Consider the following 111550-nt stretch of genomic DNA (forward strand, 5'->3'; position numbering starts at 1 on the left):
GAGAAATCGGAGAACTGAAAGCAAAAGTTATAGTAATGTCTGCAGGTCCTATAGAATCTCCCAGATTATGGTTAAATTCAAAGCTTCCGGATAATCCCTGGGTGGGAAAAGGATTGACAAATCATTGGTTTGACTGTATATCTGGAATATTTGAGGAAAAAGTTTTAATGAATATATTGGGTACCCCCGATGTACGGCCCTACGTGGGCCAAAATTCGGCAGCCAGATTTGATTATCCAGGCCTTGGATCACTCCAGGGACTAGGTGTAAGTCCTGGAATATACTCTACACTATCTTATTCCCTAAGCAGATATGGCTACAATTTTTTACATAAGCCTGCCCCTGAAGAACCCTGGAATATTAGAGGGAGAGTCGTAGGACAGGAACTTAAAGAAATCATGATGTCATATCCACAGACTTTAAGTATTTTATTATTTACTGACGATACTCCAAATAGTAGGAATACTGTTACACTGGATAATCTTATAAAGGATGAAAATGGTTTTGTACCTATAATTAAATATATACCTTCCAAAAATGATATGCAAAAAAGAAATAAACTTGCATCAATTGCAGCAGATATACTAAAAAAAGCAGGCGCTAGTAAAATTATACGTACAGACTGTACCTCTGGCCTATTAGTTCATATGCAAAGTACCATGCGTATGGGGCATGTTACTGATACAAATTGCGAAGCAAAACAGGTAAAAAGACTATTCATTGCAGACAACAGTGTACTGTATAACAGCTTAGGAGGAGCTAATCCAACTCTTACAACACAGGCTCTGGCAGCACGGACGGCAGAAAAAATAGTTCATAAGTATTTTAATTAGTTGCAAATTTTTGCTATATCCCTAAATAATTGATTCTATATTCAGGGGAAGTTTTTTTCCACCTGAATACTAGAATTAATTGATTATCCTAATATCAAATCTCCTATTAATACTCCTGTAATTTCACTTTCTCTATTTTTAACTGGAACTGAAAGAGCTATACAATAATTATTGGTATCTACAGATATATAAGGCTCAGACTGATATTCCTTTCCCTTTATTGACTCTTTAAAATAGGGTCTGTGAGAAAAACTAGTATATACCTCTTCTTCACTATAATCCAATGTTATAGCTTTTCTAAGTCCATCCCTCTGTACTAGCCCAAATAATTCAAAATAAGGGTATTTATTTATATTTTTTGTTAATATTTCAGTACAAATATTATATTCCATGGTACTCAATCCTTCAATTTGTGCTACCTGCCTGAGTACCTCTAATCCTGTTTCTATGTTTCTACGTACTTCCTCATTTACATTATAATCTTTGGCAAAAGAGGATATTCCCTCCTTTAAACTCTTATTCATATCTGATAAATTCGATATAGAATCAAAGGCATTTTTCATAGCAGATAACTGTTCTTGGGACGCTGATGCCACTTGCTGGGTAGCTGCAGAGGTATTTTCGGATATTTCACATACCTTTCTCATAAGATCTCTTATATCAATTACTTTTTTATTTTGTATATTTATAACTTTATTTATATCTTCTATGGAATCTATAGATTTTTTACTTTCTATATATATATTATCTAAATTTTCTTTTGTAGCATTGGAAAATGTTATGGTTTCACTAAATATTTTAGCTTCATTATCCATGTTAGCAGATATGTCCGTTATTTCTGATTTAATCTCATCTATTATATACTGAATTTCTTTGGCTTGATTTGAGGATATAGCAGCCAGTTTTCTTATTTCATTTGCCACTACTGCAAAACCTGAACCACTTTCTTTTGCCTTTGCAGCTTCTATAGAAGCATTTAAGGAAAGCAAATTAGTATTTTTACTTATATCATTTACTGCATCTGCTATATTTTGAATTTTAAAAGCTTTTTCATATAAATTTTTTACTTTCGATACTAGTTTTATATTTAGCTCTGAAGACTGATTCATCTTTTCAATCAATTCTTCATAAGTTTCACTACTGTGTTTTACTACTTCCATCATAGAATGAGCATTATTTGCAACCGACTCTCCATTTTGTGATACAGATTTATGTCCTTCCACAAATTCTTTAATAAGTGTCTCCGTTTTAATTGCATCATTCATCTGTTCTGTCATATCCTGGGATATATTATTTATAGCAGAACTGGTTTCTTCACCTGATCTCTCTACCAATATTGCATTTGAACTTAAATCTTCGCAGTAATTTACAACTTTATCAGTCATTATATTGGTTTCATTTATAAATCCCCGTATACTTAAAATCAATATATTTATACTTGAACACAAAGCACTAAAAATACTTTTATCATGTGTTTTTATTTTTTTTGTTAAATCTCCTCGGGATATTTCTTCTGTAGACTTATTAATATCTTCCAAAGATTTAAGAGTCAAATTTAATATTATAACAACAGCTGTGACTAAAATTATAATTAATAAAACCCATACAATATTATTTAATATAATACCCTTTCCTCCAATAATACTGGAGACAATAAAAACTAATAGTGTTAAAAATACCGAACTTACTCCAAATATAAGATCTATCTTTCTACCCTTCATATTTAAAACCTCCTAAAAACAAAATTGAAATACAAAAACCTCTTCTTAATAATTAAGAAGAGGCCAAAAAACCACAGCATCCTCTCATCTTTAAGGAAATATCCTTCAGGATTTAGCACATTTCTAGAATATCTAGCTGTTGCCGGGCTTCACAGGGCCAGTCCCTCCACCTCTCGTGATAAGAGCGTATATAATGTGTATTCATTTTTTATTACAATAAATTATATACATTATGACTATAATTTGTCAACAACTTTATAGGATTTAAAATTGATTTTTAATACTATATTTTTATCAATAACCAAGTGTTTTTATAATATCTTTAACTTTTACATCCGAATTAAATTCTGGATTATCTATATAAAGCATTATAACTGGATAATCAGCCCTTTCATACTTAAATATATTATCACTATCTTCACTGAAAACAGTTGGATTTCTCTTTTTATATACTTCTTTAGGAGCATCTATGAATATTTCTACATAATTTTCCGCTCCAATTATATTTTTTGCATATTCTCTATCCTCTTTAAATCTGCTTACAGATGTAACTATGGTTATGGTGCCACTATCTGCAAATAAATTAGCTACTTCTGCAATTCGTCTAGTCTGTTCATGGGCATCTTCTGAGTTAAATGTAAGATCAGAGCTGAGCCCAAACCTTAGATGTGAAGAATCAAGATAGTATACTTTTTTCCCTAAATCCACAAGTTTCTTCTCAAGTTTAACTGCTATTTCATTTTTTCCACATCCAGGAAGTCCTGTAATCCAGATAACTCTTCCTTTCTGGCCTAGTTTTAACTCTCTATCTTTTCTTGATACAAGTCTTTTTCTTATAGATATATTTTTACTTTTTACCTCTTTTATTTCCCTTTTCAATGAATCTTCTATATTTGAAATAATTCCTCCACCACTTATATCGTAGTCATCTACTATAACAAATCTTCCTGTAGATTGAAATTGACTGAACTCATCAAAACATATAGGTTCTTCAGTTTTTATAGTAACTTCTGCTACATCATTTTTCTTTAGAAAATTTAAATTTTCACTGCTGTTTAATGTAGCTGCATCAATTATTTTATTTACAGATATTATATTAAATTTTACCTCCTGAGTTTCAATTTTAAGTTTATAGGTCTTATCCTTTACCAATTTATTATTTCCAAGCCAGAATACATTGGCATTGAATACATTTCCTACGGTAATTGGAGAACCTCTGTGACATATAACTTCTCCTCTTTTATTGTAGAATTCATCTTCTAGAGTAATACCTACAGACATGCCTGCAGCTGCCACATCTGACTTATCTTTTTCCTGCCATGCCTCAATAGACTTTACTCTTGTACTTTTCCCTGAAGGATAAATTATAATTTCATCCCCTTTTTTCAAAGTACCAGACTGAATTCTGCCTGCTATAATTCTTCTATTGTCAAATTTATATACATCCTGAATGGGAAATCTTAGATCTTTTTCTTCAATTCCCTTATCTTTTTCTATATTATCCATACTCTCTAAAACAGTTTGGCCATTATACCAGGACATTTTATCCGATTTTTTCGCTATATTCTCACCCTTTGAAGCAGAAATAGGTATATACTTTTCTGGATAGATATTTATATTATTTAAAAATTCATTGAATTCCCCTTGAACCTCATTAAATCTCTTTTCCGAATAATCCACAAGATCCATTTTATTTATAGCTACAAATACCTTTTTAATGCCGATAAGTGAAAGTATATACCCATGTCTTTTTGACTGCTCCATAACACCTTCTTTGGCATCTACAACTAAAATAGCTGCCTCTGCACTGGCAGCTCCTGATATCATATTCTTTAAGAATTCTTTATGTCCCGGTGCATCTATAATTACATAATCCCTTTTTTGTGTAAAAAACTGAAGCATAGTTATATCTATGGTTATACCCTGCTTTTGTTCTTCTTCAAAGGCATCTAGCAAATATGCATACTCGAATTTTTTCCCATTATCTTCAGATATTTTCTTTACTTTTTCAATTTCGCCTTCAGGCAGTGAATTAGTATCATAGAGTAATCTGCCTATTAAAGTTGATTTACCATGATCTACATGTCCAACCACTACTATATTTAAATTTTCTCTGTCTCTTGCCATTTAAATACCTCCTAATTTATTAAAGCCGCACAAATTACACATTCTGAATCGTGAACCATCAATTGTGCATCGTGAATTATTACATATATCCTTCTTTCCTCAATTTTTCAAGAGCATGGGCATCTGCCTTATCCTGTGCCCTTCCGGATCTTTCTGTTTCATTAGTATTTTTAAGCTCTTCTATTATTTCATCTAAACTTGACGCATTGGAATCAATAGGATTTGTACAAGGTGCACATCCAAGGCTTCTATATCTTTTACCATTCTTTGCAAAATAGAGATCCACCACTGGAATATTCTCTCTCTTCACATATTCCCATATATCCAATTCAGTCCAGTTTATAATAGGATGTACTCTTATATGGTTACCCTTTTTAAAATCAGTTTTAAACTGATCCCAGAGTTCAGGAGGTTGATCCGTGTAATCCCACTTGGATTGTGCATTTCTCTCACTAAATACTCTTTCTTTGGAGCGGGAACCTTCTTCATCTCTTCTAATTCCTACAATAAGCCCTTCAAATTTATGTTTATCTATTACCTGTTGAAGTCCATCTGTCTTTAGTGCCCTGCAGCAAACAAGTCTTCCCTTTTCCGGTCCCATACCTTCTTCTAAGGCTTTGGTATTTGTGTGTACTATTAAATTCAAATTATATTCTTTTGCCACCCTATCTCTGAATTCTATCATCTCTGGAATTTTTAGTGTGGTATCCACATGTATAAGGGGAAATGGACAATTCCCGAAAAATGCTTTTTGAGCCAGCCAGAGCATCACTGTGGAATCCTTGCCTATAGACCATAGCATTCCAAGCTTCCCAAGTTTTTTATAAGCCTCTCTAAAAATATAGATACTTTCTGCTTCCAATCTATCTAAATGATTCATTTTATTTCCCTCTTTCTAATATCTATTTGACTCTTTTCTATTGGTCATTATTGTAATTCCAACATTATTATCATCATTTATTAAATGCCATTTTAATTCATCTCCATTTTTATTAACATACAAATAGGAACCATTACCGCCTATGTCTGCTCCTAAATAATACTTAATTGAACCATTTGCACATTCTTTTACACAAGCCGTACATCCCCAGCAGTCACTTTCATATTTTAAATATGCTTTCCCATGATCATCTGCATATATAAGATTTCCAGGACATACATTTTTACATTTAAGGCATCCAATACAACTTTCCCTATCAATTTTTATGCTCATATATTTTATCCCTTTCTACTATATTTCTAAATATAATATGCACCTTTCCTTTCTTATACACGGAATTAACATATTTTTCCCAATTTTCGTCATCTCTAAGAGGAAAATTGTTATTTTGCTGATAACATTTCCACCTTGTTTCACGTCTTGCCTTTAAATGGGCTATAATAACCTTGCATATATACAACCTGTCAATTAATTCATATATAAATAATAGCTCATGGAAATTTCCGGCTTTTAGTCCTCTGCTCATCTCAAGCAGCTCCTCTATCCTGTTTTCAGCCCTACATAATTTTTCTATATTATAGCTATAATTTTGCGATATGCCTCCCGCATATTCATCCATAGTTTTCTGCATAGCTTCTTCCAACTCATAAACACCATAAAAATTTTGTTTGTTTTCAAAGAATCTATTTACTTCACTAAGTTTATTCTCTATAATTCCTTTATCTATATACTCAATATTTACGTTTTTAATATAATTAAGCACTGAATCTGCTGCAATCTCACCTTCTGCAAAACACCCTGTTGCATATTTTTTGGGACTTCCTCCACTTACATCACCTGCACAATAGAGTCCTGTCAAAGTTGTAGCTCTTTTTGTATCCACCCAGTATCCACTAGCACCATGACCTCCCACCAAATATGGTTCAGTTCCCTCGATTTCCACATCTTCCACTTGTGGAATTCCATCTTTACTTATCCATTTTAGTGCCTGGGACGGTGCCATATTCAGATAAGCTTTTATCAAGTCATCTTTCTGAACCTTGGTAATATGATTAATCTTTAAAAAACATGGCCCATTACCTTTTTTGTTTTCCATTACAGTAGCATAAAGTCTATTTATAGTTGTAGGTTTCCCGTAATTTCTCACATATTCTTCGCCTTTGCCATTCACCTGATAAGCTCCTATTCCCTGAGCTATAGTTCCTGTAGGCGCTATAGTATCTTTGCACCTCAATGCAACAAATCGCATCTCAAAAGTTGTCATTTCAGCCCCTGCTCTTATTCCCATTGCGTATCCAGCTCCAGTATTGAAAGGTGAATACCACATCTTATGTTTTGAAAATCCAGAATTATTAGGTTTATATATGCCTGATGCCCCTCCTGTTGCACATATTACTGCTTTTGCATGTATTACATAGAATTCTTTGTGGTGAATGGAAAATCCATAGGCGCCTATAATTTTTTGCTCTTTCTGTATATAATCTATAATATTTACTCCATTCAACACATGTATGCTGTTTTGATTTTCCACTGCATTTGAAAGTATGGGTTTAATATTTTCTCCATTTATTTTTATACTTCTCCTGCCTCTCTTTACATATTCTCCTTTTGAATCCTTTAAAATAGGAAGTCCCATATTCTCCATCTCACGGGTCACACTATTGAGTTTTTTTGCTATGGTATATACCAAATCCTCTCTTATGACTCCATTAAATTCTTCTCTCACATAATCTACAAAAGACTCAGGGGTCTCACCTTCATTTATATAGGCATTTAAAGCATTAATCCCACCTGCAAGGCATCCACTTCTTTTTATATTAGCCTTCTCCACAATAAGGACACTTGTTTCTGGGGACTTTTTAGCTATTCTAAACGCTGCAAAACAGCCTGACGTACCTCCACCTATTATTAATACATCAGTATGCAGTTCTTTAACCACGAATTCCATTTAATCACTCCTGTACCTTACAAGACAAAAAGTCCAATATTTTATTTACACATTGCTGAACAGTATCCAAATTGGTAGATACAACAATTTCAGGATTATCAGGTACCTCATAGGGAGAATCCACACCTGTAAAATCCTTTATTTCACCATTTCTAGCCTTTTTGTATATTCCCTTTGGATCTCTGCTTTCGCAAACTTCAAGAGGACAATCAACATATACCTCTACAAAATCTTTCCCAAGTAATTTCCTGACCTTGTCTCTATCATCTTTAAATGGAGATATAAAAGTTGAAATTGTAATAATCCCAGAATCTACAAACAGTTTACATACCTCTGCTGTCCTTCTTATATTTTCAATTCTGTCTTCTTTGGTAAATCCAAGATTGGAATTTAAACCATGCCTTACATTATCACCATCCAAAAGATAAGTGAGCCTTCCCATATTATATAATCTCATTTCAAGTTCAGAAGCTATGGTAGATTTTCCAGATCCCGAAAGACCAGTAAACCATATAAGAATTCCATTTTGTCCAAGCAATTTTTCTCTCATCTCTCTATCTACCAATGCTCTGTGCCATGATATGTTAGTTGATTTCACATTCAATAAAAATCCCTCCATTATTCTCAAACTTTTCACCATTTATGAACTAAAGCATCTTTATAGTTTATCTGCTTATACCCCCGCCATGTAAAAAGTACTTTATATATATGCAGATGTAATATCAGATTTCAAATTGTTTTCAATAATTTCTACTTTATTATCATTAAATAAATATAATCTGTGCACAAGAACAGTTACTTCTTCGCCTAAATTGAGATTGTCCTTTTCCAGCGAATAAACTCCTGAAATTTCAGTATTTCCTATTTTGACAGTTACTACCCAGTTGGAACCTGCAAAAGAAATATCTGTAATAGTGCCTTTGTCACAGGCAAGCTCAGATTGTATTTCGCCCTTTCTTCCAATTTCAACAAATTCAGGTCTTATAATAGCTTTTGCTCCCGATGGAAGCCGCTTAAATGCTTTAAATTCACTAAAATCCTTAATAATAGTTGATTCGCCGACAAATGTTGCTACAAAAGCAGTTTGGGGATTTTTATATATTTCAACCGCACTGCCTATTTGCTCAATACTTCCCAAATTAGTTATTATAATTTCATCTGCCACTTCCACCGCTTCTTCTTGATCATGGGTTACAAATACACTAGTTATTCCCAATTTGTGTATCATCTGTTTGAGCCAGGTTCTAAGTTCTTTTCTTACTTTTGCATCAATAGCAGCAAAAGGTTCATCAAGAAGGAGCAACTGCGGTTTTGGAGCAATGGCCCTTGCAAAAGCAACTCTTTGTTTCTGACCTCCTGACAATTGACTTGGATATCTTTTTTCCAAACCTTTAAGCCCAATAAGTTCTATCAATTCTGTAACTCTTTCTTTTATATATTTCTTATCTTCCTTCTTAATAGAAAGTCCAAATGCTATATTTTGATATACCGTCATATTTCTAAAAAGAGCATAATTTTGAAAAACAAACCCTATTCCCCTTTTTCCTGGAGATATATCATTGACTAACTTTCCATCAATATAAATTTCTCCGCTATCAGCAGTCTCAAGTCCTGCAATTATACGAAGTATTGTAGTCTTTCCGCTTCCACTTGGTCCAAGCAGTCCTATCAACTTTCCTCGTTCTATCCCAAAGGATATATTCTTTGATGCTTCATAACTTCCAAAATTTTTATTAAGGTTTCTGACTTCAACATACATATTATTTCACCTCTTTTTTCACTTTCCACTCAATAATATTCCTCAAAATTAAAATCACAATAGCTATAAATACTAAAATTGATGATACTGCAAAAGATGCAGAAAATTGATATTCATTATATAATATTTCTACATGCAGTGGCAAAGTGTTAGTTTCTCCTCTTATATGTCCGGAAACCACAGAAACAGCTCCAAATTCACCTATAGCACGGGCACTGCACAATACTATTCCATACAGAAGTCCCCACTTTATATTGGGCAGTGTTATTTTTGTGAATATTGTCCACAAATTTGCCCCCATGGAAGCTGCCGCTTCTTCCTCATCAGTTCCCTGTGTAATCATTAGAGGTATTATTTCCCTGGCCACAAAAGGAAAAGTTACAAATATCGTAGCCAGTACTATACCAGGTAGTGCGAAAACTATTTTTATATCATGTTGAAATAGAAAATTATAAAATAAACCGCCTCTTCCAAAAGTCAGTACATATATCAATCCAGCTATAACCGGCGAAATAGCAAATGGAAGATCTATAAGCGTAATTAAGAAATTTCTACCTCGAAATTTAAATTTTGTTGCAGTAAATGCCATTATTGTCCCGAATATAGTATTTAAAATAACCGCCAGGCCGGAAGCTATTAAAGTAAGTTTCACAGCCGAAATAGTATTTTCCTCTGTAATAGCCATCATATATGCATCTTTACCTTTTTTAAAGGCTTCTATAAATATAAGTATCAGCGGCATCCCCAGCATTATAAATAAAAATATTATAGTTGCTGCTATGAGTAAATACTTAATTACACTAGATTTAGTATAGTATCCTTTTTCCAATTTTCTCACCCCTATGCATATTTGTTGGCTCTCCATTGAATTAAATTTATAATAAACAACATAAAAAATGAAAATACAAGCATAACCAAAGCTATGGCTGTTGCTCCCGAATAATCAAACTGTTCAAGCTTGGTCATTATCAAAAGAGGAGCTATTTCAGTTTTCATAGGTTTATTTCCAGCTATAAATACCACAGATCCATATTCACCTATTCCTCTTGCAAAAGCAAGTGAAAATCCAGTTAAAAGAGGAGCAATGAGCTGTGGAAATATTACCTTGAAAAAAATCTGTATTCTAGATGCACCTAAAATAGAAGCTGCCTCCTCTATGCTAACATTTAAATCTTCTAAAACCGGCTGCACTGTACGTACAACAAAGGGGATTCCTATGAATATCAATGCCACAGTAATTCCAAATGTGGAAAAGGATCCCTGTATGCCAAATTTAGCTAATACAGAGCCAATCCATCCATTTTTTGAATAAAGTGTTGTAAGTGAAATACCTGCAACAGCTGTAGGAAGAGCAAAGGGCAAATCTATACATCCATCCAGAAATCTTTTAAAACGAAAATCATATCGTACAAGTACCCAGGAAATAATCAATCCAAAAACAGCATTTATGCCGGCTGCTATAAATGCACATCCAAAACTTATCTTATATGATGCTATCACCCTTGGATTTGTTACAGTTCTTATGAAATCATCAAATCCCATTTTAGATGTTTGAATCAATATTGTACTGAGCGGAATTAAAACTATTAAACTCAAATATAAAATAGCCAATCCCATAGATACATTAAAGCCCGGGATAACTCTTGTCTTTTTAACCATTTTATACCTCCTTCCTGTATTGCTATAGTATTACTGTTTAGGCTGATATATCTGATCAAATGTTCCTCCATCTTCAAAATGAGTTTTTTGAGCCTTGGTCCATCCACCAAATAAATCATCTATTGTAAATAAGTTAATTTTTGGAAATTGGTTTTCATATTTCTTAGCAATTTCCTCATCTCTAGGACGATAGTAATTCTTCGCAGCTATTTCCTGTCCTTCCTTCGAATACAGGTATTTCAAATATTCTTCAGCCACTTTTCTAGTACCTTTTTTATCTACTACTTTATCTACCACAGCTACTGGTGGTTCTGCAAGTATGCTCATAGAAGGCACAACTATATCAAACTTATCTTTTCCCAATTCTTTTACAGATAGGAAAGCTTCATTTTCCCAAGCTATAAGAACATCTCCAACTCCTCTTTCAACAAAAGTAGTTGTAGCACCTCTTGCACCTGAATCCAATACTGCCACATTTCCATATAACTTCTTCACAAATTCTTTTGCCTTATCCTGATCATTATTGTTTTGCTTTAAAGCATATCCCCATGCTGCAAGATAGTTCCACCTGGCACCACCGGATGTTTTGGGATTTGGCGTTACTATGGAAATTCCTTCATTTACAAGGTCATCCCAGTCTTTTATTTGTTTAGGATTGCCTTTTCTAACAAGAAATACTATAGTGGAGGTATAAGGAGAACTGTTATCTTCAAACTTCTTCTGCCATCCTTCATTAATTAGGCCCGCCTCTTGAATTGCATCTATATCGTAAGCCAATGCTAAAGTAGCAACATCTGCTTCCTGTCCTTCTATAATTGATCTTCCTTGTTTACCTGATCCACCATGAGATTGTTTTATTGTAACATCCTGTCCAGTCTTTTCTTTCCAATATTTAATAAAGGCTTTATTGTACTCCTGATATAATTCTCTTGTAGGATCATAAGAAACATTCAGAAGTTCAACTGATTTTTCACTTTTTGATGATCCCTCAGTATTAGTGGTACTTTGACTTCCGCATCCTGTAAAAGATGCCAGTATAAAAATACCAATCAATGAAATTAAAATGCTAAATTTAAATTTTTTCACAAAGAATCCCCCTTTAATTTAAAAAAGTTTTATTTTATCAAAATACTCATCAAAATCTAAGTATTTTAACTTAATACATAATTTATTCACAATTTTCTCGTTATTTTTTCAAGTCAAAATAATTTTGTCAGCATATACTTTTTGCTGTTTTGGTAAAAAGTATATAAGTCTTTGTTGTTTCATATTAAAATTTAATGCTAACTTAACCTCCTTTTTCTAGTCAGTCCAAATAAAAAACTTCCTATGGAGAGAACCCATAAGAAGCTGTATCCTATTGTCTCTCATCTTTCAGGTTATATTACCTGCTGGAATTAGCACCATTGAATGTAAATACATTCAGGTTGCCGGGCATCATAGGGCCAGTCCCTCCACCTCTCTTGATAAGAAGTTATTTAATTCATTTTTAATTTACGTACATAATATAACTTTTAAAATGCTTTGTCAACATAAAATTTTATTTATTATAATTTATCTTTTTATTTTTATTATATTTTACTGTCAATGCACCTTTCCAAAAGCAAAGCCGCAGCCCCTATTGAAATTGCATCCTCTTTAAAATATCCATCTCTTTTGAAAATAACCTTTTCAGGAACATATCTTACACATGTTTCATAAAATAAATTCGAATTAATTAAAGGTCCACTTAATATAACACAATTTAAATCCAATAAATCAATATAAAATTCCATACTTTTTCCCAATTTAGAGGCAGCATCAAAAATTATCTTTTCAGACAGTTCATTGTTTTTTTGAACTGAAAGGCATACCTTATTAAAATCAACATCTTGATTTGTATTTATAACCATATGCTCAAAAGCATATTCATTATCATCTGCTGTTTTTATAATTCTATCTTGTAAAATTGTCCCTTCCCTTACTCTCAATCCACAATTAAAATAAGCTAGATTTTTAAATTGTTTCCCACTGCCATATAAATACTCTGCAATAGCAGCTGAATTTGCACCATTTTCACTAACTATACTACATTTCAATTTTTTTTCAAGTATTTCGTCTATATTCACATCATTCCAGACATCTGTTTCAATTCCAAGTCCTACTCCAATAAGATCAATAAGCTCCAAACTTAATTCTATGTAAGCATCACTTATAATTCTTACAATTTTTTCCACAACTTCATTATATGAATTGGAAGAATTAACATAAAAACTCTTCTTGTAGAAAATTTCCATTCTTAAATTTACTATGGAAACTTGTACATGAGTTTTAGATATATCTATACCTATAATATAAAATCTGCACAGGTTTATATCATATAGTATAGGTTTTCTACCTCCTGTGGATTCTCCTATACACTTTTGTACTATAATTCGCTTTTTTTCAAGAGGACTCATAATACGATTTAATGAAGTCAATTTCGTTCCTGTTCTAAGCAGGATTTCATTCTTAGTCATGGCTCCATCTTTTTGAATTAAATTAAATATGTTTTTTTCATCCGGGTTTAAATCTTTAAATAATCTATAATTGTCCACCATAATTATCATACCTTTAAAAATCAAATACAAAAAACTTACCCCTATAATAAACTGAAACCTAGGGCTATGTCAATAGCATAACAATGAAAAATATATTATTGACAGGATTAATTTAAGTATGTTAGTATGTTAGTATTTAAATAATTAAATATTAAATTCTTATCAAGAGAGGTAGAGGGACTGGCCCTGTGATACCCGGCAACCTTATTGTTTTCAATGGTGCTAATTCCAGCAGGCATGTATTTGCTTGACAGATGAGAAACTTGAATGAAAGACTTTCTTGTAACTCATGGCAAGGAGGTTTTTATTTTAGTTATCAAGTTTTTACAGTTCGGGGGAAGTTTGCTCATGTAAATAACCTATCTAGAGGGCAATAGCGCTTGTTTACCACTTTGAAAAAGCTGAGGGTGTTAACTAAATTACAGCTTTTGGATAAGTTTATATTTTCTTTTTACCAAAACGGTTAAAACATTAAATAGTGTAAATTTTCTTATGCTATTTAATATCAAAATAACAAGGAGGACGTTATGAACATAAAAATAAATGGAGATCCTAAAGAAATAAAGGATGGATTAACAGTAACAGAACTTTTAAAAATTGAAAATGTGGAAATGCCAGATATGGTTTCCGTGCAATTAAATGATGAATTTATAGACAGAGCTAACTTTTCGACTACTGTACTAAAAGAAAATGACAAAATAGATTTCTTGTATTTTATGGGTGGTGGGACTTTTGGATTATAGTGAAGAACAAATAGAAAGATATTCAAGGCATATAATACTATCAGAAGTTGGAGTAGAGGGTCAAGAAAAGCTTCTTAATTCCAAAATACTCATAATTGGAACTGGAGGCCTTGGAGCACCTGCGGCTATGTACCTTGCAGCTGCAGGAATAGGAACCCTGGGGCTTGTAGACGGAGACAATGTGGACCTTTCCAATCTTCAAAGACAGATAATACATGAAACTGGAGATGTGGGAAAATCTAAAGTTCAGTCTGGAAAGGAAACTGTAAATCGTTTAAATCCTGATGTAAATGTAATTACCTATAATGAATTGGTAGATTCTCGTAATATTTTAGACATTATAAAAGATCAAAACTACGATTTTATTATAGATGGTACCGACAATTTTCCAGCTAAATTTTTAATAAACGATGCTTGTGTACTTTCTAAGAAGCCTTTTTCCCATGCGGGAATAATAAGATTTAATGGGCAACTCACCACATATATACCAAACAATGGTACACCTTGCTATAGATGTATCTTTCAATCACCACCACCTGCCGGAGTAGTACCTACCTGCAGAGAAGCAGGAGTACTCGGTGTTATGGGAGGGATAATAGGTACTCTTCAGGCAACAGAAGCAATTAAATATTTACTTAATCTTGGAAATAATTTAGCTGGATATCTTTTAACTTACAATGCACTTACTATGGAATTTAGGAAAATAAAATTAGGTAAAAATGAAAACTGTGGAGTATGTGGACAACATCCTACCATAAAAAATCTTATAGATTATGAACAAGCAGCCTGCGACTTAAAAACAGGAGAGTTGAAAGGGTGATTATATGATTTATATAGATAAATTAGAATATGAAAAGATTGTAGAACAAGCAAAAAATGAATTTCCTCATGAATGCTGCGGATATTTGTCAGGAATCATATCCGGAGAGGATATATTTATAAAAAAAATATATCCTTTAACAAATATAGATAAAAGCAGTGAACACTTTTCTATGGATCCCAAAGAACAGTTTAATGCTTTAAGATTTATAAGGAATGCAGGGCTTAAGATCATCGGGAACTATCATTCACATCCTTATTCTCCCTCCAGACCTTCTGAAGAAGATAAAAGACTCGCTTTCGATACTAAAATATTATACGGAATTTTATCACTTGAAAAACCTGAGCACGTATTTAATCTATTTAAAATAGATAAGGACAAAAATGTGGAAAAACTAAACTATACTATAAGATAGTTTCACATTTTCAAAAAGTAAATTAGTGGGAGTGATATTTATATGATAGCTATAAATGAAGAAAACTATAAATCTATAGAAGACATTAAAGATAAATCAGAACAATATAAACTAGCTACAATAGACCCTTTGAGATTCAAGGCTTTTAGAGTTTCCATGGGAGTATATGAACAAAGAGAAAAGGAAACCTATATGGTAAGAACAAGAATACCCGGTGGTGTTATAAGCTTAGAACAATTTAAGTGCATAGGTGAACTTGGTGCAAAATATTCCCAGGGTAAAATCAGATTTACTTCAAGACAGGATATTCAATTTCAAAGTATCAATTTAGAAAGTGTATACCCTATAATGAAATCCCTTATAGAAGTGGGAATTATTACAAAAGGTACTGGAGGAAATACTGTAAGAAATATAGCATGTTCCCCTCTTTCCGGTGTTTCATTAGATGATGTATTTGACGTAACTCCTTATGTAAAAGCTGCTACTAATTATTTAATAAAAGATCCAACTACAATGAATCTTCCTAGAAAATACAAAATAGCTTTCTCAAATAGTAATGAAGACACCGCAAATGCTACAGTATCGGATCTTGGATTTATAGCTAAAATATTGAATAATAAAAAAGGATTTGAATTGTATGGAGGCGGTGGATTTGGAGGAAGCCCCTCAGTATCCCTGAAATTAGGGGATTTTATAGAAGCAAAGGATATTCTCTACTATATACAGGCCATGAAAAATCTCTTTGAAAAGAAAGGAGACAGAACCAATAAAAACAAAGCTAGAATAAGATTTATAGTTAAAAGACTTGGACAGGAAAAATTCATCCAATTATTTAACGAAGAAGTAGATAAATTAAAGTCATCTGTAAATCTAGATGTAGATGTAGATGAAAATGAGTTTATATTAAGCACCTCGGCAGATATAGTAAAAGAAGCAGCTGTATCTGAAGAATTAAAAAATATATTATTTCCTCAAAAACAGTCAGGATATTATTCTGTCTATATACATCCACAAAGCGGTCATTTAAGTACAGATAATTTAGATGCTATACTTGGCTTTGTTAAAAACTTAAATTATGAAACCTCAATCAGGGTTACAAATACTCAGGGATTTTTTATAAGAGATCTCAAAGAAAATGATGCTGAAAAATTAATCGATATAATTAAAGATTTTACTTCTATTTATAATATAGATAATTCTCTCACCTGTGTTGGAGCTTCCACATGTCAGTTAGGCCTTTGTCTTTCACAAAATCTCTTAACTGCCATAAAAGAAGAGTTTAAAAATACTTCTCCAGAAATAAAATCCTCTCTTCCAAGATTATATATATCAGGATGTCCTAACTCCTGTGCCCAACATGAAAAAGGACAGATAGGACTTCATGGAAGAGCTAGAAGAACCGAAGGAGGACTTATACCTATGTACTCTGTTTCTCTAGGGGGAAAAGTCGGTTCAGGATGTGCCAGAATGGGAGATGCCTTTGGAGATATTCCAGCTAAAAAAGTTCCTGAATTTCTTCATGAGCTATCAAAACTAAAAGTTAATTCAAATCATGATGACTTCTATGAGTTTTTAGCTGATAAATCTTCTGATATAAAAGAATTAATAGAAAAATATAGCCACATAGAAAAATTTACTAGTGAATCAGATATTTTCTTTGATTTTGGAGCCTGTGAAAAATTCTCCTTGAAAAACAGAGGTCCTGGAGAATGCAGCAGCGGAGTAATGGATGTAATTAAACTTGATTTATCAAATGCTAAATCTTCCCTTGCTAAATATAAAAAATCTGAAAACCAACAGGATTTATATTCTTCTGCTGTATCTTCTGCGAGAACCCTTCTGGTACTTAGAGGAATAGATACAAATAAACCTAGGGAAATATTCAAAGAATTTGAAAAAGCTTTTATATACACAGGTTATGTTAAATCTTCAATAAAAGAACTATTTGAAAATCTTATAGATTACAAACTTGGAGATTTAGAAAATATATCTGATAAATTTTCTGAAATAGAATATTTATATAAAAAAGTTGAGTCTATGTATGAATCCTTAAATGGGAAGCTGGAAATAACTCTTCCTAAGGAAGAACAGAAATATACACCATTTGACGATGGAAAACAACCTGAAGAAAAAAAGGACTATGAAATCATCGATTTTAGAGGAATAAAATGTCCTATGAATTTTGTAAAAGCTAAAATTGAGTTATCCAAAATTAAACCAGGACAAAAAAGAGGATTTTATATAGACGATGGTGATCCAATAAAAAATGTGCCGGAGAGCATAAAAAAAGAAGGACATAAGATAGTTTCCATAGATAGGAATTATGAAGGTTATAATCTTTTAGTTGTAGAAAAATAATATCAAATTCACAGTCAGTCAACTGACATAATTATATTTGATTATGTCAGTTGTAATGAATTGAGGTGAAACTATGAAATTCAATACTAAGCTTATACACGGAAATTTAAAAACAGATGCAACAGGTGCTACCAATGTTCCCTTGTATTTATCAAATGCCTATGCCCATACTAGTGCAAAAAAGCTGGAAAATATATTTAAAGGCAAGGAAATGGGATATTCCTATACAAGAATATCAAATCCCACAGTTACTTCTTTTGAAAGAAGAATTGCCAGTATAGAAAATGGTTTAATAGCCACCTCTGCTGCCTCTGGTATGAGTGCCATCTATATTTCAATAATGAACATAGTAGAACCTGGAGATGAAATAATTGCTTCCAGCAGTTTATATGGAGGAACCTATACATTAATAAGAAATTTAAAATTATTAGGTATAAAGGTAAGATTTTTAGAAAATATAGATAAAGCAACTTTAAAAGAAGCTATAAATAAAAATACTAAGTTAGTTTTTGCTGAAACTATAGGAAATCCCAAATTAGATGTTTTGGATATAGACTCTGTATCTAAAATTTGCAAAGAAAATAATATAGTTTTAATGATAGATTCTACAATAACTACTCCCTACCTTGTAAAACCTCTGGAATATGGAGCAGATATTGTAATTCACTCTACATCAAAATATATAAATGGTACTTCCAATTCCATAGGAGGCATTATAGTAGATGGCGGCAGTAACAAATATATGGATTTAAAATATGAAAATTTTAGACCTTATACTAAAAAATATGGAAAAATGGCCTTTACAGCTAAGTTAAAAGATACCATAGAAAGAGATATAGGTCCTGCCCTATCCCCTTTTAATGCTTTTTTAAATCTTACGGGAATAGAGACTCTTTCTCTTAGAATGAAGGAACATTGTAAAAATGCCTTAACTGTAGCTGAACATTTAATGCAAAATAGTAAAATAACTGATGTAAATTATCCGGGTCTTGAAAACTCAAAATACTATGATTTAATAAAAAAATATTATTCAAATGGAAGTGGAGGTATTTTAACTTTCAGGCTTGGAAGTAAAGAAAAAGCCTTTAAATTTCTAGATAATTTAAAGCTTATTTTAAACCTTACAAATATAGGTGATACTAAATCCATAATAATTCACCCTTCTTCCACCATATGTGCTAATAACACTGATGAAGAGAAACAACAGATGGGAGTTTATGATGATTTGCTCCGTTTATCCGTAGGAATAGAAGATGTTGAAGATATACTTGAAGATATTGAAAATGCTTTAAAATACATTTAATTTTTATTCATTACTGCCATTGAAAGTTCGAAGGTTTAGTAATAGTGTTGTCTTTAAAATAGCACCCTTAAATTTTGTTCTTAGAAAATTTAAGGGTGTCTTATTTATTTTTAGTTTACTTTATAATTATGTTTAGCTTTTTAAAATTTCCATTAACTCTTTTAATTTATAATGTTGATAAAACTCTTCCCCTTTTTCATCAATTGTTTTTAAATGCCTCTTAATCATAGTTTCAATTATAGACATATCCTTTAAATATTTTCTATAGGAACAAGTACATTCTACTAAAGTATTTTTATATTTACATTTTGCTCTTAAAGTATTATCCCACCTAAAAACATGACATTGGATTTCTTCGTTATTGTACTTTAAATAATATGGAAAATCATCATATTTCATAAGATCACCTCTTAATTATTAACAATTTATCCCAAGGCTAGAATTAGCTAACACCTCCACCTTCTTCAAAGGAATAAGCACTGCTACGCCCCTGGATAAGTTCTTCTAAGGTTATTGTGATTATCTAAGATTTTTCCTTAAGTGTACATTTTTGTTTTGTCTATTATTGTAATATTCCACAAAATAATTAAATATCCTTCTATCTGCACAAATAATATTAAAGAAACTTTCCCAACTCCCATCTGAAAAAATATACCATAAAGATCAGAGTAAATAATCACCAAGCAGATATCAAAAAATAAAAATCACCATAGGAAAATACTCCTATAGTAATTTTCAAATTAAGTAATTCAAAGGTTCATCTCATAATTTATTTTAATGCTTCTACAACCTCAATAGATTGAACATTAACTTCATAAGATTGTTTATCTTTTATAGTAATCCACAGAACCTTTTCTTTTTCTAAATTAACATTAATTGTGAGTGACATAGGTAATGCTAACATAACACTACCAGTCTCAAAATTTTGTATAGCAAAGAAAATATTATATTGATAGGTAGTCTTATGAGCTTCTTCATGCTGCCAAAAAATCCAAGCATCTTCACTTTGGGTACTGAGATTAGTAAAAGCTTCGGTAATACTATCTTCATAACTTTTCTTTTGAGTATCTGTTAATGTTACATGTAATATACTATTTAAAAGCTCTATTACTTTACTTACCATAACAGAAACTTCTGATGAAGTTTGTGTTATAGTTTGATCAACAACACCTACATCAACAATACCCTCATTATCGTCTGTCGTAGATAATAAAATAATTTTGTTAAATAATGTTGTTTTAAACGAATGACTAATTGATTTCATATATAATTTAAAATTAATATAGGATAGCTAGTTAAATATTTAACTAACTATCCTATATTTTCAACTTAATATTCCTCTTTAAAATTTTTTTGCCAATTACTTTTTTCAACACCATCTATCTTATCAAATATATCTTTTAAATAAAAAAATGCTTTATTAATTTCAATATCTCTTTTATTTTTAATAACACCATTTTCTTTTACACTTTGATAAAAACTATTCTTATGCTTATTAAATCCTATATATACTTTTATACTTGCCCCAAATTCCTTATAATTAGCATATAAATATGGTTCTCCGTCTTTTATGGTATTAAATATCTGTAATATTTGATCTAATTTATCCATTTTATCTGCCTCCTTCTCATCTAATAATTTTATTTTACTACGCTTGTCAACTTATTGCAATTGTGACGTTAGGCTTTACTAAAAAATGGTTTTTATCAAGGATATATTAGAAATATTCCTCATCATAATTTTGTGGCTCAAATGTATAATTCATAAATTAATGTAATTTGCTTACTCACAACTTTTTCTAGTATAATCTAAACAAAGGAAGGTGGCTTTATGAAAAAATTTTTAAAAGAATATTATTCTTCAATTCTTATTATTGTAATGATTTTAGTAGTAAAATTGTTTGTTGTTGATATCGTAAAAGTAGATGGAATGTCTATGTATCCTACTTTAACAGATAAAGATAGAATAGTAGTTGATAAATACTCTGCTATGACTAAAGATTATAATTATGGTGATATTATTATATTCCATCCATATACTGATAATAATGTTTTATACATAAAAAGAGTTATAGGATTACCAAACGATAAAATTACTATTAATGATGGAAAAGTATTTGTAAATAATAAAGAATTAAGTGAAAAATATTTACCATCTGACATACAAACATATAGTGATATTACTTCTTTTACGGTTCCTAATAATGAAGTTTTTGTTTTAGGTGATAATAGAAATAATAGTTCTGATAGCAGATATTTTGGTAGTATCCCTCTAAATAGAATTAAAGCTAAAATGCTTTGTGATATAAATAATATTTTTAGATAGAACAATATATAAAGGTTTCCTCTTTTATTTTTCAAAGTTAAACTTCTAATTATATTGCGTATAATGCGACTTAAAGAGCATCATAAAGCAATATACCTCATTTGGGTTAATACCTACATATAGTGCTTTTAAAAAAGTACCAAAACACCAGAGTTAGTCTTATTTAATTTTTTTGTATCAATTTTATGTAGTAAATTCTATGTAGAACATAGTATATAAAATTGGTACAAGTTATTTTTATTGTAATTTATTTCTCCAATAATTCAATATGTTTTCCTAAAATTTGATTTTTTCTCTCCATTTTCTAACCTTCTTTTATTATCTCATTCTGACTTAATAATATAATTTACATCTATACCCCTCAAATAACCATTAAGAGTATTAATTCTCATAACTGATCTATACAGTTCCTTCCTATATATTAGATACAATATTTTCTTATGCTGTTGTCTAGCAAATGCATATAATATATTTTTTATAAAATAACTTTTACCTAAATTACATAAGCTTCACATTAATATATCACTAAACAATCATATTTTTTAAGTACTATTTTATTGTTAAGGAAACTTAAATCAAAAACCTATATTTTATTCATTAAAATGACACAGATTTCACATTGTTGGAATGCATTTTACACATAATTAATAATTATAATTTATTTCAAGAGAAAGTTAAGTTAAATCAAAATAGTGTAATAAGCACTACATATTATGAGGAGTGAAAATAATGAAAAATTATAATAATATTGAAGATAGAGTTATTGAAGTATCAAAATATATCATGGCATCCAGAGCGACAATAAGAACTACAGCAAAAGTGTTTGGAACTTCCAAAAGTACAATACATAGGGATATGACGAAAATACTACCTCAATTAAACCCCCAAATAGCTGAACAAGTAAAAAATGTTTTAGCATATAATAAATCTATTAGACATATAAGAGGCGGCCAAGCTTTAAGAATAAAAAAACAAAAAGAACGTATGGGGATTACCCAATATACCAGTTAGAGGAAAATTCCCTTGATACTTTTATCTTGCTTTTTTACTTAATCTTCATTCACAAATATTCCATTTTATTCATAGTATATCATTGTAAATAAATTTGTGGAGGTATTTCATGAGCATCAACAATGATGTTAATGACACTATAAGTAAAGAAACGCCTGAGAATTCCTATGACTTTGAAAACTCCTATGATCTTGAATCCCCTATGTATTGTCCATACTGTTCCATGCCTTATACCCGATTAATGGATGATGAGTATATGGAGGAAGATCCTTATGATGATGAGCTTGAAGACGATGAGGACTTCTCGTATTATCCTGGATATAGACGGAAAGATCCAAGAAAACGCAGAAGAAGACGCAGACGCAGAAGGGGACGCAGACGCAGACGTAAAATGCATCATATGCCAATAGGGTTTATCGTGCCTGTAATGCTGCCATATAGCGGTTATGACGATTGGTATTAGTGTTTAGAATCCTCACTTTATATGATCTACTTAATTTGTATAGTACAAAAAATAGACGCCAGTTTTACTACTGGTGTTTATTTTTTACACACTCTAAATTCATTGAATTACATAAAATTAAATTGCATTAAAAGTTTTATATGGATAAATCAAATAATTTCCTACTGTTATATATTTTAAAGTAACAAAACATTATATTGAAAAATAACCTGATATTATACACAGTTTTATCAAAAATAAAAACTCACAATAAATAATAGACGGAGGTTATTTGCATGTATTGTATTGATGCTGGAAGCATTTATTGTCCATGTCATCTTGCAGAAACCCTTAACTGCGTGGCTTGTTCTCAGCTTTCTGGTGAAAAATTCTGTCAATGTAAAAATTGGCATGGTATATGTATATATGAACAATGTATGTCAAATGGAAATAAAGTAAAAAATTTAAGGGAAACTTATACTTCATATATATTAAAGAAAGAAATACCTCAGGATGATTTATGTATATTTACACTAAAGGCTCCCGAAAATCTTGTAAAAGAGCTAACTTATCCTGGAAGTTTTGTGTTTATGAGAGGTGAAGAAAATATAAATTATTATGATGTTCCCATATCAATAATGGAAGCTAACACAGATGAAATTTTTTTAAAAGTTGCCATAAAATTAATTGGTATAAAGACAAAAAAACTATTTCAATTAAATAAAAACCGAAAAATACTACTTAGAGGTCCTTTTTCAAATGGGATAATGGGATTATCAAATATTTATAATGCCAAGGGGGGAACATCTTTAATTATAGCAAGAGGAATAGGTATTTCACCTTCAATTTCCGTTATGAAAAATCTATACTGTAATAATAACAAAATTATATCTATTTTGGATACCCAATTTGAAAATAACTTTGCCAGGGAGTACTTTGAAGAGTACAGTTCTAAAACCATACACTGCAGTATATTAGATGATGGAAATCTTACAGAGGAATTCAAATCTATTTTAAAGGAAATCATGGATAATGAAAATATAAATATAATTCACTGTGGTGGTTCTGATACATTAACCTATAAAATTATCCAATTAGTAGATAAATCTATAAATTTCTCCTGCTGTAACAATGCTAAAATGAGCTGCGGTGAAGGAATATGCTCAAGCTGTACCAATAGCTGTGGAAATAATGGAATTAAGAGGTTATGTAAAATTCAGATGGATCCAAGAGATTTATTTAAAAATAAGGAATTATATAGGAGGTCTTTTCAATGAAAGCAGTAGTAATTGGTTCCGGTTGGTCTGGATGTGCAGCAGCTCTAACTGCTAAAAAAGCAGGGGCAGATGTAGTTATGTATGAAAAAACAGATATGGTACTGGGCCTTGGAAATGTAGGTGGTATAATGAGAAATAATGGTAGATATACAGCTGCTGAAGAAATTATTGCCCTTGGAGCAGGAGATTTAATAAATATTACAGATAGTGTCACAAGGCATAAGAATGTAAATTTTCCAAGTCACAATCATTCATGACTTATAGTATTGCGACACTAACCCAATCATTTGAATTCAACCTAAATGATTGTTTAAGGTTTGTATATCCTTACCTAGAATCAGATACATTTGGAGTTAGACTAAGAAAAATACGAAGAAATAACAATATAAAAGCCAAGGGACTAGGCAAAATTTTGAATATCTCTACAGGTACAATTATATCTTATGAAAATTGCAACATTAACCCATCTCCTAATATAATAATAAAGTTATATGAACTATTTGGCAATATTATAATTTGCAATGATTACATGAAATTTATAATATCTGATTGTAGTAAAATATTGGAACTATGGAGAAATAAAAATAACTTAGATAAAAGACAAGCCTCTAGGATTTTAGGTATTTCGGAAAATGCATATTCAAATTGTATAAATAAGAAAAATTTTATCTCCAAGAAGACTTTTGACAAAATAAAAGGAAAAATTAGAGATGTCTTATAAAATACAACAAGGGGAATATTAAATTCCCCTCTTTACTGCATTTCATTTATCTATGCAATTCAAAAATCCTCTAGATATATAACCTAAGGGATAAATATTCACTAATTAAAGAACAGTAATATTTTCTGCTTGTGGTCCTTTTTGTCCTCTTGTTTTATCAAAAGAAACTTTTTGACCCTCCTCAAGTGTTTTATATCCTTCTGAATTTATTTGAGAAAAATGTGCAAAAACATCATTTCCATCTTCTCCTGTAATAAATCCAAATCCTTTGTTTTCATTAAACCATTTAACTGTACCTGTCATATAAGTACCTCCAAAATTTTATTTCTTAAACTCCCTGTAATAACCATAATACACTAAATAAAATTTCGATAATAATAAATACATATATTATTTAAGTACTTATTGAAATATACCTGTGTTTAAATTAATTACGATTCATTTAAGTATTTGCTAAGTATACCGCACATTATTAAATAAAGCAAATTATTTATATAGAGTTGTTAATTACCACCTAAATTATCTTTTATTTTATATTTATAAATTTGTTGTCTAGTAAAACCACATTCGCCGCTAATTGCTCCCCTATATCTATTATCTGGTATAATGGAATAAAAAAGGGGATGGTTATATGGTAATATCTAATAGAGAATTATTCGCTTTAATGTACAATAAAGTATTTGAAATTGCTAATAACTATAAGTCTGATTGTATATATGATGAGAAAGTTAAGGAAGAAGTAGCAAGACAGTTCGGTAAAGAAAAAGCTGATTGGTTCTATCATACATGGAAAAAGATATGAGAGCGTGAAGCTCTCTTTTTATTGGGAAATTAAAATACAACCCTTGTTAAGGTTCATATTATAATCATAATATCACAAAAGCTTTAGGAAATAAATATAAAATGTTTAAAGTTGGGTATAATGGTTAATACCATAAGAATACTTTAAAATCACTCATTTATGTTCTAATTGGTGAAAGCCCTGGGTTTGGTCCTGGGGCTTTTTATTTAAATTATATTTATTCGAATTACATTATATCCAAGCATTTAATTTATTGATAAAATAGTATTATTATATAAAAATACTTGATAAAATTATCATAATAATGTAAAATTATTTATATCATATTTTAGAATGGAGTGTTTATTTTGATGATATATAAAAATGCTGATGAGTTAATCAAACATGAAATAACTTTATCACTCAGGCGTACATTATATCCTATAATTCAAATTGGCGAACAAGTATTTAGAGAATTGTATAAAAATAATTATGCTATATTAAGTAGCAAATATTTTAAACCTATATTACCTAGAATACGCACAAAAGCTATATATTATCAATTTGAATTGGATTTATTACCCGAAAATTTCCCTTTTAAATGCAGAATGAAAAAAACTAATAATTTCGGCGAATATGTTCCTGAATTATCAGCTGGAAATATATTTTTACACATTGCATCTGCTAAAGATAAAGACAGTTTACCATCACGTTCAAGGTACAAATTGGAATCTTCCTATTGTAATAATTTCGACGAAAAGCAAACAATCTTTGATTTTACAGATCAATCTAACCCTGCTATTAAAGACGATAAATATTATGGGATTATTACATATGGTGGTGCAGATACTCTTGAATTTTTAAATCTAATTATACCAAACTGTAAATTCGAAAAAATTCTATCCTCCCTAGACTTAAAATTAGAACTTAAATCTGTTAAAATTAGCTCTGAAGATAAAGATACTAAAAAGAAAGGTATTAAAATTCGAGATACAATATTAAAAGAACTTTTAAATGAAGAGAAAAGGCTGTGATAAGAATGGTAAAAAACAATTTTGATATAGTCCCTGCAAGAATAAAAGAAGCAAGAGAGTCTCGTGGATTATCAATGTCAGAACTATCAGAGTTAATAGAAGTAACAAGCCAGGCAATTTCCCAATACGAAAAAGGAATTATGAACCCTTCTGTATTCGTACTAAAGAAAATGTCCAATGCACTTAATTTTCCAATTCAATTCTTTTATAAATCTGAAAATGAGCGAACGTGTGAAAATAGTGCCATATTTTTTAGAGCAATGAAAAGTACTCCTAAAAAAATAAAGAATGCTTACAGCTATTATATTAAATGGGCTGATGATATATATAAGTACCTAAATAAATATATAAATTTTTATGATGTAAATTTACCTGATATAAGTAACTATACCTACAAAGAACCAATTGACAACAAAACTATTGAAGAAATAGCTTTATATGTGAGAAAATATTGGAATTTAGGCGATAACCCTATTCACAATATGGTAGATCTATTAGAAACGAATGGTATTATTATCTGTAGAATCAAATTTAAAAATAAAAAAATTGATGCTTTCTCACAATGGAATAATGGAAAAGGATATATATTTTTGGGTAGTGAGAAAGGTTCTGCTGTAAGATCAAGATTTGATGCGGCACACGAATTAGGCCATTTATTATTACATCCAACTTTGAAAATAAATGATGTATATAAAAAAGATGTTCTAAACAGAATTGAAGCTGAAGCGAATTATTTTGCTGGTGCCTTCTTAATGCCTATAACTTCATTTCCAACGGAGATAATTCATAATTCAGTAGATTATTTATTAATGTTAAAAGAGAAGTGGAAGGTTTCGGTCAATGCCATGATAATGCGATCCAAACAACTCAATTTATTTACAGATAATCAGATAAGTTATCTGCAAAGGCAAATGACTTTAAAGCAAATGTGGAAACATGAGCCATTAGATGATATTTTGCAACCAGAAGAACCTTCAATTTTTAAAGAGGCTTTTGAATTATTATTTGATAATAAAATACTTCATCCAGAACAAACAATTCAAGATATATGTTTAAATAAAGAAGATATTCAATCTATATGTTGCTTGCCAGATGAAATTTTTAAAATGAAACCAAAACAAAAAAAACTTGAATTAAAGATAATTAAATAAACAAATTATTTGTTCTAATTAATAAAAAACCTAGAATTTCATGAATCATCTTTCCTTAACCTAAAGGAAATTCATAATAAATCTAGGCTTTATTTTTTTTAATAATTCCTAATAATCACCTCACCATACCTGTAGTTCCTTATCCTTATACTTCCCCACCAGATTGTAATTTCTCTCAACCCCGTCTATACACTTTCAAAAAAATAGTATGATTGGTTGATAATCATACTATTTGGAGTGTGGATTTAAAAAAAATTAAACTTATTTTAGGTTGTGAAAATTAATTAAGGGGGTTAACCTTATAAATATATGATATATGATTTTATAATACATGTAAATGGTTTCAAGGCATAAAGCTTTCTTTTGTTTTGAATTTATTAAATTTGGATATAATAATTAATGCTTACAAAACTACTATGTTATCTCTTTAATATCGTTTCAATATGTTTTAATCTATAAAAGCTCTGGCAAATACCGGAGCTTTTATTAAATTGTATTGATTGTAAAAAATAAATAAGGATAATTACCCTTATAAGTATAAAATATATTATTTTACAATATGCGTAAATAAGCTATAAGCAAAAAAATATAGTGGCCTGTTAAGACCACTAAAATTAATTCTGTTCCTTCACCTCAATAGGTGTCAAAACCTCTGTCCCTATCTTTGTAACCCCATTACAAACCTCTTTATTTATAGCATCCAATTCATTCTGTGTAAGCCCTGGTATTATTTCAAGCAGCCTTTTCTCCATTTCAGCCTTTTTCTGTTCCCCTGCTTTAGCTAAATCTTTAAATTCATCTTCTAAAGCATAGTACAATCCATTTCCAATATTAAGAGCACGATTGTAATTATATGCATCTTTCTTAGCTGCAAGAGCCTGTTTCTGAACCTCTACTGCATCTGCAACCTTCTTGAGTACAAAGGTTCCTATAATTCCAAACACACCTATAATAAACTGTACTCCCATGCTTAATATTTGTTCTTTCATTTTCTCATTCCTCCATAATTTTTATACTTTGATAATTTAAAAAATGGCTATTTTACTAGCCTTACATAAGAAAATTCTCACTCCATCAGAGAAAAGATAGAATGAGAATTTAAATACTACCCTAGATAAACTTTATTGTCCTTTTCTCTGATGTCACAGAGTCTTAAAATAATAGGCATACAATTGCCCCCAATCAGAACTTTTTTATTTGGATCTAGCGTTTTCAGGTAATCAACTAGCTTTCCAATAGTATCTAACTCTTTTAAGTTTTCCTGCAATTCTTCTACATCTTTTTTTACATCTTCTGCATTACCTTCTTTTACATCCTTTAAAAACTTTTCATAATCCATTTTACATTCCTCCATAATCTTTATAATTTAAAAAGGAGCCTTTTAAGCTCCCTTTTTTATTCATCTACTTTCTCATAGGTCTTTTCAAATATATTAGGCTTACATGGATAGAATTCTCCATTTATGCCCTTTATAATATAATCGCCTATACTAGCTTTCATTCTTCCTTCTAGCGTATTAATATATAAAACACCTTTTTTATATTGATATCCCCTGCCATTTCCTATAAACTCATCAATAGAATTTATATTATGCCCATTATATTTTTTAGCTTCAATTACAACAGGTTTCTTTATATACTTAGCCATTGTTTATCATTCCTCCATTAGTTTCTTATCTAATAAATATGCAGATTTTTATTTATAGGCAATAAAATATAAAAATTATTTTAAATTAGTTATTCAAAAATATATTCCAGGTTTCTATTTTCAAAACTCCATCCGTAGGTCTTTCCCAGTTCTTCTGGAGTTCGGTTACAGCCTGGAACGTTGGCTCGTCATAAATCATATCTGTATAGCTTCCTTTCTTTAAATAACCCCACATTTCTAATTTCTGCTGTAACCAGAGAACTATATGGGACTTGTGACCTTTTGCAATGATATTTCCAATGCTTTTGAGGTTGTCCAAGGTTTCCTGATAGATGTTACCGTCAGTATGTTGTAGTTTAGCATTATAATCAAGATTCATATTGTATTGAAGTGCTGCTATTTGAGATTTTAGTTTCGCATTCTTTACCTCTGTAATCAAAGAATCCACAGAGCTTCCACTTGCTAATAAGGATTTAAACTGTGTCCATTTAGCCCAATTATTAGCACTTAAATTATGTGGGCAATCTTTCCTGCTTGCATCATAATGTCTTACTACATTGCTAATAGAAATACCGTATTTACTCATTAAGCTCCTTACAAGCTGTAGAGTATTATTTATAGTTGTATCGGAAATATACCCACCGGAATTGCACATTTCAATACCTATGGAATTATAGTTTGAAATACCATAAGTTCCATGACCATCTCCACAGTGCCATGCTGCATTAGAATCTTCTACAACCTGATATATAGAAGTGTCATCCACAAAATAATGTGCAGAAGCCTGTCTATCCCCTCCATTGAAATAAGTAGCATTTGCCAGAGCTGTATCCTTATAATTTCCTGTGTCATGCATAACTATAAACTTAACGCTATTCCCTGCTGAATGGTTGTAAGACGATATTTTCCTTGTGATTGGTAACATATTATTTGCATCTCCTTTATTTATTTAATAAAATTCCCATAACAAAAATAGAGACTGTGACAAATATGCCAAGTCCCCATTTGATTGTTGATATGAGATCATCCATCTTTTTTATTAAATTTTTTATGTCAGTTTTATTTTCCCTGGTGTCCTGTTTAATTAAGCTTATTTCTTCATCATGCTTTTTTAACCAAGTTTCATGTTCATCCACTGTATTATTTAGTGTTTTGTGCTTTTCTTCACACAATTTCCCGTCATAGCATTCACTCATAGTGCACCTCCTAGTTTTATGTAAAATAAAAGAACCTGGTTAAACCAAGTTCTTTTGAGTTAGATATTTTCAGATTAATCTTAACATCAATCTTTTTTCTGTGTCTTCTTGCTATGTTTAGTTTTAGAATTATTTTCTTTTCTCTCTTTTTCTTGTTTGCTTCCACAAGAAGAACAATGTTTTTCACCCATAGCACTTATTCCTCCTAAATGAGAATTTACTGTAATATCCTTAATATTTTGTTCAATATAAAAATTATAATGCTATGAAATTAATAGTAAAAATAAGCATTCATTATTTGCTTACGCTACCAATATTTTATTAAATAAATTGAGCATTAAAAAGAGCTCTGGATTTATCCAAAACTCTGAATATTTATCGCATAATATGAAATATTACGAAATAAATAATTAATATCCTAATTGCTTTCCTACAATAATTACTTTTATCCTATCTTTGATAAACTGTCCTCTAATTATTGTAAAATCATTACATATTCTATCAGGACTTTTACAATCTACACAATAGCCTAAAGTAGTACATGGAGTATTTTTCCCTAATCTTTTTGCATCAATTGGAGCAGAATAATTTCTAACTCTTTTTTCTGCTTCTTCTATGTTCTTAACAATCTTATTTATACCAGTTACTAAAATAACCTGTTTAGGCCCATAAATCATTGGTGCAACTCTACTTCCATTACCATCAATATTGTAAAGTTCTCCATCTTCAGTTAAGGCATTTGTACTACACATAAAAGTATCAGAAGAAAAGTTTTTTATATAGATTTGTTTTTTATCTTCACTTGTAATATCTTTTCTGTACTTATCTAAAAAAGCGTAGTTTCCTTTACGCAGAAAATCTATAGTACCTGTTTCAAAGAGTGTCATTGAATCTCCTACACCTACTACAGAATTTTCATCTATAAGTTCTTTTAAAAGTCCTTTTAGTTCAACATCATCCTTAACGAAAAAACCTGCCATATTTCGCTTTCTTAAATTGTTTATAGTTCTTTCGATTTGTTCTTCTAAATACCACAAGACATTATTATCCATCTAAATGTATATCCTTTCGATAAATATAGTTCAACTCTTATTTTTATTATACTAATATCATACTTCATAATATGTTTCTAATTTAATGATACCATATTTTCAAGGCAAAATAAAAAAGCTATCTCTAGCCCCTATTTTGCCTTGTGGTTTTTTATAAAGCCTGCACTACAGTTATGGCAGCTTGTATTAAAGTCCTATCTTTTAATACAATAGCATAATTAGATAATGTATAGTAATAATTATATTTATCATTATCATTATCAAAAACAATGGAAGTATCTTGCAACTTTTGTTGAATTATCGTTTTAGAACTAGAATCTCGCAATGATAGCATTTTTAATTCCAACAGATTTAATAAATAATTCTTATTTATTTCATTTATTTGATTTATAACAGATTTTATTAAATTTATGTCTAAATTAGATGTATCTCCATCAAATAAAGAAATTAATGTTTCTTTTATTGAAGTTATTTGATCTGTTGTTAACGTAACTGCATTTAGAGCAGTTATAACAGTTTTCACACCTTCTGCATCATTTCCTAAAATTGCATTTACCAAATTTAATTTGTTTAACAAAAATACTTTATCATCCATTTTTTTATTACCCCTTTTCTATTTAATATTTTGATTCATTAATGTTTGTATATAAGTAATAGCATCAGTATAAGTAGATGCTTTAATTATTGTAGTGTTATTAATAGTTTTGAATTTTGATGAATCCATAACTTTTATGTCATCAAATATTTTCTGCGCATGTTCTACTAATATTTTACTATTCACAGCAGGTTCAACAATATAATTATCATTAGGTATGGTTTTATTTCTTCTTGATAGTTCATTGTGGATAGCATCTCTAAGTTGTTTAAAATCATTAACCCTAACAGGATTATTTATTGCAATGTTTGAACCTAAATCAGCAATTGTTTGGGCTGCTGATGTTGATTGACAGGCATTATTACAATCTCCTGAACAAGTCCCACTGCAAGATGTGCAACCTGAACATCCACTACAAGATCCACTGCATCCACTACACCCACTACAGCTTCCACTACAAGAACTACAGCCGGAACAACCTGAACAGCTACCACTACAAGTGCCACTACAGCTAGTACATGTACCAATACAGTTTCCACTACAACTTGAACAGCCAGTCGTGCAAGTGCCAGTACATCCAGTTACACAACTTCCTACACAACTTGTACACGCATCTGTACATCCTGTTTTACAAGATCCGTAACATCCAGAGTCACATCCAGAGCCACATCCACCTGTGCAAGTTCCACTGCAATTTCCACTACATGCCATAACTATTCACCTTCTTTTTAGGAATATTTGATTTAAATATTTTATTTAAATTTAATTTCTGGTAAAGTTTATTCCAGTAATAAACATTAGCCAATACCCTGGCTTTATGCATCTCACAGATAAAAGTTGCTTTATGATTGGGGTCGCCAAATTTATCATAATTATATCCTGTGCATAGAGCACATCCAGAAGCAATTTTGCAATCAAGACATTTTTTGTTATCTTCATACTGACACTGTGAAGACATAGTAATATCTTTTAATTTGTTTAACCACATATTTTCTTCTTTCCTATCAAGTCCTTTATAGATATCTCCTATAGGCTGTTCTTTTTGGTTATTTAAAGAGTATTTCATGAATCTAATGCAAGGAAAACATTTGCCATCAGGTGCAATAGCAAGCATTTGTCCGTTACCACCACACCAATTTCTATCTTCCTTTAACGGTTGCCCTATGCTATCATCAAATAAGCTGCAGTAATATTTAGAATAATTCTTATCCTTTAGTAGAAAATCTGCTAATTGCTTCATTTGAGAGTATAGAATTTTGGCATCTTTTATTTGCCATCCTTCTTCAAATACACAATTAGTATATGCTGCCTTGATCCCTAAATTCCATACATTCTGTATGGCTTCATTCAAATACATAACATTTTGAGGAGATAAAGTAATTTTTGTAGAATTAGTGTATCCTTTTCTTACCGCATCTTTAATAGATTTTTCTACTATGTCATAACTGCCAGAACCATCATAGAATTTTCTGCAGGTATCATGTAACTTTTTATTTCCGTCTATAGTTATTCCAAGGCTTACTTTCCCTAAATTCTTTTTAAGGAACTCTTGAACTTCTGGAGAATCATATAAAACTCCATTCGTTGTCATTGATATCATGTAATTGGTAGCCCAAGGACTATCTAATTGAAATGCTCTAAATTTAAAGTATTCTACTATATAATCCATTAAATCTATTTCTAGTAATGGCTCCCCACCAATAAATTCTAATATTACAGCAGGAGAGGTTTTAAAACTGTAGTAGCCATTTATCTTTTCTTCATTAAATAAAAAATCAATAGCTTTCTTTGCTACTGATTTACTCATTCTCCTACCTGTTTTATGCTGCTCATAACAATAAGAACAATTTAAATTACACTTTTCCGTTACAACGAAAGTTATATTTTTTACTTTTAAATCTGGATTTTTTGTATCTTTATAAGTTTCACAATCATTACATATTCCATTGCATTTTTCATAGGATTCAATTAGTGGAGATATAGAATCTTGCCACTGTTCAAAGTCCCTTCTATCTAAATAATATCCGTTCTTAGGTTTAATCATTTATTTTATTTCTCCCAACTTTTCTAATTTGCAATACATTTAAATCATAATTAAAGTTATAGAAAAACTTATTCACCATAAAATATTCATAGGCATTATCTAAATATTTCTTCAACATATCAGACTTAAATAATTCTATTTCTTGGTTGGCTTCGGCATACTTTTCAAGAAAGGCATCCAAATTAAATTTATTTGCCTCCTGTATTGTATTATTTATATAACTCATAAATAAATTATTGTATGATTGAACTTTTATAAATAACAATTGAATTGTATTGGATATATCCTTGTCTATAGATATAAATAATGTTTCACCGACATTTAATTTTTTTAATTCCTCTAATAGATTTTCCTTATTTACTGTTTCCACAATAGCCCTCCTGAATTTATTATTGATACACAGCACCTTGTCCCTGCCATGATGTGCCATTCCATATTTTTATTATATTGTTTGCTGTATCAAACCAGATGTTTGTTTTAGTAGAATCTATACTGCCGCTGTCAGGTGTACTGGATTGAGAAAAAAACTTTGCATTATTTATTTGCTGCCCTATTCGTGCTATGGCATCTGCATTTCCTTTAACTGTTTCTGTGGTTCTTCCTGCTCCTCCTAAATTAACTATGGCATCCGAATTACCCTTTACAGTTTCAGTAGTCCTTCCTGATCCAGCTAAATTATTTATACTTGTAGTATTAGTATTTATTTGATTTCTCAATGCCTGTATATCCTCTTGTGTAGCTAAAGTTACAGATGGATCTATTTTTAAAGTTACACTGGCACTATTGGAAACCTCTAAAATCATTCTAATCGTTATATCTTTAGTACTTCCATCTGTCACCATAGGTTTATATGTTTCAGGATATTTACCCACAGCAAGCATAATTCCGGTATCATCAAATATCCCTACTTCTCTTATAGTAAATCCACCTTCACTAGAAGGTATTACAATTTCGATAATTAACCAGTTAGGATTTTCCGCATCTACTTTAATAGAATTTATATTCCCCTGCCATACTGTATGCACAAGATTCTGCTGTGCTTCTGTGGGGTTATAATAAGTACCGTTGCTGTCTCCTACTTTTAAAGTAGTAAAATTCACCTTTGTTCCTAATGCTGTGGCATTAGCTATCTTAGCTTTTCCCACATTGGTAAGTATTGTATAAAAACTTTCTGCCAAGGCTTATCCCTCCTTTGGATATACGGTTATTGTTTCAGTATTGTTTGCTACTGCTGTTGCAACATTAATTTTCCCCCTGGATTCTATTTCTCTTGGTGTCCATGGATATACTGTTATTGTTTCACCAGATATAGAAGCTGCAGCATAATAAATATTCATGTTTGTTACAGATGTCATCTTATATTTGACAGATTGATGGGACGGTTTTATCCTCTTAACAGTTTTATATAACTCCACTAAATCTTCAGGGAAACCACTACTACTAAGCAAATCAACCTGAAATGTATATGGAGCCACATTTTCTGTTATATGAACACTTGCATTTGTGTAAGTACTGATTATTTTAGCCATATTTAAAGGTGTCATGGGCCATCTAGTCTGAAGCTTTACAATTACCTTCTTTCTTCTTTTTTCTATATCTTCGCTTAAATTCGTTAGAAGCCCTAATCTTTTTTCCCACCATGTAAGTCCCCATGTAGCAGTCTGGGGAAAAAATTGCTTTAGTATTTCATCTATAATACTGTCTGTATTGTCAAATTCACTTCCTATGGCTTCATATATAGATTGTTCTATAGCACTTGATTGTGAATCAGGCGATATATATTTAATCATCTGCTGTCCTCTAGGAGACTCCATTTGCTACCACCTCATTTACTACTGCAACCTGCTCATTTAATGTTATATCTACAGTTTCATCATTTACAGTTAGATTAGAATAATTATCAATTCCTTTCTTCTGCAAAATAAAAGAACCTACTACAGAATCAACTGCTTTAAATAGTATGGTTTCACTTAAATCCACCTTTGTAACATAGTTATTTACTTCATTTTTTATATTTGTAAGTACTTCAGGCGGATCATATCCACTTGTAAATATGAAATCAGCTTTAATACTAAGATTTAAAATAGAGGCTGTTGCAACTGTTACTATTGCCCCTATAGGTGCCAGTCCTCCCCTGTTTTGCCCTGGTGGAACTATTGGAGCAATATAATTCTGTACTGCTTCTATAAGTTCCTGTGTGGCAGTCTGTCCGTTTTTATCAAGGATTAAAACTTTAACTGTACCTGGACCATTCCATTCCGATACAGGATAAGCATACCCTACTCCATCAACCTTCTGTGCCCATCTTATGTAATCGCTATCGGCACCACTAAGCTTCTCCTGCTGTTCTGCCTCTGTAATCCTCTGCGAATAATGGGTATCATCTTCTATATCAGTGCCACCTTTAAATTGTTCCTCATTGGTTACACTTTTGACCCCGTTTATAGGAGTTAAAAGCATAGTTATACTCCCTGGAGGAACATTACCTATACTTCCTGCCTGTGTACATTTTGCATCTATATAAGCTGTTTCCGTAGAATCTATAGTTTTAGTTTCCTGAAATTTATACTCTATGCTTGTCTTGTCTTCCGTAGCAACGGTACAAGCAATTTTACCTTCTACAATTTGGGTACCAGGAACAGCAGTTACTTTTATTTTTCCAGTACTAAATGTAGCCGCATTTCTAGGAAGTCCTTTTAACTCTCCGAGATAATCTAAATATTGATCATAACTTGTTTGAGGAAAAGCTATTTTTAAAAATCTCTGCAGTTTATATTGTATAGTTGCCATTTCATCCGCAGTGGGTCTTGTGTTGTCCCAGAAGAAATCCCCTTCAATGGTATTTACATCTTTAGGAGCTTTTTTAAGCATTCGTGCATGTATGGTATCTGCATTTTCGCTAAGAAAATCGGGCATTTCAAAGTCTGCCATATAATCACCCCACCTTCGTTGTATTATTCATGTCAATTGATTCTTCATCTACGGTAATTACAGTGTAATCATAATACAATTCCCCATTGTTCTGCCAGGTAAAAGCAAAGTCCTTTACATCCTTGGTCATGGGATGAACTATCAATGTATCTGTGGTCATTCTTTTAACTTCAAGTTCTATAGCTTCCCTTGAATACAGTGAATCCGACAAGGTATCCAATTCATGACCGTATAATCTACTGTAAGCTCTAAATCCCACAGGAGTATTCATTGCTTTATTGCACCATTGTTCATAAGCTTCCAGTCTGTTACATCTTGCTAAAGTTCCATCCGGGTTTCTTACAAATTCACCCTTGTTAAAGTCAAATTTATAGGAACCTTTATATCCTGCATCACTATTATTACCACTGGTAGTACTAGTACTTGATGATGTGGTATCATTTGTATAATCACTATCCGGAAATAGATTAGGCATTTCTCACCCTCCCTATAACTATAAATTCACTTCCTACCTGGGCAACCAATACCCTGTCACCTGACTTCAGGGGTTTTAACATTTCTGGAGTTTTTACATTATGTGAATGACTGTATTCTCCTCCAGCAACATCAGTTTGAGTAAAATAATCCTTATCCAGTTTTAAATAGTCAAGTACCTTGTAATCCGTTATCTCATGTTTAAAGTTATCAAGTTTCAACCCTGCTTCTGTCATAGTGCCAAATTCAACGCCAAGTCCCGAAACAGCATTATTTACAGATTTATTAGTGTGGTCTTTCATTGTACTAGCTAGTTCCTCCATCTCCCGCATAAAACTTCCTCCTTATATAATCCATAGTTCCAACGGTTAACTCCATCTTCCCACTGCTTCCCAAAGTGTGTGTAACACTTGCCACATATAGTTCAACGCCATCAAGGCTTACTTTATCCCCTGCCCTTATGGTATTTATATCAACGCCACAGCTTATATTTATATAGTCCTCACCTGTGCTAAAAATGGAATCTGCTTTTTTCTTGGCTTCATCTGCATTTGTTACCTTGTCGTCCTGAACTATCTTTCTTAAAGTACCATAACCTCTGGTTTCTTTTTCATAGATACCAATGACGGGCGATAAGCTTTCATCCTGCTGTGTTCCTAAAACTTTTACCTGGGTTACAGCACCTTCGAGAGAACTGTATTCCTCTATTTCCTCTGCTATGGATTCTAATTTCCATACAGTAGTATTTGTACCTATCTCAATCAGATCCAGTTTATCTTCCTGCATCCTGACTTTGTAGAGCTTACCGCCTTTCTGGGCTGTCTCCTTCAGGTCTTTAAATATCATGTCAAGAATTTTATCGCCACCTCTGTATATATTCTTGGCAAGCCCTATTCCTGTATCTGCAAAAATTCCTATAGGTATATTCCAGTCACCTGCATACCTTGTTATCCTCTGAGTGGCGGTCTGACCCTCTATGTGCTGGTACTCATCCTCTGAATTTTCAAGATAGACTGTTCTCTCCTTACATTCAAGGTTCAGGTAATGCTCTTTTCTGTTTCGATCCCTTTCCCATACAACACCTTTAAACACCCTTACATCAGTGCTTCCATTAAAGGGAGTATCCCATATTTCAATACCATTGCCTTTAACAAACTGTATGCTCTGGAGCTGTTCAGTTTCAATCAGCTTGACTGTGGCCATATATGCTATGGAATCTATGCTTTCCTGCAGGGTAACACCCTCATTTAAATTGCCAACCTTATAATTATCTTTTGCGATTATACTTATCATAGTATCACCTACCTAACATAATCAGTGCAAATCCAGCCTCCATGGTTGCTCCAGTATATATCTGCCCAATTACCCTGTATGCTTCCAATCTTATAGCACTCATCCTTTTTAACTGTTCCCCTTATTCCATAACTTTCTCCAGGTCCATCTCTCACATTCAAAACATCTGCGGTAACTATTATCCACTCTCCTGCCCTGTGGGAATACTTTGCACCACTACTTTCCGTAGTAGTTTGTCTATTATCTTGAAGAGTGGAATCGACCTGGGATATTTTAAGGTCCCTATGTGTCCTGAATGTAAATGTAAAGTATCTGCTATTATTAAGTCCTTCCGGTCTTATCTCTTCATTCATGGTGCTTAATTTTACCAGGCTGTTAAAGCCTATAACAGTTATAATTAATCTTAATGCCTCCTCCTGTTCCTGCCACTTTTCAAGCTTCTCAATAGTTTCTTTTGAATTGGCTATATCTGTATACCTGCAGTAAGGTTCATAGACATCTGGAATTAAGGTTTCCATGCTTATTTCCTTTATTTTAGTGCCTTTGTCGCTTATGTCTATTTCCCCTATGTCCACTATATCGGCAGTGCTATATTTCTTCTCCCTGTTGACTGTGAGACTTAAGGGGTTGACTGGAAAATGGAAAGTCTCACTATCTTTTGTATTTGTTAGGTACACATCAAAATTGCTGTTGGCAACCCTGTCAAGTGCATTTAGTACAGATTTAGATGCATCCTGTATAACATCAACTATATTGCTAAAGTCCAAAAAATCACCCCCTATTCCATTATCTTCTAAAGGTTTTGGTATTATTTTGTAGAATTATCACCTAAAAGGAGGTGATGAACATGCAAATAACATTAACCTATAATTTTAGTTCTGAGTGTCCTTATTTAAATGAACCCCATTGTATATCCATTGACTATATAAAATTTGATATGACTGGCACTGGAATGCCCGGATATAAAAAAGGTTCTTATTTCTGCAATAAAGTAAAAAACTGTCCATATCCTTCAAAAGATAGATGGGGACGCTGTCCTGTTTACTTAGATGCTCCTTGTCCACCTGAGTAAGATGTATCAATTAAATTAGACAGTTTATAAAATGCCGGCCATGGATTGAGGGTTTGCTTGTTTTCGCTGCAATAGTGGCCGCATCCAACACATGCATCAGGTACATTCTTTTTCTTATCCCAGCAAGTAAAAATAAACATTTTTAAGTGACGATAAATACATTCAAGCTCGCCTTTATTGAGTTGTTCCTGTTGCTCCAGTTTTGTATTCATAACTCGTGCCCAAATAAGATAATCCAGACCTGTTATATGAACTAATTTATTCATTACATCTGAATAAATAAAATCACTTTTAAAGCAATCTCTAACAAACTTGCATGTATTACATGGATTATAATCTTCAAGTTTATTTTCCACTCGATCTATATACATTTGTAAATGACTTGCTACACAGAATATTTCATGTTCAGTAAATTGGAACTGCTTCTGAGCTGGTACTTCAGAAGCAGTCTTTTTTTTATTTAAATCTTCATTACTCATCTATCCTCACCTCTTCAAATTTTGTAACGTCTTTCTAAATTCTGTAGCAAATTTCTTTGTGGCTTGTATTACTATGGTATCAATATCTAGGTCACTACTAAAATTATTTTCTACATCAATATTTATATCTCCATAGCTAGTTCCAGCCATAGCTACCTGTGGTTGGGAAGTATAATAACTTAAGTTTTCAGGAATATCTTTATTTTCAGTACCTGTTAAACTTAGTCCAGATACAGCATTTTTTATCCTGTTTATTGAATTTGCAGCCCTTTCCATTAGACCCACAGATTTATTATGAGTTAACACCTGTTCTCCTCCAGTGAAGTCCACAAATTCCCAACCTCTTTCATTTATTCTGGCCAGACCTTTCTTTGCGTTGTCTGTACCGGTTGCATATCCGACATATGAACCACCCTTAAACAAAGGAGTGTTAAAAACACTTCCATATCTACTTTTTATATAATTTATGGCTGCTGCTGCATTGTGTACAGGATTCAATATATTATTAAGCCCCTTGACCATGAACTCTCTAAACGTAGAAGGCAATGTTTGAAGCAATCCTGTTGCATGTTCCCCTCCTACACTTATACTGTTATAGGCCAGTGGATTTCCTCCAGATTCAGCCTGAACTAACCTTAATAATCCAGGAAGCCATGACATAGGTGTGCCTGTTACAGCTAGTGCAGATGCCAACCATCCAGATACATTCCCACTCATGCCACCGGCCATGGATGAAATATCTCCAATCCAGCTTTTTATAAACGATTTAATATCTATAGATGTCATTCCTTTTATAACTCCTTGTGGGATAAATTTAGATAGTCTAGTCATAACCGCAGATGGGGAATGTATTTCAAAGCCTGTCTTGAATTCCTCAATTACTTTATCTGTGAGAATTTTTACTGCACTTGTTACATCTGACGTTGCAGCCCTTATACCCTGTGCAAAGTCGTTCATTATGGCACCGCCATACACATGCCCAGTTCTTGAGAATAAATTAAGTATCGAACCAGATTCATTTGTAACTCTATTCACTGAATTGGTTGATACTTTTTTATTATCTAAAATTCCACTACTTAAATTATCATTTATCTTGTTACCATACTTTTTAAATTGAGTTAGTGAATCATCTCCAAGGGCAATGGAAGTGGATATATTAGCTGTAGCTTTTGCGACTTTACCTGTTCCAGTTGAGCCACCTCCTACAATACCACCGTTGGCAAACATTCTTACTCCTAACATTCTTCCTGCCTGCTGCCATAAGCTTAGTCCTCTATTTCTTCTAGAGCTTGATAAAGGAATAACTGCTTCCGTTCCTGCTTCACCGATTAAAGTAACCTCTGGACCATTTACAATACCACCATTGGCTTTGGTGTGTAATCCGGTTACACTTTCTCCTTTTGTCATAACTTTTTCTAGGAGAGCATATGCAGGACCACCTATATGTTCCTTAAACCAAGTAGAAAAATTAGACCAAGTTGTTTCTACTGTTTTTCTACCAGAACTAAGCTTACTTCCTATCCAATCTCCAACAGTAGTAGCCACACTTTTTGTTGGCTCTCCAATATTTTCACTCCACCATCCAGAGAAGCCGGTCCATGCAGTATGAGCTGTAGATTTAGCGTCATTAAATCTTTCTCCTATCCATTGGCCAGCAGATGAAGCATATCCTTTTACTGGTTCAGACACATTAGTTCCCCACCAAGTTGAGAAGTCACTCCATTTATTTGAAGCCCACGCCTTACCTTCTCCTACTTTATCGCCAACCCATTTCCCTGATTCAGAAGCTTTATTTTTAATTGGAGTAAATACATTATTACTAAGCCATTGACCATAAGGTGCCCAGGCTCTAGCAGCCGCATCTTTTCCCATGGCAAAAGCACCAACAGTAAAGTTTATAGTATTTATGGCACCATTTTTAAGAGGAGTACCTACTTTATTACCAAACCAAGTCCCAAAATTATTCCATGATGTTTGAACGGACTTTTTAGCATTTCCAAAGCCTTTCTTTAAATAATTAACTGCTGGTCCTGTCTTATCATATATCCAATCAAGGGCTTTTTCTCCTCCTATTGAACCTGCTATACTTCCGGCTACTCCTCCTATAGTGCCCCCTATGGCACCTCCTGCGGCCATACCTGCTGCAGTTCCAGCACCGGGAATTATAGAACCTATAACTCCACCAATACCTCCACCAAGTGTGGCTCCTGCTTTTGCACCAGCTACCCCTCCAGCTATTCCTCCGGCAATATTGCCTGCTGCCCCAACAGTAGCTTTTTTCTTATCAGAAGCCGTTGCTATATCAATACCTGCACCCGCGAGTGTAAGCCCTGCACCAAGCAAAGGAACCTTTTTAGCAACCTTTCCTACTTTGCTTAAACCACTTCCCATCCTAGTTACTTCAGATACGTCTTTACCTACATTTTTAACATCCTTTGACTTCTTTACAAAATCATTGTACTCCTTTATAGCTTTATTTAACTTGTCCTGATTTATCTTTCTTAATTTTTCTGCATTTGCGGATTCATTTACTGCCTTTCTAAAATCCGATGCTGCTTTCTTTAAATCAGAAGTATTATCAGCATTCCTAGTAGATTTAAACGTATCTCTGGCTTTGTTATATGCATCTTTCTTTGTATTTGCATTTCTACCAGAAAATTTAGCTTCTTCTCTAGCTTTATCAACATTAGATTTTAATCTGTTTATTTCTTCTGAAAAAGGCTTAGATGCTTTACTGGAAGTACTTGAAGCTTTTGAAGCACTTCCTGCTGTACCTGCCATTTCTTCGGCAGCATTTGAAGCAGTTTTGGCTCCCTTCTTACCAACAGCCCACTTACCTAGCTTAAATGCACCTTTGGCAGCTTTTGCACCGCCTTTTATTATAGCGCCACCACCTGCGGCATATAAGCCATAATCTAATATCATAGCTTTAGTAATACTTTCAGCATTTGGATTTTTTACAGCATTTAAATTAGCATCTTTAAAAGCAGTTAAAAGCTTCTTTATAATTTCATCAGTATTAAAAGCTTTGAGAAATGCATCTAAGAAGGATTTACCTGCTGTATTTCCAGTTTTATTTATATCATCTCCACCAGAGAAAGCATCTAATACAGCTATTATTCCCCCTCCAAGTACACTTCCTATACTAGAACCCATTTCACTGGCAACTTTATTTATTTTAGGTCTACCATCACCACTCCACCAACTTGAAAGAGGTTCAGCTATAACCTTATCCCAAGCAAGCGTTATCTTTCCCCCAAAATCAGCATTTTTCCACTGGCTACTATCCATTAATTTACTTAACCTCTGCTGGCTTTTCTCAAGTCCACCACCTATAAAAGTACTTACATTTTCTCCAGCTTTTCTGAATAGTTTTCCAAGTTCAGTAACCTTTTTGTCATTTTTATCAAGCCATGTTGTAACTTTAGTTAGCCCTGGTTTTATTCCAGTCCATAATCCATTACCCCATTGAGTTAAAAATTTATTATCCAGAGTATCTTTAAGGGTAGACATTAATCCAAGTGCAGTTTTGGCTTGATTCTGCATCATTCCACCAAATCTTTGATTCATTCCCGTAAGCAATGCTTTTATAGCTTTATCTGATTCAAGCCCTTGCTTACCTATTTCACCTACTTGTTCAGCTGTCAACCCAAGCTGTTCCTGAAGTATTTTAGCAGCTGGAACTCCTGCCTCTGTTAATTGAAGAATCTCATCCCCTTGGACTCTCCCTTTTGCTTTCATTTGCAATTTTGTTATCTATGAGACTTTTTATCCTCATAATCTGGAGGTTTCCCTCATTGGTTATCGGTATGTCATTTCATACCCAGTTCGGCGTACATTTTCAACCAATAAAAAGGACAACCTTTAATATTAGTTGTCGGGTACTCTTGGAAGGATTATATTTATTCACCTTCTACGCTCTACACTACTTATAGCCTTTCGTAATCTATAAGCTTAGCACGGTATTACCATAGGTTTTATTAAAACCTTTAGGATTCACCGTTTTTATCCGATTTATAACTCGGCCAAATAATATTATTAAACCGAGTGCCAAAGTTATTTGATTTATTCCTTCGGCTCCAAGCCCCAGTCCAGATGCAGCATCTCCTATTGTAGATAAATCAGGCAGAATACTTTTAACATCCCACCCAAAGGCAAGCATTTTCTTACTTGCATCAGCTAATTGTGGAAATTCGAAAGGTGTTGCATTCGCCATATTTTGAGCTTGAGTCAGGAATGAATTTGCCTGCTCTGCACTTTTAAGCATTGTAGTAAATGCTATCTGGGTTTGTTCAAAATCCCCAGATAGCTGCATGGGTTTTATTATTCCAGCCCATGTACCACCAACTCCTAAAAGTACACCTTGGAGTGATGTGGCTGCAGATATTACTTTATTTATTCCACTTCTCATTATACTCAATGAGCCAGATACCTTATCTTTAATCATTACAGTAGGAGAAGCTACAAGCCTATTTAACTTGTTTAAAGTTGAATTGATTTTTTCAATCCTGCTGGTAGCTCTATCGTTTATCTTTGCAGAAGGTGACACTGACATTTTATTTAATATATTTGCTCTTTTTTGTGTCTGTTCAAAATATCTGTCAAGAGCACTTATCTTCTTTTTACTTGATTCATCCCCCTGTACACCGATCACAATGTCCAAGTGATATATTTCTCTTTCAGCCAAACTCTCGCCTCCTTCCTGAATGATTTATTTGATTATTTCAAAACACTATAATTTGGCACTCACCTCCTTATCCCATTATCTTCTAAAGGTTTGGTATTTATTTGTAGAATTATCACTTTAAAAGGTAGGTGATAATGGTGATGAAAGTTAAACTTACTTGCCAATGTGGCGAAAGTTTTAATATTGATGCAAATAATTTTAAAGATAAAACTACAATAATCTGTCAAAATTGCGATTCCAAATTTCCTGAAGATAAATTTCAAGATTTCAAAGACTCAATAATAAAACTTAATGATATACATGAATCTCTTAATGAAATTACAGACGGTTATCGTAAACCTCACTGGACTTTTGAATTTGAATGATTATTTTTTATTCCAAGGATAAATATTTTCTAAAGCATCAACAGTTTCTGTCATAATTTCTTTGGCTTGTTTGATTGAAAGATTATTTTCACTAAAAACAGAAAAAATCTTACGTGTTATTTTGTATTTCTCATTTTGATTTAATTCTTCCCGTATAGGAGGTTGGTTCTCCTGTATGGGTTTTTCTCTGATTTCTTGATTTTCCATCATTCTCACCCCTTCCACTAGCTTATGGGGAAATAATTCATCCATACTTATTATCATAGGTAATGCTTTATTCACAAGGAAACTTGCTGTATTCAAGATAGAAAATAATTCAGATTTTATATCTTGACTTTCTAATGGCTGTGCTTGTCCTTCAAGTGCAGCCACTCTTTTTTCTAATTCCTCATACTTTTGTTCTAATGCTTTGTCCACTAGCCTCACCTCCTTATCCCATTATTTGTTAAAGGTTATAATATTTATTTGTAGAATTATCATCTTTGGGAAGGTGATAATATATGGCAGAAAGCTTTGAAAAACAACTTATTTTTGATCTATCCAAGGAGTATGTTTTTAGAACCTTTGATTTCCAAAACAGTACTCCTGAGGATTTAATTAAAAGCTATCAAGATACCTCAGCAAAAATTGAAAAAGTTCTTAAAGAACAGGATTCTAAGAATGATGAATATCGTGGATTATTAAATAAAATCATTAAATAATACTACACCACGCTATGCTGAATAGCTTTTAAGCAAAATTCTAAAATAGAAGTAGCTCTAATTACCACAGTTCCTTTTAAGTTATCTAATATTTTTAGAGCTACTTCCTTTTCCTGTTCATCAAGAAGCCCTGGTTTACCGAAATCATGTGTAAGTATTATTTGTAATTGTTCTTTAGTCATTGAAATTCCTCCTTAATCAAGACATTATTAATAGCTCAATTTAAATTCTTTAATTTGAACCTGAATCAATTCAAGCTCTACCGAACTTAAATTTTGTAAATCTTTTTATTCATCATGCCACCTCCTTCCACCCCATAACAAAAGCACCTGCCATTACAGCAAGTGCTTATTTATGTTCTATTTATTTAGTTGCCTTTAAATATTCAATTTCAATGCAGTTATTGCCAGTGGCAATCTTAACTTTTTTAATATCTTCCTTTATTTCATCCTGACCCTGTTTTAGTTCTTTAACGTCCTTCGAAATGTCTTTAACTGCTGATGAAATCAAGCTGTCCTTATCCTTTATAGAATTACTAATACCCTGAAATCCCCTTACATCTTGTTCCTTGTGTGCTGTCTGCACCTCTGCTATTATATCAATCTTCTTTTCAATACTTTCCAGTTTAATTGAGTTTTTTCTGACTTCGCCTTTAAGACTGCTAACTTCATTCGTAAGATTATTTTGACCCTCAGATAAATTATTTACTTTATCATTGACATCTTTAATATCCTTCTGCATTGACTTTAGTAATTCTAATATTTCCTTATCCAACAAATTCACCCTTTCCACAGCTCACATATTTATTTTATTATATCATATCTTATTGCCTAAATTATACAGCTGTTTTTGTATTTTGTCTTGACACTTCAATTACAATATTAAAAAAAGTGTAGCATAATTTCTTTAACTTGCCTTGTTAAAGATATAAATTCACTTTCAGAAATACGTTTTTCTTTTATAGCTATTATTTCATCAGTCGTGAAGTTGTCCAAATAATTTTTAGAAAGTTCTTTGAGATTATATATAAGTTCTTGAGTGGTAGGTACTCTTCGTAAACTTTCCTCCATCATCATATAGCCACCTCTCTAAGTGGTTTGTAAACCACATGAAAGGTTTTGTTCTTGCTTGGTATGTCCACAGGATATCCATTTTCTTTAAGCCACTTGTTGACTTTATCAGATACAGATTCAGTATATTTGATCACAGTACCCTGCCATGAACCACTACTTTCCCATACAACCTCTTTCTCATGTTCTTCAATATCCAGCTTTTTAATTATCTGTCCTACTGCTCCAAATGCAGGATTGCCTGTTTTAGAATACATTCCAACCATTTTGGCTATCTGTTTGGTATCATAGAACTTTTCCCTTGCTTCTATTTCTATGGGTATGTCCACTCCTGCTTTAGAGAATAATGTTTTAACTACCAGTAATTTAATAGTATTATCTACCCCGGCAACATCTAACAAAGGTGATACAAGTTCTACTGATTTATTTATGGTTTCTAGTTTTTCAGGTTGGTTGCTTTCTTTTAAAGCTTCTGTGCTAGCTTTATCTGAAATGTAAGCCCCTGTTTGTCTTATTTCTGGCAATACTTCTCTTCTTATCCATTTTCTAAATTGTACTCCTATAGGTTTATCTGTATATTGTAAGAAACCATATAAACCATCTTCGTAGAATATAGCAAGACTTGAAGCATATTTATTAATCAATTCAGAGGTGGTTAAAGTATTCTTAACCAGTTCCTTAAAATCTTTTAACTCATTATATTTTAAGATTTCATACTCAATACCAATTTCAAACTGCTCTGCTTCTATGCATTGGCTTATCGTAACTTTTGGCTCTACATATCCGAACATGGATACTATTTCATTTGCTATCCAGCAAGGCTTATCATTCCACACAAAAGTATGAATTTTGTCCCCATTAAACTCTTTTACTATTAAATTGTTCATTTATTATAATCCTCCTTTGATTTTATTCCCAAAGTAGGCTATAATAAAGCTATCGAGGGCTTTATTAAGCTTACTTTAGGAACCCTTTTACTATTGCCGTAGTGAAAGGGTTTTTAGTTTTCTTCAATATCAACAACCTGCTCTACACTAACATTTAAACCTTTAGCTAACTTGCCTATCGTCACCGGATTAGGTGTTGTGTAACCTCTCTCAATTTTATTGATAGTACTTACAGCTACCCCAGATACCTTTGATAGTTCTCTGGTACTCATTTCCATTCGTGCTCTTGCTAAAATAATTTTATTGACATTAATTTTTAACATTAAATCGCCTCCCATCACTAACAAATTGTTAGTATATTTATATGGTAACCTAACATTATGTTAGTGTCAATACTAATTTTTAGTTTTATATATACAATTTGTTAGTGTTGATATATAATAGCCATGAGGTGATATTGTGAATATTGGAGAAAACATAAAAAGAATTAGAACTCAAAAAGGTCTAACTCAAAAAGAATTAGCTAAAAGTATACATGTCACTCCAACCACTATACAAAATTATGAAAATAATCGTAGAAAGCCAAGTGTTGATACATTAGATAAAATAGCTAAAGTCCTTGGAGTAACTATTAATTCTTTTACGTTTAATTACAATTTTTGTTATGAATTATTGATGCGTTTAATTAAAGTACTCAATACTGAAAATTATTTTGATCTTATAGAAAAAGAATCCGGTATCCCAAAATCAATATTAATACAAATAACATCTCAAAAGACGGATGATATAGATATAAATATAGATTCTCAAATAAAAATGCTGGAACTTCTATTTGTAACAAATAAGCCAGAATTTCAAAAATTTTATCTAGACACGCTCCTTTTTAATCAACTAGAAGTCGATAATAGAATACAAAATTTTATGATGGCTAAGCTTAATACAACAATGAAAATACAATCTGCTCATGAACTAATGCAAGAAAGCAAAAACTATGGTTCTAAAGTTTTTGAAAAATTCAAAGCATATTTAAATGCTTTTTTTCAAGATAGAAAAAAACTATTATCTTCAGAAGAAGTAGATATTATATATAATATCTCAATTTCTATTCTTATTGCTATAGACCAAAATATAATATCATTTAAAAAAGGAAATATGCATTCTAGTGTAAATGCTGACAGTATTGAAATTTTATCACAATTAGATAAAAATATATCTAATTTATTAGAGTATGAATTTGATAGAATCAATAATTATACCACTGATTAAAATAGCACCCGCCTTTAAAACGGGTGTGTTTTTCTATGAAAAAGTTTAGTATAAAAATTAGAATTATGCTAATACTATAATTGATCTTAAGCAAAGGAGTAATTGATATGAATTCTATTATTCATAACTTAAAAACTATATTAGAAACATATAATTTACTAATTTCTGCATCAATATCAACAATTATTATTTATAGAATAGTTAGGAGACAAATAAAAAAAAATCCTTTAGTATTTAACTGCTAGAGGGTAGTTAATTAAAGATTAAATAAAAATAATTATTTCAATAAAATTTTTGCAATACGCTTCAAGCGTTGTGCAAAACCCTAGAACAAAATTAAGCTATTAATCTTTGCATTGGTAAGTAAGCATATTTAACTATTTGCTCTGCTCTTTCTTTGCATATAGCATAAATATCATGGTATTCTGTACCATTTTCCATTTCTTCCCTTACTGTATTTAATATCATATCTTCTATAAATGCTATAGTGTCTAATACCTTTCTAGTTGCATATTCTCTTTGTCCTTTTTTAATACCTACTTGGGTGTTTACCAATCTTGAATAATTAGTAAATATTAAATCTGGATTCTTTTCATATGTTTTGCTACCTTGATTAATTGCATATTTTAGTAATTCATCTAGAGAATCCGTCTCACTTCTTCTTACAAGCTTTCCATTCTTTCTTGTTTGGAGCCATTCACTGGATTGCTTTTCTTTAATAAAGGCTTCCATTTTATTAAAAGCTTCAATATATTTTAATTTCCACTGCAAGGCTTTTTGTCCTGTAAATCCCATAACAAGCAAGCTAAATCCATCACGTGTCATAATATATTCTGGGTATTTCTGATTATTTTGTTCGTGCAAATAACTACTTTTTATAAAATAATTCCTTATAGGGGTTTCCTCAATTTTGTGGAGACCCTTAATAATATTTTCAATATCTCTTAATACCTGATCGTGCCTTTTATCAAAATTTTTAGCAATAATCCTACTGCTTACTAATGCTCTTTCTCTCTTTGTAAATAACCCTAAATCTATTAATTCTTTCATTAAATTTTCCTCCTAAAATTTATTTATCTAGGAGCGACCGGAACATACCCGGTCATTCCTCTCTCCTAGGAGGTTCAGCATATCTCACGACGTTCTTTGCCCCAAAATAAAAAACACCCCGAAAGGTGTTTGATATCATTTTTGAATATAAAAAAAGAACCACATGAGTGATTCTTTTTGAAATTATTGCATATTCACTTCAAAAGTATAAGGCTCAAACTCTAAACTATAATCTGATGAAGAATGTCCTTCAAATATAAATTTGACACTTTCGCCATTAGCATCTAAAGGTTTAAAAACTACCACGCCTTCCTCTTTTATTCCAGAAAGTATTTCTGTATTCAATTCAGGATATTTCCCATAAGAATCGCCCTTATCAAATTGTTTATTGCCTTGAGTTGCCTTTGAATCATAAGTACTAAACATTACATTACCATTGGTATTGTTGGTTATAGTTAAATATGCCCTAGTATTTTCAGTCCCAAACTCTACTTTATTTAGCTTTATTACATATCCATGTTGATCAATCTCTTTATTTACGTCTATAGTTTTTATAGCCGGATCAAATGCTGTTGCATAGTCAGATTTTTCGATTTTACTTGCAACTATTACAGGAGCAGATATAGATCCCCCAAAAGCATTTTCTCCGTCATATTTCTTTTCTATTGTTCCCACTATATGAATAATATCATCATTTTTTACATCTAAGTTAGGATCAGATATCTGTATTAATGTATTTTGTGTAGAGTTATCAGGATCGGCAAACGCCTGTATATATGTTCCATTTGCATCTTTTTCAGGTTCAGTAAAAATTTTAGCATAGTAGTCCACTTTTCTGCCCTTGAATTTATCTGGATCAGAGAACATTTGCTTAAATTCATCTTTACTCAAAAGGGTATCGTTTTGCTTAGTATCTTGAGAATCTGAATTACTATTGACTTGTCCACTCTCATTTCCGCAAGCCACAAGAATAATTGCCATTAACAGTATGGTCACAATAATTGATATTTTTTTTAACATAATTTAATCCCCCTTAATTCATACTTTATCAACAATATTGTAACAAATTGTATATATTTTGTCCAACCTATTCCATAATACAAGATTTATGGGGGAATTTCTATTAAAATGCACTTAGAAGAATACATCATTATTCCACCTAAAAGAGCCTCAATTATATTACTTATTTTTGAGCTTATTTTCTGCTTCTATTTCAATTTCAGCACTGGCCAGATACAGTTTTTGCTCGTATTCAGACATATTACGAAATTCTCTAAATTTTAAATTATGTCTTACCCATAAGAAATTCATCAAATAGAGTCTGTATCTGGTTCTAATGAGTTTTTTATCTCTTCTATATCCTCAGCTTCATCATTATAGCCACTCAAATCAAAAACCTGTTCTATTAAGTTATCCATTTCTCCTGCCAATAATCGTCTTTTGATAACTTCTTTACCATTGCTAACGTTTAATGCAGCTTTTAGTTTCTCATTATTCCAATTAGGTGATACTGTAGCCTTTTCAATTATCTCCGCATTGAAATTTTCATCATCAAATACGTCTTTTTCAAGCTTGGAGCCTTTCACCTTTTCTGAATGTGTATTATCCTTTCTTATTTTACTTATTTGCTTGCCTGTTAGAGCCTTAAGTTTTATTGGTATTCCAAGTCTCTGTATAACAACTGTTCTTGTAGGTACCTCTATTTCACCTAAAAGCGCATCTATAACATCATCTTCACTCATGTTTTGCATTTTTTCTATATCCATATCTTAAACTCCTCCTAAATAATTATTTTAAAACATAAGAAAAGAACCACATTTAAGCGATTCTTTTAAAATTATTAACTATTAATTTCTAATATTAAGCCTTTCTTTAATGGCTGATTGTAATACCTGTGAAAAGTTAATTTTATTTTCTTCGGCTATTTTATTTAGCCACCTTGGTAAAGTCACATTTTTGTTGACAGATTTATTCATCATTTCGTTTCTAATATCAACCATATGGGCTGTAATAGGAACAACAAACTGACCTTTAGTAACTTTCACATCTTCAGGATTAGTTGCTGCAGGTATTTCTTCACCTTCATCCTCTAACCCCCACAGATAACCTTCAAGTAAATCTTTTGCCATATACATTGCTTCATCTAAGTTATCTCCAAACGTAGCACAGCCTAGATCGGGGAAATTAACACAATATTGATTTTCCTCTCTTTCAAATACAGCTGGGAAAGTATATTTATCTTTCATAAACAACACCTCAATAATTATTGATATATTTTATTACCGCAAGAACTATTTAATTCCTGCCTGTTTAAGTATCGCATTTAAAGTGCCTTTAGGAATATCACCTTTATGGTTCGGAACTGGCACTTTATTAGGTTTATCCTTATGTTTGAAATACATATGAGATCCTCTTTGATAAGAATAATACCATCCAACTTCTTCTAGCTTTTTAACCAGTTCTTTGATTTTCATAATTTTCCTTCTAACACCTATAATTTTAAGCGTGTTGTTTATGCGTGTCAAGGGATATTAATATATGCCCGAGCCTGCTTATTTTTTATCTACTCAGCTTCTATTGCATCCAAAAGTTCATAACCTGAAAAGTTAAAAGGTGTTTCCTCTTCTACAAGGTCCCCTGCTTTTAAATTTATTAACTGCAGCTTTGTAGCCATGCAATTTTTCAGCCTTATAGATTCATACCCATAAGCTTCAGGGTCATTAAGCTTGGTTATTATTTCAAACCTTTTAAATCCTCTTTTTATCATATCAGAAGTTACTTTATAACCTTTCATGGTGCCGGTACCTTTTTTTGTACCTGCTTTATAGTCTGTCCAATCTGCCCCTAAAAGATTAAGTTCCTTAATATCTGATTCCACATCTGCTGTACACTCCTGCAGATTAGTTTGTTTAACTCCATCAACTAAAACTTCTCCAAAACGTCCATGTATCGTCCTTCCTGCCTCTAATACATCCGTCATATTTTATCCCTCCTATTCCTAGCTTATATAACCAGTTCCGTATATCTTTTTCATTACATTTATATAGTCTGCAGACCATTTCCAGAAGAATTCATCATCTTTTGCATTAGCCTGCAGGTCAGTGTCAACTTCAACCGTAAAGTCTCCCACTACCCCATTACTTTGCAGTGTTTCAAAATATTGCTTTAAGGCAGATATAACAACTTTCTGTCCTAAATCTTCATTAGGGGTTTTTCCTATATAATCTCTCTTTGTGATGGTCGTATCTGCATTTACTGCGTGCATAAATCTAACAGCCCTTATATATCCAAGGGACTCGCTCTGGTCTTCTCCATAAGACTTTAAGGTATTAACATCATCCACAACTATTGCATTCGTACTGGTCTGATCTCCTGAAAATACTAAAGTGCCTGATTTTAAACAGTCCTCTATTTGATCTTTACTTAATTTAGGATGTACACCTTCAAATATAGTTTCTTTATTACAGATACTTTCTTTCATGGTTGTAGCAGCAATTATTCCTGCTACATAACAAGCACTTTCGGCAGGAGTATAAGTAACACCTTTGTAGATACCCCCATTGCCTACATTTACCACACATTCATCATTAAATGCCTTTGATTGTGTATTTGCATCATCAACAGTAGTACTTGACGAACCACCAAAACAGCCTATAACGTCATAACCTACAGATTTATTCCGGTCTATCCATGCTTGAACCGTTGTTTGAAGAGCAGTATCTTCTATACCATCCAATGTAAATACATTTACGGTATATTGCTCAAAAACACTCATTGCCTCCACATAATTTTCATTTGTTATATTTTCAGTTCCATTGCTGCCACCTGTTAATGGTTGATTCACCACACTTGCTAAAGTACCATTACCATCTGCAACTTTAGTAGCTTTCAGCCATATATTTTCACTTTGTCCATTTATCTGTTTTACAATCTCATCTATAGTTCCAGATACCTTGAATGTATACAACCATCCAGTTCCTTCATATAAAGTTATATCTGTTAAGGTTTCATCTGCAATATCGGTTTTAACAGAAACATTAAAAGCCCTTGTTGTAGGGTATAAAGTCTCAAGTTTTATGGCATCTGCCGGAGTTGAAGTGGTATCCTTTAGTGTTATGCTTGGGACCTTTTCTTCTCCATCTCCCATCCTATATAAGAGAAGCTCTGAGGGCTGCCCCAAAAGAACTAATCTCCCAAGTCTATAGGCACTTAATGTACTATTACTTCCAAATGCCTTTATCAATTCCGATTCTGTACTTACAGAAGTAACTTTCTTCATAGGCCCCCAATCGCTCTTGACCGGCATAGCCACAACTCCCTTAGTGCCTTGTGTCAGCCTGTTTTCAGCCATCCATTTAAACCTATTGTAAAACCCTGGTATAATCTGTTTATTCGTTTCACTCCAAGTTCCTGCCACCTTATTTCACCTTCCTTTTTAGAAAATCTTCTATTAATTTCTTAAAACTTTCTTTTGTAAGTTCCTTTTCTTTACAATCAAACAAAGCACCCACTGCCACTTCTCTTTTATGGCCTGTAAGTGCTTTACTATTTTTAATTAAATCCTCAATTGGGTATTTAACTTCTGGCTTAGTTGTATTGACCTCCACTGTAGATATTGGCACACTTGAACTTGTACTACCACTTGATAATGTACTTGTTTTTATATCCACATTTGTAGTTGAAGCTTGTGTCTGAATATTTGCCCCACTAGAAATAGGTTTATCTTTTTTATCATCTACAGCACTATTTACAGATGTAACCGGTGTTGAACCTATACCACTAATTGATGAAGTGTTAGCACCTGTGGTACTTTCAGTTGAAGTGGCTTTATCCTTTACGTTATCTTCTGCCATAAATTACTCCTCCTTTATCGAACCCCTGCCATAGATTTTATTCATGACAGGAATATTTTTTCTCTTGATATTTTCAAGCCTGAAAAAATCCACGCTAAGTTGACCCACAGTAAATGGGTCTGCTTCTCTATCTTCCCTTATGCTGCTTATGGTCAAATACCTTCTATCTGCTATATCCAAAGGTATCTTTGTATCCTGGATTAATTGACTTTCTACAGTATCAATAAATTTATTGGCCATACTTTTATCTCTGCTCACAAAATGGCATCTTATAGTCTTCATAACCCTGTTAGCTCCAAGTGTTGCAGGAGATAAATCAGTTTTAAGTACCCTGCACAATACAGAAGGTACCGCAAAATTTTTTACCCAGTACTCAGGATACACAGGAATATTTATAAGACCATTTATATAATTGGATACAGCTCCAACCCACGAATCTACATAGGATTCACTTTCTTCATGAAGAGCTATAACGTTGAATTTAAGCCCCCTTGCAATAGCATCCCATTCTTCGTCTATAACATCATCACCAATGGTTCCATTAAAAACACATGTATAACTTTCCCCTGTATCTTTTGTTATAGTCTGTAAATCCAATGCTGCTATAACTTTTTCCATCAAACTATCCAGGGTATTGAATGTCAGCCTCTTATCATAAAGCCATATCTGTATGCCTCTACTGTAGGATGTAGGATTGTTCTGTTTATCATCAGAGCCTTGAAGAATTACAGCATAAGGCTTTTCTGTGGATTTATCAGGAACAGTAGGTTCATAACACTCTTTAAGCTCTGGAATACTATCCAGTAACTTTTCCCTTATTCCGTCACGCATATACTAATCCTCCCATAATCTAATCACATCATCTCTGATTTTATATTTATTTTTTTCCATAGTAGGACCTACTGTTGCATATTTCTTGGTACCTGGATGATGCACAAGCTTAACTGGATGATCTGCATCCTTCCAATATAAGGCTTTCTTATTCTTTGGCCTTATTATATGCGGTTTCGAACCATCTTCAAGCACTCCCCCGTATTCCACTCCATGACTTAAAGAAATAGTATATTCCTTATTTTCAACTTTCACATCTCCATGAAGCGACTGTCTGGCATGTGCTGACCTATCTTTCCATGGTGCATTCATTTTAGCTTCATTTTCTAAATTTCTTGCCCAATTATCACAGAAAGAATGCATTAAGGCATTTTTCCTATTTATAAAATCCAGTACATTATCACTAAAAGCCATTACATCACCTTCTCCAAGCCGCAATCATACCCACATATTTCTCCATTTATTATCTGTGGATACACATTTTTTACTTTCATATGACCATAAGAACAGTCAAATTCTATTGAAGTTTTACTGTCTACACTTAAATCTGCTTCGCTGTCTGCAAGCATTCCATAGGCTGTATTTTTATAAGAAGTACCTATTGTACCTGAAGAAACTGTTATACTGCTGTCATAAGTTTTCTGTGGAAATATCCTAACTGTTAAAGTTATATCTTTGGACACTTCTGCAAAATGACCATTTACAATCTCTTTGACAACCTTAGTAAAAGATATTTCTGTAGGGTTTTGAGCTATGCTCCAGTTTATATCCCTTTTTCTTCTCTCTGCTGTAATCATAGGTTTATCTCCACATCTGAACCAATTATAAAACTGCTTCTTCCGGTACACATTGACTTATATTTCTCTGCATTTTTGTAACATAGGTTTGCCACGTCAGTGATAGTTGAATATTGATATCTCTCTTGTCCAACTTGATATTGATTAGGAGTATCGATATTACTCTCCTGCATAGTGGCTTTCATCATCCATCCTTCGCTGGCGGCACAATATATACAGTCTGCATCAGATATTAGAGAATCCAGTTCATCATCAGTGAACGTCTTGCTGTCCCTATCGTTTAGCAACATTCTTAATTTTGTTCTTAAACTATCAGTGGGTGTCACAATATCACCTCCATGAAAATAGAGTCCATTTAAAATTAATGAACCCTATCCTAAAGTTATTTCCTGTACATTTTCATCTATGGCAGCATAACATCCCCTGTAAGCATATCCTACAATCTGCTGTTCCACTAATCTTGAAAGATCCCCCGCCTGTGATTCTATTTGAAGGTCCTGTTTCAAAAGCTCCTTGAATCCTCTCTTAGGTCTTATCAGGTAACACTTTCCATCAGTTACTCCTGGATATGAATAACTCTTTCTTCCAACTTGAGTAGCCCATCCATCATAGTAAACTATTGAACTTATTCCACTTACAGCAGGATAAGTAGTGCCATTTATCTGATATCCACCTTTAAGCGCCATTTCAATATTATCCTTATTCATACTGGATGCAAGTAAAACAGTACCTGGCCTTTTAGCCTTGTTACAATCAATTATTGCCTGGGTCAATGTTTTATAGTACCTTACCCACACGTCCTCATCAGCTGACCCCTGATATGGAGTTTTATTAGCTGTCTTGTAAGTATAGTTGATTATCGGAGAAAGATATATGTGGTTAAGAAGAGCATTATACGCTTCACCCATAGACCTGTTCAGTATATCCACAGAGAAATTATCATTAAAATCCTTCATTTCCTTTGTATATTCAAAACCAGCCGTATAAGTTAAAAGCCTTGCAGTTGGCCCATATTCAACTTGAAGGGCACCAAATTTAACTTCTTCCCCTTCCATATGCTCTGTAAATACTACCGTTCCGGTCAAAGCCCATTTTGCATCTATAAGCTTTGGCATGGTTGGGTCTGAAAGCAAATCATAAATAGGAGAATATAAAAGTGGTATCTGCTCACGTCCAAGTTCAACGTCAAGTACCACTTTTTTTAACAAATCCTTATATTGTGCCAGGCTGTTGCTTCTTAGCATTTCCCCTATAGGTTTTGTAAGAACGTAAGTTTCCATTTCACCATTGACTATCTTTTTAGGAGCTAAATACTCTTTACCATTTAATTTAAAAGGTATTACGGTATCTATAGTCTGTGTTTTCTTTGCTTCTCTTAATGAATCTATACTATAAATTTTTACCATGTTTTATAAGCCTCCTTATACTTGTGGTCCTAATATGAACCATATTACATTGTTGCTGTCTTTGGCAGAGGATACAATCCCAACTTTTTTATTGGTACCAGCAGTTTCAGTTAAAACTTTACTGGTAGCATCAAAGTAAATCGAGGTACCTACTGCAAATTCCTCATCAGTCTTTATCTGATTTGTTTCATATTCTGCCTGTTCAATTGCAAGCACTACTTCTTCTCCCACTGCTGCATCTTGATTGGCAAGTCCAAAGAATCCTCCTATCTGATAAAAGTTTCCTTGTGCAACTTCCTCTGTAGCTGTAAGTCTGACTGATTTACCATCACTGATTTTTCCACTTGATATATTTATTATCGTACTTGGCGTAGGTTGTCCTGTAAATGCCATCTATAATCACTTTCCTTTCCTTAAATTGATATCCTTCTAGTCTTTAATATACCTGATGTTTCGGTTTTATTGTCAATTGAAGTACCTATTCCCGGTGCCATGTCAATATGTTCACCAGATATGAAGCTTTTTACAAAATCATCTTTTAAGATATTATCAATTTCACCTGCTATAATTTCTTTTGTAGCTCCATCTTCAACTTTTAACATCTTTTTAACTAAGTTCTGAGCTATCTCTCCTGCAACTTTTTCTTTTACCAAATCATCTACGACCTTTTTAAATTCTGCTTTTTTAGAATTTTCTACAGCTTCATGGGCTTTTTTAGCTACATCTACTATATCTATCTCACCTGTAACCCCTAGAACTTCCTTTACTTTTTCAAGTGTCTCATTTTCCTTCTTAATAGTATTTACTATATCCATCTCACCAGTTATTTTAAGATTGTCTTTAATCTTATCAAGTAAATTTTCAGCATCAACAGCACTTTTGACATCTGCCATTTCTCCGGCTATTTTTTCTTTTGTAAGTCCCATCTCCCCAAGTACCTGGGAATAGGTAACTTTTCCAGTCTGTAATAATCCATTTAAATTAGCCATAATCTCTTTAAATTCCATAATCGTATTTCCTCCTTTATTATCCATTTCACTTGAAGTTACAGGCTCATATATTCTTTTTTCCATAACTTCCGTCTTATCTCCAAGGGCTATTTTATTATCTTTGTCTATGGAAAATGGTATGCTGTAAAGTTTTGTAGGTTGATCCCTTTGTTCGTGCTCTACTATAACGGTGTTATTATCATATCTGATATTTCTAACCCATACATAGTCTTGACCATCTTTTACGTTTAAAGCACTTTTAACAGATTCCTTCAACTCCTGTTTAAGTTGTTCAAAGGTTCCGTCAAGCTGTTCCCCTTTTGCATCTAAATTATCCATCTCCATACCTACCACATTTGTAGGCATACCTGGCCTGTGAAGTGGTGTCCAATCAATAGACAATGGATTGTATCCCACTACATTTACCCCAGAAGTATCCCTTTTTATCTTTGGATAGCCAAATATACTGACTTCCTTAATTCTTTTGGTTCTTATCCATCTCTTAAGATCAGGAGCAGCCGCATCAACTATTCCCCTAAAATATGCCTTATTGTCTTTCATCTCTGCCCCTACCCAGTGTGTTACAGGGATTTTGAATTCGTTGGACAGGTTTTCTGGTTTTTGGTGCCCCAAAAATCCACTTAATGTATTTTGATTTACATAGTTTACTATATCCTGCAAAGCTTCGGGTTTGTAATTCCAACCTCTCTTACTTTTAGCAGCAGGTATTTCTACAACTACTTCCAGAGGATCTTTGTCCATTGATTTCATTAAATCTATATCTGCCCCTGGAGCTGCTGGAATAGTACCCGGCTTTATTTGAGATATACTTGCATTTATAGGATCTATTTCTCCATAAACTTCACTATCCATCTCTCCTATAGGTTTATATAGGAACATTATTTATCACCTACCTATATTTATATCTCTGTTTTCTTTTTCCATATGCAGAGGCATAAATTAAACATATTAATTTGTATCCAAGCCTCTGCATATCTTTTCCCATTTTCCTCGTATTTTGTAATGTAGTGATGCATTTTTTTCCCTCCTATCTTTTCATATCTTGAAGTGTCTTTCTGAACTCTGTAACAAATTTATTAGTAGCTTTATTGACTAAATCATCTACAAAGATATCATCATCTATTTTTGCATCAACGCATATATTACTCTGAATCAATTCTTCATTGAATACACTTGGATTATCTCTAACAAGCGCATAAATCGCAGTTTCTAAATCATAGATTTGTTTATGTTCTAATCCCACATTGTAAACAAAATTAAATTGTTCAAGTATTTCATGGATAAATACTGATTCTTTCATTGATTGTGGTAGGCTTTTATCAATGTCTATACTTAATTTATCAGCACAGCTTTCACCAATTCTATCCCTATCTCTAGCCAAATTTTCAGTATAATTAACTGTATAGATATGTCCTCCAATTTTAACTTTACCAGGTATATTCAAAACAATTCCTCCTTAATTTTAAGCACAATAAAAGCACCTACTATTTTTTAGTAAGTGCTTATTAAATAATTTCTATTTCTTTAGCAATCTCATTTAGAGATTTACCATTAAAAAACGGATCCTTTAACAGTATATCTACGTCATTATAACTTTTATTAACGTTACCATACGACATTGAAATATTATCATGGCTTAACGGAATAATTGAACCATTCACATTATTATAGTTAAACTCTATATCCTGTGTTAGTGACAATATTAAATCTTTAATTGATTGTGCATTCATAAACATCACTCCAATATATCCTTGTGAATTTTCCTTTCCTTTTCAGTTAACTCTCTGGCAGGTCTTCCAACTATTTTTCCATTTTCCCAAATAATATCATGTGCATGTTCTCCGTTTTTACCATATGGGTGCATCTTAGGATTTCCATGATTAGTTGGATTTATTTGTGTTTTCATTTTCCCTTTATTGTCATATATAGTTCTATTATTAACTTTGCCATCCTTACTTAACTTATCTATAATAGAATTAGGTGTAGTTTCTGCCGGAATCTTACCTTTGCTATCTATTCTCCTAATACCATTATAAGGTATTTTACTGATATCATCAATATACATGGAAGATTTCTTGTAAATATTTTGATACCAACTTTCAAGTCCTGGTTCACTTCCTGGATTCTTATTCCACCTTTTAAGCCTGTCAACAAAATCACTGGGGTTTTCATTTACTGTAAGTGTTACGCAGAGGCAATTCGGGTGGAAGGGATATGCTGGAGCTTTATCAACTGGGTAACAACCAATTCCAAGTCCGTATTCATCAACACCACATATATGGTCGCATATATCATATTTGGGATGTGAACCTGATAGTATAAATTTGACTCCACTGCATGAAGGGCTTACCATAGCACTTTGAATGGTAGCTTCACCGTATGCAGCAGTCATTTCGGTTCTTGCAAGTCTTAGAGATTCATAGCATATATCCTCTGGCACCCTGCTTCCCATTCTTTCCATCATATTAGGATACTGTTTTGCCAATGTTTTTTTGCCAGTTTTTACATACTTCTCAAGCATCCTAGCAGTCTTTACACAGTCTTGCCCTTCAGCCACTGCACCCTGGATTATCTCAGTCATATTGACCCTGTAATGTTTTGATTTACTCCATATCCTGTCTGAAATGTATAAACCCTCATGAGTTCTTGACCAACAGGTTTCTATAGCTCGTTGATTTGCACTGAAATGTAAATTTCTAACCTTAGATGCAGATACCTTAGATACTCCAGCTTCCTGAACTGCTTTAATATCTATGGCCTTTGCATACTCTGTAGCTGCTTCTGCATTTGCCTTGATATATTTTTCAAGATTCATAGTGAGCTGGCCTTCCAGTTTATCCTGCTGTTTCTTAAGAGCAGTAATGAGAGTTTCCAGTTGTCTTCTCCTAATCTTAGAGGTACCTTCTTTTTTAAGCTCATTAGATATATCATGGACAAGTCTTACATACAATGCTCTTATTTCAGTTTCATTGTTAAGTCTCAGGTCTATATACTTACTTCTGGCCTTAAGTGCCCATGTTTTGTAATCACCTGCTGTCTTTTTAAGATCGTCTATTTCCTTACTCATTTACAGTACCCTCCTGAGTACTTAAATTATTTATTTCATCATCAAGCTTTTTCTTTTCATCATCAAGGCCGCCTGAATCCTGCATCCTAAAGTTGAGCATCTTATCTTTAATTATCTTTTCCCTTTCACCAACTATACCCTCATCACTAGATATGTAATCACTCATGGTATCAACATACCCTGAAAGGAAATTAGCAGCAGATTCCACTGAAATAAATCCTCCTGTAATCGCAGTTTCAAGGGCAGTTGCAATATAGTTAAGAGTTTCAGCACTTTCCTTATTATCCTTAGGAGTGACTTCATCCCACCCCAAGGTAACATCATAACTTGCAAAATTACCACCTGCAGATTGAGCAGACATTATGAGTACCATCCTTGCAAGTATACGCCATTGTTCAGTGAATTGTTCCCTCTTACGCCTTATCTTATTGGCCATTATAGGCATCTGCTCTTTTACACTGGCAAGAGCACTTGGAGTATGTACCCCAAATACAAATTCAGGGACTTCACTAACATCAACAATACAATAAAATAAGAGGCTTAACAGTACCTTTGCATCACCTGTGGCACTATTAACCTCTACAAATCCTGCATCTTCATCAGATGCCATAAATAAGACCTCATGTCCATCTAAGTTTATTTTTCCACCATCTTTTGCAAACTTTACTGGATCTTCAACTCCAAAATTATTGGCCAAGAAACTTTTAACATCCTTAAGTTTCATCTTCAATTTAGGAGTACTATGCATTTTGCTTCCCTTTAATGCATGAAGCATAACATCATGATAGGCTTTTAGTAATGGTTCTATAGGTTCAATATCACTCTGCCCATACTTTAGTGTTTCATCAGGTTCATTTTTAAAATGCACTATAGGAATGAAACCCCAAGGATTAGGTATTGTACCTGCTTGTATACCTTCTGGAGTATCTCCTGTTATTTGTATAGTCCTTTCAGTAGCTGTTATGGCTTGAGTGATATCACATTTAAATTTATTGCCCTCTATGTCCTGCCATTCCTGATGGCTTTTTAAAATATATGCGGTTGGTTCCCCTGTGGTAGGGTCAAGTAATATATCCTTAATTTGCTCTGGAGGGATAAAATTATAAACCAATCTATTAGGTTTATCGGGGTATAGTGGATTGGCAACCTCTTCCCTTGTAATCCATACATAGCTGTCACCAAGTTTCAAGGCATCAGTATGTGTCTTAAGCATCTGCGAGGTATTATCAAGAATAAAATCATCAAGAATCTCCTGTGCTGATTCATCTGCACAGTCAAAGTGAGGTACCCCCATAAAACCTACAGTGGAATTTATTATAGGTCTTACAAAAGGAGCACCCAATTTATAGTCGTCATTATTATTCTGATATAATTGCCTTGCAAGTTCATAATCCACCTGTGAACTATCCAATTGATATGTTGATGTAGCAGCTCCACCAGATATACGCATCTGCTCACCTTTCGGATTCAGCAGTTTCAATTTTACACTTTTAATAAAAGACTTTAACCCCATATTCTCACCCCTTTCAATAAAGATAAATCACTACTTGATACTGGATACAATGTTTGGATTAAATATCTAAGTGCATCCATAGCATGGTCATTCTGCTTTAATGGTTTATCCTCACCATGTTTTTGTGCTTTATCATCCCATATATAAGACTCAAATTCTTTTATGAGATTAGGACACCTGTTCTTAACTATATGAATTCTTTCATCATTGAGCCATGTCGTTACATTACTTATTCCATCTATTACGGTATTATCTGCTTCAAGTACGGATATTCCATCTTGTCTAAATAAGTTAATTAGTGATGTAGCTGATGGGTCTATTATTACGTTTCTAGGTTTTATACCTTTAGCAAAATCTTTGTAATCCGATAGGAATAAATTATCTGTCTTAGGGCTACCGCCATCACCTTTGTTATAATATTCATCAACTATGAATATATGTGGTATATGTTCATACAACCTAACTGCGGCTTTCAAATACACGTGGGGATTTGTTATCCCATAATCGCATGGGATATAAAATATTAAATTGTCTCTAGGAACCTCATCTATTGATATACAATGCTTTTTCTCATCAAATCCAGGGTATATAACTCCATCTGCCATTACCCATAACCCTTTGATAAATCGATCATAAAATAATCCCGAATAAGCTTTTTTTATATTTTCCTTATATTCCTCACTTAAAGTTAAATTATCATCTAAATCAAAGTGCCAATGGCAATATTCATTCTCCTTGCACTTATCAATATATTCAGTTCTTATATAGTGATAAGGACTATCTGGATTAGTTGTCCAAAAAGCCTTTGCGCCTTTTAAACTCATTCTTGATAATGCTTGTTTAACGAAACTCTCATGATGCAGCGTTATTTCATCAGCCATCCATCCACCAATAGTGATACCTCTTATCTTCCCCTCGTCATTTGCTTTGGAGCCTCCTCTGCAGTAACATATTTTTGTTCTGCCATCATAATTTATTATAAGTTGGGCTCCACCTTTAGAACTATCCTGATAAGACGCTTTATTTTGGCCAAGAATATATATCATATCTCCTATAACATTTCTATATAATGAATCAGTGCTTTCACCTGACATGAGAAATTTATCATACGGAGAATTCAGTATAAATAAAGTCCATGCTAGATTTACTATAAATGTTTTACCACTCCTTACACTTCCTTCAAGAATATTAATAAAGCCCATTTGATTATTTAATAATTTCTTCACAACATCCTTTTGTTTAGGAGAATATTTATAACTCATTTTTCAAACCTTCCAGCATCTCTTTTAATACTCCATCATTTCCTTTATCCTTATCAGGATTTTTAACCTTCTCCACCTCAGCCCTAAGCTTTTCCATCCTCAACCTCTGTTCTTCTGTTGCCATGTCTGGGTTGTTATGAACCATCTCATCATGTTGCTTGATAAGGCTCCTTAACTCTGCCATAGCCCTTGATTGAGCTTTAAGGAATGTGGCTTGTCTGTCCCATGCAAATTGGAACTCATATTCAAATTCTTTTTCTGATTCATTAGTGGAAGTTTTCTGCGTGCTTCTATCTTTAGTCTTAACCTTGGACTTTTTAAGTTCCTTAATCATTTCCTCTTTACTCTTAACATCCATAATTCTCTGAGACCTTGCTATGGCCGTATATTGAATTATTATATTTTCCCAGAGCATATCCAAAGGATTTTTAATCATAATATCCTGCACCACCTCCATTGTTTCAGGCGGAAAAATCTTAGAAAAAAAGCCATGGGATTCAGCGTTTTTGTTTCCCTTTGGTACGCTGCTCACATGACCTTTTGAATTCTTATTTTGTGGTTGGCCGCCCTTTTTTCGTTTAGTTGCGCAACTATTCCCGTTTGATTGCGCAACTTTATTTTTATTGTCCCAATTATCCTGAGCTTTCCAATTTCTAACCTGACTTTCGGAAACATTTAAAACCTTTGCTATATCCTTACATAATAGTGTTTTACCCGATTCTAAGTACATTTGTTTAGCTTTATCCCGGTTCGGGCTTCTCTGTCTCGGCATCTCTACATTGTCACCACCTGCCTCATTCGTTTTGTTTGGGGGATGAAGAAAGAGCCCTGTTGGGGGGCTCTTTGAATACTATAAAAATATATCTTCTTCAAAACTAGATTCTTCTTCAATTTGATTCTTCAGTTTAACACATTCATCGTAATTGAATATATATTTTTCACGTGATAGATTAATCTTATTACTATGGTTGAAAACAATTAAAAATTCATTAAGCAGACCAAAAGTTTCTTCTTCATTTGTGGTATTTTCATTTTCTATACTTAATATATATTTATCACTATCAAAACTTTCAACAGATCTATATAAATCAATTAAATCATCTTCACTTCTAACCCTCTTTACTATAGAAGAATTTTTGCTAGTCAATAAATCTATCAGCACATCCAAATCTTTATCTTTGCTATAGCATCCAATTGCCATATTAAAATACTTAGTGTGTATAATGCGACGTTTACTTAACCTAGACTTATCCCATTGTTCAAAAATATCACTGCTTATATACCTTTTTCCCGATTTATCTTTATCAAAAAATCCTATATAAACTTCATCATAAATAAAATTTATATTTTTTCTTATATCCAACACTCGTCTATCATAACTCTCATATTTTTTGTCTGTATACGAACTATCATAATATTCAATAAACTCTTTTATAATTGGATAAACTATTGCTTTTCTAAACTCCTTATAATCTATATCATAACAAAAATCTAATACATTATAATACTTAGATATTTTTTCTCCTTGTATCATTGTCCATAAATACACATCTTGTTTCTCCTTTGAATCATAGCAAATATAACTCGCCGCAAAATATTCTTGAAATGACTTGTGAATCCATCTATATTCAACGCCATCTTTTATAAATATCGGAACAGCATGAACAATATCATAAATGAAATCATTTGCTTTAAACTGTATTCCTACCGCCATTGATTTCGCTTTATTTACTATTTTAATAAGCTCCTCCTTGCAATAACTTATCCCTTTGCTTAATGTAATAAATCCTAATATTCTAAGCACCCTATGAAAATCCTCTATATCAAGTTTGCTATTTTTAGGATGTACATAGGCTCCTCCTTTAGTTCTATCATGATCCTGAAATAAAGCATCATATACTTGCCTATAAAATATTTGTTTTTTGTAAGGAACTACCCTTTTATATTGAAAAGCTATATAAAGTAATGAAACCATTAAAGGATTTACCAAAAATTCATCAATTATTCTTAAATTTTCTTCACCATTAAGACTTCTTATTAATTCTTTTGATAGTTCTCCATTATTGTCATATTTACAAATTAATTCGTATGCTTCCTTTTTAGTTAATGCTTTTATATCAAACCTTTGAAAATCTGAAAAACAACTGAGAGCATTTTCATCTCTAGATGATATCACAAAATTATTACTCAAATTTTTTGTAGTTGAAGTTTTTGATATGAAATTTTGTAGATTTTCTGTAACTTCTTTCTTGTTTTCATCTATTATCTCATCATATCCATCAAAGAAAAACACGAAACCACCTTCTTCAATTAAATCTAAAATCTCCTTTTTACTAAAATATTCTTTTATGCCATTAATTTCACTAACAATAAAATCAATTATAGAAGTATCTACTTTTAATTTTCTTAGTTCTATTAACACCGGAATACCCTTATTTTCTTTTATAATACTCAGATATAAATATTTTAATATAGTTGATTTCCCCATTCCAGCACTATCTACCAATAAAACTTTGCTATAATGTGGTACAAAATTATCATGATATCTATCTATACAAATTCTAACATTATCTTTATTATTTGTTGAACATTTTGATACATTTAATGGTATGTATAAATCATCTATAGTCTTTTGCTGATTTTTAAAAGCAATAGTATTCATATATAAATTGCTATTATACGAACGCTCCATATATTCATTAAATTTATCTTCAAAGCCCAATTTATTATTAATATTTAGTAGTTCTAGCCGCGGCTTTATATATGTACTTATAACTAATTTTATCATTTCACTTATACCAGCAGTAACTGCTATCTTTGTAAATTCTTCCATACATTGCTTACCCCCTTGTTTGTATTAACCTTCTACAAAATAACCCAAAATTCCTCCTAAATTTTAGAGGAATTTAACATTTTATGTTGAATATTGGTATTGAAGGAGGTGATTGCTGTGGGTAAAAATCAACATGTTACTTATAATAAAGATGATAACACTTGGAATGTAAAAGGTGAAGGCAATTCTAAAGCAACTAAAATTACCAACACCAAACAAGAAGCTGTTAATATTGCTAGGAAAATAGCCAATAATCAAGATTCAGAATTAGTTATCCATGGAAAGGATAATAAAATCCAATCCAAGGATAGCCACAGACATGATCCTTTTCCACCAAAAGGTTAATTTCTATCATAATTAGGAGTTAGCCTTATCCTATAACCACTAGCTGCGTCAGCATCTTCATTTGTTATTTCAGCTATGGTTGTATGATTTTCTTCGTCAGTTTCAACAACTATTTTAGTATATTTATCTGATAACACATCTATACTCTCCATTATATTCTCACCTCACCCTCCTAACAGCACCCTTGACCCTCCTGTAGCACTCATGCCGTATCAATTTTTCTATATCAGAAAAGGAGAGGTATTCGCCTCTCCCTGGTTTGTCTTTATTTAGTTTTCTATCCTGGTTAAGCTTTTCTTTTAAGATTTCTCTTATCTTCATACCTCTCACCTATTTCTTTTTTACGTAAGAAGAGTATATCTGAAATTTAAATATTAGTGTAAAAAGGAGATATGTTAAACAGATATACTCATAGCAAGTAACTATCTGGAGGTTAGTTACACTTATATTCATATATATGCTCTAACTTTAATATTTATACACTCTCTAATGATTCTCAACTCTTATTCACAGATTTGATATTTTACTCATAGTATGACATTGTAAACAAACTTACGGAGGTACCTATGAGTATCAATGATTCTAATGACAACTCCAATGACAAAGTTGAAAATTCTTATGACTTTGGAGCTTCCATGTATTGCCCATACTGCTCAATGCCCTATACTGGACCAATCCAAGATGAATATATAGATGTAGATCCTTATGATAAAGACTTTGATGAAAATTTTGATGATGACTTCAATCCCGGATATAGACAAAGACGTCGTAGAAGACGTAGGCGTAGACGCAGAAGGCATAGACGTGGGTTCCCTCTTTGGCCATTAATATTTTTCTACGACGACTGGTATTGGTAATAAAAAATATTTTACACTTTATAAATATACTTAATTTAATCATTATAAAAAATAAGCACCCTAAATAATGAGTGCTTATTTTAATAATATTATTTTTTAAGGATAGAATCTTGATACATCAATTTCTGGCGGTTGCATTTTAAGTTTTAAGTGCCCTGCAACCACAGACACAGACTTAAATTTACATTTGGTGGGAACCTAATTTATAAGCCATTTTTTTATTATATACATTACTTGTTACAATCCAATGTCCTATGTGACAACTATTTGTAAACAATGCAAAATAGACACTGCATTAACAGTGCCTATCTCTGACATACACATATATAGTTTTATTTTATTTGCGGTTTCCCGCATTGGTAGCTATACTTTAGGCTATAGCCAAACCTGTATACTTAAGAAAGAATAATTCTATATTTCATGCCACCATTAAAATTAAAAATCAATTCTTTATTCGTAAAACTAATATCCAAAACTCCATCTTCCGTTATCGTGACCATTGGAGCAATAGACTTTACGCCAACGTCACACCCACACTCGAAAAGTGTAATCGTTGATTCTGCTACACCTTTACTTTTGGGTTTTCCCCAATCTTCTTCCTTGAAATCTTCTATGCAGAATACTCTCTCTATTTTATTATTATCTATGATATTACATGCTTTCTCAAAAGAAATGTCCATATTTTCCCCCATACATCCTCTTTAATATTATCCTAATATATAGTACTATTTCCTTTGAGTAAAAGCAAGGCCCCATTTAACCCTGGAGCCAGAGGTTTATTTTAAGAGGGTATTAAAATTAAAATTTAACTTTATTTTCATTTGCCAATCTTCTCGGAGTGTCCCATGTAACTACAGGAGCAACCTCTTTATTTATTACTATATCCCCGTCAGGATTCGTTTTATATATAGACCTATTCTTTTTTACAAACGCACTATCACCTATATATTTATTTGCTTCATAGTTAACTGCCTTTACCACCTCTCGTCTACATGTTAAGGCAACCCTATGTTCACATTTTAAATTACTAAAATTTCTTTGGATGCATTTTTCTACAGTATCTTTTTTAATATTTAATTTTCTAGCAATCTCAGGGGCTGTTAACCCATCTAAATACAAAATCTTAACTTCTTCTTTATTTAACACAGCTCTCAAATCATCAGCTCCTAAAAAAGAATATAGTTCACCCAAACCATAAAAGTGGACATGTTTTATTTTTACCAAATTGAATTCTTTGAATTTCATTTATATTATATACTATTTCTTAATGTATTTTGTCCCAACTTTGTCCTATTTTTGTCTCAAATTTGTCTCATTTTTGTCCTATTTTTGTCTCAAGATTTTTTAAGATTAAAAAAGGCAACAGCATTATTTTTCAGCTATTACCATACACCCCTTCCCACTTAACAATATCCTCCAGTATATCCTCTCGCCACCTATAGGCAGTGCTTCTCACGCCACCATACATTTCATTTGCTATCCACCCAACACCCTTGTTTAGCTTGTACTTATAAATAATAAATTGCATAATTTCTTCTGATAGTGGAGGGACTGTCAGGACTTTCTTCAACAGAGCTGTATTTCTTTTTAACTGCCTTATCCTGGACATATTCTTACGGAATTTTCTATTTACATATTTTAGTTCACTCTTAAGCTCCTTAATTTCTTTTGCATCTTCCTTTTCACTCGAGTGCTTTATATCCCACTGGATACTTTCCTCCTGATCCTGCAGGTCTTTACATTCCAATTCCAAAGCTTCCATCTCTTTCAAATCCCTAAAATAGCCATACAGCTTACCTTCTGTTCTTTTAAATGTTTCTTTGTCCAACATACAGTTCCCTCCCATGTACTTATTTAATTATGTCTAATTTCTAACCCCTCACTTACCCATCTGCTTCAAATCATCCTTAAAAGCCCTGGAATTACAAATCATATTGACATATTCTTTTATTTTAAGCTTCGGAACCTTAGTACTTTCCTTTTTCTTCTCTATATCAACATCAATTTGTTTTATGGTTAGGTTAAGAGAATTAATTTCTTCCTGCAGCAATTGGATTTTATCAAAATACCTTTCTCTTTCCAGAGTTTTGGCATTTACATAATCGACTATGGATCTTTCACTTTCTTCTAAATCTTCCTTCAGTAAATTTATTTCCATCAGAAGATCCTTAACAATATTTCTATTGGTTTTCCCAGGGAACCCAAAGTCTACTTTAATAAGTGTAACAATTACTGATTCATCTTTACTCAAAACAAGGAGTATATCATCCTTCACGTAAAATCTCCTGACTACCTTATCCTCACCAATCCGGTCCTCTATTAAGAAATCAGAATAAGTAAATATCTTATTTACATCCTGTATTATACGTTCATTATTGGCTGCCACATATTCCTGGACAGCAAAGTTACCAGTTATACCTTTCACTCTTTCTACATATCTCGTTTTGCAGTGTTTGGTCAAATCTATATGTTTACGTTCTGCCATTACTTCCATACAATCCCTCCATGCCCATTCTTTTTAAACTAACTTTCTACCGCATATAGGACAATACTTTATCTTAAAATGTCCTTGTGCAAGTCTATGCCTAAATAATACTATTCTAGGTTTATCACCTTTCAGTTGAAATATTACAGCTTCATTAGGTTGTGTTTCTTTACTGTCAGGGCTTTTATTTACAAGAATGCTTTTTCCATATTCACCGTCACAATATTGGCACATAAGCTATTCCTCCTTAACTTATTTACCTCCCATGCCTGTCCCATTCCTTTTTAAAATTCTTATAACTCTTAGCACTTTCCTTCCTGCAATTCCTAACAACTACATAAAGGCCTATTATCCCAACTATACTCAACAGAACCCATGCTCCCAAAAACACATACCCTAATTTTATTAAATGTTCCATCTACTCACCTTTTCCATAATCATCTATTTAACATTTCTAAAAAGCTTTATCTTATCTACCGTATTTAAAAAATCATATATGGTTTTCCTTTTCATTTCTCTTGTAAAGGCCATTTCATAACGCTTAACAAAATCATCTGCTGCAATATCTAATATGTTAAGATTATTTCCACTTTCATTTTTTGTATTTGCTTCATTGGGTGTATTTGCTTTATTGACTTTTGCTAAATTATTTTTTAACCATTCATGAGCCTCATTAACTTTTTTCATTTCTTCATCTTTCCCTGTAATATCAGGATGAACCTCTTTTGCTTTAGCTCTATATGCTTTTGAAAGCTGTTCTTCTGATATCGGAAACTTTTTTTCCATTCCTAAAACCTTAAAGGCTTCATTGGCATTCATCTAATCACCTTCCTTCAATTTAACGCTTACAACCAAAGGATCATCCTTTAGATGCTTTCTAGTATAAACCAAGCTATATGGTAACAAACTTGTCAAACACCCTTTTATACCCCATATAATTAAAAATGGTGCTGTAATTATAACTCCAACAACAGATAAAATAAGTTTGAATAACCCAAGATATGTTTCCTTTATATTCTTAAAATAATATCCTTTATTTCTAAAAACAAATACATACTGAATTCTCTTATTTGGATTATATTTAATTCTAATTTTTTTCAATATTCTCTGCTGCTGAATAGTTTTTATTATAGTCATCTACTCACCTTCTTTAAATTCCCATGTATAATAAATCCAATTTTGCACATACTATCTTTGTGTTCCATTATGTAATTATGTTTTAATGTATGTGTAACATAATTAATCCTTATGCCGGGGATTATTTATCCCCGGTGTTTAGTTTTATTACAAAGTATTTGTATCACGAATCAACTTCTAGCCACTGATCAATTAATCCATACAATTGAACAGCATCCCAGGAATATTCAGCCTCTATACAAATATGTTGACCACCAAGCTCCCCAAATGTAATTCTTACAGTCCCTCCTATTTCATCATCCCATATAAATTCAAAGCCATTTTCAATAGACATTACATTGTCTGGTGTTGCAATGTCTTTAAATTTCATTTCATCTATACTTAAACTTGATTCATCAGCTATATGCTTTTTTAAAGAATTATTGATATCTTTATCCATATCATGGTATATGAATAAGACGTTTTTTAACTCCATATTTACACCTACTTCCTACTTGCATTAAAATTAACCTCTGCACAAGCCTCACAACCCCTGTCAACCAACTTTTTATTATGCCTATGGAATCCCTGGACTATGTCAAAATTCTCTCTAAAAAGCTTGGCCAAGATTCCTATACCCACCTGAATAACGTCCAGCACCTCTTCCATTATCTTTTTCTTATCTCCAGAGGAGAGAGCTTCACACAGCTCTCCTGCTTCCTCCAAAACTTTCTTTTTCCAATCCTGCCAGGTCATTGTCCTGTGGTCTATTTTATTACCTTTGCGGTCTATTAGTTTTCTAAGCACCATTAGCTTTAGTTTCAATGTGTTCACCTTCTCAATTCTTCAATTTGTCTTATATATCCAGAAGCCATAGCTTTATACTGTTCTGGCCTATCTGGTAATAGCTTTTCTTTTAGGCATTGCAAGCTCTTTTCTAGTCTATCTATTTGTTCCTTCTTGGATTTATCCATACATCACACTTCTTTCAATTAGCTTTATCAAATATACTTACTTGCCTATCTGCCTTTTTAAGCATACTGAAATCACTATCATCAAACCCATCAAGTATGTTAGGTATTGGACTCATGGTAGTTTCCCATCCATAACCCATGGTCCCTATTATCTCTTTCTATCCTTTTACATCAGGTGTTCTTAGTTTGTCCCCATCTATTTGCTTTAGGCAGCTATAAATCAACGCAATTATCTGTTCTTTAGAGATTCTCTCCGTCCAGAATTCTCTGCTTTCAATGATGAATTCATAACCTGTAAGAATTGTAAGCTGCTTTGGAGCTTTCTTAATCCACATGACATCATCATCACGCTTTAATTCATCTCCCATATAGTCCGTATCCTCAATGAATAAAATCTTATTTATATTTACACTTGTAAATTCAGGAACCTTCTCTTTGAACTTGTCTTTTATTTTTTGAGCTAGAGGAGCATAGAATTCATTCTTTATCCAATGTCTAGAATCATATTTTCCGTTATTCAATTCTCTTATCTTTTGTATTACCCCATTTCCAGTGGACTGAACATACTGCAAATTAAATCCCGAACATTCTATTTCTCTCACATGTCCAGTGCGGTCATCAATTATCTTTATTCTAGGCATTTTTCTTACTCTCCCTTCTTCTTTTCTTCAACTCCTTGAAGTCTATCCAGCCACTTTCACTGTACTTCAGGCTTCTTGAAACCCACCTGAAATCCATAGTTGGATGAAGATATTTAAGCATTTTAAATTTAAGCTCTCCTTGTGGTGTACTATCACCCTTAACATCAATATAAGTTTCCGTACCATCAAGGTTGTATATTAAAAAATCCAAAGTATACGTAGCCGGTCTTTCCTTTTTGCCCTTATATTCAAAAGCCGGTATAAGAGTAAACTTAGGCTGCAATTCAAAATTTTCTATTTCACCTTTGGCCTTAAGTTTTTTCAGATATTCATAATACCTGGCTTCATCTTTAGAATCAAAGGTTATTCCGTCAACCATTGATTTTTTAGCATTATATTTACTTCTCATGCCATCACCTTCTATTCACCAGATTTTCCGCATATCTAAGCTGCTGCTTAATGTATGGATCATCAATGCTACTTCCTTCTCCACTCATCCAATCGGTAATTCTTTTATTTATATCCTCTATAGCTTGAATTGGCAACTTGTTTAAATTTCTATTCAAATCTTCCATGGATTTAATTTCTATCCTCACATAACCACTTCCTTAAGCTCCATAAATTCCTGAATTTCTGCAATTATATCTTTTAAATCTTCTATTTTTACATCTATACTTTTGGACTGTGGCGTATACAAAGTAACATATTTGCCTTCTATAGAAAAACTTAACTTTTCGCCTTCCAATCTAACTATTTTCAATCTTTTCTTAGAATCTTTCGCCGGTCCTTCGCAGTCCTTCGCCGATTTATCAGCTGGCTTCGCTGGCTTATTATTCACAGCAGCAGTCTCTTTTTCAAACTTAGTATTTTCACACAACTCATTTATTTCATCCTCTGTCATCTTTGTTACCTCTAATTTTTTATTTTCTTCTTTGGTTTTTCTTTTCTTAGCCAATTCCTCCAACCTGAATTTTGCAGTATGCTCTTCCAAGTTAAATTTATTTGCAATGCATTTAATTGTTCCGGGACTTATCGAAGGATAGCTAAAGCCACTTTTCTTCAATTCCTCAAGTATCATTTCATCTGTTAAATTTGGTTTCTTTTCTATTTCTTCCTCTTCACCTTCTCCAAAAATATAATCTGCTGCTTTTTCTGCCACCTCATCAACGGAACTTGGATTTTGAGCTTTCCACCTGGAGTAATAGTTCTCTGCTGTCAACCTAGTTATTCCAAATTTACTAACTGCACCTTTTAATAAATCTCCTTTTTCTTGTCCTTTGTTACTGCTAAAATATTCAAAGCACTTTTCTTTATAGCTCATTAATATTCACTCCTTTTTATTTAACAATGCAATATTCACCGCATATCAAACATCTTTTAATAATTCCACCCGACCTAGTTTTGCCAACACTTTTCCAGTAATGATTGCACATCTTAGGACTTTTCTTTTTCATCTTTCTCACCTACTACACTATTACTCTAAAACTCTAATACAGCCTTTTTAAACCTATCTTAATTTCAAGACGATTAATTATACTACTTGTCCCCTTTCCTTTTGAATTTGCTATGCCTATGGCTTGAATTGGCTGTTATTTATACAATCCTTTGGGACTAAACTTATTTACATTGCATTCATCACAACTTTGAGCAGTGTTTTTAATGACTTTCTTGCTACTCCTCCAGCAGTGCAGACATTTATTTTTAATTAACTTCTTTCCACATTTTGCACAAAAGTTGCATGGCATTTTATTTTTATGGCCACAATGAGGGCATTCAAACATTGTGGAATATTTGGATTTATAAATCATACAACCTGCACCTCTCCCACACAGAACTCCGCATACCTAAAACTTTCCCGTCTGTTGTTTTCATTCTTCTTCCATTTAACTAGCACAAGGTAATCTGTACTATCAGCCACGATACCTTTTATGACTTTATATTTTCCACGACTGATTCCCACTTTTAGAGTTATCTTCTCCCCTAGCCTAAAATCCTTCTTCATCCTCCGAATACTCTCCGTAGTGTAGAATGAATCCCTGGGAAGTGTAGGTAATTTACGTTGTATGGGTAAACCTAATTCAGCCCCTATCATGCTCACAAGCGAAGCACTGCACCCCAATTTCTTCGCCATATCCTTCTTAGGTATGATTTCCCAGTTGTCTCTTATAAAGTCCAAATCTTCTTTTTTTCTTTCGAATGCAACTGCCATTTTTATCACCTCAATCAAACAATTTTCATCTGCTCCTCTACCTGAGGCTTATAGTTCATGAGAATTAATTCAGTCCGGACCGGACACTTGTCTCCATCACTTCTGACCTCAATCTGTGAAGCTGTATTGTATTCAACCCTGTACCATCCGGAATATAATTCATCAATCAATGGATCCGGATAATAACAAACCATGGCTTTGCCTTTTATTTTTTCAAGTCTCCTTCTTAGCCTCAAATGGTCCTCTGGTTGAAATCCACCTGCATAAATATTTTCATAGCCTACATAGGGTGGGTCCAGGAAGAACAATGTATCTTCCGTATCGTAGAAATCAATTACCTCCTGAAAATCCCTGCAGAGTATATTCCATGTCTTGATTATTTGGGCCATCTTAGGTATTAAGTTAACTGCGGACCTGTAAGTCCCAGCCTTGTCCTGAGTCTTTGAAAGTCCCAATCCATTTCTATACTTGTGGCCTCCTCCTGAGAATGTCAATCGCATCTTGTAGAAGAACCTGACAGCTCTCTCTAAACTGTCCTCAGGTAGGGGGTCCCATTTGTATTTTTTATAAAGAGCTTCACTGTATGGCAGCCCATCACATGCATGAAATAATTCTTCCGGTCTATCCCTTAAAACAAGCATGTAGTTTATAAGCTCATCATTTTTATCATTGACAACTGTTATTTTGGCCGGAGACTTAACACTCTTGTAAAAAGTCACAGCCCCACTTCCAAAAGTACAGTCCGCAAATATTTTATGTTTAGGCATAAGCTCCAGGTACCGTTCTTCCTTGCCATGTTTGCCGCCAATCCACTTTATGTTGGTTAAATTCTTAAGTTTCACTATCCACCATCCTCACTTTCTAACAAATTCTCGCATCCTGTAATTATGCTCGGCACCTTTAAAAACTATCTCATTGCTCTCTCTTTTTCCTCACGCATTATTAAACGCTTGTATAATATAAACTCTATTAAGCCTTCCCTAAGTTCTTCTACTGGAGCCCTTTCTATGTCTTTCACGCTTATTTCATTGCTTCCACCCTTCAGGTAATTATAAATCTGCCACCTATTTACCATTTACTATTCCCCTCTTCCAAATATTTCAGGGTTATAACTCCCCTCATGAACATAGTCCAGTTCTCTAATCCTCTGGGTATTGCCATCCCAATACAATTTAACAGTTCCTGTCTTTCCATCCCTGCTCTTAGTTACAATAGCTTCCATGATATTTTTTTCCTCTGTTTCTGCGTTATAGTATTCATCCCTGTACAGCATAATAACTATATCTGCATCCTGTTCTATTGACCCTGATTCTCTTAGATCCGAAAGCATAGGTCTATGGTCCGATCTGGCCTCCGGTGCACGAGATAACTGGCATAAAACTACAATTGGTATTTTTAGTTCTTTAGCCAGATTCTTTAGTGCATCTGATATCCTGCTTAATTCCTGATTCCTGTTTTCACCCTGTCCCTGTATTTTCCCAATGTAGTCTATTACGATTAAATCCAGGTCATATTGCAGCTTGGCTTTTCGGGATTTGGAACGTATTTCATTTACCGTCTGGCCACCTTTATCGTCAAAGTATAATTTCTGCTGGCATATGAAATTGGCAGCACTAGCAAGTTTATTCCACTCAGGTGAAGTCAATTCTCCGGTCTTTATTCTCTCAAGTGGTATTTTTGTCAGACTTGAAAACAATCTGTTCATCAGTTTTTCTTTGGTCATTTCAAGACTAAATACCAACACTGACTTACCCTGTTTTGCCACGTTTTCAGATATTTCAAGCATCATGGCACTTTTACCCATGCTGGGTCTTGCCGCAAGTATCACGTAGTCCCCTGGTTCCAGTCCTCCAGTCATGTTATCTATGGACTTTATGCCAGTTGCCAGGCCTGCCAATCCTCCGCCCTTATTGTAATTTTCTTCTATTTTTTCATAGGCATTCATAGCAACTGTCTTGGCCGTGACTATCTCTGAATCCTTATAGCTGTTTATATCCAGAATCTTACTTTCTGCTTTATTTAAAATATCATCCACACTAGAGTTATTGCAGGCATCCAGCATCATTTCATTGGCTATTTTTATTATTTTTCTTTTATTGCTTTTGTCTTTTACTATCAAGGCGTACTCTTTTACGTTTGAAGTCGGAGTGTAGGCTCCCATAAGCTGTGACAGGTAAGTAATTCCCCCGATTTCTTTCAGCCCGTCTTTCAGCTGCTCACTCACTGTTAACAGGTCCATAGCTGCATTTTTTTCATGCAAATTCACTAGAGCTTTAAATATCACCTTGTGATTTTCTCTGTAAAAATCTTCAGGCGTAATTAATTCCAGAGCTATGTCCATGGCCTGATTATTGTTTAGTATAGTGCCTATAACTCCCCTTTCGGCCTCAATACTACTTGGCAAAGCTGTCACGTTATTCAATTTCTAACCTCCCCTGCACTTAGGACATTCCACCCATTCATTGTTTTGTCTCACCACTCCTTTACCTCCACAAACAGGGCAACACCCTTGATTTACAACCTTGTAAGATGGCGGTTTAGGAGCATTCTTTTCTTTCTTGGAAGTTCCACATTCCTCACTTTTTCCTTCCACAAGCCAATTTTTTAAAATTTTCTCCATGTAGCTTAAAATAAATTTATTTTTGTTCTTGACCATAATCTGCATTGCTTCTTTGCACCAGTCATAGCCATAAGTGTTTATAAATATCTTTAAAGCTGCCAAGTGTGCAGTTATATTTTCACCTGGTTTCAGAACTTCCCAATATTTACAAAGTTCTAAAGCGTTATTATCGAGAGAGAGATCTTTTTTCTCTCTTCTCTCTCTCTTATTATCTAGATCTAGATCTTCTTCTCTCTCTCTCTCTCTTATAGCGTGACTGTCACGTGACATTTCGTGACTATCTTGTGACATCACAATTTCCTCTCCTTCTGTCACGTTTTCTTCACTGTTTTTTGGCTCTTCCAGTAACTCCTGCTGTTTTTCTTTTTCCCTTTGCCTTCGTTTTCTAAGTCTATTTCCTTCTCTGATTTTATCCATACTTTCCACATTTTGATGTTTGTCCCAATTAGTTATTTTTAAATCGTTGTTTTCGGACCTTTGAATCATTCCGAATTTTTTCAAAGTATCCAAGGCAAGTCTTACAGTATTAAGAGGTCTATTAAAGATTGCCGATAACATCTCATCAGTGTAGGGTATATCCTCTGCAAGGAATATATACCCTCCTGCATTTGTCTTGCCTGCCTGTACCAAAAGACGCATCCAAATGTAAAATATAGTATCATGTTCAGGCATTGCATCTATTATTTTAATTTTTTCGTCATCAAACATTGCTGTACTTATTTTAATCCACTTAACTTCTGCCATAATCTCACCTTTTCTACTAAAATAAATTTGTTTCTAATTTCTAAAACTCTGAATAATGGAAAGTCCTATCTAGTTTCTTTGTACTTCTGCAATAAGCACATTTACCACATCTTGTAGGCTTCACAAGCCCATTCTTAACTTGTAAAACACGCTCTATATTCCGTTCAACCTGATTCATGCCTATTTCATAATCTTCTGGCCTGAAACCCAGTATTACCTTGTCGGGTGGTTTTTGTTTGGTTACAGCAATTATAAAACCCTCTAAGTCATTAATTCCTATATTTTGTCTTAAAATTTCTTTGTACACAGCAATTTGGATTAAATAACCCCATCTTTCCACAAATGTAACCCATTCATATTCCTCATCATGTTCCACTTTTTGTTCCTTGAAATCTCTAGTGCTCTTCAAGTCTATAAAATACCCATCTTCAAGATTTAATAAATCCACTTTGATTTTCCATGGGACTCCGAACAATTCTCCAGTAAATATCTTTTCTCTTTCTCCAACATAAGCCTGATTAAAATATTCATCTGTTTCTAGGCAATTTATCATTTCATTAGCCTGTCTATAATTTGCTTTAAGTTCCCCTTTTGTTGTAAATATTTGTGGATGTTCCTGTTTGAATCTATCCAGCGTTCCTTCGAAATGACTGTGGAAGTAACTTCCTACTAATAATGCTGTACTCTCTTCCTCTTTCCATTCTCCATTCAGGGAAGCCAGGGCAGCTGCTTCACAGCCGCCGAAAGCTTTAAATTGTGATACTGACATATATTGTTGGTTGGCTTCCTGAGAAAAGTAATTTTCATCTGTAAGTTTTATAAGTGTAGCTTCCATTACTCATCAGCTCCTTCAAAAGGTGTACCTTTAAATAAATCTTCTTGCATATCTTCTGAAGGGGTATCATCTTTTTTCCTATCTTGTGCAGAATCTTTATTAGCTTTTTTAAACTTATCATCAAGTTTAGTCGTAACTTTTTCAGAATCCACTTCCTCAAATTCTGTATCTATACTATCAGGATTATCAATGTAATCTAGGTTTACCTCCACAGGCTCACCATCAAGTACACCTTTCTTAATTACCGCCTGGTCTGCTTGTAGTGCCAATTGCATGTCTATACTTAAAATACCCCATTTACTTAGAGTATTTTTAAGAACTGTTTTTTCAGCCATTCTATTAAAATTTGTCTGCCAAGGACCATCATTAAATGCTTTAGAAAATCTCTTTGCATGGGTTATTACTTCTTCTTTACTCCAATAAACATATTTCTCAAAACCACTAACCAAGCTGAAATATGCAGCATATCCTATGACCTCATTACTTTCCTTATTTTCAAAATTAAGTTCAATCTTTTCTGTAAGAGGATTCCAGCTTTTTAGTTGTCCCTTATAAATACTGATAGCATTTATATTCTTATATTGCCCTGTTCTTAAACCCAATTGCACAAAACCTTTATATCCCATCTGAAATTGTGCTTTCTTTTTATAAGGAACTATCCATGCAAAGCCTAGATTAGGATCTATAGGTAAATCCAAAGTTGCTGCTATCATTGCGGAAGATACAACGCTGTAAGGCTCTATCCCCTTTAATTTGCCATTAGATACGTTTATGAGACTCGCCATAAACCCTGCAGCCTTTTTACCTAGAATCTCCTGAAATCTCTTTTGCACATTTACATTCGCCAGAATATTTTTCACTTCCACAGGCTTACCATTTATTAGATTACCCACGTTTATTCCTCCTCTGCTATTTCTTTAAATTCATCTATACAATCACTACATATTTCTCTATTTCCGATCCTATAATAAGAATCCCCTGAACAAATATCCTCTCCGCATATGTCGCATACTGTTATTATTTGTGCCTGTGGAGCCTCATATCTGTAATCATAACAACAATCTGGTAACATACTTATACCTCCATTTCCTTTAAAAAATTATCTATAAGTCTGTTTTGAATTTCTGCTACATCTCTAAAACCTTTGTAATATCCTCTTTTATAGTCATCATCATTCTTGCCGACATCTTTTGCATAGGATTTAATATGAATACTATTGTCGTTCCTGATACTCTTTAAAAATCCTATAAGCATATATTTGTCGGTGGCATCTTTATCATAAATTTCTAATTCTTCAGGATACAATTTCTCCAATTTCTACCCCTCCACAACTATTTACTTTTTCTATAGAAGCAATAAATCCTACTCACATAAATTACACTGCTACATAGTATATAAAGAAATCGCTTATCATGCTCTCCTCTAATATTTGATTTTTCCCCCATTCCGGTGTAGAATGGGGATAATGAAGTTTTAATTTTGTGCCCTTTGGCGAGGGCGTTTTTTACTTTTCTGGCATTTCGTATACTTTAGCAATAACATTCTCATCAACATTTAAACAATCCCATAAGCTCTCTTGTATCTCATCCAATACCTCAACAGCTCTTTCTTCGCTTTCGTACTCTCCTAGAGGTCCAGTATCGGCTCTATTTCCGCCTATACTTGCTCTTATTTCAATACTATAAGCCCCAATTGCTTTTATATCTGCCAAAAGCTTTCTATCTTGACTTCTAATCCACATCTCCTATCCCTCCATAAATATTTTTACTTCCTCAACTGTCAGTTCATCAATATCCTTAAAAGTCTCTCCAGATACCGGATCATAAAGTTCTCCGTTGTTATCCAGCTGGCACTCTCTAAGCTTCTTTACTGTAAGTGCATCCATGTTATTCACCTTCCTTTAAGAGCCTTGGATTTTCGTAGATATTGCCTATAACTTCAAAGGTAACTATGGGTGTATTATAACTATTAAAGTAGTTAAAAATTTCACCAACAAATTCATCTTGCCATGTAGCCACAAGCGACCCTTCTTTGTATTTAACTATAGCATTATGGGTGTTAGTCTTTTTAGTTACTTCATTCAAGTTATTTACTATTTCTATAATATCGCCCTCATAAATCTCTACGCCCTTCTTATCTTTCAAACCTGTATACTGCATAACCTCAAAATCTTCTCTATTCTCCCATTCAGCATGTTTAATCCTTAGTACTTCGTCTCCTAAAAGCTCTACTTCTTCCATAGACTTATTTTGCTTATCCCATGCACGAAACTTAAGTTCTCTTTGCATCTGTTACACCTCCTAACTCTTCTTAATCTCCAACGGCTTGTACACATCCTCCTGACACTTGACCTTTTCCACGCAAATTTCCGCAAGTTGAATACCTTCCCTTAAAAGTTCCCTAAGCTTTTTGTTTTCCTTCTGCAGCTTCACAAACTCCTTATCCCTCATCTATTGGCCTCCTTTAAATAACATTTGCCAAGAATATAATTACAGGTATTAGAACAACTATGGTTAATTGATTCTCTGTGTCATCTTCTCTTTTAAATCTGATTGTGTGATATATAGCTAGTGCAATAACTGCCATAAGGCTATAAACTCCTAATACTTGAACTCCTAGCTGTGTCATACTTCCCCTTCTTCCCCTCCATCATTTTTCTCATTTCTTCGTTAACAAACTCGTCCATTTCTTGACTAGCCTCTAAAGTTCTAATATCTGATAAGTCATATAAATCCATACATTCATGTAACTTATCTCTAGCAGCTTCTATGGTCATGACTGCACCTGCTTTCTTCTATTAATCCTTGAACGCACAGCATCCCTTGATATGCCATATACTTTTCCAATTTGCCTATATGTGTATCCTTCACTTTTCAGACTTTCCATACATTCAATATCATCTTGTGTGAATTTGGAATATTTCTTCTTCCTTCCTATTGAATCCCCATTCATTATTCTAAAAGCCTGTTCTACACCAACTGGACGTTGTGAAGCTATTAGAAGCGCATACCAATTTTCCTTCACTGTTCTTCCTCCTCTCTTTTTCCCTATCTAATACCACTCACAATCCTTAGTAATGTGCAACCATACCCCATCCTTTAGGGTTACTTTTAAATAATTCTCCACTCTTTGTATTTTCACTGGTGCATGTTGCTCTGGGAATTCCCATACATCATAAAACTTTTTGCAAAATCTTTTGAAAAGCTCCTTGTCTGCATCATTTAGTCTGTTGTATCCTTTTACCACAGTAGCATCAAACATCTTCTTTACCTCCTCAACTGCCTTCAATCCATTTTTCCTAGCCCATAAATCCAAGTTCTTTTGAGCTTCTTCTCTGGATGAAGCCATTGGCATCATTGGGGATTTTACACGGTGAAGTCCTCCTGCTTTACTCTTTCTAAATGAACCATATTCTTTCATTCCTAAGCCCTGGCTAACAAATACTTCCTTGCCCTTTTTATCTATATACTTCACTTATTCCTACTCCTCTCTATATCCTTTGCCATTTTCACCTCTAAGGATAAGTTCCATACGATACCTTTCTACATCTAGTCCTCCAATTGGAACCATACCATTGTTATAGGTCCAAATAGCGTTTTTTAAATCATCAACAGATAATTTACTTAAATCCATTTATACTCCCCTCCTTCTCCTCCTGCATGGTCGTTCCATACTCTCCAATTCCTCGGAATATTTATTTAAGGGTAAACCTTCTAAAGAATTGACATAGTAATCTGCATCATCATATGGGTAACATAGTGTTTTTACAATTGCTCCTGCTGTACAGTTTCCAAATTCCTTGGAGTTTAGTAAATCCTTTATCTTCATGCTTAATACCTAATCGGCAACAATACCTTGCCTGTTTTCTTACTCTTAATTGTAAAATCCTGATAGCCACAGCCTACAAATGTATAATTGTTTGGGTTAACACCGTTGCAATACAGAATGTTCCAGAATCTTTTAGGCATTTCTTTTGTGGTCATGCTCAATCTCACTCCATCCCCAGTCTAAATAGTCGCAAACCATGTCAAATACAGCTTTTGTAATTTCTTCCTCAGTTGCATTTTCACTTAATCCTAGTTCCTTTAATGTGTATTCTTCATCATCTAAACATGATACAGAAGAACCTACACCTATTTTAATTTTTCTTGAGTTGGTCATTTTGTCGCCTGCCTTTCTCTAACACCTTCCTGTAATTCCTTAAACTTATTCACAAAATATACCTGTCCTTTCCCAGTTACTTTTGGTGTGGTAGATATACTTACATGACCATCCGAATGACCTATAGTTGTCTCCTTTGTTGTAAATAATCCTAAATTCGCAGACTTTTGTGTAGGCATATTATAATCAGTACCCTTCCTGCTAATCAGGTATCCATTTTTACGAAGCCATTCAAATAATCTATTCTGTCCCATGTCAATTCCATTTTGCTTTAATATTTTGGCAAGTTGCCCAATCAAGATTGTTGTAGTGGATGCCTGTACACTTTCTGCAAATATTACTTTTGGCTTTTGCTCCTGAAGTTGTTTATTCTTATCTGCTATAATTTCGTTCTTTCTTTCAATAGTTCTTTTAGCTATCAAAACAGCTTTAGCCAATATATCTTCCTCTGATTCATCCTCGTTATTTGGTATATAACCACCTGTATGATTTATCTGTGGTAGTACTTTATCAAATATCCAGCTTTCAAATTCTTGTGCTCCAGGTAATTCAGAATTTGCTACCAATCTATAAATATCACCCTCTGGTATTGCGTTGACTTCTATAACTTTGGTTTTACTCTGTGGATGAGGTACCTCGCATTTTGCTACCCACCTACAGTGCTTTAAAATAGCATCATTTGTATTTTTATATCCTAATGCTCTGGCAATATCTACAGCTACAAAATGAATTTTTCCATTTATAAATGTAGTTCTTACCTGCCCAAATTCTTTGCTCCTAAAAATTTGTAACTTACTCAATCTTTATCCCTCCTTTCTACTCACTTCAAATTCTTCTTTGCCCAAAGTTCTAAGGACTGTATCTTTTCAGAAAACTCTATCAAACCTTTAACTATAGTCATAAAATCCTGTTTTTCATCTTTATCAACAGATCCATCCTGCAAAATTTCCATTAGTCTTTCTACAAAAGTCTCTGGATTCTTCGATAAAACCGATAGTTGAATTGCAAGACATGATATTTCTTTAAGTTCTACATTAGGAGCAATACACTTTCCTATAGGACACTCATTATTGCAGTAATGGTACATAAGCTCTGGAGCATTATAGGTATCTGCCATTCTTACAACCATATCTACTGGTATCTGTTTACACAAATCATTTTCATAATTTGCCATTGAACGATCGCTTACTCCAAACATTTTTCCTGCACCCTCTCTACTTTTAAGCCTGTCATTATACTCTGCTGCCCTTAGCCTTGCTTTCATGTATACATTGTTAGTGCTTTCCAGTTTCATATATCTCACCTCTTTTCTCTAATGAAAATTCATATTGTTGTGAAGAAGATACCGTCAAGTTACACACTATAGATGCTTCTCTTATGATAAAATTTTAGTAGCAAAAACTTTGAAAATTTCATAGCATATATTGAGGATGTGTTTGTCCATATTCAGTTATGAAAGAAAGTATTTTACATTTTTCTCTTTAGTTAACTTGTTTGTTATCCCTGGTAGATGAATTTTTAACTAGCTACTGTTTGTTTTTCTTGTAATATTGATATAAGTTCATCTATCTGGTCAGGAGGTAGTTCATATTCACTCACTAATGCCCTAACAAAAGACCTTGCTTTCCTTGTTTCTAGTTCATCAAGTATTTCAGGATCTTCTGGATAATGGACTCTTACGTTTATTGGCTTTTGCAAAATAACACCTCCCCGGGTATTTTTAAGCATACTTAGCTACAGTATTATATGCAGTTTTAATTATTGTGTGAGTTGGCTATACTACTTCTTTTTGAGTTGGTTCTGTTTCATCCTTATACAGATTTTTTACTGTTGTATTTAAGGCTATTGCTATCTTTTTCAGAAGTGGTATTGATGGTAATTTATGTTCGTTTTCTATAGCAGATATATATTCTCTGGTTGCATTAACTCTGTCTGCTAGCTGTTGTTGGGTAAGTCCCGCATTTTTTCGAGCCTCTTTAATTCTGAACACTTTATCGCCTCCTTACACTTTATATGTTGTACTTATAGTTCACTATTGTCAAATATAATGTGAACTTATAGTTCACTGTAAATACAAAAAAATATGTTGTTTTCTTTCACTATCTCTATATATCTTTAAATTTCTTGAAGTTTAAATTTGAATAATATATAATGTAAACTAATAGATTACATTTAAGTAGGTGATTATATGCAATTTGGTGAAAGAATTAAATCATTAAGATTATCAAATAAATTAACTGCAACTCAACTAGCTAAAGATATTGGAGTTACAAGAGAATATTTAAGTCGTTTAGAAAACAACGCAAAATCTCCATCATTTGAGTTGCTTGAAAAATTATGCGGAGCTTTAAATATAACCTTAGCAGAGTTCTTTAAAACAGATTCATCTGACATAATTCCTGAGCATTTTAAAGAGTTTATAAATCAAAATAAAAATCTTACTCCAGAGCAACTTGAGAAGCTCAATGAGTTCATAAAAGCTTTAAAATAAACCGAAAGGATGATTAGAATGAATAATACAGAAAAACTATTGCAACAAATACTTGATTCCCAAAATAAAACTAATGAACGTCTTGATAAACTTGAAGCTCAAACATCCGAAAACACTCAAATCCTTAAAGCTCTTGAACATAACTCACAAGAACATAAAGCTTTACTTGATCAACTCAACCATAGGGTCGCATCAGTTGAAGGTAAAATTGATACCATATCAAAAGATTTAACTATGGTGGAAGCTGTTGCTGGCAAGAACATGACCGACATAGCTTTTCTTAAGGGTGTTAAGTAGATGGAACTATATCTCTTTAGCTCGCTACCTCCTCATTTTTCGTTCTTGTAGGAACGCAATTGGGTAAAAAAATAAAGTCTTTAAAATTTAATTCATTGTTTTCACAATATACCATAAGTTTCCCAAAAAACTGCGCTCCGGCACCAGTGCCATCTTTCAATATCTTTGATACCTGACCTCTGTCAATACCTAAAGCTAAGGCAAATGATGTTTTATTTCCCTTAAAACACTGGTTTACTAAATTTCTTAGAGCAGAAATATTAGGCTGCATTATATCATCTCCTTTCGTTCATATTTTCACGTTTCCATACTTGAATAATACCATCTTCCTGTTAAGGTGTCAATACTTTTTACGTGAAAAAAAGTTACACTATAAAATGTTGCTTTTTTTCACGATTGATATAAAATTAATCTAAGGAGTGATTTAATTGTTTGATAAAGTACATTTTAAAAATATATTAGAAACGGCACTTGGTAAAAGAACAAAAGAGGAATATTCTAAGGACAGTGGCGTAAGTCGTGGATATATTTCAAAATGTATTAATATGAAAATATCTAATCCGCCCTCTCCTGAAATTCTAAAAAGATTAGCTTCAAAAGCTCATAATAATGTGACCTATGAAGATTTAATGAGAGCTGCAGGTTATATTGACACTGATAATGAAGATGAATATATTACAACTGATAATTTTAATAATAATCCTTTTGGTAATAAGATAAAAGAATTGAGAGAGGAAATGAACTGGACTCAAGATCATTTAGGTAAATTATTAAATGTTAAAAGGGCTGCTATATCAAAATATGAAAATGGTAAAGTTCCTCTTACGGATGAAATATTAATTAAATTATCTAAAATATTTGATGTTTCATGCGATTATATATTAGGTGTTTCGAACAAAAGAAATGATTCTAAAGTTGAAAATAAAAAATCTTTCATGGAAAAAATTGAAGACCTAAGTCCTGAAAGTAAAGAAGAACTTGAAAAATATATTGAGCTATTAAAATTAAAAGATAGCCTGGATAAGAATAAAGACGAACAATCAGCTACCTTGGATCAAGGCGTTTGTTGAATGAATTGAAGAAAAAGAAGAAAAAATACTGAAACCTTTATAGCTATAAAGCTAATTGGATATAAGTTTAATAAATAGGCAAAAGATATTATTTATCCTTTGCCGGTACTATTGTAATATTGACAGGATATTTTATGTCTACCGAACCTGTATCGTCGTTTTGAAAATTAATTGTATCGTTAAAAGATCCTGGTTTTGTAAGTATATAAGCAAAATGTTCTATTGAATCATATAAATCTGGATACATATCATAATAAGAACCTTTTACATTATTTCCATCAACATCAATAAAATCAAATTTTATGTGTACATCATCTTTATTTGATTCAGTTCTACCTAAAATATACTTTTTTTCAATCATCCTTTTCACCTCATTTATTAAAAATTGGGAGGAACGATATTTTGAAGCAATTTGATAATTATAAAAAAATCTACAAATATATAGAACATATTGATGGATCTAACCCTCAATATGAAACACATATTATAATATCACATTTATATAAATATCTAGAAGATTATTTAAATGTGATTACTATACAATTTAGAAGAATAGAGCAAACTAAAAAAGAAATGGAACCTCTTGCTAATCAATCTATTGAAAAATTTAATGATAGATTGCTTTTTACTAAACTTTGGACTGATATTCATTTCTTACTTATAGCTATTGAAAAATCATATAATATTACAATAAAATTATATAATAAACTGTCAATGGAAACAAAATCAAAACAAATAAAAAGTAGCGATGACTATATTACTAAAAAGAGGCTTCGCAATATGCTTGAACATATGGATGATAATTTAACTGATGGTTTAAATGAAAGTAAAAGAATAATTCCCAATTATTCATCCCATAATATTAATTGGTTTGATAACCAGTATGGTTTTATTTCTGATAATACTCTCAAATTAAAAAATATAAATTTAAAATTGAAGAAACTAGTTTAAATTTGCTATATAATTACTATGATGAAATTACGTCGATATTAAATAAAGATTATGTGTTACCTGTTAAAAAAGATGCAGATGCTTTTTGGGAATCATTCGAAAAATGGAGAAACAATAATCAAGCACAAAATCAGTAAATATATATCTAAAATATGTTATAATATTTACCAAGAGAATAAAAATGTTTTTAGTTGGCCACCTCCCAGAATTTATCTCTTACAAAAGAGGTCGTTGCGGTTAATCTGACAGCAGAGGAGGTGGCAAATTTGAGTGAAACTATCATTGCATTAGGATTTATATGTGCTACAGCACTTGGCTTAACAGCTATGGTGATTATAGGAACATATTTAAAAGATAGACTTGAAATTAAAGGTAAGTCTTCGGTTGGTAAGTTGACTGAAAATGAAATTTCTATAACTGCTGAAGATAAAAACTCAAAAAACTAAAAATGCACCTATTCCAGTAAGTGCATTTTTAAACTCTAAACATTTAAAACTATAAAAACCGCAACGGCTTCTTTTAAACATATTATACCACAATTATATTAAATTTAAACTCATTTAAATTTATTTTTATAAATTATAGTATTTCTATAGATGGGGATGTGATTATTATAAAGGCAGCCATATACAGTAGAAAATCCTTATTCACAGGTAAAGGTGAATCTATTGAAAATCAGATTCAGCTCTGTAAAGAATATGGAGAAAAGAATTTAAATTTAAAAAATGATAATTTTATAATATATGAGGATGAAGGTTTTTCCGGTGGAAATACAAACAGACCTAAATTCCAAGAACTATTGAAAGATGTAAAAAAGAGAAAATTTGATGTTCTTATGTGTTATCGGCTTGATAGAATAAGCAGGAATGTTGCCGACTTCTCAACTACATTAGAATTACTACAACAACATAATATATCTTTTGTAAGCATAAAAGAGCAATTTGATACAAGCACTCCTATGGGTAAAGCTATGGTATATATATCCTCTGTATTCGCTCAGCTAGAAAGGGAGACAATAGCAGAAAGAATTAGAGATAATATGATTCAACTTGCCAAAACAGGAAGATGGCTTGGCGGGCAAACTCCTCTAGGGTTTGATTCCCAAAAAATACTTTATTACAATTCTGAAATGAAAGAAAAGTCTATGTATAAACTCTCCCCTGTAAAAGAAGAACTTAAAAAAGTTAAATTAATTTACAATAAATATATAGAATTTGGTTCTATATCCTTAGTTCTTAAATACTTATTATCTAATAATATAAGAGGTAAAAACGGAGGAGATTTTGCATCTATGTCTATAAATGATATTTTAAGAAATCCTGTGTATGTTAAATCAGATGATGGAGTTTTTAAATATTTATCAGATTCGGGCATAATTACATGTGGTACTCCTAACGGTAATGGTATTATGACCTATAATAAACGTAATTCAAAATATGTACCTAAAAAAAAGACTGAATGGATTGCTGCTATAGGAAAACATGAAGGAGTTATAGATAGCAATACATGGTTAGAGGTTCAATTTCGTTTAAATAAAAATAAAAAGAAAGCAAATCCGAGACAAGGAACTTCTAAAAAATCTTTATTATCCGGGGTTTTAAAATGTGCCTTGTGTGGTGCTCCTATGCGTGTATGCTATGGTAGACCTAAAAAAGATGGAAGTGAAAGAATATATTATTATATGTGTACAATGAAAGCTCATTCAGCTAAAAGCAGATGTGATAATCCTAATGTAAAAGGTCCAGAGCTTGAAAAGGCCATTATTGAAAATATTAAACAGCTAAATACAACTAAGATACTAAAAGAATTACAAGTTGCCAAGAATGAAGCAGCTGTATCCATTGAAAATAATTTCACTGAAACAATAACTAAAGAAATTAAAGATAAAAGCGATCAAATAAATACATTGCTGGAGCAACTAGCTCATACGAATGCAAACAATTCTATTGCATCTGAATTTATAACAAGTAAAATTGAATCTTTAGGAAATGAAATAAAAAAATTAAATTTGAAATTGGAGAAATCCAAAGATACTAAACAAGAAAACATACAGAAGAAATTAAACTTTGAAATAATAGAAAAATCATTGCATGAATTTAATTCATCTTTTGATATGATAAAAGACACTTCTAAGAAAAGACTTATACTTGAGAATATAATTGATAAAGTTTACTGGAACGGTAATACTGGTGATGTTGATATCCAGTTATGGGGAAGTAAAAAAAAACACACACTTCGTCCTGTAGTTCGCTAAATATGTCGCAATACAATACGTCATGCTCACGCCTGGCTGTATGATGTAAACAAAATCGAACCAATTGTAAGAAACTATATCTTATCTAAAGGAATAAAATTAAACTTGATATCACGGGTAGTAGATGTTGAAATGAAAGTAAATAAAATTAAAGGTGTTTACACCTCTAATGGGGAATATGAAGAAGGTGATGTATTTATCGAAACTACAGGTTCCACAGGTCCTATGGGAAACTGTATGAAATACGGAAATGGATGCTCCATGTGTATACTAAGGTGTCCAACTTTTGGTCCGAGAATAAGTATAAGCAACTGTGCAGGAGCTGAAGATTTCCATGGAGAAAGGACAGATGGAAATTATGGAGCTTTTAGTGGCTCATGTAAACTTGCCAAGGAAACTTTATCTAAAGAGCTGGTAAATAAATTAGAAGAGGACGGTGTGGTTGTTCTTAAAGTTCCAAAAGAAGATATAAACTTGGATAAGCTAAAAAATAAAGTTTGCCAGCAATATGCTTTAAAGGAATTTGCGGAAAATATAGTACTTCTTGATACGGGACATGCAGTATGAACAAAACTGCAACATATAGAAATGTATTCAAAGATATTGAAAACTCTACCTCTACAATATATTATACACTTCCTGAAAGAACAATTGCACAAAAAATTTATAAATTAAGAATGATCAAAGGATATACCCAACGTGAATTTGCTGAAGTTTGTTCTATAGGCTATTCTTCTTTATGTAAATACGAAATAGGATTATCAAAACCTAAGCACGTTAATTTGGAAAAGATATGTCAAACTTTCAATATGTCTATTGATTATTTTTTATAAAGTGCAAAAGAAAGAAAGGGGTATTCTAAGCCCCTTTTACCACATTCTGAACTAATTCCTCCCCTGTGTCTACTATCTGGTATAATGGAATAAAAAGGGGGAGTGGTTTGTGTTTACAGGTTTGGATATGTTCAATGACGAACTTTTTGACTTGCTATATGAGAAGGTATTTGAGTTAGCAGCTATATATACTCCGGGCTATGATCTAAACATATATGATGAAAGAGTTAAAGAAGAAATTGCAAGACAATTCGGAAGAAAGAATATGGAATGGTTTTATGATACGTGGAAAAAGATTTGAGAGCTTTGGCTCTCTTTTTTATTTGAAAAATAAATATAAAATGCTTAGAGTTGGGTATAATGGTTAATACCATAAGAATACTTAAAGTCACTCATTTATGTTCTAATTGTGAAAGCCCTGGGTTTGGTCCTGGGCTTTTTATTTAAATTATATTTATTCGAATTACATTATATCCAAGCATTTAATTTATTGATGAAATAGTATTATTATATAAAAATACTTGATAAAATTATCATAATAATGTAAAATTATTTATATCATATTTTAGAATGGAGTGTTTATTTTGATGATATATAAGAATGCTGATGAGTTAATCAAACATGAAATAACTTTATCACTCAGGCGTACATTATATCCTATAATTCAAATTGGCGAACAAGTATTTAGAGAATTGTATAAAAATAATTATGCTATATTAAGTAGCAAATATTTTAAACCTATATTACCTAGAATACGCACAAAAGCTATATATTATCAATTTGAATTGGATTTATTACCCGAAAATTTCCCTTTTAAATGCAGAATGAAAAAAACTAATAATTTCGGCGAATATGTTCCTGAATTATCAGCTGGAAATATATTTTTACACATTGCATCTGCTAAAGATAAAGACAGTTTACCATCACGTTCAAGGTACAAATTGGAATCTTCCTATTGTAATAATTTCGACGAAAAGCAAACAATCTTTGATTTTACAGATCAATCTAACCCTGCTATTAAAGACGATAAATATTATGGGATTATTACATATGGTGGTGCAGATACTCTTGAATTTTTAAATCTAATTATACCAAACTGTAAATTCGAAAAAATTCTATCCTCCCTAGACTTAAAATTAGAACTTAAATCTGTTAAAATTAGCTCTGAAGATAAAGATACTAAAAAGAAAGGTATTAAAATTCGAGATACAATATTAAAAGAACTTTTAAATGAAGAGAAAAGGCTGTGATAAGAATGGTAAAAAACAATTTTGATATAGTCCCTGCAAGAATAAAAGAAGCAAGAGAGTCTCGTGGATTATCAATGTCAGAACTATCAGAGTTAATAGAAGTAACAAGCCAGGCAATTTCCCAATACGAAAAAGGAATTATGAACCCTTCTGTATTCGTACTAAAGAAAATGTCCAATGCACTTAATTTTCCAATTCAATTCTTTTATAAATCTGAAAATGAGCGAACGTGTGAAAATAGTGCCATATTTTTTAGAGCAATGAAAAGTACTCCTAAAAAAATAAAGAATGCTTACAGCTATTATATTAAATGGGCTGATGATATATATAAGTACCTAAATAAATATATAAATTTTTATGATGTAAATTTACCTGATATAAGTAACTATACCTACAAAGAACCAATTGACAACAAAACTATTGAAGAAATAGCTTTATATGTGAGAAAATATTGGAATTTAGGCGATAACCCTATTCACAATATGGTAGATCTATTAGAAACGAATGGTATTATTATCTGTAGAATCAAATTTAAAAATAAAAAAATTGATGCTTTCTCACAATGGAATAATGGAAAAGGATATATATTTTTGGGTAGTGAGAAAGGTTCTGCTGTAAGATCAAGATTTGATGCGGCACACGAATTAGGCCATTTATTATTACATCCAACTTTGAAAATAAATGATGTATATAAAAAAGATGTTCTAAACAGAATTGAAGCTGAAGCGAATTATTTTGCTGGTGCCTTCTTAATGCCTATAACTTCATTTCCAACGGAGATAATTCATAATTCAGTAGATTATTTATTAATGTTAAAAGAGAAGTGGAAGGTTTCGGTCAATGCCATGATAATGCGATCCAAACAACTCAATTTATTTACAGATAATCAGATAAGTTATCTGCAAAGGCAAATGACTTTAAAGCAAATGTGGAAACATGAGCCATTAGATGATATTTTGCAACCAGAAGAACCTTCAATTTTTAAAGAGGCTTTTGAATTATTATTTGATAATAAAATACTTCATCCAGAACAAACAATTCAAGATATATGTTTAAATAAAGAAGATATTCAATCTATATGTTGCTTGCCAGATGAAATTTTTAAAATGAAACCAAAACAAAAAAAACTTGAATTAAAGATAATTAAATAAACAAATTATTTGTTCTAATTAATAAAAAACCTAGAATTTCATGAATCATCTTTCCTTAACCTAAAGGAAATTCATAATAAATCTAGGCTTTATTTTTTTTAATAATTCCTAATAATCACCTCACCATACCTGTAGTTCCTTATCCTTATACTTCCCCACCAGATTGTAATTTCTCTCAACCCCGTCTATACACTTTCAAAAAAATAGTATGATTGGTTGATAATCATACTATTTGGAGTGTTGATTTAAAAAAACTAAACTTATTTTAGGTTGTGAAAAATTAATTAAGGGGGTTAGCCTTATAAGTATATGATATATGATTTTACAAGGCGTGTAAATGGTTTCAAGGCATAAAGCTTTCTTTTGTTTTGAATTTATTGAATTTGGATATAATAATTAATGCTTACAAAACTACTATGTTATCTCTTTAATATCGTTTCAATATGTTTTAATCTATAAAAGCCCTGGAGTTCACCAGGGCTTTTGCTATGTAAAACAAAGATAACCTTAAAAATAATTTTGAACATATACTACCACTCATTAATTAGTTTAATATACATTTACTTTAATCATTTATTTTTGTTATGTTCGATATCCGCATTATCATCTACTTCAACATCTTTATCATATTTTTCATTTTTCATTTTTGTATTTCTAAGAAAGGTCGTTACAATAGTTGCTATTCCCATTCCTCCAAATATAGTTCCCGATATAGAGTAACCCTTTACTATGCATACCCCTCCAACAACAATCACAGTAATTGACACAATAAGTGCAGATATTATTCCTACGATACTATTCCTCGAACTTGAATCTAAAAACTTTTCCTCTAAACTATGTCTATGGTTCATTTGTTTTTCCGCCATACATATTATTCTATCAGCTGCACCAGGACATACTTTTTCGTATTTCTCAAAAATTTCTGGAGGCGGAAGGGGGCCTGTAAAAATTGATCCTCTAAATACTTTTCTTTTTAAAGTTCTGTTTTCTTTTTTTAAGTCTTCTTTGTTTAGTATTTCAGAAGCTTCTACTTTTTCTTGTGGAATCCCTTCCGCTTCTTTAGGTAAAATCTCTTCTCCATTTTCTTCTTTTGAAGTTTCTTCTGGCTTTATTTCACCATCTTGTAGTCCTCCTGATATCTTTTTATTGCCCACTTTAAATCTCCTCCAACTTTATCCCAGTCATTTTTCATCTTATCAATATCTGACGTGCTAATTCCTATTAATGGCTGCTTGTCCCAATATGCTTTCTTTAATTCATTTAAATTTACAATTGTCTTTTTATTTAATTTTAGCTTTTGGTAAATTAATTTCATACAATCATCCCTCCCACTAATATATAATACTATGTAAATATATAATAACATTTTGCTATAAAAAAGTACACCCTAGGCCAAATTAATGACCTAGGGTTAAAATTATTGAGCTGGTTGTACTGGAACTGTTGCACCATCTGTATTTTCTGCAGTCCCTTCCTTCACCTGAATAGGTGTCAATATCCCTTCCCCTATCTTGATAACCCCATTACAAACCTCTTTATTTATAGCATCCAATTCATTCTGTGTAAGCCCTGGTATTATTTCAAGCAGCCTTTTCTCCATTTCAGCCTTTTTCTGTTCCCCTGCTTTAGCTAAATCTTTAAATTCATCTTCTAAAGCATAGTACAATCCATTTCCAATATTAAGAGCACGATTGTAATTATATGCATCTTTCTTAGCTGCAAGAGCCTGTTTCTGAACCTCTACTGCATCTGCAACCTTCTTGAGTACAAAGGTTCCTATAATTCCAAACACACCTATAATAAACTGTACTCCCATGCTTAATATTTGTTCTTTCATTTGTTTTTACCTCCATAATTTATAATCTAAAAAGAGAGCCTTTCAGCTCCCTAATTATTCAAAAATACACTCCATGTCTCCAGTCTTAAAACCCCATCTGTCGGTCTTTCCCACCTCTTCTGTAGTTCAGTTACAGCTTGAAAAGTTGGTTCATCATAAATCATATCTGTATAGCTTCCTTTCTTTAAATAACCCCACATTTCTAATTTCTGCTGTAACCAGAGAACTATATGGGACTTGTGACCTTTTGCAATGATATTTCCAATGCTTTTGAGGTTGTCCAAGGTTTCCTGATAGATGTTACCGTCAGTATGTTGTAGTTTAGCATTATAATCAAGATTCATATTGTATTGAAGTGCTGCTATTTGAGATTTTAGTTTCGCATTCTTTACCTCTGTAATCAAAGAATCCACAGAGCTTCCATTTGCTAATCTTGCCTTAAAGTCATTCCACTTAGCCCAATTATTAGCACTTAAATTATGCGGACAGTCTTTCCTGCTGGCATCATAATGTCTTACTACATTATTAATAGAAACACCATATTTACTCATTAAACTTCTTACAAGCTCCAGAGTATTATTTATGGTTGTATCGGAAATATACCCACCGGAATTGCACATTTCAATACCTATGGAATTATAGTTTGAAATACCATAAGCTCCATGACCATCTCCACAGTGCCATGCTGCATTGGAATCTTCTACAACCTGATATATGGAAGTATCATCTACAAAATAATGTGCAGAGGCCTGTCTATCCCCTCCATTGAAATAAGTAGCATTTGCCAGAGCAGTATCCTTATAATTTCCTGTGTCATGCATAACTATAAACTTAATGCTATTTCCTGCTGAATGGTTGTAAGGTGATATTTTTCTTGTGATTGGTAACATATTACTTGCATCTCCTTTATTTTTTTAATAAAATTCCCATAACAAAAATAGAGACTGTGACAAATATACCAAGTCCCCATTTGATTGTTGATATGAAATCATCCATCTTTTTTATTAAGTTCCTAATTTCCGTTCTATTCTCAGTCTCGTTTCGTTCAAGCTCATCCAATCTATCAGAGTGGTTATCTAACCTCTTATCATGCGTTCCTAGTTTTTCTTTTATTTGTTCATGCTTCTCTTCACACAATTTCCCGTCATAGCATTCACTCATAGTGCACCTCCTAGTTTTGTGTAAAATAAAAGAACCTGGTTAAACCAAGTTCTTTTGAGTTAGATATTTTTAGATTAATCTTAACATCAATCTTTTTTCTGTGTCTTCTTGCTATGTTTAGTTTTAGAATTATTTTCTTTTCTCTCTTTTTCTTGTTTGCTTCCACAAGAAGAACAATGTTTTTCACCCATAGCACTTATTCCTCCCTAAATGAGATTTACTGTAATATCCTTAATATTTTGTTCAATATAAAAATTATAATGCTATGAAATTAATAGTAAAAATAAGCATTCATTATTTGCTTATGCTACTAATATTTTATTAAATAAATTGGGCATTAAAAAGAGCTCTGGATTTCTCCAAAACTCTGAATGTGTTATGACGTATTATCTTTGAAATATGAATATTGAACTATAGATCTCGTTCATATCTTATATTAAAATTTATTTTCCTTTTCTAATCTAAAATATTTACTTAATATTTTTTGTTAAGGTGTTTAAAAATTAAAATTCCTATAATGTATTGGAATACTAAAAATCCACCTAAATATAATATTATTAACTTAGAATTTTCCATTATATTAAGACTTCCGATTATAGAAAAGATAACTATAGATACAGATATCATTATCATTCCAATAATATACGCATATCTTCCAGATTTATCTCTCAATATGGTTTTCCTTTCATCATGTATTTCAATATTTTCATTCTCAATTTTTTCTTTATACCTATCTTTATTTTCTGGTCTCGTCCAATAAAAATATTTCCATAAGATGACTGCTCCACTACAAATTCCTGCTCCTGCAAACCCAGATAATAAGCTCTCCATTTTTGACTCAAAATTTAATACAATGACTAAGCAAACAATTCCTACAAACAGGTATATCAGACCTATAAATAAATTACTTTTTTTCATTTTTCGCTCTCCTTTCATGAATAAAAATTTCCTCAATTGATTTTCCAAAATAATCTGAAATAGCAAATGCTAATTCTAATGAGGGATTATACTTGCCTGTTTCTATTGAACTAATTGTTTGCCTTGAAACTTTAAGAGCTTTCGCTAGTTTCTCTTGATTAAGTCCTATGCGCTTTCTAAGCTCTTCAATCTTATTTTGCATTTAACCACCCCATTTATGACAAGGTACCTTTACATTAATTATAAATATCCTATTTAGTTCTGTCAAGGTACCTTTACATTTTAGCAAAATAAAAAAGCTATCTCTAGCTCCTATTTTGCCTTTGTGTTTTATTATGCAACGTAATCTATATTAGTAATCTGCTTATATTCATCTTGTGTGATTTCACCAAATAAATTAGTATCTGTTTTTACAGCTATCTTTAATGCTGTAGCATCCACCCACTTATAATTGAAAGCCATTTGCCAAAATGTAAAATTTATACTCATTAATTTGTACCTCCTTGTAATTGAATAACTTGCAATTTCAAATTAGCTACCTGCTGCCCTAGACCATCAATAACTACATCCTTCTGTATATTTTTTAATTTTTCCTGTGCTAATTGCTGTCCTAAGCTTTGTAAAGTATTACCATCTTCTTTCTCCTTTTGTATTTTATTTACAACTGTAACATTTACATATCTACCCATAAATTTTCCTCCTTTTATGCTATCGCATATGCAATGGCATTTAATTTATTATCTTTTCCTAAAATTTTTATACTCGCATTATCTGTATTTAGATTGGAACCTTTGAATATGAATTTTTCAGTGTCTATGTTATCTAATTCTAAATCAACATCTTCTTGTTTAACTTCGAAATCTGCAATAGGAACTTGTTGTCCGTCTGTAAGTGTTGTGGGAGTTTGCATTGTTAGGGTATACCCCTCGCCCACTGTCCATCTACCCCTGAATTTAACTCCTATTTGCCCCGTTTGACCATCTTTATATATAAATAAAGGAATTGTAAAATTAAATATTTCACCGATTGCACTGGGGTACTGTTTCCCACCTCCAGATATTATAGACACTACTCCACTCCATCCTGTGGAAGCGTCCCAAGTAGTTCGGTAAATATTGGAATCATTATTATAACAAAGTATAAATCCTTCATTATCAGTATTGAAAGCTATAGTTGGAGCATAAAAAATACTTCCACTTAATTTTGTTCTAGAACTCCATGTTGCCCCATTATCATCTGAATAGGACACTCCTATTGCATTATTATCAGAAGAATCGCCACTTACCCAACTAACCCAAATACGACCATTTGCTAGTCCATTTATACTCTGCGGAACGAATATTGCACATGGGTTAGATTGAGCATAAGCACCCCCCGAATATATTTGAATCTCTCCTGTATGCCACTCAGTACCATCATAATAATCAAATCTTATATAATTTGCCGATGAACTTACATAACTAGAAATTATACCGGGATTATTATCCTGTCTTAATATTATTGTAGGGGTAGTTATATTATAGTCACTTGCATTTATAGAAGTTACCTGTCTTACGCTTCCCCAAGTCACACTTCCATCTGAATTTATGGTTCCTTTACAATATCTAATATTGAACGAATTTGGGTAAGTAGAATTTTTGGAACTCCACGCTGCATGAAGATAATTTCCTGTTGAATCTACTACTAATGAACAACCTCCTTCTGTATCTGTTTGTGTTGAATCTATACTATAAGCAGTTAATGATGTATCGATAGTTGTCGTACCTATTGTAGTAGCATCAAAATTAAATGTACAAACTGATCCTTTGCTTGATGTTGTACAATGTATTCCATAAATTATATTACCCTTAGATTGTATAGCCCAACTTGATATAGCTGCACCGGCGTATATAGTACAGGAGGGTATAAATCCATTGCCGTCTCTCTTGTCAATATAAAATTTAATTTGACTAGTACTACATAAACAACTAGCAACCAACCACCCATTACTTAGTCTAACAAGCTTCCTCCCACCGTTTCCACTCGTGTCATAAGCTTGATTTACCACTGTGGCATCTGTAACTGTATTAGTTATAAAATTTCCAGTAGCATTTAGTACTTCATTAAGCACCCCATCCATAAGCAACTTATCCCCTGCTGTCAATGTTTTATCTGTAGCACCTGTAATTACTGTGGTACTATTGTCTACAGCTCCTTTTATCGTTGCCTTATTTATTTTATCTACATATAAACTCAAGTCTAAATCATTGAAAGTATCAAATGCTTCATCTTTCATTTTCAACATTTTTTCTATGGGGTATATAAGTAATTCTTCATTTTCTGAAACAGTAACAGGGTCAGTTAAGGTTATATCATATGTTATTGTTCCTATTGTCCACTTTCCATAAAAAGCAACTCTTGTATTTTGACTATCTTGCCATATAGTAATTGGATTAGTGAAATTATTATAATTATCACAAGTTGAAGGATATAAGCATTGATTTGTTGTAACCGACGTTACACTAATTAGGGAACTCCAAGAAGAACCGTTCCATATAATTTGTTTAATTTGTTTATATGAAGTACTAACTGCACTATTTACACCATGCCATAATATATATACATACCCATTTATATCACTTGTTATAGAAGGATATGCTTGTTCATACGAATTTCCTGATGTTAACTTTTGTTTCGAACTCCATGATATTCCATTATCGTCTGAATAAGATAAATAAATATTAAATACCGACGTATCTGTATTATCTAACCCATGCCACACTACCCAAATACGTCCTGCATTTGTACCATATTTTTGTAAAGTTGCTGTTGGATGTGCTTGGGTATAAGAAGTAGACTCTGCTGTATATGCCGTTTTTTCACTCCATGAAGAACCATTATATATTTGTGCTAATATTTTATATGCACTACAATCATATGAACTAAATATTATTGGGGAATTATTTTTATCATATTGTACATATGGATTAACATATCCAAGAGTTGTTGCACCCCTAACAGTTACTTGATCAACTCCGCTGGTTCCATCTTGTTTAGTCCACGTAATTCCTCCATCTATTGATTTCGCACTTCTAATATTATTAGTATTTGAATAATTGGAATTTTTAGAACACCATGCTGCTGTCAGAGTCCCTGTAGAAGATACTGCTATTGAACAACCTGCACCTATAGATGTTTGCGAGTCAATTGAATTTATATTTTGACTGGCATTTGTAACTGTTGTAACATCAAATATAACTTTAAATACATTAGTTGAATTTGTGAATATAACATAAATGTTAGTACCATAACTACACATTGCAAAATAAGTAGTTGTACTTATTGATAATACGCTACATAATGCTTGAAAAGATGCACCGTTATCTTTAGAGACTTTAAAATAAAGATTTCCGCCTGTACTATCAAATTCACAAGTTACGATCCACCCATTACTAAGCACTTGTGGTCTAGCTGTAGCACTTGTAGTATAACCACTATTAACTACACTTACAGGAGTTGCCCTATCATAAGTAACTGAATTATTTACACTACTTACATTAGTTATTACATTTGTATTATCAATTTTATCTCCTACTCCCACAACTTTATCTACATTAATTAAAGCTACACCGTTATAATCAGATGTAGCTTTCACTGTGTAAGGTTCGACGCTAGGAAAGTTAACTCTTTTATTTTCAGAATCATAGGAAGCTGTAGTCTCTGGAGCTATATTAGAATTATCTGCAAATGTATCATAAAAACCTACACCTGTTTTGTTCACAAAGTCTATTGCTGTTTGTTCTTTAAGTTTTAACTTTACATCCATTATTTCATTTCTTACTTGTATATCGTTGGTATTTAAATTATTTATTCTAGCATTTAAATTACTAAATTCTGTCTCATTATCTGCCTCATGCGACTTAAAATTACTATTAACTTCTTCCAAAGTGGTGCCATCATCTGTTTTTATATCAGAAGCTTTCAATACTACATTGCCGGTTTTTTCGTTTACTTTAGTTACTGGGAAAGATATATTTTGTATCTGATTTCTCAATTCCTGTATATCCTCTTGTGTAGCAAAGGTTACCGTTGGGTCTATTTTTAGGGTAACACTTGCAGAATTAGAGACCTCAAGTATCGTTCTTATCGTTATTTCCTTAGTACTTCCATCTGCTGCCTGTGGTTTATATGTTTCAGGATATTTACCCACAGCAAGCATATACCCTTCATCATCAAATATGCCAACCTCACGTATTGTAAACCCCCCTACATTAGATGGAATTGGTACAATAATAAATATCCAATTGGGATTATCCAGATCTGTAGTTATAGAATTTATATTCCCCTGCCATACAGTATGGACAAGATCCTCTTGTGCTTCTGTAGGGTTATAATAAGTACCGTTGCTATCTCCTACTTTTAAAGTAGTAAAATTCACCTTTGTTCCTAATGCTGTGGCATTAGCTATCTTAGCTTTTCCCACATTGGTAAGTATTGTATAAAAACTCTCTGCCAAGGCTTATCCCTCCTTTGGATATACGGTTATTGTTTCAGTATTGTTTGCTACTGCTGTTGCAACATTAATTTTCCCCCTGGATTCTATTTCTCTTGGTGTCCATGGATATACTGTTATTGTTTCACCAGATATAGAAGCTGCAGCATAATAAATATTCATGTTTGTTACAGATGTCATCTTATATTTGACAGATTGATGGGACGGTTTTATCCTCTTAACAGTTTTATATAACTCCACTAAATCTTCAGGGAAACCACTACTACTAAGCAAATCAACCTGAAATGTATATGGAGCCACATTTTCTGTTATATGAACACTTGCATTTGTGTAAGTACTGATTATTTTAGCCATATTTAAAGGTGTCATGGGCCATCTAGTCTGAAGCTTTACAATTACCTTCTTTCTTCTTTTTTCTATATCTTCGCTTAAATTCGTTAGAAGCCCTAATCTTTTTTCCCACCATGTAAGTCCCCATGTAGCAGTCTGGGGAAAAAATTGCTTTAGTATTTCATCTATAATACTGTCTGTATTGTCAAATTCACTTCCTATGGCTTCATATATAGATTGTTCTATAGCACTTGATTGTGAATCAGGCGATATATATTTAATCATCTGCTGTCCTCTAGGAGACTCCATTTGCTACCACCTCATTTACTACTGCAACCTGCTCATTTAATGTTATATCTACAGTTTCATCATTTACAGTTAGATTAGAATAATTATCAATTCCTTTCTTCTGCAAAATAAAAGAACCTACTACAGAATCAACTGCTTTAAATAGTATGGTTTCACTTAAATCCACCTTTGTAACATAGTTATTTACTTCATTTTTTATATTTGTAAGTACTTCAGGCGGATCATATCCACTTGTAAATATGAAATCAGCTTTAATACTAAGATTTAAAATAGAGGCTGTTGCAACTGTTACTATTGCCCCTATAGGTGCCAGTCCTCCCCTGTTTTGCCCTGGTGGAACTATTGGAGCAATATAATTCTGTACTGCTTCTATAAGTTCCTGTGTGGCAGTCTGTCCGTTTTTATCAAGGATTAAAACTTTAACTGTACCTGGACCATTCCATTCCGATACAGGATAAGCATACCCTACTCCATCAACCTTCTGTGCCCATCTTATGTAATCGCTATCGGCACCACTAAGCTTCTCCTGCTGTTCTGCCTCTGTAATCCTCTGCGAATAATGGGTATCATCTTCTATATCAGTGCCACCTTTAAATTGTTCCTCATTGGTTACACTTTTGACCCCGTTTATAGGAGTTAAAAGCATAGTTATACTCCCTGGAGGAACATTACCTATACTTCCTGCCTGTGTACATTTTGCATCTATATAAGCTGTTTCCGTAGAATCTATAGTTTTAGTTTCCTGAAATTTATACTCTATGCTTGTCTTGTCTTCCGTAGCAACGGTACAAGCAATTTTACCTTCTACAATTTGGGTACCAGGAACAGCAGTTACTTTTATTTTTCCAGTACTAAATGTAGCCGCATTTCTAGGAAGTCCTTTTAACTCTCCGAGATAATCTAAATATTGATCATAACTTGTTTGAGGAAAAGCTATTTTTAAAAATCTCTGCAGTTTATATTGTATAGTTGCCATTTCATCCGCAGTGGGTCTTGTGTTGTCCCAGAAGAAATCCCCTTCAATGGTATTTACATCTTTAGGAGCTTTTTTAAGCATTCGTGCATGTATGGTATCTGCATTTTCGCTAAGAAAATCGGGCATTTCAAAGTCTGCCATATAATCACCCCACCTTCGTTGTATTATTCATGTCAATTGATTCTTCATCTACGGTAATTACAGTGTAATCATAATACAATTCCCCATTGTTCTGCCAGGTAAAAGCAAAGTCCTTTACATCCTTGGTCATGGGATGAACTATCAATGTATCTGTGGTCATTCTTTTAACTTCAAGTTCTATAGCTTCCCTTGAATACAGTGAATCCGACAAGGTATCCAATTCATGACCGTATAATCTACTGTAAGCTCTAAATCCCACAGGAGTATTCATTGCTTTATTGCACCATTGTTCATAAGCTTCCAGTCTGTTACATCTTGCTAAAGTTCCATCCGGGTTTCTTACAAATTCACCCTTGTTAAAGTCAAATTTATAGGAACCTTTATATCCTGCATCACTATTATTACCACTGGTAGTACTAGTACTTGATGATGTGGTATCATTTGTATAATCACTATCCGGAAATAGATTAGGCATTTCTCACCCTCCCTATAACTATAAATTCACTTCCTACCTGGGCAACCAATACCCTGTCACCTGACTTCAGGGGTTTTAACATTTCTGGAGTTTTTACATTATGTGAATGACTGTATTCTCCTCCAGCAACATCAGTTTGAGTAAAATAATCCTTATCCAGTTTTAAATAGTCAAGTACCTTGTAATCCGTTATCTCATGTTTAAAGTTATCAAGTTTCAACCCTGCTTCTGTCATAGTGCCAAATTCAACGCCAAGTCCCGAAACAGCATTATTTACAGATTTATTAGTGTGGTCTTTCATTGTACTAGCTAGTTCCTCCATCTCCCGCATAAAACTTCCTCCTTATATAATCCATAGTTCCAACGGTTAACTCCATCTTCCCACTGCTTCCCAAAGTGTGTGTAACACTTGCCACATATAGTTCAACGCCATCAAGGCTTACTTTATCCCCTGCCCTTATGGTATTTATATCAACGCCACAGCTTATATTTATATAGTCCTCACCTGTGCTAAAAATGGAATCTGCTTTTTTCTTGGCTTCATCTGCATTTGTTACCTTGTCGTCCTGAACTATCTTTCTTAAAGTACCATAACCTCTGGTTTCTTTTTCATAGATACCAATGACGGGCGATAAGCTTTCATCCTGCTGTGTTCCTAAAACTTTTACCTGGGTTACAGCACCTTCGAGAGAACTGTATTCCTCTATTTCCTCTGCTATGGATTCTAATTTCCATACAGTAGTATTTGTACCTATCTCAATCAGATCCAGTTTATCTTCCTGCATCCTGACTTTGTAGAGCTTACCGCCTTTCTGGGCTGTCTCCTTCAGGTCTTTAAATATCATGTCAAGAATTTTATCGCCACCTCTGTATATATTCTTGGCAAGCCCTATTCCTGTATCTGCAAAAATTCCTATAGGTATATTCCAGTCACCTGCATACCTTGTTATCCTCTGAGTGGCGGTCTGACCCTCTATGTGCTGGTACTCATCCTCTGAATTTTCAAGATAGACTGTTCTCTCCTTACATTCAAGGTTCAGGTAATGCTCTTTTCTGTTTCGATCCCTTTCCCATACAACACCTTTAAACACCCTTACATCAGTGCTTCCATTAAAGGGAGTATCCCATATTTCAATACCATTGCCTTTAACAAACTGTATGCTCTGGAGCTGTTCAGTTTCAATCAGCTTGACTGTGGCCATATATGCTATGGAATCTATGCTTTCCTGCAGGGTAACACCCTCATTTAAATTGCCAACCTTATAATTATCTTTTGCGATTATACTTATCATAGTATCACCTACCTAACATAATCAGTGCAAATCCAGCCTCCATGGTTGCTCCAGTATATATCTGCCCAATTACCCTGTATGCTTCCAATCTTATAGCACTCATCCTTTTTAACTGTTCCCCTTATTCCATAACTTTCTCCAGGTCCATCTCTCACATTCAAAACATCTGCGGTAACTATTATCCACTCTCCTGCCCTGTGGGAATACTTTGCACCACTACTTTCCGTAGTAGTTTGTCTATTATCTTGAAGAGTGGAATCGACCTGGGATATTTTAAGGTCCCTATGTGTCCTGAATGTAAATGTAAAGTATCTGCTATTATTAAGTCCTTCCGGTCTTATCTCTTCATTCATGGTGCTTAATTTTACCAGGCTGTTAAAGCCTATAACAGTTATAATTAATCTTAATGCCTCCTCCTGTTCCTGCCACTTTTCAAGCTTCTCAATAGTTTCTTTTGAATTGGCTATATCTGTATACCTGCAGTAAGGTTCATAGACATCTGGAATTAAGGTTTCCATGCTTATTTCCTTTATTTTAGTGCCTTTGTCGCTTATGTCTATTTCCCCTATGTCCACTATATCGGCAGTGCTATATTTCTTCTCCCTGTTGACTGTGAGACTTAAGGGGTTGACTGGAAAATGGAAAGTCTCACTATCTTTTGTATTTGTTAGGTACACATCAAAATTGCTGTTGGCAACCCTGTCAAGTGCATTTAGTACAGATTTAGATGCATCCTGTATAACATCAACTATATTGCTAAAGTCCAAAAAATCACCCCCTATTCCATTATCTTCTAAAGGTTTTGGTATTATTTTGTAGAATTATCACCTAAAAGGAGGTGATGAACATGCAAATAACATTAACCTATAATTTTAGTTCTGAGTGTCCTTATTTAAATGAACCCCATTGTATATCCATTGACTATATAAAATTTGATATGACTGGCACTGGAATGCCCGGATATAAAAAAGGTTCTTATTTCTGCAATAAAGTAAAAAACTGTCCATATCCTTCAAAAGATAGATGGGGACGCTGTCCTGTTTACTTAGATGCTCCTTGTCCACCTGAGTAAGATGTATCAATTAAATTAGACAGTTTATAAAATGCCGGCCATGGATTGAGGGTTTGCTTGTTTTCGCTGCAATAGTGGCCGCATCCAACACATGCATCAGGTACATTCTTTTTCTTATCCCAGCAAGTAAAAATAAACATTTTTAAGTGACGATAAATACATTCAAGCTCGCCTTTATTGAGTTGTTCCTGTTGCTCCAGTTTTGTATTCATAACTCGTGCCCAAATAAGATAATCCAGACCTGTTATATGAACTAATTTATTCATTACATCTGAATAAATAAAATCACTTTTAAAGCAATCTCTAACAAACTTGCATGTATTACATGGATTATAATCTTCAAGTTTATTTTCCACTCGATCTATATACATTTGTAAATGACTTGCTACACAGAATATTTCATGTTCAGTAAATTGGAACTGCTTCTGAGCTGGTACTTCAGAAGCAGTCGTTTCTTTATTCACATCTTGTAATTTTTCATTACTCATCTATCCTCACCTCTTCAAATTTTGTAACGTCTTTCTAAATTCTGTAGCAAATTTCTTTGTGGCTTGTATTACTATGGTATCAATATCTAGGTCACTACTAAAATTATTTTCTACATCAATATTTATATCTCCATAGCTAGTTCCAGCCATAGCTACCTGTGGTTGGGAAGTATAATAACTTAAGTTTTCAGGAATATCTTTATTTTCAGTACCTGTTAAACTTAGTCCAGATACAGCATTTTTTATCCTGTTTATTGAATTTGCAGCCCTTTCCATTAGACCCACAGATTTATTATGAGTTAACACCTGTTCTCCTCCAGTGAAGTCCACAAATTCCCAACCTCTTTCATTTATTCTGGCCAGACCTTTCTTTGCGTTGTCTGTACCGGTTGCATATCCGACATATGAACCACCCTTAAACAAAGGAGTGTTAAAAACACTTCCATATCTACTTTTTATATAATTTATGGCTGCTGCTGCATTGTGTACAGGATTCAATATATTATTAAGCCCCTTGACCATGAACTCTCTAAACGTAGAAGGCAATGTTTGAAGCAATCCTGTTGCATGTTCCCCTCCTACACTTATACTGTTATAGGCCAGTGGATTTCCTCCAGATTCAGCCTGAACTAACCTTAATAATCCAGGAAGCCATGACATAGGTGTGCCTGTTACAGCTAGTGCAGATGCCAACCATCCAGATACATTCCCACTCATGCCACCGGCCATGGATGAAATATCTCCAATCCAGCTTTTTATAAACGATTTAATATCTATAGATGTCATTCCTTTTATAACTCCTTGTGGGATAAATTTAGATAGTCTAGTCATAACCGCAGATGGGGAATGTATTTCAAAGCCTGTCTTGAATTCCTCAATTACTTTATCTGTGAGAATTTTTACTGCACTTGTTACATCTGACGTTGCAGCCCTTATACCCTGTGCAAAGTCGTTCATTATGGCACCGCCATACACATGCCCAGTTCTTGAGAATAAATTAAGTATCGAACCAGATTCATTTGTAACTCTATTCACTGAATTGGTTGATACTTTTTTATTATCTAAAATTCCACTACTTAAATTATCATTTATCTTGTTACCATACTTTTTAAATTGAGTTAGTGAATCATCTCCAAGGGCAATGGAAGTGGATATATTAGCTGTAGCTTTTGCGACTTTACCTGTTCCAGTTGAGCCACCTCCTACAATACCACCGTTGGCAAACATTCTTACTCCTAACATTCTTCCTGCCTGCTGCCATAAGCTTAGTCCTCTATTTCTTCTAGAGCTTGATAAAGGAATAACTGCTTCCGTTCCTGCTTCACCGATTAAAGTAACCTCTGGACCATTTACAATACCACCATTGGCTTTGGTGTGTAATCCGGTTACACTTTCTCCTTTTGTCATAACTTTTTCTAGGAGAGCATATGCAGGACCACCTATATGTTCCTTAAACCAAGTAGAAAAATTAGACCAAGTTGTTTCTACTGTTTTTCTACCAGAACTAAGCTTACTTCCTATCCAATCTCCAACAGTAGTAGCCACACTTTTTGTTGGCTCTCCAATATTTTCACTCCACCATCCAGAGAAGCCGGTCCATGCAGTATGAGCTGTAGATTTAGCGTCATTAAATCTTTCTCCTATCCATTGGCCAGCAGATGAAGCATATCCTTTTACTGGTTCAGACACATTAGTTCCCCACCAAGTTGAGAAGTCACTCCATTTATTTGAAGCCCACGCCTTACCTTCTCCTACTTTATCGCCAACCCATTTCCCTGATTCAGAAGCTTTATTTTTAATTGGAGTAAATACATTATTACTAAGCCATTGACCATAAGGTGCCCAGGCTCTAGCAGCCGCATCTTTTCCCATGGCAAAAGCACCAACAGTAAAGTTTATAGTATTTATGGCACCATTTTTAAGAGGAGTACCTACTTTATTACCAAACCAAGTCCCAAAATTATTCCATGATGTTTGAACGGACTTTTTAGCATTTCCAAAGCCTTTCTTTAAATAATTAACTGCTGGTCCTGTCTTATCATATATCCAATCAAGGGCTTTTTCTCCTCCTATTGAACCTGCTATACTTCCGGCTACTCCTCCTATAGTGCCCCCTATGGCACCTCCTGCGGCCATACCTGCTGCAGTTCCAGCACCGGGAATTATAGAACCTATAACTCCACCAATACCTCCACCAAGTGTGGCTCCTGCTTTTGCACCAGCTACCCCTCCAGCTATTCCTCCGGCAATATTGCCTGCTGCCCCAACAGTAGCTTTTTTCTTATCAGAAGCCGTTGCTATATCAATACCTGCACCCGCGAGTGTAAGCCCTGCACCAAGCAAAGGAACCTTTTTAGCAACCTTTCCTACTTTGCTTAAACCACTTCCCATCCTAGTTACTTCAGATACGTCTTTACCTACATTTTTAACATCCTTTGACTTCTTTA

General features: G+C 32.9%; 161 protein-coding genes, 1 pseudogene and 3 riboswitches (2 of these 165 only partly in view). Of the genes and pseudogenes, 33 read left to right on the top strand and 129 right to left on the bottom strand.

The features are described 5' to 3' along the window. Positions 1-833: the 3' end of a GMC oxidoreductase gene (locus tag CKL_RS08810; RefSeq protein WP_012102188.1), read on the top strand. The gene continues 871 nt to the left of window position 1, outside the view; the window shows 833 of its 1704 coding nt (coding positions 872-1704); its start codon lies beyond the left edge, outside the window; it ends in the stop codon at positions 831-833. A gap of 83 nt (positions 834-916) precedes the next feature. Here CKL_RS08810 and CKL_RS08815 read toward each other — a convergent pair whose 3' ends face one another. From CKL_RS08815 to CKL_RS08865, 11 genes are all read right to left on the bottom strand, one after another. Further along, a complete protein-coding gene (locus CKL_RS08815; protein ID WP_012102189.1) occupies positions 917-2554 on the bottom strand; it encodes a methyl-accepting chemotaxis protein in 1638 nt (545 codons plus the stop codon). Positions 2555-2635: 81 nt separating this feature from the next. Then, a riboswitch (SAM riboswitch) is annotated at positions 2636-2739 on the bottom strand. Between the two features lie 109 nt (positions 2740-2848). Then, positions 2849-4681, bottom strand: a complete 1833-nt coding sequence (locus CKL_RS08820; protein ID WP_012102190.1) for a GTP-binding protein — start codon at positions 4679-4681, stop codon at positions 2849-2851. A 79-nt stretch (positions 4682-4760) separates the two neighbouring features. Then, positions 4761-5561 carry a sulfate adenylyltransferase subunit CysD gene (gene cysD, locus CKL_RS08825; protein ID WP_012102191.1) on the bottom strand — a complete coding sequence of 267 codons (801 nt, stop codon included), beginning with the start codon at positions 5559-5561 and terminating at the stop codon, positions 4761-4763. Between the two features lie 15 nt (positions 5562-5576). Then, positions 5577-5894 (bottom strand): 4Fe-4S dicluster domain-containing protein, encoded by a 318-nt coding sequence (locus CKL_RS08830; protein WP_012102192.1) that lies wholly within the window; start codon positions 5892-5894, stop codon positions 5577-5579. Continuing rightward, a complete protein-coding gene (locus CKL_RS08835) occupies positions 5878-7569 on the bottom strand; it encodes an adenylyl-sulfate reductase subunit alpha (RefSeq protein WP_012102193.1) in 1692 nt (563 codons plus the stop codon). Before CKL_RS08835 ends, CKL_RS08830 begins: the two co-directional genes overlap by 17 nt. Before the next feature lie 4 nt (positions 7570-7573). Next, positions 7574-8188, bottom strand: coding sequence for an adenylyl-sulfate kinase (gene cysC, locus CKL_RS08840; RefSeq protein ID WP_041700954.1), 615 nt, complete (start codon positions 8186-8188; stop codon positions 7574-7576). Between the two features lie 81 nt (positions 8189-8269). Further along, entirely contained in the window at positions 8270-9328 is a 1059-nt protein-coding gene (locus CKL_RS08845; RefSeq protein WP_012102195.1) for a sulfate/molybdate ABC transporter ATP-binding protein, read from the bottom strand. 1 nt (position 9329) lies between these two features. Continuing rightward, on the bottom strand, positions 9330-10157 hold the full coding sequence (gene cysW / locus CKL_RS08850; RefSeq protein WP_012102196.1) for a sulfate ABC transporter permease subunit CysW: 828 nt from the start codon (positions 10155-10157) through the stop codon (positions 9330-9332). 11 nt (positions 10158-10168) lie between these two features. Further along, positions 10169-10987 carry a sulfate ABC transporter permease subunit CysT gene (gene cysT / locus CKL_RS08855; RefSeq protein WP_012102197.1) on the bottom strand — a complete coding sequence of 273 codons (819 nt, stop codon included), beginning with the start codon at positions 10985-10987 and terminating at the stop codon, positions 10169-10171. Between the two features lie 30 nt (positions 10988-11017). Beyond that, on the bottom strand, positions 11018-12073 hold the full coding sequence (locus tag CKL_RS08860; protein ID WP_012102199.1) for a sulfate ABC transporter substrate-binding protein: 1056 nt from the start codon (positions 12071-12073) through the stop codon (positions 11018-11020). A gap of 278 nt (positions 12074-12351) precedes the next feature. Beyond that, a riboswitch (SAM riboswitch) is annotated at positions 12352-12460 on the bottom strand. A gap of 98 nt (positions 12461-12558) precedes the next feature. Next, positions 12559-13596, bottom strand: coding sequence for an ROK family protein (locus CKL_RS08865; protein ID WP_012102201.1), 1038 nt, complete (start codon positions 13594-13596; stop codon positions 12559-12561). A gap of 126 nt (positions 13597-13722) precedes the next feature. Then, a riboswitch (SAM riboswitch) is annotated at positions 13723-13827 on the top strand. A 266-nt stretch (positions 13828-14093) separates the two neighbouring features. On the opposite strand from CKL_RS08865, the gene thiS reads away from it, so the two are divergent. The 5 genes from thiS to CKL_RS08890 all read left to right on the top strand — a co-directional run bounded on the left by thiS (position 14094) and on the right by CKL_RS08890 (position 19205). Next, positions 14094-14309 carry a sulfur carrier protein ThiS gene (gene thiS / locus CKL_RS08870; protein WP_012620526.1) on the top strand — a complete coding sequence of 72 codons (216 nt, stop codon included), beginning with the start codon at positions 14094-14096 and terminating at the stop codon, positions 14307-14309. Then, positions 14299-15129, top strand: a complete 831-nt coding sequence (locus tag CKL_RS08875) for a HesA/MoeB/ThiF family protein (protein WP_012102202.1) — start codon at positions 14299-14301, stop codon at positions 15127-15129. The genes thiS and CKL_RS08875 overlap by 11 nt, the downstream gene beginning before the upstream one ends. 4 nt (positions 15130-15133) lie before the next feature. Then, on the top strand, positions 15134-15544 hold the full coding sequence (locus CKL_RS08880) for a M67 family metallopeptidase (RefSeq protein ID WP_012102203.1): 411 nt from the start codon (positions 15134-15136) through the stop codon (positions 15542-15544). A 42-nt stretch (positions 15545-15586) separates the two neighbouring features. Further along, a complete protein-coding gene (locus CKL_RS08885) occupies positions 15587-17902 on the top strand; it encodes a sulfurtransferase TusA family protein (protein ID WP_012102204.1) in 2316 nt (771 codons plus the stop codon). A gap of 73 nt (positions 17903-17975) precedes the next feature. After that, positions 17976-19205, top strand: coding sequence for an O-acetylhomoserine aminocarboxypropyltransferase/cysteine synthase family protein (locus CKL_RS08890; protein WP_012102205.1), 1230 nt, complete (start codon positions 17976-17978; stop codon positions 19203-19205). A 132-nt stretch (positions 19206-19337) separates the two neighbouring features. Here the strand turns inward: CKL_RS08890 and CKL_RS08895 are convergent, their stop codons facing one another. From CKL_RS08895 to CKL_RS08905, 3 genes are all read right to left on the bottom strand, one after another. Continuing rightward, positions 19338-19604 carry a hypothetical protein gene (locus CKL_RS08895; protein WP_012102206.1) on the bottom strand — a complete coding sequence of 89 codons (267 nt, stop codon included), beginning with the start codon at positions 19602-19604 and terminating at the stop codon, positions 19338-19340. Positions 19605-19974: 370 nt separating this feature from the next. Then, positions 19975-20469, bottom strand: coding sequence for a hypothetical protein (locus tag CKL_RS08900; RefSeq protein ID WP_012102207.1), 495 nt, complete (start codon positions 20467-20469; stop codon positions 19975-19977). Between the two features lie 65 nt (positions 20470-20534). Next, complete coding sequence (locus tag CKL_RS08905) at positions 20535-20816, bottom strand: hypothetical protein (protein ID WP_012102208.1); 282 nt, start codon at positions 20814-20816, stop codon at positions 20535-20537. A gap of 219 nt (positions 20817-21035) precedes the next feature. Here CKL_RS08905 and lepB point away from each other — a divergent pair, with 219 nt between their 5' ends. The 6 genes from lepB to CKL_RS08935 all read left to right on the top strand — a co-directional run bounded on the left by lepB (position 21036) and on the right by CKL_RS08935 (position 24981). Beyond that, positions 21036-21530, top strand: a complete 495-nt coding sequence (gene lepB, locus CKL_RS08910; RefSeq protein WP_012102209.1) for a signal peptidase I — start codon at positions 21036-21038, stop codon at positions 21528-21530. A 729-nt stretch (positions 21531-22259) separates the two neighbouring features. After that, the gene (gene spoIIID, locus CKL_RS08915) at positions 22260-22541 is read left to right on the top strand and encodes a sporulation transcriptional regulator SpoIIID (RefSeq protein ID WP_012102210.1); all 282 of its coding nucleotides are present in this window, start codon (positions 22260-22262) and stop codon (positions 22539-22541) included. 109 nt (positions 22542-22650) lie between these two features. Continuing rightward, entirely contained in the window at positions 22651-23004 is a 354-nt protein-coding gene (locus CKL_RS08920; RefSeq protein ID WP_012102211.1) for a hypothetical protein, read from the top strand. 275 nt (positions 23005-23279) lie between these two features. Further along, positions 23280-24260 (top strand): sulfide/dihydroorotate dehydrogenase-like FAD/NAD-binding protein, encoded by a 981-nt coding sequence (locus CKL_RS08925; RefSeq protein WP_012102212.1) that lies wholly within the window; start codon positions 23280-23282, stop codon positions 24258-24260. Beyond that, positions 24257-24517: an FAD-dependent oxidoreductase gene (locus tag CKL_RS08930; RefSeq protein ID WP_012102213.1), complete on the top strand. Its 261-nt coding sequence runs from the start codon at positions 24257-24259 to the stop codon at positions 24515-24517. Before CKL_RS08925 ends, CKL_RS08930 begins: the two co-directional genes overlap by 4 nt. Then, on the top strand, positions 24514-24981 hold the full coding sequence (locus tag CKL_RS08935) for a helix-turn-helix domain-containing protein (protein ID WP_012102214.1): 468 nt from the start codon (positions 24514-24516) through the stop codon (positions 24979-24981). The genes CKL_RS08930 and CKL_RS08935 overlap by 4 nt, the downstream gene beginning before the upstream one ends. 105 nt (positions 24982-25086) lie before the next feature. Here CKL_RS08935 and CKL_RS08940 read toward each other — a convergent pair whose 3' ends face one another. Then, complete coding sequence (locus CKL_RS08940) at positions 25087-25284, bottom strand: cold-shock protein (RefSeq protein ID WP_012102215.1); 198 nt, start codon at positions 25282-25284, stop codon at positions 25087-25089. 328 nt (positions 25285-25612) lie between these two features. Between CKL_RS08940 and CKL_RS20665 the strand changes: the two genes are divergently transcribed. The 3 genes from CKL_RS20665 (at position 25613) to CKL_RS08950 (ending at position 27947) form a co-directional block, all read left to right on the top strand. Then, positions 25613-25783, top strand: coding sequence for a hypothetical protein (locus CKL_RS20665; protein ID WP_012102216.1), 171 nt, complete (start codon positions 25613-25615; stop codon positions 25781-25783). Positions 25784-26133: 350 nt separating this feature from the next. Further along, on the top strand, positions 26134-26796 hold the full coding sequence (locus tag CKL_RS08945) for a hypothetical protein (RefSeq protein WP_012102217.1): 663 nt from the start codon (positions 26134-26136) through the stop codon (positions 26794-26796). A 5-nt stretch (positions 26797-26801) separates the two neighbouring features. Beyond that, a complete protein-coding gene (locus CKL_RS08950; RefSeq protein ID WP_012102218.1) occupies positions 26802-27947 on the top strand; it encodes a helix-turn-helix domain-containing protein in 1146 nt (381 codons plus the stop codon). Between the two features lie 614 nt (positions 27948-28561). Here CKL_RS08950 and CKL_RS08955 read toward each other — a convergent pair. From CKL_RS08955 to CKL_RS09035, 19 genes are all read right to left on the bottom strand, one after another. Beyond that, positions 28562-28936: a hypothetical protein gene (locus CKL_RS08955; protein WP_012102219.1), complete on the bottom strand. Its 375-nt coding sequence runs from the start codon at positions 28934-28936 to the stop codon at positions 28562-28564. Positions 28937-29052: 116 nt separating this feature from the next. Then, complete coding sequence (locus CKL_RS08960) at positions 29053-29286, bottom strand: hypothetical protein (protein WP_012102220.1); 234 nt, start codon at positions 29284-29286, stop codon at positions 29053-29055. A gap of 56 nt (positions 29287-29342) precedes the next feature. After that, on the bottom strand, positions 29343-29594 hold the full coding sequence (locus CKL_RS08965) for a hypothetical protein (protein WP_012102221.1): 252 nt from the start codon (positions 29592-29594) through the stop codon (positions 29343-29345). An 85-nt stretch (positions 29595-29679) separates the two neighbouring features. Beyond that, positions 29680-30519 (bottom strand): peptidoglycan recognition protein family protein, encoded by an 840-nt coding sequence (locus CKL_RS08970; protein ID WP_012102222.1) that lies wholly within the window; start codon positions 30517-30519, stop codon positions 29680-29682. A 16-nt stretch (positions 30520-30535) separates the two neighbouring features. After that, positions 30536-30790: a hemolysin XhlA family protein gene (locus CKL_RS08975; RefSeq protein WP_012102223.1), complete on the bottom strand. Its 255-nt coding sequence runs from the start codon at positions 30788-30790 to the stop codon at positions 30536-30538. Between the two features lie 16 nt (positions 30791-30806). Beyond that, positions 30807-30977 carry a hypothetical protein gene (locus tag CKL_RS20670; RefSeq protein WP_172634754.1) on the bottom strand — a complete coding sequence of 57 codons (171 nt, stop codon included), beginning with the start codon at positions 30975-30977 and terminating at the stop codon, positions 30807-30809. Between the two features lie 223 nt (positions 30978-31200). After that, positions 31201-31842: a lactate utilization protein gene (locus CKL_RS08980; RefSeq protein ID WP_012102225.1), complete on the bottom strand. Its 642-nt coding sequence runs from the start codon at positions 31840-31842 to the stop codon at positions 31201-31203. Between the two features lie 151 nt (positions 31843-31993). Next, complete coding sequence (locus CKL_RS08985; protein ID WP_012102226.1) at positions 31994-32437, bottom strand: hypothetical protein; 444 nt, start codon at positions 32435-32437, stop codon at positions 31994-31996. A gap of 18 nt (positions 32438-32455) precedes the next feature. Then, positions 32456-32623, bottom strand: coding sequence for a hypothetical protein (locus CKL_RS21270; protein WP_242652549.1), 168 nt, complete (start codon positions 32621-32623; stop codon positions 32456-32458). A gap of 128 nt (positions 32624-32751) precedes the next feature. Then, a complete protein-coding gene (locus tag CKL_RS21275; protein ID WP_172634755.1) occupies positions 32752-32976 on the bottom strand; it encodes a hypothetical protein in 225 nt (74 codons plus the stop codon). A gap of 161 nt (positions 32977-33137) precedes the next feature. Further along, positions 33138-34481, bottom strand: coding sequence for a radical SAM peptide maturase, CXXX-repeat target family (locus CKL_RS08995; RefSeq protein WP_012102228.1), 1344 nt, complete (start codon positions 34479-34481; stop codon positions 33138-33140). Continuing rightward, positions 34474-34851 carry a hypothetical protein gene (locus tag CKL_RS09000; protein ID WP_012102229.1) on the bottom strand — a complete coding sequence of 126 codons (378 nt, stop codon included), beginning with the start codon at positions 34849-34851 and terminating at the stop codon, positions 34474-34476. Before CKL_RS09000 ends, CKL_RS08995 begins: the two co-directional genes overlap by 8 nt. Positions 34852-34870: 19 nt before the next feature. Continuing rightward, the gene (locus tag CKL_RS09005) at positions 34871-35659 is read right to left on the bottom strand and encodes a phage tail protein (protein WP_012102230.1); all 789 of its coding nucleotides are present in this window, start codon (positions 35657-35659) and stop codon (positions 34871-34873) included. A gap of 3 nt (positions 35660-35662) precedes the next feature. Continuing rightward, positions 35663-36295, bottom strand: a complete 633-nt coding sequence (locus tag CKL_RS09010; RefSeq protein ID WP_012102231.1) for a YmfQ family protein — start codon at positions 36293-36295, stop codon at positions 35663-35665. Further along, on the bottom strand, positions 36282-37412 hold the full coding sequence (locus CKL_RS09015; RefSeq protein ID WP_012102232.1) for a baseplate J/gp47 family protein: 1131 nt from the start codon (positions 37410-37412) through the stop codon (positions 36282-36284). The genes CKL_RS09010 and CKL_RS09015 overlap by 14 nt, the downstream gene beginning before the upstream one ends. Positions 37413-37416: 4 nt before the next feature. After that, positions 37417-37887, bottom strand: a complete 471-nt coding sequence (locus CKL_RS09020) for a DUF2634 domain-containing protein (RefSeq protein WP_012102233.1) — start codon at positions 37885-37887, stop codon at positions 37417-37419. Next, positions 37880-38218 carry a hypothetical protein gene (locus CKL_RS09025; RefSeq protein WP_012102234.1) on the bottom strand — a complete coding sequence of 113 codons (339 nt, stop codon included), beginning with the start codon at positions 38216-38218 and terminating at the stop codon, positions 37880-37882. Before CKL_RS09025 ends, CKL_RS09020 begins: the two co-directional genes overlap by 8 nt. Next, positions 38193-39179, bottom strand: coding sequence for an XkdQ/YqbQ family protein (locus CKL_RS09030; protein ID WP_012102235.1), 987 nt, complete (start codon positions 39177-39179; stop codon positions 38193-38195). The genes CKL_RS09025 and CKL_RS09030 overlap by 26 nt, the downstream gene beginning before the upstream one ends. A gap of 8 nt (positions 39180-39187) precedes the next feature. Beyond that, on the bottom strand, positions 39188-39946 hold the full coding sequence (locus CKL_RS09035; RefSeq protein ID WP_012102236.1) for an SH3 domain-containing protein: 759 nt from the start codon (positions 39944-39946) through the stop codon (positions 39188-39190). Between the two features lie 80 nt (positions 39947-40026). Between CKL_RS09035 and CKL_RS09040 the strand changes: the two genes are divergently transcribed. Continuing rightward, complete coding sequence (locus CKL_RS09040) at positions 40027-40251, top strand: hypothetical protein (RefSeq protein WP_041700796.1); 225 nt, start codon at positions 40027-40029, stop codon at positions 40249-40251. Here CKL_RS09040 and CKL_RS09045 read toward each other — a convergent pair. From CKL_RS09045 to CKL_RS09055, 3 genes are all read right to left on the bottom strand, one after another. Continuing rightward, positions 40221-40730, bottom strand: coding sequence for a hypothetical protein (locus tag CKL_RS09045; protein WP_012102237.1), 510 nt, complete (start codon positions 40728-40730; stop codon positions 40221-40223). The genes CKL_RS09040 and CKL_RS09045 overlap by 31 nt on opposite strands. Positions 40731-40736: 6 nt before the next feature. Beyond that, positions 40737-44471 (bottom strand): transglycosylase SLT domain-containing protein, encoded by a 3735-nt coding sequence (locus tag CKL_RS09050; protein WP_242649466.1) that lies wholly within the window; start codon positions 44469-44471, stop codon positions 40737-40739. A 205-nt stretch (positions 44472-44676) separates the two neighbouring features. Beyond that, positions 44677-45417, bottom strand: a complete 741-nt coding sequence (locus CKL_RS09055) for a hypothetical protein (protein WP_012102239.1) — start codon at positions 45415-45417, stop codon at positions 44677-44679. 140 nt (positions 45418-45557) lie between these two features. Between CKL_RS09055 and CKL_RS20285 the strand changes: the two genes are divergently transcribed. Beyond that, positions 45558-45782 (top strand): hypothetical protein, encoded by a 225-nt coding sequence (locus CKL_RS20285; protein ID WP_041700797.1) that lies wholly within the window; start codon positions 45558-45560, stop codon positions 45780-45782. On the opposite strand, the gene CKL_RS09065 is transcribed toward CKL_RS20285, so the two are convergent. After that, positions 45783-46199, bottom strand: a complete 417-nt coding sequence (locus CKL_RS09065; RefSeq protein ID WP_242649412.1) for a hypothetical protein — start codon at positions 46197-46199, stop codon at positions 45783-45785. 83 nt (positions 46200-46282) lie between these two features. Between CKL_RS09065 and CKL_RS09070 the strand changes: the two genes are divergently transcribed. Further along, a complete protein-coding gene (locus tag CKL_RS09070; RefSeq protein WP_041700798.1) occupies positions 46283-46483 on the top strand; it encodes a hypothetical protein in 201 nt (66 codons plus the stop codon). A gap of 2 nt (positions 46484-46485) precedes the next feature. Here CKL_RS09070 and CKL_RS09075 read toward each other — a convergent pair whose 3' ends face one another. The 5 genes from CKL_RS09075 to CKL_RS09095 all read right to left on the bottom strand — a co-directional run bounded on the left by CKL_RS09075 (position 46486) and on the right by CKL_RS09095 (position 48778). Further along, positions 46486-46665 (bottom strand): hypothetical protein, encoded by a 180-nt coding sequence (locus tag CKL_RS09075; RefSeq protein ID WP_041700800.1) that lies wholly within the window; start codon positions 46663-46665, stop codon positions 46486-46488. Positions 46666-46846: 181 nt separating this feature from the next. After that, entirely contained in the window at positions 46847-47266 is a 420-nt protein-coding gene (locus CKL_RS09080) for a hypothetical protein (protein WP_012102242.1), read from the bottom strand. Between the two features lie 98 nt (positions 47267-47364). Further along, positions 47365-47559, bottom strand: coding sequence for a hypothetical protein (locus CKL_RS09085; RefSeq protein WP_148204837.1), 195 nt, complete (start codon positions 47557-47559; stop codon positions 47365-47367). After that, entirely contained in the window at positions 47556-48440 is an 885-nt protein-coding gene (locus CKL_RS09090; RefSeq protein WP_012102244.1) for a BRO-N domain-containing protein, read from the bottom strand. The genes CKL_RS09085 and CKL_RS09090 overlap by 4 nt, the downstream gene beginning before the upstream one ends. A 113-nt stretch (positions 48441-48553) precedes the next feature. Next, on the bottom strand, positions 48554-48778 hold the full coding sequence (locus CKL_RS09095) for a helix-turn-helix transcriptional regulator (RefSeq protein ID WP_081428193.1): 225 nt from the start codon (positions 48776-48778) through the stop codon (positions 48554-48556). A 121-nt stretch (positions 48779-48899) separates the two neighbouring features. Between CKL_RS09095 and CKL_RS19540 the strand changes: the two genes are divergently transcribed. After that, positions 48900-49706 (top strand): helix-turn-helix domain-containing protein, encoded by an 807-nt coding sequence (locus tag CKL_RS19540; protein ID WP_012102246.1) that lies wholly within the window; start codon positions 48900-48902, stop codon positions 49704-49706. A gap of 336 nt (positions 49707-50042) precedes the next feature. On the opposite strand, the gene CKL_RS09105 is transcribed toward CKL_RS19540, so the two are convergent. From CKL_RS09105 to CKL_RS09210, 23 genes are all read right to left on the bottom strand, one after another. Further along, positions 50043-50756 carry a Rha family transcriptional regulator gene (locus tag CKL_RS09105; protein WP_012102247.1) on the bottom strand — a complete coding sequence of 238 codons (714 nt, stop codon included), beginning with the start codon at positions 50754-50756 and terminating at the stop codon, positions 50043-50045. 183 nt (positions 50757-50939) lie between these two features. After that, positions 50940-51776, bottom strand: a complete 837-nt coding sequence (locus tag CKL_RS09110) for a hypothetical protein (RefSeq protein WP_012102248.1) — start codon at positions 51774-51776, stop codon at positions 50940-50942. A 159-nt stretch (positions 51777-51935) separates the two neighbouring features. After that, positions 51936-52067 carry a hypothetical protein gene (locus CKL_RS21530; RefSeq protein WP_278184437.1) on the bottom strand — a complete coding sequence of 44 codons (132 nt, stop codon included), beginning with the start codon at positions 52065-52067 and terminating at the stop codon, positions 51936-51938. Continuing rightward, positions 52067-52522: a phage tail assembly chaperone gene (locus CKL_RS09115; protein ID WP_012102249.1), complete on the bottom strand. Its 456-nt coding sequence runs from the start codon at positions 52520-52522 to the stop codon at positions 52067-52069. Before CKL_RS09115 ends, CKL_RS21530 begins: the two co-directional genes overlap by 1 nt. A gap of 81 nt (positions 52523-52603) precedes the next feature. Continuing rightward, positions 52604-53002, bottom strand: a complete 399-nt coding sequence (locus CKL_RS09120) for a type II toxin-antitoxin system HicB family antitoxin (RefSeq protein WP_012102250.1) — start codon at positions 53000-53002, stop codon at positions 52604-52606. A 45-nt stretch (positions 53003-53047) separates the two neighbouring features. Beyond that, positions 53048-53230 (bottom strand): type II toxin-antitoxin system HicA family toxin, encoded by a 183-nt coding sequence (locus CKL_RS09125; protein ID WP_012102251.1) that lies wholly within the window; start codon positions 53228-53230, stop codon positions 53048-53050. 89 nt (positions 53231-53319) lie between these two features. Continuing rightward, positions 53320-53736 carry a phage tail tube protein gene (locus tag CKL_RS09130; RefSeq protein WP_012102252.1) on the bottom strand — a complete coding sequence of 139 codons (417 nt, stop codon included), beginning with the start codon at positions 53734-53736 and terminating at the stop codon, positions 53320-53322. An 18-nt stretch (positions 53737-53754) separates the two neighbouring features. Beyond that, positions 53755-55173 carry a phage tail sheath family protein gene (locus CKL_RS09135; RefSeq protein ID WP_012102253.1) on the bottom strand — a complete coding sequence of 473 codons (1419 nt, stop codon included), beginning with the start codon at positions 55171-55173 and terminating at the stop codon, positions 53755-53757. A 1-nt stretch (position 55174) separates the two neighbouring features. Further along, the gene (locus CKL_RS09140; RefSeq protein WP_012102254.1) at positions 55175-55609 is read right to left on the bottom strand and encodes a YqzN/YkzM domain-containing protein; all 435 of its coding nucleotides are present in this window, start codon (positions 55607-55609) and stop codon (positions 55175-55177) included. A 3-nt stretch (positions 55610-55612) separates the two neighbouring features. Continuing rightward, positions 55613-56440, bottom strand: coding sequence for a hypothetical protein (locus tag CKL_RS09145; RefSeq protein ID WP_012102255.1), 828 nt, complete (start codon positions 56438-56440; stop codon positions 55613-55615). Positions 56441-56443: 3 nt separating this feature from the next. Beyond that, positions 56444-56854 (bottom strand): hypothetical protein, encoded by a 411-nt coding sequence (locus CKL_RS09150; protein WP_012102256.1) that lies wholly within the window; start codon positions 56852-56854, stop codon positions 56444-56446. Further along, positions 56854-57237, bottom strand: coding sequence for a hypothetical protein (locus CKL_RS09155; protein ID WP_012102257.1), 384 nt, complete (start codon positions 57235-57237; stop codon positions 56854-56856). Before CKL_RS09155 ends, CKL_RS09150 begins: the two co-directional genes overlap by 1 nt. Then, positions 57234-57563 (bottom strand): hypothetical protein, encoded by a 330-nt coding sequence (locus tag CKL_RS09160; protein WP_012102258.1) that lies wholly within the window; start codon positions 57561-57563, stop codon positions 57234-57236. The genes CKL_RS09155 and CKL_RS09160 overlap by 4 nt, the downstream gene beginning before the upstream one ends. A 45-nt stretch (positions 57564-57608) precedes the next feature. Continuing rightward, a complete protein-coding gene (locus tag CKL_RS09165) occupies positions 57609-58643 on the bottom strand; it encodes a phage major capsid protein (protein WP_012102259.1) in 1035 nt (344 codons plus the stop codon). 15 nt (positions 58644-58658) lie between these two features. Next, positions 58659-59036: a DUF2190 family protein gene (locus tag CKL_RS09170; RefSeq protein ID WP_012102260.1), complete on the bottom strand. Its 378-nt coding sequence runs from the start codon at positions 59034-59036 to the stop codon at positions 58659-58661. 20 nt (positions 59037-59056) lie between these two features. After that, a complete protein-coding gene (locus tag CKL_RS09175) occupies positions 59057-60532 on the bottom strand; it encodes a hypothetical protein (RefSeq protein WP_012102335.1) in 1476 nt (491 codons plus the stop codon). Positions 60533-60680: 148 nt separating this feature from the next. Next, on the bottom strand, positions 60681-61097 hold the full coding sequence (locus tag CKL_RS09180) for a hypothetical protein (protein WP_012102262.1): 417 nt from the start codon (positions 61095-61097) through the stop codon (positions 60681-60683). A 61-nt stretch (positions 61098-61158) separates the two neighbouring features. Then, positions 61159-61383: a hypothetical protein gene (locus tag CKL_RS09185; RefSeq protein ID WP_012102263.1), complete on the bottom strand. Its 225-nt coding sequence runs from the start codon at positions 61381-61383 to the stop codon at positions 61159-61161. A 5-nt stretch (positions 61384-61388) separates the two neighbouring features. Next, a complete protein-coding gene (locus tag CKL_RS09190) occupies positions 61389-62720 on the bottom strand; it encodes a hypothetical protein (protein ID WP_012102264.1) in 1332 nt (443 codons plus the stop codon). Beyond that, on the bottom strand, positions 62713-64233 hold the full coding sequence (locus CKL_RS09195; protein WP_012102265.1) for a phage portal protein: 1521 nt from the start codon (positions 64231-64233) through the stop codon (positions 62713-62715). Before CKL_RS09195 ends, CKL_RS09190 begins: the two co-directional genes overlap by 8 nt. Next, positions 64224-65495 (bottom strand): PBSX family phage terminase large subunit, encoded by a 1272-nt coding sequence (locus tag CKL_RS09200; RefSeq protein WP_012102266.1) that lies wholly within the window; start codon positions 65493-65495, stop codon positions 64224-64226. The genes CKL_RS09195 and CKL_RS09200 overlap by 10 nt, the downstream gene beginning before the upstream one ends. After that, on the bottom strand, positions 65485-66267 hold the full coding sequence (terS, locus tag CKL_RS09205; RefSeq protein ID WP_012102268.1) for a phage terminase small subunit: 783 nt from the start codon (positions 66265-66267) through the stop codon (positions 65485-65487). The genes CKL_RS09200 and terS overlap by 11 nt, the downstream gene beginning before the upstream one ends. Before the next feature lie 78 nt (positions 66268-66345). Next, positions 66346-68328 (bottom strand): NACHT domain-containing protein, encoded by a 1983-nt coding sequence (locus CKL_RS09210; RefSeq protein WP_012102269.1) that lies wholly within the window; start codon positions 68326-68328, stop codon positions 66346-66348. Between the two features lie 117 nt (positions 68329-68445). Here CKL_RS09210 and CKL_RS09215 point away from each other — a divergent pair, with 117 nt between their 5' ends. Next, positions 68446-68673: a DUF2188 domain-containing protein gene (locus tag CKL_RS09215; RefSeq protein WP_172634756.1), complete on the top strand. Its 228-nt coding sequence runs from the start codon at positions 68446-68448 to the stop codon at positions 68671-68673. Here the strand turns inward: CKL_RS09215 and CKL_RS20675 are convergent. Continuing rightward, positions 68670-68825, bottom strand: a complete 156-nt coding sequence (locus CKL_RS20675) for a hypothetical protein (protein WP_172634757.1) — start codon at positions 68823-68825, stop codon at positions 68670-68672. The genes CKL_RS09215 and CKL_RS20675 overlap by 4 nt on opposite strands. 7 nt (positions 68826-68832) lie before the next feature. Further along, positions 68833-68994, bottom strand: a complete 162-nt coding sequence (locus CKL_RS20680) for a hypothetical protein (RefSeq protein WP_172634758.1) — start codon at positions 68992-68994, stop codon at positions 68833-68835. A 245-nt stretch (positions 68995-69239) separates the two neighbouring features. Here CKL_RS20680 and CKL_RS09220 point away from each other — a divergent pair, with 245 nt between their 5' ends. Then, on the top strand, positions 69240-69530 hold the full coding sequence (locus CKL_RS09220) for a hypothetical protein (RefSeq protein WP_012102271.1): 291 nt from the start codon (positions 69240-69242) through the stop codon (positions 69528-69530). A 395-nt stretch (positions 69531-69925) separates the two neighbouring features. Here the strand turns inward: CKL_RS09220 and CKL_RS09225 are convergent, their stop codons facing one another. From CKL_RS09225 to CKL_RS09380, 40 genes are all read right to left on the bottom strand, one after another. After that, positions 69926-70210 (bottom strand): hypothetical protein, encoded by a 285-nt coding sequence (locus CKL_RS09225; RefSeq protein ID WP_012102272.1) that lies wholly within the window; start codon positions 70208-70210, stop codon positions 69926-69928. Between the two features lie 118 nt (positions 70211-70328). Next, positions 70329-70775, bottom strand: a complete 447-nt coding sequence (locus CKL_RS09230; protein ID WP_012620539.1) for a helix-turn-helix transcriptional regulator — start codon at positions 70773-70775, stop codon at positions 70329-70331. Positions 70776-70905: 130 nt separating this feature from the next. Continuing rightward, entirely contained in the window at positions 70906-71361 is a 456-nt protein-coding gene (locus tag CKL_RS09235; protein ID WP_012102274.1) for a hypothetical protein, read from the bottom strand. Between the two features lie 48 nt (positions 71362-71409). Continuing rightward, positions 71410-72024, bottom strand: coding sequence for a hypothetical protein (locus tag CKL_RS09240; RefSeq protein ID WP_012102275.1), 615 nt, complete (start codon positions 72022-72024; stop codon positions 71410-71412). 24 nt (positions 72025-72048) lie between these two features. Beyond that, complete coding sequence (locus tag CKL_RS09245; RefSeq protein ID WP_012102276.1) at positions 72049-72249, bottom strand: hypothetical protein; 201 nt, start codon at positions 72247-72249, stop codon at positions 72049-72051. Between the two features lie 22 nt (positions 72250-72271). Then, positions 72272-72433 carry a hypothetical protein gene (locus CKL_RS20685; protein ID WP_155814023.1) on the bottom strand — a complete coding sequence of 54 codons (162 nt, stop codon included), beginning with the start codon at positions 72431-72433 and terminating at the stop codon, positions 72272-72274. A 23-nt stretch (positions 72434-72456) separates the two neighbouring features. Further along, the gene (locus CKL_RS09250; protein WP_012102277.1) at positions 72457-72834 is read right to left on the bottom strand and encodes a DnaJ domain-containing protein; all 378 of its coding nucleotides are present in this window, start codon (positions 72832-72834) and stop codon (positions 72457-72459) included. Further along, a complete protein-coding gene (locus CKL_RS09255) occupies positions 72835-73152 on the bottom strand; it encodes a hypothetical protein (RefSeq protein WP_012102278.1) in 318 nt (105 codons plus the stop codon). Positions 73153-73315: 163 nt separating this feature from the next. Beyond that, a complete protein-coding gene (locus tag CKL_RS09260; RefSeq protein ID WP_012102279.1) occupies positions 73316-73627 on the bottom strand; it encodes a hypothetical protein in 312 nt (103 codons plus the stop codon). Between the two features lie 8 nt (positions 73628-73635). Then, positions 73636-73965 carry a MazG-like family protein gene (locus CKL_RS09265; RefSeq protein ID WP_012620541.1) on the bottom strand — a complete coding sequence of 110 codons (330 nt, stop codon included), beginning with the start codon at positions 73963-73965 and terminating at the stop codon, positions 73636-73638. Next, complete coding sequence (locus tag CKL_RS20690; RefSeq protein WP_155814024.1) at positions 73962-74105, bottom strand: hypothetical protein; 144 nt, start codon at positions 74103-74105, stop codon at positions 73962-73964. The genes CKL_RS09265 and CKL_RS20690 overlap by 4 nt, the downstream gene beginning before the upstream one ends. 14 nt (positions 74106-74119) lie before the next feature. Next, complete coding sequence (locus tag CKL_RS21535) at positions 74120-74245, bottom strand: hypothetical protein (protein WP_278184159.1); 126 nt, start codon at positions 74243-74245, stop codon at positions 74120-74122. 18 nt (positions 74246-74263) lie between these two features. Further along, positions 74264-74746 carry a putative metallopeptidase gene (locus tag CKL_RS09270; RefSeq protein ID WP_012102281.1) on the bottom strand — a complete coding sequence of 161 codons (483 nt, stop codon included), beginning with the start codon at positions 74744-74746 and terminating at the stop codon, positions 74264-74266. Next, on the bottom strand, positions 74739-75155 hold the full coding sequence (locus CKL_RS09275; RefSeq protein WP_012102282.1) for a DUF1064 domain-containing protein: 417 nt from the start codon (positions 75153-75155) through the stop codon (positions 74739-74741). The genes CKL_RS09270 and CKL_RS09275 overlap by 8 nt, the downstream gene beginning before the upstream one ends. 4 nt (positions 75156-75159) lie before the next feature. After that, positions 75160-75342, bottom strand: coding sequence for a DUF6877 family protein (locus CKL_RS09280; protein WP_012103625.1), 183 nt, complete (start codon positions 75340-75342; stop codon positions 75160-75162). Continuing rightward, complete coding sequence (locus CKL_RS09285; protein WP_012102283.1) at positions 75339-76067, bottom strand: hypothetical protein; 729 nt, start codon at positions 76065-76067, stop codon at positions 75339-75341. Before CKL_RS09285 ends, CKL_RS09280 begins: the two co-directional genes overlap by 4 nt. A gap of 483 nt (positions 76068-76550) precedes the next feature. Continuing rightward, positions 76551-76955, bottom strand: coding sequence for a hypothetical protein (locus CKL_RS09295; RefSeq protein WP_012102285.1), 405 nt, complete (start codon positions 76953-76955; stop codon positions 76551-76553). Between the two features lie 14 nt (positions 76956-76969). After that, entirely contained in the window at positions 76970-77797 is an 828-nt protein-coding gene (locus CKL_RS09300; protein WP_012102286.1) for a DNA adenine methylase, read from the bottom strand. 65 nt (positions 77798-77862) lie between these two features. After that, a complete protein-coding gene (locus tag CKL_RS20695) occupies positions 77863-78030 on the bottom strand; it encodes a hypothetical protein (RefSeq protein ID WP_012102287.1) in 168 nt (55 codons plus the stop codon). 3 nt (positions 78031-78033) lie between these two features. Further along, positions 78034-79368: a replicative DNA helicase gene (dnaB, locus tag CKL_RS09305; RefSeq protein WP_242649492.1), complete on the bottom strand. Its 1335-nt coding sequence runs from the start codon at positions 79366-79368 to the stop codon at positions 78034-78036. Between the two features lie 12 nt (positions 79369-79380). Continuing rightward, a complete protein-coding gene (locus CKL_RS09310; RefSeq protein WP_012102289.1) occupies positions 79381-80319 on the bottom strand; it encodes a phage replisome organizer N-terminal domain-containing protein in 939 nt (312 codons plus the stop codon). A 40-nt stretch (positions 80320-80359) separates the two neighbouring features. Further along, on the bottom strand, positions 80360-81154 hold the full coding sequence (locus CKL_RS09315) for a PD-(D/E)XK nuclease-like domain-containing protein (protein WP_012102290.1): 795 nt from the start codon (positions 81152-81154) through the stop codon (positions 80360-80362). After that, complete coding sequence (locus CKL_RS09320) at positions 81154-82047, bottom strand: recombinase RecT (RefSeq protein ID WP_012102291.1); 894 nt, start codon at positions 82045-82047, stop codon at positions 81154-81156. Before CKL_RS09320 ends, CKL_RS09315 begins: the two co-directional genes overlap by 1 nt. 2 nt (positions 82048-82049) lie before the next feature. Further along, positions 82050-82226 (bottom strand): hypothetical protein, encoded by a 177-nt coding sequence (locus CKL_RS20700; RefSeq protein WP_012102292.1) that lies wholly within the window; start codon positions 82224-82226, stop codon positions 82050-82052. 2 nt (positions 82227-82228) lie between these two features. Then, the gene (locus CKL_RS09325) at positions 82229-82468 is read right to left on the bottom strand and encodes a hypothetical protein (protein ID WP_012102293.1); all 240 of its coding nucleotides are present in this window, start codon (positions 82466-82468) and stop codon (positions 82229-82231) included. A 190-nt stretch (positions 82469-82658) separates the two neighbouring features. Continuing rightward, on the bottom strand, positions 82659-82895 hold the full coding sequence (locus CKL_RS09330; protein WP_012102294.1) for a hypothetical protein: 237 nt from the start codon (positions 82893-82895) through the stop codon (positions 82659-82661). A gap of 3 nt (positions 82896-82898) precedes the next feature. Next, positions 82899-83039 carry a hypothetical protein gene (locus tag CKL_RS20705; protein WP_012102337.1) on the bottom strand — a complete coding sequence of 47 codons (141 nt, stop codon included), beginning with the start codon at positions 83037-83039 and terminating at the stop codon, positions 82899-82901. Position 83040: 1 nt separating this feature from the next. After that, positions 83041-83442: a YopX family protein gene (locus CKL_RS09335; RefSeq protein WP_012102295.1), complete on the bottom strand. Its 402-nt coding sequence runs from the start codon at positions 83440-83442 to the stop codon at positions 83041-83043. Between the two features lie 12 nt (positions 83443-83454). Next, positions 83455-83604, bottom strand: a complete 150-nt coding sequence (locus CKL_RS20710; protein WP_155814025.1) for a hypothetical protein — start codon at positions 83602-83604, stop codon at positions 83455-83457. A 13-nt stretch (positions 83605-83617) separates the two neighbouring features. Continuing rightward, on the bottom strand, positions 83618-83740 hold the full coding sequence (locus CKL_RS21540) for a hypothetical protein (RefSeq protein ID WP_265873540.1): 123 nt from the start codon (positions 83738-83740) through the stop codon (positions 83618-83620). Between the two features lie 4 nt (positions 83741-83744). Next, positions 83745-83930 carry an aspartyl-phosphate phosphatase Spo0E family protein gene (locus CKL_RS09340; RefSeq protein WP_012102338.1) on the bottom strand — a complete coding sequence of 62 codons (186 nt, stop codon included), beginning with the start codon at positions 83928-83930 and terminating at the stop codon, positions 83745-83747. Further along, positions 83927-84178 carry a sigma factor-like helix-turn-helix DNA-binding protein gene (locus tag CKL_RS09345; protein WP_012102297.1) on the bottom strand — a complete coding sequence of 84 codons (252 nt, stop codon included), beginning with the start codon at positions 84176-84178 and terminating at the stop codon, positions 83927-83929. Before CKL_RS09345 ends, CKL_RS09340 begins: the two co-directional genes overlap by 4 nt. Positions 84179-84205: 27 nt before the next feature. Beyond that, complete coding sequence (locus CKL_RS09350; protein ID WP_012102298.1) at positions 84206-84628, bottom strand: hypothetical protein; 423 nt, start codon at positions 84626-84628, stop codon at positions 84206-84208. Positions 84629-84634: 6 nt separating this feature from the next. Beyond that, the gene (locus tag CKL_RS20715) at positions 84635-84787 is read right to left on the bottom strand and encodes a hypothetical protein (protein ID WP_012102339.1); all 153 of its coding nucleotides are present in this window, start codon (positions 84785-84787) and stop codon (positions 84635-84637) included. Further along, entirely contained in the window at positions 84788-84982 is a 195-nt protein-coding gene (locus CKL_RS09355; protein ID WP_012102299.1) for a hypothetical protein, read from the bottom strand. A 132-nt stretch (positions 84983-85114) separates the two neighbouring features. Next, positions 85115-85315 (bottom strand): DUF7167 family protein, encoded by a 201-nt coding sequence (locus tag CKL_RS09360; RefSeq protein WP_012102300.1) that lies wholly within the window; start codon positions 85313-85315, stop codon positions 85115-85117. Beyond that, a complete protein-coding gene (locus CKL_RS09365; protein ID WP_012102301.1) occupies positions 85312-86115 on the bottom strand; it encodes a phage antirepressor in 804 nt (267 codons plus the stop codon). The genes CKL_RS09360 and CKL_RS09365 overlap by 4 nt, the downstream gene beginning before the upstream one ends. A 20-nt stretch (positions 86116-86135) precedes the next feature. Then, entirely contained in the window at positions 86136-86609 is a 474-nt protein-coding gene (locus CKL_RS09370) for a hypothetical protein (RefSeq protein WP_012102302.1), read from the bottom strand. Between the two features lie 224 nt (positions 86610-86833). Further along, on the bottom strand, positions 86834-87013 hold the full coding sequence (locus CKL_RS09375) for a hypothetical protein (protein WP_041709844.1): 180 nt from the start codon (positions 87011-87013) through the stop codon (positions 86834-86836). A 76-nt stretch (positions 87014-87089) separates the two neighbouring features. Next, the gene (locus tag CKL_RS09380; RefSeq protein ID WP_041709845.1) at positions 87090-87305 is read right to left on the bottom strand and encodes a helix-turn-helix transcriptional regulator; all 216 of its coding nucleotides are present in this window, start codon (positions 87303-87305) and stop codon (positions 87090-87092) included. A 198-nt stretch (positions 87306-87503) separates the two neighbouring features. Between CKL_RS09380 and CKL_RS09385 the strand changes: the two genes are divergently transcribed. After that, positions 87504-87806, top strand: a complete 303-nt coding sequence (locus CKL_RS09385) for a helix-turn-helix domain-containing protein (protein WP_012102303.1) — start codon at positions 87504-87506, stop codon at positions 87804-87806. Between the two features lie 18 nt (positions 87807-87824). Continuing rightward, complete coding sequence (locus CKL_RS09390; protein WP_012102304.1) at positions 87825-88103, top strand: hypothetical protein; 279 nt, start codon at positions 87825-87827, stop codon at positions 88101-88103. A 16-nt stretch (positions 88104-88119) separates the two neighbouring features. On the opposite strand, the gene CKL_RS09395 is transcribed toward CKL_RS09390, so the two are convergent. After that, complete coding sequence (locus CKL_RS09395; RefSeq protein ID WP_012102353.1) at positions 88120-88374, bottom strand: hypothetical protein; 255 nt, start codon at positions 88372-88374, stop codon at positions 88120-88122. Positions 88375-88531: 157 nt separating this feature from the next. Here CKL_RS09395 and CKL_RS09400 point away from each other — a divergent pair, with 157 nt between their 5' ends. Further along, positions 88532-89173: a helix-turn-helix domain-containing protein gene (locus tag CKL_RS09400; protein WP_012102305.1), complete on the top strand. Its 642-nt coding sequence runs from the start codon at positions 88532-88534 to the stop codon at positions 89171-89173. A gap of 88 nt (positions 89174-89261) precedes the next feature. On the opposite strand, the gene CKL_RS09405 is transcribed toward CKL_RS09400, so the two are convergent. Further along, a complete protein-coding gene (locus CKL_RS09405; RefSeq protein ID WP_041709846.1) occupies positions 89262-89534 on the bottom strand; it encodes a hypothetical protein in 273 nt (90 codons plus the stop codon). A gap of 41 nt (positions 89535-89575) precedes the next feature. Here CKL_RS09405 and CKL_RS09410 point away from each other — a divergent pair, with 41 nt between their 5' ends. The 8 genes and pseudogenes from CKL_RS09410 to CKL_RS09445 all read left to right on the top strand — a co-directional run bounded on the left by CKL_RS09410 (position 89576) and on the right by CKL_RS09445 (position 95612). Further along, a complete protein-coding gene (locus CKL_RS09410; RefSeq protein WP_012102306.1) occupies positions 89576-90124 on the top strand; it encodes a hypothetical protein in 549 nt (182 codons plus the stop codon). Positions 90125-90381: 257 nt separating this feature from the next. After that, positions 90382-90570 (top strand): hypothetical protein, encoded by a 189-nt coding sequence (locus CKL_RS09415; RefSeq protein WP_242652477.1) that lies wholly within the window; start codon positions 90382-90384, stop codon positions 90568-90570. Positions 90571-90737: 167 nt separating this feature from the next. After that, positions 90738-92378, top strand: coding sequence for a recombinase family protein (locus tag CKL_RS09420; RefSeq protein WP_041709861.1), 1641 nt, complete (start codon positions 90738-90740; stop codon positions 92376-92378). Between the two features lie 21 nt (positions 92379-92399). After that, a pseudogene (locus CKL_RS09425) lies at positions 92400-92939 on the top strand (FAD-dependent oxidoreductase); the annotation flags it as partial. Positions 92940-92941: 2 nt separating this feature from the next. After that, positions 92942-93211 carry a helix-turn-helix domain-containing protein gene (locus tag CKL_RS09430; RefSeq protein WP_012102311.1) on the top strand — a complete coding sequence of 90 codons (270 nt, stop codon included), beginning with the start codon at positions 92942-92944 and terminating at the stop codon, positions 93209-93211. Between the two features lie 109 nt (positions 93212-93320). Next, positions 93321-93512: a hypothetical protein gene (locus tag CKL_RS09435; protein WP_012102312.1), complete on the top strand. Its 192-nt coding sequence runs from the start codon at positions 93321-93323 to the stop codon at positions 93510-93512. A 286-nt stretch (positions 93513-93798) separates the two neighbouring features. Continuing rightward, positions 93799-94461: a hypothetical protein gene (locus CKL_RS09440; protein ID WP_012102217.1), complete on the top strand. Its 663-nt coding sequence runs from the start codon at positions 93799-93801 to the stop codon at positions 94459-94461. A gap of 5 nt (positions 94462-94466) precedes the next feature. Continuing rightward, positions 94467-95612, top strand: coding sequence for a helix-turn-helix domain-containing protein (locus tag CKL_RS09445; protein ID WP_012102218.1), 1146 nt, complete (start codon positions 94467-94469; stop codon positions 95610-95612). 569 nt (positions 95613-96181) lie between these two features. On the opposite strand, the gene CKL_RS09450 is transcribed toward CKL_RS09445, so the two are convergent. The 17 genes from CKL_RS09450 to CKL_RS09525 all read right to left on the bottom strand — a co-directional run bounded on the left by CKL_RS09450 (position 96182) and on the right by CKL_RS09525 (position 108310). After that, positions 96182-96766, bottom strand: coding sequence for a DUF2335 domain-containing protein (locus tag CKL_RS09450; protein WP_012102314.1), 585 nt, complete (start codon positions 96764-96766; stop codon positions 96182-96184). Continuing rightward, positions 96721-96927 (bottom strand): hypothetical protein, encoded by a 207-nt coding sequence (locus CKL_RS09455; protein ID WP_012103567.1) that lies wholly within the window; start codon positions 96925-96927, stop codon positions 96721-96723. Before CKL_RS09455 ends, CKL_RS09450 begins: the two co-directional genes overlap by 46 nt. A gap of 102 nt (positions 96928-97029) precedes the next feature. Further along, positions 97030-97449 (bottom strand): hypothetical protein, encoded by a 420-nt coding sequence (locus CKL_RS09460; RefSeq protein ID WP_012102315.1) that lies wholly within the window; start codon positions 97447-97449, stop codon positions 97030-97032. Positions 97450-97499: 50 nt separating this feature from the next. Continuing rightward, a complete protein-coding gene (locus tag CKL_RS09465; RefSeq protein WP_012102316.1) occupies positions 97500-98339 on the bottom strand; it encodes a peptidoglycan recognition protein family protein in 840 nt (279 codons plus the stop codon). 16 nt (positions 98340-98355) lie between these two features. After that, the gene (locus CKL_RS09470; protein WP_012102317.1) at positions 98356-98610 is read right to left on the bottom strand and encodes a hemolysin XhlA family protein; all 255 of its coding nucleotides are present in this window, start codon (positions 98608-98610) and stop codon (positions 98356-98358) included. A gap of 10 nt (positions 98611-98620) precedes the next feature. Further along, positions 98621-98797: a hypothetical protein gene (locus tag CKL_RS20720; protein ID WP_187147898.1), complete on the bottom strand. Its 177-nt coding sequence runs from the start codon at positions 98795-98797 to the stop codon at positions 98621-98623. A gap of 287 nt (positions 98798-99084) precedes the next feature. Then, positions 99085-99528: a hypothetical protein gene (locus tag CKL_RS09475; RefSeq protein WP_012102320.1), complete on the bottom strand. Its 444-nt coding sequence runs from the start codon at positions 99526-99528 to the stop codon at positions 99085-99087. Beyond that, positions 99515-99730: a helix-turn-helix transcriptional regulator gene (locus CKL_RS09480; RefSeq protein ID WP_012102321.1), complete on the bottom strand. Its 216-nt coding sequence runs from the start codon at positions 99728-99730 to the stop codon at positions 99515-99517. Before CKL_RS09480 ends, CKL_RS09475 begins: the two co-directional genes overlap by 14 nt. A 131-nt stretch (positions 99731-99861) precedes the next feature. Continuing rightward, complete coding sequence (locus CKL_RS09485) at positions 99862-100017, bottom strand: hypothetical protein (protein ID WP_012102322.1); 156 nt, start codon at positions 100015-100017, stop codon at positions 99862-99864. Continuing rightward, positions 100017-100217, bottom strand: a complete 201-nt coding sequence (locus tag CKL_RS09490; protein WP_012102323.1) for an XkdW family protein — start codon at positions 100215-100217, stop codon at positions 100017-100019. Before CKL_RS09490 ends, CKL_RS09485 begins: the two co-directional genes overlap by 1 nt. A gap of 14 nt (positions 100218-100231) precedes the next feature. Further along, positions 100232-104023, bottom strand: a complete 3792-nt coding sequence (locus tag CKL_RS21280) for a phage tail-collar fiber domain-containing protein (protein ID WP_012102324.1) — start codon at positions 104021-104023, stop codon at positions 100232-100234. A gap of 3 nt (positions 104024-104026) precedes the next feature. After that, a complete protein-coding gene (locus CKL_RS09500; protein ID WP_012102231.1) occupies positions 104027-104659 on the bottom strand; it encodes a YmfQ family protein in 633 nt (210 codons plus the stop codon). After that, positions 104646-105776 (bottom strand): baseplate J/gp47 family protein, encoded by a 1131-nt coding sequence (locus tag CKL_RS09505; RefSeq protein ID WP_012102232.1) that lies wholly within the window; start codon positions 105774-105776, stop codon positions 104646-104648. The genes CKL_RS09500 and CKL_RS09505 overlap by 14 nt, the downstream gene beginning before the upstream one ends. 4 nt (positions 105777-105780) lie before the next feature. Beyond that, positions 105781-106251, bottom strand: coding sequence for a DUF2634 domain-containing protein (locus tag CKL_RS09510; protein ID WP_012102233.1), 471 nt, complete (start codon positions 106249-106251; stop codon positions 105781-105783). Further along, a complete protein-coding gene (locus tag CKL_RS09515; protein WP_012102234.1) occupies positions 106244-106582 on the bottom strand; it encodes a hypothetical protein in 339 nt (112 codons plus the stop codon). The genes CKL_RS09510 and CKL_RS09515 overlap by 8 nt, the downstream gene beginning before the upstream one ends. Beyond that, positions 106557-107543 (bottom strand): XkdQ/YqbQ family protein, encoded by a 987-nt coding sequence (locus CKL_RS09520; RefSeq protein ID WP_012102235.1) that lies wholly within the window; start codon positions 107541-107543, stop codon positions 106557-106559. The genes CKL_RS09515 and CKL_RS09520 overlap by 26 nt, the downstream gene beginning before the upstream one ends. Before the next feature lie 8 nt (positions 107544-107551). Next, on the bottom strand, positions 107552-108310 hold the full coding sequence (locus CKL_RS09525; protein ID WP_012102236.1) for an SH3 domain-containing protein: 759 nt from the start codon (positions 108308-108310) through the stop codon (positions 107552-107554). Between the two features lie 80 nt (positions 108311-108390). Here CKL_RS09525 and CKL_RS09530 point away from each other — a divergent pair, with 80 nt between their 5' ends. Beyond that, positions 108391-108615, top strand: coding sequence for a hypothetical protein (locus CKL_RS09530; protein ID WP_041700796.1), 225 nt, complete (start codon positions 108391-108393; stop codon positions 108613-108615). On the opposite strand, the gene CKL_RS09535 is transcribed toward CKL_RS09530, so the two are convergent. Beyond that, positions 108585-109079, bottom strand: coding sequence for a hypothetical protein (locus CKL_RS09535; RefSeq protein WP_242652479.1), 495 nt, complete (start codon positions 109077-109079; stop codon positions 108585-108587). The genes CKL_RS09530 and CKL_RS09535 overlap by 31 nt on opposite strands. Positions 109080-109109: 30 nt before the next feature. After that, positions 109110-111550: the 3' portion of a transglycosylase SLT domain-containing protein gene (locus tag CKL_RS09540; RefSeq protein WP_242649466.1), read on the bottom strand. Its footprint extends 1294 nt past the window's final position; only the last 2441 of its 3735 coding nucleotides appear in the window; the start codon falls outside the window, past its right edge; its stop codon occupies positions 109110-109112.

Origin of the sequence: Clostridium kluyveri DSM 555 (assembly GCF_000016505.1) — a bacterium.
In the GTDB taxonomy this organism is placed as follows: Bacteria; Bacillota; Clostridia; order Clostridiales; family Clostridiaceae; genus Clostridium_B; species Clostridium_B kluyveri.

Bases quoted from the DNA above. Each gene is read 5' to 3' on its own strand.
- CKL_RS08815 (WP_012102189.1), bottom strand. From the start codon at position 2,554: ATGAAGGGTAGAAAGATAGATCTTATATTTGGAGTAAGTTCGGTATTT.
- CKL_RS08820 (WP_012102190.1), bottom strand. From the start codon at position 4,681: ATGGCAAGAGACAGAGAAAATTTAAATATAGTAGTGGTTGGACATGTA.
- cysD (WP_012102191.1), bottom strand. From the start codon at position 5,561: ATGAATCATTTAGATAGATTGGAAGCAGAAAGTATCTATATTTTTAGA.
- CKL_RS08830 (WP_012102192.1), bottom strand. From the start codon at position 5,894: ATGAGCATAAAAATTGATAGGGAAAGTTGTATTGGATGCCTTAAATGT.
- CKL_RS08835 (WP_012102193.1), bottom strand. From the start codon at position 7,569: ATGGAATTCGTGGTTAAAGAACTGCATACTGATGTATTAATAATAGGT.
- cysC (WP_041700954.1), bottom strand. From the start codon at position 8,188: ATGGAGGGATTTTTATTGAATGTGAAATCAACTAACATATCATGGCAC.
- CKL_RS08845 (WP_012102195.1), bottom strand. From the start codon at position 9,328: ATGTATGTTGAAGTCAGAAACCTTAATAAAAATTTTGGAAGTTATGAA.
- cysT (WP_012102197.1), bottom strand. From the start codon at position 10,987: ATGGTTAAAAAGACAAGAGTTATCCCGGGCTTTAATGTATCTATGGGA.
- thiS (WP_012620526.1), top strand. From the start codon at position 14,094: ATGAACATAAAAATAAATGGAGATCCTAAAGAAATAAAGGATGGATTA.
- CKL_RS08880 (WP_012102203.1), top strand. From the start codon at position 15,134: ATGATTTATATAGATAAATTAGAATATGAAAAGATTGTAGAACAAGCA.
- CKL_RS08885 (WP_012102204.1), top strand. From the start codon at position 15,587: ATGATAGCTATAAATGAAGAAAACTATAAATCTATAGAAGACATTAAA.
- CKL_RS08890 (WP_012102205.1), top strand. From the start codon at position 17,976: ATGAAATTCAATACTAAGCTTATACACGGAAATTTAAAAACAGATGCA.
- CKL_RS08895 (WP_012102206.1), bottom strand. From the start codon at position 19,604: ATGAAATATGATGATTTTCCATATTATTTAAAGTACAATAACGAAGAA.
- CKL_RS08900 (WP_012102207.1), bottom strand. From the start codon at position 20,469: ATGAAATCAATTAGTCATTCGTTTAAAACAACATTATTTAACAAAATT.
- CKL_RS08905 (WP_012102208.1), bottom strand. From the start codon at position 20,816: ATGGATAAATTAGATCAAATATTACAGATATTTAATACCATAAAAGAC.
- lepB (WP_012102209.1), top strand. From the start codon at position 21,036: ATGAAAAAATTTTTAAAAGAATATTATTCTTCAATTCTTATTATTGTA.
- spoIIID (WP_012102210.1), top strand. From the start codon at position 22,260: ATGAAAAATTATAATAATATTGAAGATAGAGTTATTGAAGTATCAAAA.
- CKL_RS08920 (WP_012102211.1), top strand. From the start codon at position 22,651: ATGAGCATCAACAATGATGTTAATGACACTATAAGTAAAGAAACGCCT.
- CKL_RS08925 (WP_012102212.1), top strand. From the start codon at position 23,280: ATGTATTGTATTGATGCTGGAAGCATTTATTGTCCATGTCATCTTGCA.
- CKL_RS08930 (WP_012102213.1), top strand. From the start codon at position 24,257: ATGAAAGCAGTAGTAATTGGTTCCGGTTGGTCTGGATGTGCAGCAGCT.
- CKL_RS08935 (WP_012102214.1), top strand. From the start codon at position 24,514: ATGACTTATAGTATTGCGACACTAACCCAATCATTTGAATTCAACCTA.
- CKL_RS08940 (WP_012102215.1), bottom strand. From the start codon at position 25,284: ATGACAGGTACAGTTAAATGGTTTAATGAAAACAAAGGATTTGGATTT.
- CKL_RS20665 (WP_012102216.1), top strand. From the start codon at position 25,613: ATGGTAATATCTAATAGAGAATTATTCGCTTTAATGTACAATAAAGTA.
- CKL_RS08945 (WP_012102217.1), top strand. From the start codon at position 26,134: ATGATATATAAAAATGCTGATGAGTTAATCAAACATGAAATAACTTTA.
- CKL_RS08950 (WP_012102218.1), top strand. From the start codon at position 26,802: ATGGTAAAAAACAATTTTGATATAGTCCCTGCAAGAATAAAAGAAGCA.
- CKL_RS08955 (WP_012102219.1), bottom strand. From the start codon at position 28,936: ATGAAAGAACAAATATTAAGCATGGGAGTACAGTTTATTATAGGTGTG.
- CKL_RS08960 (WP_012102220.1), bottom strand. From the start codon at position 29,286: ATGGATTATGAAAAGTTTTTAAAGGATGTAAAAGAAGGTAATGCAGAA.
- CKL_RS08965 (WP_012102221.1), bottom strand. From the start codon at position 29,594: ATGGCTAAGTATATAAAGAAACCTGTTGTAATTGAAGCTAAAAAATAT.
- CKL_RS08970 (WP_012102222.1), bottom strand. From the start codon at position 30,519: ATGTTACCAATCACAAGGAAAATATCGTCTTACAACCATTCAGCAGGG.
- CKL_RS08975 (WP_012102223.1), bottom strand. From the start codon at position 30,790: ATGAGTGAATGCTATGACGGGAAATTGTGTGAAGAAAAGCACAAAACA.
- CKL_RS08980 (WP_012102225.1), bottom strand. From the start codon at position 31,842: ATGGATAATAATGTCTTGTGGTATTTAGAAGAACAAATCGAAAGAACT.
- CKL_RS08985 (WP_012102226.1), bottom strand. From the start codon at position 32,437: ATGGATGATAAAGTATTTTTGTTAAACAAATTAAATTTGGTAAATGCA.
- CKL_RS08995 (WP_012102228.1), bottom strand. From the start codon at position 34,481: ATGATTAAACCTAAGAACGGATATTATTTAGATAGAAGGGACTTTGAA.
- CKL_RS09010 (WP_012102231.1), bottom strand. From the start codon at position 36,295: ATGGAGTCTCCTAGAGGACAGCAGATGATTAAATATATATCGCCTGAT.
- CKL_RS09015 (WP_012102232.1), bottom strand. From the start codon at position 37,412: ATGGCAGACTTTGAAATGCCCGATTTTCTTAGCGAAAATGCAGATACC.
- CKL_RS09020 (WP_012102233.1), bottom strand. From the start codon at position 37,887: ATGCCTAATCTATTTCCGGATAGTGATTATACAAATGATACCACATCA.
- CKL_RS09025 (WP_012102234.1), bottom strand. From the start codon at position 38,218: ATGCGGGAGATGGAGGAACTAGCTAGTACAATGAAAGACCACACTAAT.
- CKL_RS09030 (WP_012102235.1), bottom strand. From the start codon at position 39,179: ATGATAAGTATAATCGCAAAAGATAATTATAAGGTTGGCAATTTAAAT.
- CKL_RS09040 (WP_041700796.1), top strand. From the start codon at position 40,027: ATGCAAATAACATTAACCTATAATTTTAGTTCTGAGTGTCCTTATTTA.
- CKL_RS09045 (WP_012102237.1), bottom strand. From the start codon at position 40,730: ATGAGTAATGAAGATTTAAATAAAAAAAAGACTGCTTCTGAAGTACCA.
- CKL_RS09050 (WP_242649466.1), bottom strand. From the start codon at position 44,471: ATGAAAGCAAAAGGGAGAGTCCAAGGGGATGAGATTCTTCAATTAACA.
- CKL_RS20285 (WP_041700797.1), top strand. From the start codon at position 45,558: ATGAAAGTTAAACTTACTTGCCAATGTGGCGAAAGTTTTAATATTGAT.
- CKL_RS09070 (WP_041700798.1), top strand. From the start codon at position 46,283: ATGGCAGAAAGCTTTGAAAAACAACTTATTTTTGATCTATCCAAGGAG.
- CKL_RS09075 (WP_041700800.1), bottom strand. From the start codon at position 46,665: ATGACTAAAGAACAATTACAAATAATACTTACACATGATTTCGGTAAA.
- CKL_RS09085 (WP_148204837.1), bottom strand. From the start codon at position 47,559: ATGATGATGGAGGAAAGTTTACGAAGAGTACCTACCACTCAAGAACTT.
- CKL_RS09090 (WP_012102244.1), bottom strand. From the start codon at position 48,440: ATGAACAATTTAATAGTAAAAGAGTTTAATGGGGACAAAATTCATACT.
- CKL_RS09095 (WP_081428193.1), bottom strand. From the start codon at position 48,778: ATGGGAGGCGATTTAATGTTAAAAATTAATGTCAATAAAATTATTTTA.
- CKL_RS09105 (WP_012102247.1), bottom strand. From the start codon at position 50,756: ATGAAAGAATTAATAGATTTAGGGTTATTTACAAAGAGAGAAAGAGCA.
- CKL_RS09110 (WP_012102248.1), bottom strand. From the start codon at position 51,776: ATGTTAAAAAAAATATCAATTATTGTGACCATACTGTTAATGGCAATT.
- CKL_RS21530 (WP_278184437.1), bottom strand. From the start codon at position 52,067: ATGAATTTCTTATGGGTAAGACATAATTTAAAATTTAGAGAATTTCGT.
- CKL_RS09115 (WP_012102249.1), bottom strand. From the start codon at position 52,522: ATGGATATAGAAAAAATGCAAAACATGAGTGAAGATGATGTTATAGAT.
- CKL_RS09120 (WP_012102250.1), bottom strand. From the start codon at position 53,002: ATGAAAGATAAATATACTTTCCCAGCTGTATTTGAAAGAGAGGAAAAT.
- CKL_RS09125 (WP_012102251.1), bottom strand. From the start codon at position 53,230: ATGAAAATCAAAGAACTGGTTAAAAAGCTAGAAGAAGTTGGATGGTAT.
- CKL_RS09130 (WP_012102252.1), bottom strand. From the start codon at position 53,736: ATGACGGATGTATTAGAGGCAGGAAGGACGATACATGGACGTTTTGGA.
- CKL_RS09140 (WP_012102254.1), bottom strand. From the start codon at position 55,609: ATGGCAGAAGATAACGTAAAGGATAAAGCCACTTCAACTGAAAGTACC.
- CKL_RS09145 (WP_012102255.1), bottom strand. From the start codon at position 56,440: ATGCGTGACGGAATAAGGGAAAAGTTACTGGATAGTATTCCAGAGCTT.
- CKL_RS09150 (WP_012102256.1), bottom strand. From the start codon at position 56,854: ATGGCTTTTAGTGATAATGTACTGGATTTTATAAATAGGAAAAATGCC.
- CKL_RS09155 (WP_012102257.1), bottom strand. From the start codon at position 57,237: ATGATTACAGCAGAGAGAAGAAAAAGGGATATAAACTGGAGCATAGCT.
- CKL_RS09165 (WP_012102259.1), bottom strand. From the start codon at position 58,643: ATGGTAAAAATTTATAGTATAGATTCATTAAGAGAAGCAAAGAAAACA.
- CKL_RS09170 (WP_012102260.1), bottom strand. From the start codon at position 59,036: ATGGCATTTACAGGACAACCTACGCCAAGTACGATAATAAATATATCA.
- CKL_RS09175 (WP_012102335.1), bottom strand. From the start codon at position 60,532: ATGTTCCTATATAAACCTATAGGAGAGATGGATAGTGAAGTTTATGGA.
- CKL_RS09185 (WP_012102263.1), bottom strand. From the start codon at position 61,383: ATGAATGCACAATCAATTAAAGATTTAATATTGTCACTAACACAGGAT.
- CKL_RS09190 (WP_012102264.1), bottom strand. From the start codon at position 62,720: ATGAGTAAGGAAATAGACGATCTTAAAAAGACAGCAGGTGATTACAAA.
- CKL_RS09195 (WP_012102265.1), bottom strand. From the start codon at position 64,233: ATGGGGTTAAAGTCTTTTATTAAAAGTGTAAAATTGAAACTGCTGAAT.
- CKL_RS09200 (WP_012102266.1), bottom strand. From the start codon at position 65,495: ATGAGTTATAAATATTCTCCTAAACAAAAGGATGTTGTGAAGAAATTA.
- terS (WP_012102268.1), bottom strand. From the start codon at position 66,267: ATGCCGAGACAGAGAAGCCCGAACCGGGATAAAGCTAAACAAATGTAC.
- CKL_RS09210 (WP_012102269.1), bottom strand. From the start codon at position 68,328: ATGGAAGAATTTACAAAGATAGCAGTTACTGCTGGTATAAGTGAAATG.
- CKL_RS20675 (WP_172634757.1), bottom strand. From the start codon at position 68,825: ATGGAGAGTATAGATGTGTTATCAGATAAATATACTAAAATAGTTGTT.
- CKL_RS20680 (WP_172634758.1), bottom strand. From the start codon at position 68,994: ATGAAGATAAGAGAAATCTTAAAAGAAAAGCTTAACCAGGATAGAAAA.
- CKL_RS09220 (WP_012102271.1), top strand. From the start codon at position 69,240: ATGAGTATCAATGATTCTAATGACAACTCCAATGACAAAGTTGAAAAT.
- CKL_RS09225 (WP_012102272.1), bottom strand. From the start codon at position 70,210: ATGGACATTTCTTTTGAGAAAGCATGTAATATCATAGATAATAATAAA.
- CKL_RS09230 (WP_012620539.1), bottom strand. From the start codon at position 70,775: ATGAAATTCAAAGAATTCAATTTGGTAAAAATAAAACATGTCCACTTT.
- CKL_RS09235 (WP_012102274.1), bottom strand. From the start codon at position 71,361: ATGTTGGACAAAGAAACATTTAAAAGAACAGAAGGTAAGCTGTATGGC.
- CKL_RS09240 (WP_012102275.1), bottom strand. From the start codon at position 72,024: ATGGAAGTAATGGCAGAACGTAAACATATAGATTTGACCAAACACTGC.
- CKL_RS09245 (WP_012102276.1), bottom strand. From the start codon at position 72,249: ATGTGCCAATATTGTGACGGTGAATATGGAAAAAGCATTCTTGTAAAT.
- CKL_RS20685 (WP_155814023.1), bottom strand. From the start codon at position 72,433: ATGGAACATTTAATAAAATTAGGGTATGTGTTTTTGGGAGCATGGGTT.
- CKL_RS09250 (WP_012102277.1), bottom strand. From the start codon at position 72,834: ATGAATGCCAATGAAGCCTTTAAGGTTTTAGGAATGGAAAAAAAGTTT.
- CKL_RS09255 (WP_012102278.1), bottom strand. From the start codon at position 73,152: ATGACTATAATAAAAACTATTCAGCAGCAGAGAATATTGAAAAAAATT.
- CKL_RS09260 (WP_012102279.1), bottom strand. From the start codon at position 73,627: ATGGAGTTAAAAAACGTCTTATTCATATACCATGATATGGATAAAGAT.
- CKL_RS20690 (WP_155814024.1), bottom strand. From the start codon at position 74,105: ATGGATAAATCCAAGAAGGAACAAATAGATAGACTAGAAAAGAGCTTG.
- CKL_RS21535 (WP_278184159.1), bottom strand. From the start codon at position 74,245: ATGGGTTATGGATGGGAAACTACCATGAGTCCAATACCTAACATACTT.
- CKL_RS09270 (WP_012102281.1), bottom strand. From the start codon at position 74,746: ATGCCTAGAATAAAGATAATTGATGACCGCACTGGACATGTGAGAGAA.
- CKL_RS09275 (WP_012102282.1), bottom strand. From the start codon at position 75,155: ATGAGAAGTAAATATAATGCTAAAAAATCAATGGTTGACGGAATAACC.
- CKL_RS09285 (WP_012102283.1), bottom strand. From the start codon at position 76,067: ATGAGCTATAAAGAAAAGTGCTTTGAATATTTTAGCAGTAACAAAGGA.
- CKL_RS09295 (WP_012102285.1), bottom strand. From the start codon at position 76,955: ATGGCAGTTGCATTCGAAAGAAAAAAAGAAGATTTGGACTTTATAAGA.
- CKL_RS20695 (WP_012102287.1), bottom strand. From the start codon at position 78,030: ATGGTAAATAGGTGGCAGATTTATAATTACCTGAAGGGTGGAAGCAAT.
- CKL_RS09310 (WP_012102289.1), bottom strand. From the start codon at position 80,319: ATGGCAGAAGTTAAGTGGATTAAAATAAGTACAGCAATGTTTGATGAC.
- CKL_RS09315 (WP_012102290.1), bottom strand. From the start codon at position 81,154: ATGGAAGCTACACTTATAAAACTTACAGATGAAAATTACTTTTCTCAG.
- CKL_RS20700 (WP_012102292.1), bottom strand. From the start codon at position 82,226: ATGTTACCAGATTGTTGTTATGATTACAGATATGAGGCTCCACAGGCA.
- CKL_RS09330 (WP_012102294.1), bottom strand. From the start codon at position 82,895: ATGTGGATTAGAAGTCAAGATAGAAAGCTTTTGGCAGATATAAAAGCA.
- CKL_RS20705 (WP_012102337.1), bottom strand. From the start codon at position 83,039: ATGGATGCACTTACAGTAAAGAAGCTTAGAGAGTGCCAGCTGGATAAC.
- CKL_RS09335 (WP_012102295.1), bottom strand. From the start codon at position 83,442: ATGCAAAGAGAACTTAAGTTTCGTGCATGGGATAAGCAAAATAAGTCT.
- CKL_RS20710 (WP_155814025.1), bottom strand. From the start codon at position 83,604: ATGAGGGATAAGGAGTTTGTGAAGCTGCAGAAGGAAAACAAAAAGCTT.
- CKL_RS21540 (WP_265873540.1), bottom strand. From the start codon at position 83,740: ATGGCAGTTATTGCACTAGCTATATATCACACAATCAGATTTAAAAGA.
- CKL_RS09340 (WP_012102338.1), bottom strand. From the start codon at position 83,930: ATGACCATAGAAGCTGCTAGAGATAAGTTACATGAATGTATGGATTTA.
- CKL_RS20715 (WP_012102339.1), bottom strand. From the start codon at position 84,787: ATGGATTTAAGTAAATTATCTGTTGATGATTTAAAAAACGCTATTTGG.
- CKL_RS09355 (WP_012102299.1), bottom strand. From the start codon at position 84,982: ATGAAGATAAAGGATTTACTAAACTCCAAGGAATTTGGAAACTGTACA.
- CKL_RS09360 (WP_012102300.1), bottom strand. From the start codon at position 85,315: ATGACCAACTCAAGAAAAATTAAAATAGGTGTAGGTTCTTCTGTATCA.
- CKL_RS09370 (WP_012102302.1), bottom strand. From the start codon at position 86,609: ATGAAACTGGAAAGCACTAACAATGTATACATGAAAGCAAGGCTAAGG.
- CKL_RS09385 (WP_012102303.1), top strand. From the start codon at position 87,504: ATGCAATTTGGTGAAAGAATTAAATCATTAAGATTATCAAATAAATTA.
- CKL_RS09390 (WP_012102304.1), top strand. From the start codon at position 87,825: ATGAATAATACAGAAAAACTATTGCAACAAATACTTGATTCCCAAAAT.
- CKL_RS09395 (WP_012102353.1), bottom strand. From the start codon at position 88,374: ATGCAGCCTAATATTTCTGCTCTAAGAAATTTAGTAAACCAGTGTTTT.
- CKL_RS09405 (WP_041709846.1), bottom strand. From the start codon at position 89,534: ATGATTGAAAAAAAGTATATTTTAGGTAGAACTGAATCAAATAAAGAT.
- CKL_RS09430 (WP_012102311.1), top strand. From the start codon at position 92,942: ATGAACAAAACTGCAACATATAGAAATGTATTCAAAGATATTGAAAAC.
- CKL_RS09440 (WP_012102217.1), top strand. From the start codon at position 93,799: ATGATATATAAGAATGCTGATGAGTTAATCAAACATGAAATAACTTTA.
- CKL_RS09445 (WP_012102218.1), top strand. From the start codon at position 94,467: ATGGTAAAAAACAATTTTGATATAGTCCCTGCAAGAATAAAAGAAGCA.
- CKL_RS09455 (WP_012103567.1), bottom strand. From the start codon at position 96,927: ATGAAATTAATTTACCAAAAGCTAAAATTAAATAAAAAGACAATTGTA.
- CKL_RS09460 (WP_012102315.1), bottom strand. From the start codon at position 97,449: ATGAAAGAACAAATATTAAGCATGGGAGTACAGTTTATTATAGGTGTG.
- CKL_RS09465 (WP_012102316.1), bottom strand. From the start codon at position 98,339: ATGTTACCAATCACAAGAAAAATATCACCTTACAACCATTCAGCAGGA.
- CKL_RS09470 (WP_012102317.1), bottom strand. From the start codon at position 98,610: ATGAGTGAATGCTATGACGGGAAATTGTGTGAAGAGAAGCATGAACAA.
- CKL_RS09475 (WP_012102320.1), bottom strand. From the start codon at position 99,528: ATGAAAAAAAGTAATTTATTTATAGGTCTGATATACCTGTTTGTAGGA.
- CKL_RS09480 (WP_012102321.1), bottom strand. From the start codon at position 99,730: ATGCAAAATAAGATTGAAGAGCTTAGAAAGCGCATAGGACTTAATCAA.
- CKL_RS09485 (WP_012102322.1), bottom strand. From the start codon at position 100,017: ATGAGTATAAATTTTACATTTTGGCAAATGGCTTTCAATTATAAGTGG.
- CKL_RS09490 (WP_012102323.1), bottom strand. From the start codon at position 100,217: ATGGGTAGATATGTAAATGTTACAGTTGTAAATAAAATACAAAAGGAG.
- CKL_RS09500 (WP_012102231.1), bottom strand. From the start codon at position 104,659: ATGGAGTCTCCTAGAGGACAGCAGATGATTAAATATATATCGCCTGAT.
- CKL_RS09505 (WP_012102232.1), bottom strand. From the start codon at position 105,776: ATGGCAGACTTTGAAATGCCCGATTTTCTTAGCGAAAATGCAGATACC.
- CKL_RS09510 (WP_012102233.1), bottom strand. From the start codon at position 106,251: ATGCCTAATCTATTTCCGGATAGTGATTATACAAATGATACCACATCA.
- CKL_RS09515 (WP_012102234.1), bottom strand. From the start codon at position 106,582: ATGCGGGAGATGGAGGAACTAGCTAGTACAATGAAAGACCACACTAAT.
- CKL_RS09520 (WP_012102235.1), bottom strand. From the start codon at position 107,543: ATGATAAGTATAATCGCAAAAGATAATTATAAGGTTGGCAATTTAAAT.
- CKL_RS09530 (WP_041700796.1), top strand. From the start codon at position 108,391: ATGCAAATAACATTAACCTATAATTTTAGTTCTGAGTGTCCTTATTTA.